The organism is Streptomyces sp. NPDC103540 (assembly GCF_055584445.1).
Genome location: NZ_JBVJMA010000001.1, coordinates 1 through 112,282 on the forward strand (window position 1 = coordinate 1; position 112,282 = coordinate 112,282).

Annotated in this window: 100 protein-coding genes (1 of these 100 cut by a window edge); 36 read left to right on the plus strand and 64 right to left on the minus strand. The window is 73.2% G+C overall.

Features of this window, described 5'->3' with window-relative positions:
* The first annotated feature begins 291 nt into the window (after positions 1 to 291).
* Complete coding sequence (locus tag ACZ6ZI_RS00005; protein WP_469513717.1) at positions 292 to 1,506, plus strand: CapA family protein; 1,215 nt, start codon at positions 292 to 294, stop codon at positions 1,504 to 1,506.
* A 32-nt stretch (positions 1,507 to 1,538) separates the two neighbouring features.
* Here the strand turns inward: ACZ6ZI_RS00005 and ACZ6ZI_RS00010 are convergent, their stop codons facing one another.
* Both ACZ6ZI_RS00010 and ACZ6ZI_RS00015 read right to left on the minus strand, forming a co-directional pair.
* On the minus strand, positions 1,539 to 2,495 hold the full coding sequence (locus ACZ6ZI_RS00010) for an SCO1860 family LAETG-anchored protein (protein WP_469513719.1): 957 nt from the start codon (positions 2,493 to 2,495) through the stop codon (positions 1,539 to 1,541).
* Between the two features lie 317 nt (positions 2,496 to 2,812).
* Positions 2,813 to 3,907, minus strand: coding sequence for an amidohydrolase family protein (locus ACZ6ZI_RS00015; protein WP_469513722.1), 1,095 nt, complete (start codon positions 3,905 to 3,907; stop codon positions 2,813 to 2,815).
* A gap of 64 nt (positions 3,908 to 3,971) precedes the next feature.
* Between ACZ6ZI_RS00015 and ACZ6ZI_RS00020 the strand changes: the two genes are divergently transcribed.
* Positions 3,972 to 5,042 (plus strand): pyridoxal-phosphate-dependent aminotransferase family protein, encoded by a 1,071-nt coding sequence (locus tag ACZ6ZI_RS00020; RefSeq protein WP_469513725.1) that lies wholly within the window; start codon positions 3,972 to 3,974, stop codon positions 5,040 to 5,042.
* Between the two features lie 12 nt (positions 5,043 to 5,054).
* On the opposite strand, the gene ACZ6ZI_RS00025 is transcribed toward ACZ6ZI_RS00020, so the two are convergent.
* The 8 genes from ACZ6ZI_RS00025 to ACZ6ZI_RS00060 form a co-directional block, all read right to left on the minus strand.
* Positions 5,055 to 6,113: an aminotransferase class V-fold PLP-dependent enzyme gene (locus tag ACZ6ZI_RS00025; protein WP_469513728.1), complete on the minus strand. Its 1,059-nt coding sequence runs from the start codon at positions 6,111 to 6,113 to the stop codon at positions 5,055 to 5,057.
* Positions 6,114 to 6,185: 72 nt separating this feature from the next.
* A complete protein-coding gene (locus ACZ6ZI_RS00030) occupies positions 6,186 to 6,893 on the minus strand; it encodes a DsbA family oxidoreductase (RefSeq protein WP_469513731.1) in 708 nt (235 codons plus the stop codon).
* Positions 6,894 to 7,019: 126 nt separating this feature from the next.
* Positions 7,020 to 7,517, minus strand: coding sequence for a GNAT family N-acetyltransferase (locus tag ACZ6ZI_RS00035; RefSeq protein ID WP_469513735.1), 498 nt, complete (start codon positions 7,515 to 7,517; stop codon positions 7,020 to 7,022).
* Positions 7,518 to 7,581: 64 nt separating this feature from the next.
* On the minus strand, positions 7,582 to 9,030 hold the full coding sequence (locus ACZ6ZI_RS00040) for a peptidoglycan D,D-transpeptidase FtsI family protein (protein ID WP_469513738.1): 1,449 nt from the start codon (positions 9,028 to 9,030) through the stop codon (positions 7,582 to 7,584).
* Between the two features lie 62 nt (positions 9,031 to 9,092).
* On the minus strand, positions 9,093 to 9,758 hold the full coding sequence (locus tag ACZ6ZI_RS00045) for a response regulator transcription factor (protein ID WP_469513741.1): 666 nt from the start codon (positions 9,756 to 9,758) through the stop codon (positions 9,093 to 9,095).
* Positions 9,755 to 11,116, minus strand: coding sequence for a sensor histidine kinase (locus ACZ6ZI_RS00050; protein WP_469515718.1), 1,362 nt, complete (start codon positions 11,114 to 11,116; stop codon positions 9,755 to 9,757). The genes ACZ6ZI_RS00045 and ACZ6ZI_RS00050 overlap by 4 nt, the downstream gene beginning before the upstream one ends.
* Before the next feature lie 232 nt (positions 11,117 to 11,348).
* Positions 11,349 to 12,404 (minus strand): hypothetical protein, encoded by a 1,056-nt coding sequence (locus tag ACZ6ZI_RS00055; RefSeq protein ID WP_469513744.1) that lies wholly within the window; start codon positions 12,402 to 12,404, stop codon positions 11,349 to 11,351.
* Between the two features lie 96 nt (positions 12,405 to 12,500).
* Entirely contained in the window at positions 12,501 to 13,367 is an 867-nt protein-coding gene (locus ACZ6ZI_RS00060; protein ID WP_469513746.1) for an IclR family transcriptional regulator, read from the minus strand.
* A gap of 136 nt (positions 13,368 to 13,503) precedes the next feature.
* On the opposite strand from ACZ6ZI_RS00060, the gene ACZ6ZI_RS00065 reads away from it, so the two are divergent.
* From ACZ6ZI_RS00065 to ACZ6ZI_RS00080, 4 genes are all read left to right on the plus strand, one after another.
* On the plus strand, positions 13,504 to 15,033 hold the full coding sequence (locus ACZ6ZI_RS00065) for an aldehyde dehydrogenase (NADP(+)) (RefSeq protein ID WP_469513749.1): 1,530 nt from the start codon (positions 13,504 to 13,506) through the stop codon (positions 15,031 to 15,033).
* Between the two features lie 129 nt (positions 15,034 to 15,162).
* Positions 15,163 to 15,384 (plus strand): hypothetical protein, encoded by a 222-nt coding sequence (locus tag ACZ6ZI_RS00070; RefSeq protein WP_363055686.1) that lies wholly within the window; start codon positions 15,163 to 15,165, stop codon positions 15,382 to 15,384.
* Between the two features lie 74 nt (positions 15,385 to 15,458).
* Positions 15,459 to 16,730: a TerD family protein gene (locus tag ACZ6ZI_RS00075; protein WP_469513754.1), complete on the plus strand. Its 1,272-nt coding sequence runs from the start codon at positions 15,459 to 15,461 to the stop codon at positions 16,728 to 16,730.
* 102 nt (positions 16,731 to 16,832) lie between these two features.
* On the plus strand, positions 16,833 to 17,009 hold the full coding sequence (locus ACZ6ZI_RS00080; protein WP_363055688.1) for a hypothetical protein: 177 nt from the start codon (positions 16,833 to 16,835) through the stop codon (positions 17,007 to 17,009).
* Between the two features lie 58 nt (positions 17,010 to 17,067).
* On the opposite strand, the gene ACZ6ZI_RS00085 is transcribed toward ACZ6ZI_RS00080, so the two are convergent.
* Positions 17,068 to 18,537 (minus strand): alkaline phosphatase PhoX, encoded by a 1,470-nt coding sequence (locus ACZ6ZI_RS00085; RefSeq protein WP_469513758.1) that lies wholly within the window; start codon positions 18,535 to 18,537, stop codon positions 17,068 to 17,070.
* A 187-nt stretch (positions 18,538 to 18,724) separates the two neighbouring features.
* Positions 18,725 to 20,218 carry a hypothetical protein gene (locus ACZ6ZI_RS00090; RefSeq protein WP_469513761.1) on the minus strand — a complete coding sequence of 498 codons (1,494 nt, stop codon included), beginning with the start codon at positions 20,216 to 20,218 and terminating at the stop codon, positions 18,725 to 18,727.
* A gap of 485 nt (positions 20,219 to 20,703) precedes the next feature.
* Here ACZ6ZI_RS00090 and ACZ6ZI_RS00095 point away from each other — a divergent pair, with 485 nt between their 5' ends.
* Both ACZ6ZI_RS00095 and ACZ6ZI_RS00100 read left to right on the plus strand, forming a co-directional pair.
* Positions 20,704 to 22,545 carry an endonuclease/exonuclease/phosphatase family protein gene (locus ACZ6ZI_RS00095; protein WP_469513764.1) on the plus strand — a complete coding sequence of 614 codons (1,842 nt, stop codon included), beginning with the start codon at positions 20,704 to 20,706 and terminating at the stop codon, positions 22,543 to 22,545.
* Positions 22,546 to 22,773: 228 nt separating this feature from the next.
* Positions 22,774 to 23,028 (plus strand): hypothetical protein, encoded by a 255-nt coding sequence (locus ACZ6ZI_RS00100; RefSeq protein WP_363055692.1) that lies wholly within the window; start codon positions 22,774 to 22,776, stop codon positions 23,026 to 23,028.
* A gap of 83 nt (positions 23,029 to 23,111) precedes the next feature.
* Here the strand turns inward: ACZ6ZI_RS00100 and dapD are convergent, their stop codons facing one another.
* Together dapD and ACZ6ZI_RS00110 are read right to left on the minus strand one after the other, a co-directional pair.
* Entirely contained in the window at positions 23,112 to 24,092 is a 981-nt protein-coding gene (dapD, locus tag ACZ6ZI_RS00105) for a 2,3,4,5-tetrahydropyridine-2,6-dicarboxylate N-succinyltransferase (protein ID WP_469513766.1), read from the minus strand.
* A gap of 56 nt (positions 24,093 to 24,148) precedes the next feature.
* Positions 24,149 to 25,423, minus strand: coding sequence for an MFS transporter (locus ACZ6ZI_RS00110; protein ID WP_469513769.1), 1,275 nt, complete (start codon positions 25,421 to 25,423; stop codon positions 24,149 to 24,151).
* Positions 25,424 to 25,512: 89 nt separating this feature from the next.
* Here ACZ6ZI_RS00110 and ACZ6ZI_RS00115 point away from each other — a divergent pair, with 89 nt between their 5' ends.
* Complete coding sequence (locus ACZ6ZI_RS00115) at positions 25,513 to 26,388, plus strand: winged helix-turn-helix transcriptional regulator (RefSeq protein WP_363055696.1); 876 nt, start codon at positions 25,513 to 25,515, stop codon at positions 26,386 to 26,388.
* A gap of 155 nt (positions 26,389 to 26,543) precedes the next feature.
* Here the strand turns inward: ACZ6ZI_RS00115 and ACZ6ZI_RS00120 are convergent, their stop codons facing one another.
* The 12 genes from ACZ6ZI_RS00120 to ACZ6ZI_RS00175 form a co-directional block, all read right to left on the minus strand.
* Positions 26,544 to 27,104, minus strand: a complete 561-nt coding sequence (locus tag ACZ6ZI_RS00120) for a TetR/AcrR family transcriptional regulator (RefSeq protein WP_469513774.1) — start codon at positions 27,102 to 27,104, stop codon at positions 26,544 to 26,546.
* Positions 27,104 to 27,427, minus strand: coding sequence for a DMT family transporter (locus ACZ6ZI_RS00125; RefSeq protein WP_363055698.1), 324 nt, complete (start codon positions 27,425 to 27,427; stop codon positions 27,104 to 27,106). Before ACZ6ZI_RS00125 ends, ACZ6ZI_RS00120 begins: the two co-directional genes overlap by 1 nt.
* Before the next feature lie 97 nt (positions 27,428 to 27,524).
* The gene (locus tag ACZ6ZI_RS00130) at positions 27,525 to 28,928 is read right to left on the minus strand and encodes a hypothetical protein (RefSeq protein WP_469513778.1); all 1,404 of its coding nucleotides are present in this window, start codon (positions 28,926 to 28,928) and stop codon (positions 27,525 to 27,527) included.
* Between the two features lie 222 nt (positions 28,929 to 29,150).
* The gene (locus tag ACZ6ZI_RS00135) at positions 29,151 to 29,495 is read right to left on the minus strand and encodes a metal-sulfur cluster assembly factor (protein WP_007263433.1); all 345 of its coding nucleotides are present in this window, start codon (positions 29,493 to 29,495) and stop codon (positions 29,151 to 29,153) included.
* A complete protein-coding gene (gene sufU, locus ACZ6ZI_RS00140) occupies positions 29,492 to 29,953 on the minus strand; it encodes a Fe-S cluster assembly sulfur transfer protein SufU (RefSeq protein ID WP_190181976.1) in 462 nt (153 codons plus the stop codon). Before sufU ends, ACZ6ZI_RS00135 begins: the two co-directional genes overlap by 4 nt.
* 31 nt (positions 29,954 to 29,984) lie before the next feature.
* Entirely contained in the window at positions 29,985 to 31,241 is a 1,257-nt protein-coding gene (locus ACZ6ZI_RS00145) for a cysteine desulfurase (RefSeq protein ID WP_363055700.1), read from the minus strand.
* Positions 31,238 to 32,002 (minus strand): Fe-S cluster assembly ATPase SufC, encoded by a 765-nt coding sequence (gene sufC / locus ACZ6ZI_RS00150; RefSeq protein WP_053785807.1) that lies wholly within the window; start codon positions 32,000 to 32,002, stop codon positions 31,238 to 31,240. Before sufC ends, ACZ6ZI_RS00145 begins: the two co-directional genes overlap by 4 nt.
* A gap of 7 nt (positions 32,003 to 32,009) precedes the next feature.
* Positions 32,010 to 32,327, minus strand: a complete 318-nt coding sequence (locus tag ACZ6ZI_RS00155; protein ID WP_363055701.1) for a non-heme iron oxygenase ferredoxin subunit — start codon at positions 32,325 to 32,327, stop codon at positions 32,010 to 32,012.
* Complete coding sequence (sufD, locus tag ACZ6ZI_RS00160; RefSeq protein WP_469513785.1) at positions 32,327 to 33,505, minus strand: Fe-S cluster assembly protein SufD; 1,179 nt, start codon at positions 33,503 to 33,505, stop codon at positions 32,327 to 32,329. Before sufD ends, ACZ6ZI_RS00155 begins: the two co-directional genes overlap by 1 nt.
* A gap of 77 nt (positions 33,506 to 33,582) precedes the next feature.
* Entirely contained in the window at positions 33,583 to 34,998 is a 1,416-nt protein-coding gene (gene sufB, locus ACZ6ZI_RS00165; RefSeq protein ID WP_363055703.1) for a Fe-S cluster assembly protein SufB, read from the minus strand.
* Positions 34,995 to 35,732 carry a helix-turn-helix transcriptional regulator gene (locus ACZ6ZI_RS00170; RefSeq protein WP_363055807.1) on the minus strand — a complete coding sequence of 246 codons (738 nt, stop codon included), beginning with the start codon at positions 35,730 to 35,732 and terminating at the stop codon, positions 34,995 to 34,997. Before ACZ6ZI_RS00170 ends, sufB begins: the two co-directional genes overlap by 4 nt.
* A 119-nt stretch (positions 35,733 to 35,851) precedes the next feature.
* Positions 35,852 to 36,643, minus strand: a complete 792-nt coding sequence (locus ACZ6ZI_RS00175; protein WP_469513790.1) for a formate/nitrite transporter family protein — start codon at positions 36,641 to 36,643, stop codon at positions 35,852 to 35,854.
* A gap of 122 nt (positions 36,644 to 36,765) precedes the next feature.
* On the opposite strand from ACZ6ZI_RS00175, the gene ACZ6ZI_RS00180 reads away from it, so the two are divergent.
* From ACZ6ZI_RS00180 to ACZ6ZI_RS00195, 4 genes are all read left to right on the plus strand, one after another.
* Positions 36,766 to 37,692 (plus strand): ABC transporter ATP-binding protein, encoded by a 927-nt coding sequence (locus tag ACZ6ZI_RS00180; RefSeq protein ID WP_469513793.1) that lies wholly within the window; start codon positions 36,766 to 36,768, stop codon positions 37,690 to 37,692.
* Positions 37,689 to 38,471 carry an ABC transporter permease gene (locus ACZ6ZI_RS00185; RefSeq protein ID WP_469513796.1) on the plus strand — a complete coding sequence of 261 codons (783 nt, stop codon included), beginning with the start codon at positions 37,689 to 37,691 and terminating at the stop codon, positions 38,469 to 38,471. Before ACZ6ZI_RS00180 ends, ACZ6ZI_RS00185 begins: the two co-directional genes overlap by 4 nt.
* A 94-nt stretch (positions 38,472 to 38,565) precedes the next feature.
* Positions 38,566 to 39,702 (plus strand): hypothetical protein, encoded by a 1,137-nt coding sequence (locus ACZ6ZI_RS00190; protein ID WP_469513799.1) that lies wholly within the window; start codon positions 38,566 to 38,568, stop codon positions 39,700 to 39,702.
* A gap of 4 nt (positions 39,703 to 39,706) precedes the next feature.
* On the plus strand, positions 39,707 to 40,699 hold the full coding sequence (locus ACZ6ZI_RS00195; RefSeq protein ID WP_469513803.1) for a COX15/CtaA family protein: 993 nt from the start codon (positions 39,707 to 39,709) through the stop codon (positions 40,697 to 40,699).
* 94 nt (positions 40,700 to 40,793) lie between these two features.
* Here ACZ6ZI_RS00195 and ACZ6ZI_RS00200 read toward each other — a convergent pair whose 3' ends face one another.
* The 3 genes from ACZ6ZI_RS00200 to ACZ6ZI_RS00210 form a co-directional block, all read right to left on the minus strand.
* Positions 40,794 to 41,954, minus strand: coding sequence for an amidohydrolase (locus ACZ6ZI_RS00200; protein WP_469513806.1), 1,161 nt, complete (start codon positions 41,952 to 41,954; stop codon positions 40,794 to 40,796).
* Between the two features lie 102 nt (positions 41,955 to 42,056).
* Positions 42,057 to 42,416 (minus strand): hypothetical protein, encoded by a 360-nt coding sequence (locus ACZ6ZI_RS00205; protein ID WP_469513809.1) that lies wholly within the window; start codon positions 42,414 to 42,416, stop codon positions 42,057 to 42,059.
* A gap of 24 nt (positions 42,417 to 42,440) precedes the next feature.
* A complete protein-coding gene (locus ACZ6ZI_RS00210; RefSeq protein ID WP_363055808.1) occupies positions 42,441 to 43,388 on the minus strand; it encodes a heme o synthase in 948 nt (315 codons plus the stop codon).
* 315 nt (positions 43,389 to 43,703) lie between these two features.
* Here ACZ6ZI_RS00210 and tkt point away from each other — a divergent pair, with 315 nt between their 5' ends.
* The 5 genes from tkt to pgl all read left to right on the plus strand — a co-directional run bounded on the left by tkt (position 43,704) and on the right by pgl (position 50,491).
* Complete coding sequence (gene tkt, locus ACZ6ZI_RS00215; protein ID WP_469513812.1) at positions 43,704 to 45,794, plus strand: transketolase; 2,091 nt, start codon at positions 43,704 to 43,706, stop codon at positions 45,792 to 45,794.
* A 36-nt stretch (positions 45,795 to 45,830) separates the two neighbouring features.
* Positions 45,831 to 46,949: a transaldolase gene (tal, locus tag ACZ6ZI_RS00220; RefSeq protein ID WP_363055712.1), complete on the plus strand. Its 1,119-nt coding sequence runs from the start codon at positions 45,831 to 45,833 to the stop codon at positions 46,947 to 46,949.
* Between the two features lie 2 nt (positions 46,950 to 46,951).
* Entirely contained in the window at positions 46,952 to 48,481 is a 1,530-nt protein-coding gene (gene zwf, locus ACZ6ZI_RS00225) for a glucose-6-phosphate dehydrogenase (RefSeq protein WP_363055809.1), read from the plus strand.
* On the plus strand, positions 48,478 to 49,548 hold the full coding sequence (opcA, locus tag ACZ6ZI_RS00230; RefSeq protein WP_469513816.1) for a glucose-6-phosphate dehydrogenase assembly protein OpcA: 1,071 nt from the start codon (positions 48,478 to 48,480) through the stop codon (positions 49,546 to 49,548). Before zwf ends, opcA begins: the two co-directional genes overlap by 4 nt.
* Before the next feature lie 160 nt (positions 49,549 to 49,708).
* Positions 49,709 to 50,491, plus strand: a complete 783-nt coding sequence (gene pgl / locus ACZ6ZI_RS00235) for a 6-phosphogluconolactonase (protein WP_469513819.1) — start codon at positions 49,709 to 49,711, stop codon at positions 50,489 to 50,491.
* Between the two features lie 104 nt (positions 50,492 to 50,595).
* Here the strand turns inward: pgl and pgi are convergent, their stop codons facing one another.
* The 13 genes from pgi to ACZ6ZI_RS00300 all read right to left on the minus strand — a co-directional run bounded on the left by pgi (position 50,596) and on the right by ACZ6ZI_RS00300 (position 66,515).
* The gene (gene pgi / locus ACZ6ZI_RS00240) at positions 50,596 to 52,248 is read right to left on the minus strand and encodes a glucose-6-phosphate isomerase (protein ID WP_469515724.1); all 1,653 of its coding nucleotides are present in this window, start codon (positions 52,246 to 52,248) and stop codon (positions 50,596 to 50,598) included.
* Between the two features lie 165 nt (positions 52,249 to 52,413).
* Positions 52,414 to 52,749, minus strand: coding sequence for an RNA polymerase-binding protein RbpA (locus ACZ6ZI_RS00245; protein WP_007263454.1), 336 nt, complete (start codon positions 52,747 to 52,749; stop codon positions 52,414 to 52,416).
* 167 nt (positions 52,750 to 52,916) lie between these two features.
* Entirely contained in the window at positions 52,917 to 53,147 is a 231-nt protein-coding gene (secG, locus tag ACZ6ZI_RS00250; RefSeq protein ID WP_363055811.1) for a preprotein translocase subunit SecG, read from the minus strand.
* Positions 53,148 to 53,280: 133 nt separating this feature from the next.
* On the minus strand, positions 53,281 to 54,057 hold the full coding sequence (gene tpiA, locus ACZ6ZI_RS00255) for a triose-phosphate isomerase (RefSeq protein ID WP_469515727.1): 777 nt from the start codon (positions 54,055 to 54,057) through the stop codon (positions 53,281 to 53,283).
* Positions 54,058 to 54,072: 15 nt separating this feature from the next.
* A complete protein-coding gene (locus ACZ6ZI_RS00260; protein ID WP_469513824.1) occupies positions 54,073 to 55,284 on the minus strand; it encodes a phosphoglycerate kinase in 1,212 nt (403 codons plus the stop codon).
* Positions 55,285 to 55,433: 149 nt separating this feature from the next.
* Entirely contained in the window at positions 55,434 to 56,438 is a 1,005-nt protein-coding gene (gene gap, locus ACZ6ZI_RS00265; protein WP_362583638.1) for a type I glyceraldehyde-3-phosphate dehydrogenase, read from the minus strand.
* Between the two features lie 209 nt (positions 56,439 to 56,647).
* Positions 56,648 to 59,632, minus strand: coding sequence for a M14 family metallopeptidase (locus ACZ6ZI_RS00270; protein WP_469513828.1), 2,985 nt, complete (start codon positions 59,630 to 59,632; stop codon positions 56,648 to 56,650).
* 173 nt (positions 59,633 to 59,805) lie between these two features.
* Positions 59,806 to 60,801 (minus strand): DNA-binding protein WhiA, encoded by a 996-nt coding sequence (whiA, locus tag ACZ6ZI_RS00275; protein ID WP_030237199.1) that lies wholly within the window; start codon positions 60,799 to 60,801, stop codon positions 59,806 to 59,808.
* Positions 60,792 to 61,859, minus strand: a complete 1,068-nt coding sequence (locus tag ACZ6ZI_RS00280) for a gluconeogenesis factor YvcK family protein (protein WP_363055718.1) — start codon at positions 61,857 to 61,859, stop codon at positions 60,792 to 60,794. Before ACZ6ZI_RS00280 ends, whiA begins: the two co-directional genes overlap by 10 nt.
* Entirely contained in the window at positions 61,856 to 62,815 is a 960-nt protein-coding gene (rapZ, locus tag ACZ6ZI_RS00285) for an RNase adapter RapZ (protein WP_363055719.1), read from the minus strand. The genes ACZ6ZI_RS00280 and rapZ overlap by 4 nt, the downstream gene beginning before the upstream one ends.
* The gene (gene uvrC / locus ACZ6ZI_RS00290) at positions 62,812 to 64,866 is read right to left on the minus strand and encodes an excinuclease ABC subunit UvrC (protein ID WP_469513835.1); all 2,055 of its coding nucleotides are present in this window, start codon (positions 64,864 to 64,866) and stop codon (positions 62,812 to 62,814) included. The genes rapZ and uvrC overlap by 4 nt, the downstream gene beginning before the upstream one ends.
* A 240-nt stretch (positions 64,867 to 65,106) precedes the next feature.
* Positions 65,107 to 65,919 (minus strand): hypothetical protein, encoded by an 813-nt coding sequence (locus ACZ6ZI_RS00295; RefSeq protein ID WP_469513838.1) that lies wholly within the window; start codon positions 65,917 to 65,919, stop codon positions 65,107 to 65,109.
* Positions 65,916 to 66,515: a papain-like cysteine protease family protein gene (locus ACZ6ZI_RS00300; RefSeq protein ID WP_469513842.1), complete on the minus strand. Its 600-nt coding sequence runs from the start codon at positions 66,513 to 66,515 to the stop codon at positions 65,916 to 65,918. The genes ACZ6ZI_RS00295 and ACZ6ZI_RS00300 overlap by 4 nt, the downstream gene beginning before the upstream one ends.
* A gap of 205 nt (positions 66,516 to 66,720) precedes the next feature.
* Between ACZ6ZI_RS00300 and ACZ6ZI_RS00305 the strand changes: the two genes are divergently transcribed.
* Positions 66,721 to 67,755 (plus strand): hypothetical protein, encoded by a 1,035-nt coding sequence (locus ACZ6ZI_RS00305; RefSeq protein WP_469513845.1) that lies wholly within the window; start codon positions 66,721 to 66,723, stop codon positions 67,753 to 67,755.
* A 207-nt stretch (positions 67,756 to 67,962) separates the two neighbouring features.
* On the opposite strand, the gene ACZ6ZI_RS00310 is transcribed toward ACZ6ZI_RS00305, so the two are convergent.
* Positions 67,963 to 68,394, minus strand: a complete 432-nt coding sequence (locus ACZ6ZI_RS00310) for a Rieske (2Fe-2S) protein (protein WP_363055726.1) — start codon at positions 68,392 to 68,394, stop codon at positions 67,963 to 67,965.
* Positions 68,395 to 68,546: 152 nt separating this feature from the next.
* Here ACZ6ZI_RS00310 and ACZ6ZI_RS00315 point away from each other — a divergent pair, with 152 nt between their 5' ends.
* On the plus strand, positions 68,547 to 69,482 hold the full coding sequence (locus tag ACZ6ZI_RS00315; RefSeq protein WP_469515730.1) for a carbohydrate kinase family protein: 936 nt from the start codon (positions 68,547 to 68,549) through the stop codon (positions 69,480 to 69,482).
* Positions 69,483 to 69,840: 358 nt separating this feature from the next.
* Here the strand turns inward: ACZ6ZI_RS00315 and uvrA are convergent, their stop codons facing one another.
* Entirely contained in the window at positions 69,841 to 72,834 is a 2,994-nt protein-coding gene (uvrA, locus tag ACZ6ZI_RS00320) for an excinuclease ABC subunit UvrA (protein ID WP_469513848.1), read from the minus strand.
* Between the two features lie 186 nt (positions 72,835 to 73,020).
* Here uvrA and ACZ6ZI_RS00325 point away from each other — a divergent pair, with 186 nt between their 5' ends.
* The 3 genes from ACZ6ZI_RS00325 (at position 73,021) to ACZ6ZI_RS00335 (ending at position 75,958) form a co-directional block, all read left to right on the plus strand.
* Positions 73,021 to 73,716 (plus strand): maleylpyruvate isomerase family mycothiol-dependent enzyme, encoded by a 696-nt coding sequence (locus ACZ6ZI_RS00325; protein ID WP_469513852.1) that lies wholly within the window; start codon positions 73,021 to 73,023, stop codon positions 73,714 to 73,716.
* A 30-nt stretch (positions 73,717 to 73,746) separates the two neighbouring features.
* Positions 73,747 to 74,403, plus strand: a complete 657-nt coding sequence (locus ACZ6ZI_RS00330; protein ID WP_469513854.1) for an MBL fold metallo-hydrolase — start codon at positions 73,747 to 73,749, stop codon at positions 74,401 to 74,403.
* Between the two features lie 157 nt (positions 74,404 to 74,560).
* Complete coding sequence (locus tag ACZ6ZI_RS00335; RefSeq protein WP_469513857.1) at positions 74,561 to 75,958, plus strand: MFS transporter; 1,398 nt, start codon at positions 74,561 to 74,563, stop codon at positions 75,956 to 75,958.
* A gap of 39 nt (positions 75,959 to 75,997) precedes the next feature.
* Here ACZ6ZI_RS00335 and ACZ6ZI_RS00340 read toward each other — a convergent pair whose 3' ends face one another.
* The 4 genes from ACZ6ZI_RS00340 to uvrB form a co-directional block, all read right to left on the minus strand.
* Positions 75,998 to 77,005: a TerC family protein gene (locus ACZ6ZI_RS00340; protein ID WP_469513860.1), complete on the minus strand. Its 1,008-nt coding sequence runs from the start codon at positions 77,003 to 77,005 to the stop codon at positions 75,998 to 76,000.
* 250 nt (positions 77,006 to 77,255) lie between these two features.
* Entirely contained in the window at positions 77,256 to 79,253 is a 1,998-nt protein-coding gene (locus ACZ6ZI_RS00345; RefSeq protein WP_469513863.1) for a TerD family protein, read from the minus strand.
* A gap of 81 nt (positions 79,254 to 79,334) precedes the next feature.
* Positions 79,335 to 79,913 carry a TerD family protein gene (locus ACZ6ZI_RS00350; RefSeq protein WP_469513866.1) on the minus strand — a complete coding sequence of 193 codons (579 nt, stop codon included), beginning with the start codon at positions 79,911 to 79,913 and terminating at the stop codon, positions 79,335 to 79,337.
* Positions 79,914 to 80,000: 87 nt separating this feature from the next.
* Positions 80,001 to 82,166 (minus strand): excinuclease ABC subunit UvrB, encoded by a 2,166-nt coding sequence (gene uvrB, locus ACZ6ZI_RS00355; protein ID WP_469513868.1) that lies wholly within the window; start codon positions 82,164 to 82,166, stop codon positions 80,001 to 80,003.
* Positions 82,167 to 82,366: 200 nt separating this feature from the next.
* Here uvrB and ACZ6ZI_RS00360 point away from each other — a divergent pair, with 200 nt between their 5' ends.
* The 3 genes from ACZ6ZI_RS00360 (at position 82,367) to ACZ6ZI_RS00370 (ending at position 85,377) form a co-directional block, all read left to right on the plus strand.
* The gene (locus ACZ6ZI_RS00360) at positions 82,367 to 83,290 is read left to right on the plus strand and encodes a glycerophosphodiester phosphodiesterase (protein WP_469513871.1); all 924 of its coding nucleotides are present in this window, start codon (positions 82,367 to 82,369) and stop codon (positions 83,288 to 83,290) included.
* Positions 83,291 to 83,342: 52 nt separating this feature from the next.
* Complete coding sequence (locus ACZ6ZI_RS00365; protein ID WP_363055737.1) at positions 83,343 to 83,906, plus strand: methylated-DNA--[protein]-cysteine S-methyltransferase; 564 nt, start codon at positions 83,343 to 83,345, stop codon at positions 83,904 to 83,906.
* A 154-nt stretch (positions 83,907 to 84,060) separates the two neighbouring features.
* Positions 84,061 to 85,377, plus strand: coding sequence for an MFS transporter (locus tag ACZ6ZI_RS00370; protein WP_469513875.1), 1,317 nt, complete (start codon positions 84,061 to 84,063; stop codon positions 85,375 to 85,377).
* Positions 85,378 to 85,392: 15 nt separating this feature from the next.
* On the opposite strand, the gene ACZ6ZI_RS00375 is transcribed toward ACZ6ZI_RS00370, so the two are convergent.
* Both ACZ6ZI_RS00375 and ACZ6ZI_RS00380 read right to left on the minus strand, forming a co-directional pair.
* The gene (locus ACZ6ZI_RS00375) at positions 85,393 to 85,773 is read right to left on the minus strand and encodes a cupin domain-containing protein (RefSeq protein ID WP_363055739.1); all 381 of its coding nucleotides are present in this window, start codon (positions 85,771 to 85,773) and stop codon (positions 85,393 to 85,395) included.
* Between the two features lie 73 nt (positions 85,774 to 85,846).
* Positions 85,847 to 86,632, minus strand: a complete 786-nt coding sequence (locus tag ACZ6ZI_RS00380) for a class I SAM-dependent methyltransferase (protein WP_363055740.1) — start codon at positions 86,630 to 86,632, stop codon at positions 85,847 to 85,849.
* 82 nt (positions 86,633 to 86,714) lie between these two features.
* Here ACZ6ZI_RS00380 and ACZ6ZI_RS00385 point away from each other — a divergent pair, with 82 nt between their 5' ends.
* Entirely contained in the window at positions 86,715 to 87,647 is a 933-nt protein-coding gene (locus tag ACZ6ZI_RS00385; protein WP_469513880.1) for a pseudouridine-5'-phosphate glycosidase, read from the plus strand.
* Positions 87,644 to 88,660: a carbohydrate kinase family protein gene (locus tag ACZ6ZI_RS00390; RefSeq protein WP_469513883.1), complete on the plus strand. Its 1,017-nt coding sequence runs from the start codon at positions 87,644 to 87,646 to the stop codon at positions 88,658 to 88,660. Before ACZ6ZI_RS00385 ends, ACZ6ZI_RS00390 begins: the two co-directional genes overlap by 4 nt.
* Positions 88,661 to 88,714: 54 nt before the next feature.
* Here the strand turns inward: ACZ6ZI_RS00390 and ACZ6ZI_RS00395 are convergent, their stop codons facing one another.
* Entirely contained in the window at positions 88,715 to 89,317 is a 603-nt protein-coding gene (locus ACZ6ZI_RS00395; RefSeq protein ID WP_469515733.1) for a nucleoside/nucleotide kinase family protein, read from the minus strand.
* A 122-nt stretch (positions 89,318 to 89,439) separates the two neighbouring features.
* On the opposite strand from ACZ6ZI_RS00395, the gene ACZ6ZI_RS00400 reads away from it, so the two are divergent.
* Positions 89,440 to 90,885 carry a WGR domain-containing protein gene (locus ACZ6ZI_RS00400; RefSeq protein ID WP_363055743.1) on the plus strand — a complete coding sequence of 482 codons (1,446 nt, stop codon included), beginning with the start codon at positions 89,440 to 89,442 and terminating at the stop codon, positions 90,883 to 90,885.
* 115 nt (positions 90,886 to 91,000) lie between these two features.
* Here ACZ6ZI_RS00400 and ACZ6ZI_RS00405 read toward each other — a convergent pair whose 3' ends face one another.
* The gene (locus ACZ6ZI_RS00405; protein ID WP_363055744.1) at positions 91,001 to 91,369 is read right to left on the minus strand and encodes a cupin domain-containing protein; all 369 of its coding nucleotides are present in this window, start codon (positions 91,367 to 91,369) and stop codon (positions 91,001 to 91,003) included.
* A 138-nt stretch (positions 91,370 to 91,507) separates the two neighbouring features.
* On the opposite strand from ACZ6ZI_RS00405, the gene ACZ6ZI_RS00410 reads away from it, so the two are divergent.
* Positions 91,508 to 92,191, plus strand: coding sequence for a DUF2293 domain-containing protein (locus tag ACZ6ZI_RS00410; protein WP_469513886.1), 684 nt, complete (start codon positions 91,508 to 91,510; stop codon positions 92,189 to 92,191).
* Between the two features lie 42 nt (positions 92,192 to 92,233).
* Here the strand turns inward: ACZ6ZI_RS00410 and ACZ6ZI_RS00415 are convergent, their stop codons facing one another.
* A complete protein-coding gene (locus tag ACZ6ZI_RS00415) occupies positions 92,234 to 92,947 on the minus strand; it encodes a chaplin (RefSeq protein ID WP_469513890.1) in 714 nt (237 codons plus the stop codon).
* Between the two features lie 154 nt (positions 92,948 to 93,101).
* On the opposite strand from ACZ6ZI_RS00415, the gene ACZ6ZI_RS00420 reads away from it, so the two are divergent.
* On the plus strand, positions 93,102 to 93,695 hold the full coding sequence (locus ACZ6ZI_RS00420) for a hypothetical protein (RefSeq protein WP_469513893.1): 594 nt from the start codon (positions 93,102 to 93,104) through the stop codon (positions 93,693 to 93,695).
* On the opposite strand, the gene ACZ6ZI_RS00425 is transcribed toward ACZ6ZI_RS00420, so the two are convergent.
* The 3 genes from ACZ6ZI_RS00425 to ACZ6ZI_RS00435 all read right to left on the minus strand — a co-directional run bounded on the left by ACZ6ZI_RS00425 (position 93,685) and on the right by ACZ6ZI_RS00435 (position 99,541).
* Positions 93,685 to 94,893, minus strand: a complete 1,209-nt coding sequence (locus ACZ6ZI_RS00425) for an SWIM zinc finger family protein (protein WP_469513896.1) — start codon at positions 94,891 to 94,893, stop codon at positions 93,685 to 93,687. The genes ACZ6ZI_RS00420 and ACZ6ZI_RS00425 overlap by 11 nt on opposite strands.
* Positions 94,890 to 97,757, minus strand: a complete 2,868-nt coding sequence (locus ACZ6ZI_RS00430) for a DEAD/DEAH box helicase (protein ID WP_469513900.1) — start codon at positions 97,755 to 97,757, stop codon at positions 94,890 to 94,892. The genes ACZ6ZI_RS00425 and ACZ6ZI_RS00430 overlap by 4 nt, the downstream gene beginning before the upstream one ends.
* 242 nt (positions 97,758 to 97,999) lie before the next feature.
* Positions 98,000 to 99,541: a helix-turn-helix domain-containing protein gene (locus tag ACZ6ZI_RS00435; protein ID WP_469513903.1), complete on the minus strand. Its 1,542-nt coding sequence runs from the start codon at positions 99,539 to 99,541 to the stop codon at positions 98,000 to 98,002.
* A gap of 110 nt (positions 99,542 to 99,651) precedes the next feature.
* Between ACZ6ZI_RS00435 and ACZ6ZI_RS00440 the strand changes: the two genes are divergently transcribed.
* Together ACZ6ZI_RS00440 and ACZ6ZI_RS00445 are read left to right on the plus strand one after the other, a co-directional pair.
* A complete protein-coding gene (locus tag ACZ6ZI_RS00440; RefSeq protein ID WP_469513905.1) occupies positions 99,652 to 100,266 on the plus strand; it encodes a hypothetical protein in 615 nt (204 codons plus the stop codon).
* Positions 100,267 to 100,356: 90 nt separating this feature from the next.
* Entirely contained in the window at positions 100,357 to 100,617 is a 261-nt protein-coding gene (locus ACZ6ZI_RS00445; RefSeq protein WP_469513908.1) for a DUF6343 family protein, read from the plus strand.
* Positions 100,618 to 100,668: 51 nt separating this feature from the next.
* Here the strand turns inward: ACZ6ZI_RS00445 and ACZ6ZI_RS00450 are convergent, their stop codons facing one another.
* The 4 genes from ACZ6ZI_RS00450 to rpsA all read right to left on the minus strand — a co-directional run bounded on the left by ACZ6ZI_RS00450 (position 100,669) and on the right by rpsA (position 104,605).
* The gene (locus ACZ6ZI_RS00450; protein ID WP_363055815.1) at positions 100,669 to 101,001 is read right to left on the minus strand and encodes a tetratricopeptide repeat protein; all 333 of its coding nucleotides are present in this window, start codon (positions 100,999 to 101,001) and stop codon (positions 100,669 to 100,671) included.
* A 212-nt stretch (positions 101,002 to 101,213) separates the two neighbouring features.
* On the minus strand, positions 101,214 to 101,828 hold the full coding sequence (coaE, locus tag ACZ6ZI_RS00455; protein ID WP_469513911.1) for a dephospho-CoA kinase: 615 nt from the start codon (positions 101,826 to 101,828) through the stop codon (positions 101,214 to 101,216).
* A gap of 61 nt (positions 101,829 to 101,889) precedes the next feature.
* Positions 101,890 to 102,828 (minus strand): PAC2 family protein, encoded by a 939-nt coding sequence (locus tag ACZ6ZI_RS00460; protein WP_363055754.1) that lies wholly within the window; start codon positions 102,826 to 102,828, stop codon positions 101,890 to 101,892.
* Between the two features lie 262 nt (positions 102,829 to 103,090).
* Positions 103,091 to 104,605 carry a 30S ribosomal protein S1 gene (gene rpsA / locus ACZ6ZI_RS00465; protein ID WP_363055755.1) on the minus strand — a complete coding sequence of 505 codons (1,515 nt, stop codon included), beginning with the start codon at positions 104,603 to 104,605 and terminating at the stop codon, positions 103,091 to 103,093.
* Between the two features lie 364 nt (positions 104,606 to 104,969).
* Between rpsA and ACZ6ZI_RS00470 the strand changes: the two genes are divergently transcribed.
* Both ACZ6ZI_RS00470 and hrpB read left to right on the plus strand, forming a co-directional pair.
* Positions 104,970 to 105,818, plus strand: a complete 849-nt coding sequence (locus ACZ6ZI_RS00470; protein WP_469513914.1) for a class I SAM-dependent methyltransferase — start codon at positions 104,970 to 104,972, stop codon at positions 105,816 to 105,818.
* 1 nt (position 105,819) lies between these two features.
* Positions 105,820 to 108,444: an ATP-dependent helicase HrpB gene (gene hrpB / locus ACZ6ZI_RS00475; RefSeq protein ID WP_469513916.1), complete on the plus strand. Its 2,625-nt coding sequence runs from the start codon at positions 105,820 to 105,822 to the stop codon at positions 108,442 to 108,444.
* On the opposite strand, the gene pgfA is transcribed toward hrpB, so the two are convergent.
* The 3 genes from pgfA to ACZ6ZI_RS00490 form a co-directional block, all read right to left on the minus strand.
* Positions 108,434 to 109,426, minus strand: coding sequence for a cell envelope lipid trafficking protein PgfA (gene pgfA, locus ACZ6ZI_RS00480; protein ID WP_469513919.1), 993 nt, complete (start codon positions 109,424 to 109,426; stop codon positions 108,434 to 108,436). The two genes, hrpB and pgfA, sit on opposite strands and share 11 nt — an antisense overlap.
* Positions 109,427 to 109,438: 12 nt before the next feature.
* Positions 109,439 to 109,579: an SPW_0924 family protein gene (locus ACZ6ZI_RS00485; RefSeq protein WP_356879988.1), complete on the minus strand. Its 141-nt coding sequence runs from the start codon at positions 109,577 to 109,579 to the stop codon at positions 109,439 to 109,441.
* 135 nt (positions 109,580 to 109,714) lie between these two features.
* The gene (locus ACZ6ZI_RS00490) at positions 109,715 to 111,019 is read right to left on the minus strand and encodes a lytic transglycosylase domain-containing protein (protein WP_469513922.1); all 1,305 of its coding nucleotides are present in this window, start codon (positions 111,017 to 111,019) and stop codon (positions 109,715 to 109,717) included.
* A gap of 146 nt (positions 111,020 to 111,165) precedes the next feature.
* On the opposite strand from ACZ6ZI_RS00490, the gene ACZ6ZI_RS00495 reads away from it, so the two are divergent.
* Complete coding sequence (locus ACZ6ZI_RS00495) at positions 111,166 to 112,038, plus strand: DUF4184 family protein (protein WP_469513925.1); 873 nt, start codon at positions 111,166 to 111,168, stop codon at positions 112,036 to 112,038.
* 40 nt (positions 112,039 to 112,078) lie between these two features.
* On the opposite strand, the gene polA is transcribed toward ACZ6ZI_RS00495, so the two are convergent.
* Positions 112,079 to 112,282 carry the 3' portion of a DNA polymerase I gene (polA, locus tag ACZ6ZI_RS00500; RefSeq protein ID WP_469513929.1) on the minus strand. The gene runs 2,517 nt beyond the window's last position, so the window shows 204 of its 2,721 coding nt (coding positions 2,518-2,721); its start codon lies off the right edge, out of view; its stop codon occupies positions 112,079 to 112,081.

Here is a 112,282-nt window from a genome sequence, read left to right on the forward strand (position 1 = left end):
AACGAGCCCGCCACTACCAAGCCCTGGTCACCCTCGCCTGCCTACGGCTATGGCTCCCCACCTGACATTGCGGACACGCCCTAGGGCCTGTCGTCACACTCCTGTCGTCCGCCCCGCGGGGCAGGCGGGAGTTCGACGACAGGCACCAGGCACACCGGCCGGAGGGCGGGACCGGGTTCACGGGCCGGGGCGCCCGTCCCGACGGCGGGCGCGCCGGCGCCGGCGGGCCCGCCTACGATGACGCCACCGGCCGCGGTGTCATCGCGGCGCGACGAAGACGGGGGCGGGCGGATGAGGGCAGCGGCGCGGATAGCCATGGCGCTGGCGGGAGTGGCGGTCGTGGGGGGCGGGATATACGTCGCGCCCCGGCTGCTGGACGGCGGCGCCGGTTCCGCCGCCGAGCAGCGGCTCCAGGCCAAACCCGGCACCGCCCCGGGCCGGTCGGGCAAGGAGGCGCCGTTCACGCTCGTGGCGACGGGCGACATCATCCCGTACCCGTCGATCATCCAGCGTTCGGCAACCGACGCGGGCCGGCCCGGGGAGTACGACTTCCGCCGGATCCTCGCCGGGGTCAAACCCCTCGTGTCCGCCGCCGACCTGGCGATGTGCCATCACGAGATACCGTACGGGAAGCCCGGCGGACCCTACACGGGCTATCCCACCTTCAAGGCCCCGCACCAGTTGGCCGACGCCCTGAAGGACGCCGGCTACGACAGCTGCTCCACCGCTTCCAACCACACCCTGGACGACGGCTACGACGGCCTCGTCCGCACCCTGGACCACCTCGACCGGGCCGGCATCCGGCACGTCGGTTCGGCCCGCAGCGCCGAGGAGGCCAAGGCCCCCGCGTGGTCGGAGGCGGGCGGCGCGAAGGTGGCCCAGCTGTCGTACACGTACGGCACGAACGGCATACCGGTCCCGCAGGGCAAGCCGTGGGCGGTCAACCTCATCGACGCGGACCGGATCATCGCCGACGCCCGCGCCGCGCGCGCGGCCGGAGCCCACGTGGTGGTGCTCAGCATCCACTGGGGCACCGAGTGGCAGACGGCCCCCGACCGGCAGCAGCTCGATCTGGCACGCACGCTGACCGCCTCCAAGGGGGCCGACGGGCTCCCCGACCTCGACGTGATCATCGGCACCCACAACCACGTGCCGCAGCCCTACGAGAAGATCAACGGCACGTGGGTGGTCTTCGGGATGGGCGACCAGGTCGCCAGCTTCGTGCCGACCGACAAGCTCCGCGGCAACCAGTCCTCGGTGCCCCGGTTCACCTTCGCCCCGTCGGCCTCGCACGCGGGCCGCTGGGAGGTGGTGAAGGCCGAGTACCTCACGCAGTACTCGGACATGGGGCCGCCGTTCCGGGTCGTCTGCACCTCCTGCGCCGAGGGGGACGCCTCCCTGCCGGCCGCCAAGCGCACCGAGTACGCCCGCATCGACAAGGAGGTCACCGCGGCCGTGATGTCACGCGGCGCGGCTGCCGCGGGCCTGGAGCGCGCGACCCGCTAGGAGTCGGCCCGGTGCCGCGGCCGGGCGAGGGGTCAGGCCTTGCCGCGACGGGTCACCACGAGGGCGGCCGCGCCGATGCCGAGGAGGAGCAGCGCGCCGCCGGCGACGTACGGGGTGACCGAGCCGGCGCCGGTCTCGGCGAGGTTGGCCCGGGGGGCGGGGCCGCCGGTGCCGGAGGCGACCGCGGCGGTACCGGCCTGCGGCTTGACGTCCGGCTTGGCTTCCGGCTTGGCCTCGGGCTCGACCTCCGGCTTGGCTTCCGGCTTCGCGGCGGCCTTCGGGGACTCGCAGTGCGCCTCGGCGAGGACGATCTCGCCGTCGACCCGGGCGACGTTCAGGTCGAGCGGGTTGACGGCGACCTTCAGGCTCAGGGCGGCCGCGGCGGCCGTGGTGGTGGTGGTCCGCGTACCGGAGAGTTCCAGCTCGACCCGGCCGACGCCGGGGACTTCGAGCCTGGTGGGCGGGCCGCCCGCCGTGACGGTCACCTTCTTGCCGAGGGCCGTGACGGTGCCGAGGACGTTCGAGGTGGCCACCGGCTTCTTGCCGGCCTCGCAGACGGCCTTGGACGTGACCTTCTCCACCTCGACGAGGGAGAGGCTCGGCAGCCCCGGCACGTGCACCCGGGCGCGGGCGAGGTTGGCCTCGGCCTCGGCGCGGTTCTTGTCGGCGGTGGCCTTGGAGGTGGCGACGTCCGCCTTCAGGACGCTGACCGGCCTGCCCTGTTCGGCACCGTCGAGGGTGACGGTCAGGGCCGTCTTCTCGGCCGCGCCGGGGGCGCTGACCTCGTTGAGGGTGGCCTTCAGCGGCAGGTGGACGGTCTTGTTGAGCAGGCCCACGTCCAGCCCGGTCCGCAGGACGACGGCTCCGGACCGGCCCTCGCCGCTCGCGCCGTCGCCGCCCGTGGCGAGGGCGGGAGGAGCGCCGAGGAGGGCGACCGCCCCCGTGGCGAGGAGCACGGCCGCGGGCAGGCGGAAGGTGTTGCTGTTCAAGGTGGTGGAACCCCCGGGGAGATGGGCGCCGTCGCGCAGCCAATGGGGGACATCGCGCGCGCCGACGGCTTCGACGCTCGAAGTTTTACGCACTGTGAGTGAACGGGCGGCAACCTGACGTGAGTTCACCCCAAAGGGTGGTTTCCACTCACGTATTCGATTCTTGGCGCCCCATGCGCCCCGTGTGTCCCGCCTCGTTCCCGCGCGTTCCCCGCGTTCCGTCCCCAGCGGCCGGATCAGGCCATCACAACGACGGACGGGACGCCGAGGTCACGCCCCGTCAACCCGCCACCACCGGCGCCGTGCCGCGCCGTCCCTCACGCGCGGACGACCCCGTTCACCACCACCCGCCGCGGTCGCGCCAGGGCCCGTACGTCGGCCCGCGGGTCCTCCCCGTAGACCACGAGGTCGGCCGGCGCCCCCTCCGTCAGGCCGGGCCTGCCCAGCCAGGCGCGCGCCGCCCAGGTCGTCGCCGCGAGGGCGTCCAACGGCGGGATCCCGGCCTTGACCAGCTCGGCCACCTCGGCGGCGACCAACCCGTGCGGCAGCGAACCGCCCGCGTCCGTGCCGACGTAGACCCCGATCCCGGCGTCCCAGGCGGAGCGCACGGTGTCGTAGCGCCGCTCGTGCAGTCGGCGCATGTGCGCCGACCAGCGCGGGAACTTGGCGTCGCCGCCGGCCGCGAGCTTGGGGAACGTCGCGATGTTCACCAGCGTCGGGACGATCGCCACGCCGCGCTCGGCGAACAGCGGGATCGTGTCCTCGGTGAGCCCCGTGGCGTGTTCGACGCAGTCGATGCCCGCCTCGACCAGGTCGCGCAGGGAGTCCTCGGCGAAGCAGTGGGCCGTGACCCGCGCCCCGAGGCGGTGGGCCTCGGCGATGGCGGCCTCGACCTCCGCGCGCGGCCAGCAGGCGGTCAGGTCACCGGCGTCCCGGTCGATCCAGTCGCCGACGAGTTTGACCCAGCCGTCGCCGCGCCGGGCCTCGCGCCCCACGTACTCCACCAGTTCGTCGGGCTCGATCTCGTGCGCGTAGTTGCGGATGTAGCGCCGGGTGCGGGCGATGTGCCGACCGGCCCGGATGACCTTCGGGAGGTCCTCGCGGTCGTCGATCCAGCGGGTGTCGGAGGGGGATCCGGCGTCGCGGATCAGCAACGTGCCGGCGTCGCGGTCGGTGAGGGCCTGTCGCTCGGCGGTCGCGGCGTCGACCGGACCGTGCGCGTCGAGGCCCACGTGGCAGTGGGCGTCGACCAGGCCCGGCAGGACCCAGCCGGTGACCGTGGTGACCTCCCGTGCGGCGGTCGGCCGCTCCCAGGTGATCCGACCACCGACGACCCAGAGTTCATCGCGCGCCTCGTGGGGCCCGACGAGCACTCTTCCCTTCACATGGAGCACACCGTTGTGATCACTCATATCGGCACTGTACGTGCGCGCCGGATACCCTCACCGGGAAACCCCCGACGAGGAGAGCACCGCCGTGACCCACCCCCTGCTGGACCTTCCGCCGCTCGACGCCGAGCGCTTCGCCTCGATCGAGCGGGGGGTCGCCGAACTCCTCGGCACCCGGCAGGACGTGGTGATCACCCAGGGCGAGGCGCTGCTGCCGCTGGAGGGGTGCATCCGCTCGGGCGCCCGCCCCGGTTCGGTGGCCCTGAACATCGTGACCGGCCCCTACGGCACCACCTTCGGCAACTGGCTGCGGGACGCCGGTGCCGACGTGGTCGACCTCGCGGTCCCCTTCGACACGGCGGTGAGCGGCGAGCGGGTGGCGCGCGCTCTGGCCGAGCGCCCGGAGATCGACTTCGTCTCGCTGGTGCACGCGGAGGCCGCCACCGGCAACACCAACCCGGTCGCGGAGATCGGCGAGGCAGTACGCGCCCACGGGGCGCTGTTCATGCTGGACGCGGTGGCCTCCGTCGGGGCCGAGCCGCTGCTGCCGGACGCCTGGGGCGTCGACCTGTGCGTGATCGGCGCGCAGAAGGCGATGGGCGGACCGGCGGGGGTCTCGGCGGTGTCGGTCTCGGAGCGCGCGTGGGAGCGGTTCGCCGCGAACCCGGCGGCTCCGCGCCGCTCCTACCTGTCCCTGCTGGACTGGAAGGAGCGCTGGATCGACGGCGGGCGCAAGGCGCTGCTGCACGCACCGGCGCAGCTGGAGATGCTGGCGCTGGAGGCCTGCCTGGAGGCCATCGCGCGCGAGGGCCTGCCGGGCGTGCTGGGCCGGCACGTCGCCGCCGCCGACGCCACGCGGGCGGGCGCCGCGGCGCTCGGTGTGGCCCCGTGGGTGGCCGACCGGACGCAGGCGGCGCCGGTGGCGACCACGCTGCGGGTCGCGGACGCCTCCGCGGTGGTGGCGAAGGCCCTGGCGGCGCGGCCCTCGGCCCCGCTCGCGGCGGGCGGCGGGGCACTGGCCGGTGAGATGGTCCGGGTCAACCACTACGGTGCGGCGGCCTCGCCCGCGGCGGTCGAGGAGGCGCTGCGGGCCCTGGCCTCTGCCCTGGGCGCCGACCCGACCCCGGCCCTCGCGGCGGCGTCGGCGGCCTGGCGGTAGGCGCGGGGCCGGTCAGCCGGCGAGGACGTCGAGGAGCCGGTCCACGTCCGCCTCGGTGTTGTAGAGGTGGAACGAGGCGCGCAGGGATCCGGCGCGGGCCGCGGTGGCCACCCCGGCGGCCAGCAGCTCCGCCTGGCGGTGCGCGAGGCCGGGGACGGAGACGATGGGCGCCGCGCCCGGTACGGGTGCGTGCCCGAGGCGGGCGAGGCCCTCGCGGTAGCGGGTGGCCAGGGCGGTGTCGTGGGCGTGGACGGCGTCGATCCCGATCCGCTCCAGCAGCGCCAGCCCTGGTTCGGCGGCGTGGTAGGAGAGGAAGGCCGGGGACTCGTCGAAGCGGCGCGCGCCGGGGCCCAGTTCCCGCACGGGCCCGTACGTGGCCTCCCACATCGAGGCGGCGGCCACCCAGCCGGCGTGCAGCGGGGTCAGCGTGGCCTGCGCCTCCTCGGAGACCGTCAGGTACGAGGCCCCGCGCGAGCCCAGCAGCCACTTGTACCCGGCCGTGACCGTGTAGTCGTAGGGCGTGGCGTCGAAGGGCAACCAGCCGGCGGCCTGCGTGGCGTCCACGAGCATCCGGGCCCCGTGGGCGCCGGTCGCGGCGCGGATCCCGGCGAGGTCGGCCGCGCGCCCGTCGGCGGACTGTACGGCGCTCAGCGCCACCAGCGCGGTGTCCGGCCCGACGGCCTCCGCGATCGACTCCAGCGGCGCGAACCGGACCGAGAGGTCGCCGCGCACCACGAACGGGTTCATGACGGAGGCGAAGTCGCCCTCGGGGAAAAGGACTTCGGCGCCGGCCGGCAGCGCCGCCGCCACCAGGCCGACGTGGGTGGCCACGGCCGAGCCGACGGCGACCCGGGAGGGGTCGACGCCGACCAGCCGTGCGAAGGAGTCCCGCACCCGGTCCACCCGGTCGAAGTCGCCGAAGCCCGCGGCCTCTCCGGCCCCGGCCGCCTCGGCCAGGGCCCGCACCTCGGCGACCGCGGAACGCGGCAGGACGCAGCCGGTCGCGGTGTTGAGGTAGGTGGTGGAGGGCGCGAACTCGGCGCGGGACACGTCGGAGAGCGAAAGGTCCATGGCGTCAACTCTGCGCCACGGACCCCTCGCCGTCCACGTACGCGGCCCGGCGGGCGATCCGCCGGTCCCCGGTCAGGCCTGCGGGACGGCGCAGGCGCCGTCCGGGGCGCAGGCGTCGGCGGCCGGGGCGGCCGGGGCGGGCTCGCGACCGGCCCAGGCCTGCTCCAGGGCCTGGGTGAAGACCTCGGCGGGCTGGCCGCCGGAGATGCCGTAGCGGCGGTCCAGGACGAAGAACGGGACGGCGTTGGCCCCGAGTTCGGCCGCCTCGCGCTCGTCGGCGCGGACCTCGTCGGCGTAGGCGGAGTCGTCGGCGAGGACCGAGCGGACCTCCGACTCCTCCAGTCCGGCCTCGACGGCGAGCGCGACGAGCACCTCGGGGTCGAAGACGGAGCGCTCCTCGGCGAAGTTGGCGCGGAAGGCGAGGTCGAGCAGTTCCTCCTGGCGGCCGCGGGCGGCGGCCAGGTGCAGCAGGCGGTGGATGTCGAAGGTGTTGCCGTGGTCCCGGCCGTCGACGCGGTAGTCCAGGCCCTCGGCGCGGGCGGCGCCCGCCACGTGCTCCTCCATGCCGCGCGCCTCGTCGAGGGTGCGGCCGTACTTGCGGGCGAGCATCTCGACGACGGGCGCGGTGACGCCCTTGGCGCCGTGGGGGTCGAGCTCGAAGGAACGGAAGACGACCTCGACCTCGTCGCGGTGCGCGAAGTCGGCCAGCCCCTTGGTGAAACGGGCCTTGCCGATGTAGCACCAGGGGCAGGCGATGTCGCTCCAGATCTCGACGCGCATGTTCCTTCTTCTCTCCGGGTTCGCCGACGGGTTCGCCGACGGGTTCACTGACGCGTTCACTGACGGGTTCGCCGACAGAACGGTTTCCGCTTCAACCATCCCTCGGTCCGTCTCATTCCCCGGACGTCACGCGGTGGGTGTGCCCTGCGCCACCCGGAGCCACAGGACGCGGTGCGAGCCGGTGCGGGAGGCGTCCCGGGGGTCCGGGCGCCAGCCGTGGGAGGCGTAGAAGGCCTGGGCGCGGAGGTTGTGCTCGTAGACCTCCAGGCGGACGCGGTCGATGCCGGCGCGGCGCCAGGCGTCGAGGCAGGCGGCGTGCAGGGCGGCGCCGGTGCCCCGGCGCCAGTGGTCGGGGTCGACGTGCAGCTGGGTGAGGGTGGTCACGCCGTCGGCGGTACGGAAGGCCGCCACGCCCGTGACCCGGCCGTCCCGCTCGGCGCACAGCACCGCGCCTTCGCCCTGCGCCCGGGCCACCGCGCGCGCCCAGCCCTCGCGGAACCGGGCGACCTCGACCGCGCCCGCGTAGGCGCCTTCGGCGAGGTGACCCCGGTAGTAGGTGGCGCGGGCCCGGGTGTGGAGGGCGGCGATGGCGTCGAGGTCGGAGGGCAACGCGGTCCGGATCACGGAAGGGAGAACGCGCCGGGAAGGGGGTCGGGTTCCCGGCGCGTCCACCCCGAAGGGGGCGCGGCTACTTCTTCAGCCACGCCGCCATCATCTTCTGGGCGATCGGCGCGGCGAGCTTGCCGCCGCCGATCTCGGAGCGGTCGGTGTCCGAGTTCTCGATCATCACGGCCACGGCGATCTGCTTGTCGCCGGCCTTGCCGTACGAGGTGAACCAGGCCAGCGGCGGGATGCTGTTGTTCTCGCCGCGCTGGGCGGTGCCCGTCTTGCCGCCCACCTCGGCGCCCGCGACCTGGGCGGGCTTGCCGCCGCCCTCGGCGGCGACCGTGCGCATGGCGTCCTGGAGCATCGAGGCGGTCTTCGCGCCCATCACCTGCCGGGACTTCGAGTCCTTGAAGCTCTCCAGCACGTTGCCGTTGGAGTCGGTCACCTCGGAGACCATGTGCGGGGCGACCAGCTTGCCGCCGTTCTCGATCGCGGCGGTCACCATGGCGATCTGGAGCGGGGTCGCCTGGACGTCGAACTGGCCGATGCCGGTCTGCGCGACCTGGTCGATCGACATCTTCTTCGACGGGTACTTGCTGGGCGGGTTGGTGCGGACCGGGGTGTCGATCTGCGTGTTGAAGCCCAGCTTCTCCGCCATCGCCCGCATCTTGTCCTGGCCGAGCTTGTAGGCGAGCTCCGCGAAGACGTTGTTGCAGGACAGCTTGAGCGCGGTGCGGGCCGAGACGTTGTTGCAGGCCGCGTCGCCCGCCTCGCTGGGCAGCTTCGTGCGGGTGCCCGGGATCGTGTACGGGGCCGCGATGCCGGTCGGCTGGTCGATGTTCGTGACCATGCCGTTCTCGATCGCCGCCGCCAGGGTGACCAGCTTGAAGGTGGAGCCGGGCGCCTGCGGCTTGCGCAGCGCGACGTTCTCCATGGCCTTGCCCTGGTCGGCCGACAGCTCCTGCCAGGCGGCCTTGTCGTTGGCGCCCGCGATGCGGCCCGGGTCGTAGGAGGGGTTGTTGACGACCGCGAGGATGGCGCCGGTCGCCGGGTCGATGGCCACGGCCGCGCCCTGCTTGCCGTCGAGGGCGTCGTAGGCGGCCTTCTGCACGCCCTTGTCGATGGTGGTCAGCACGTCGCCCGGGTCGGCGCGCTTGTTGGTGAGGGTGTCCATCACCGTCTTCAGCCGGGTGTCGGAGCCGTTGAGGATGTTCTTGTAGACCCCCTCCAACATGCTCGTGCCGTAGGCCTGGGAGCTGTAGCCGGTGATCGGCGCGTACAGCGGGCCGTCGACGTAGGTCCGCTTGTACCCGAAGTCCTTGCCGCCCGTCTTCGTGGAACCGGTGATCGCCTCCCCGCCCACGATGATGTTCCCCAACGGGTTCTCGAACTGCCCGATGAGGTTGCGCCGGTTGTTCTTGTCGTCTGCGAGGGCCTGGCCTTGATATGCCTGCACCCAGGTCACCCGCACCAAAAGGGCCAGCACCAGAAGCAGACAGAAGACCGACGCACGCCTGATCGTCTTGTTCATCCCCCAGAAGGACGCGTCAACGGCCCCGGGCGTTCCGCTCTGCCCCGATTGTGGCCTGCTTCTCAGCTTTTCTTCATGAGGAAGCCTCCCTCGTAGGCGGCGATGACGGCCTGGGTGCGGTCCCGCGAGCCGGTTTTCGCGAGGACGCCCGCCACGTGCGTCTTGACCGTCTGGGGGCCGACGCCGAGGCGCTCGCCGATCTCCTGGTTGGTCAGCCCGGTGGCCATCAGCCCCAGCACGTCCGCCTCCCGGTCGGTGAGCCGGCCCACCCAGGACGCGACGGCCGGCGGGGCGCCGGCCGCGCGGGAGGCGGCCAGGGAGCGCACCGCCGCCGGGAACAGCAACGAGTCGCCCCGGGCGACCAGGCGGACAGCTCCGATCAGCTCGTCGGGGTCGGCGCGCTTGAGGAGGAACCCGCAGGCGCCGGCGCGCAGCGCGTCGTAGACGTAGGCGTCGTTCTCGAAGGTGGTGACGACGACGATCCTCGGCGGCTCGGCCATCGTCGCGAGGATCCGCTCGGTCGCCCGGATGCCGTCGATCTCGGGCATGCGGACGTCCATCAGCACCACGTCCGGGGTGAGGGCGCGCGCGACCGAGACCGCCTCGGCGCCGGTCGCGGCCTCGCCGACGACCTCCAGGTCGGGCTCGGCGTCGAGGATGACGCGCAGGGCGGTGCGGACCATGCGCTCGTCGTCGGCGACGACCACGCGCAGCGGCGGTCGGCTCATCGGACCTCTCCTTCGGGGACGGGGGCGGGTGCGGGTGCGGGGGGCGGGGCGGAGGTCGGGGTCGGGATCTGGGTCGGCGCGGTGCCCGCCCGGCCGGTGGCGGTGGCGGCCTCGGTATCGGTGCCGGTATCGGTATCGGTATCGGTATCGGCGGCGGCGCCGAGGGGCAGGGTGGCGCGCAGGCGCCATCCCCCTTCGTACGGTCCCGCCTCGATCCGGCCACCGAGCAGGGCGGCCCGCTCGGCGGCGCCCCGCAGGCCGCGGCCCCCGGTGGTGCGCTCCGGCCCCTCCGCCCCGGGTCCGGAGCGGGAGCGCGCGAGCGGGTTCGTCAAGGTGATCCCCAGCTCCCGCCGTCCGTCGTGGAGGTGGACCCCGATGTCCAGGGCGACCGGTCCGGACCCGTGGCGCAGGGCGTTGCTCAGGCCCTCCTGGACGATGCGGTACGCCTCGCGGGAGGTGATCGCCGGGAGCCGCGCCCAATCCCCGGACCGCCCGGGATCCTGGCGGACGGCGACGACGGTGCCGCCGGCCCGGGTGCGGGCCAGCAGTCCGTCGAGGTCGGTGGCCAGGGTCGGCGCGGGAGCGGTGTCGCCGCGGGCCGGGTCGCCGTCGCGCAGCAGGCCCAGCACCGCGTCGAGCTCGCCGACCGTGCGCCGGGTGGTGTCCCGGATGGCGTCGAGGGCCTCCCGGACGAACTCCGGGTCGGTGTCGAGGACCCGCCGGGCGGCGGCGGCCTGGAGGGCGACGGCGCTCAGGGCGTGTCCGACGGCGTCGTGCAGCTCGCGCGCCAGCCGGTTGCGCACCGCGAGATCGGCCGCCCGCTCCTCGGCGGCGGCGAGCCGGTCCGCCGCCGTCGGCCCGAGGAGTACGGGGGCCAGCCGGGACAGCAGCATCCCCGCCCCGCCGCAGCACAGGGCCAGGGCGACCAGCAGCCCCGCCCCGATCAGGGGGGCGACCCAGGGCGCGCCCCCGAAGCCGAGCCAACCGAACCCGTACTCGGAATCGCGCAGCGCGGGAACGAACGGCAAGGCGAGCAGCACCACCGCCATCGGCGGTACGGCGAGGCTCGACGCGCTGACCAACGCGCCGATCCCCAGGTGCGCCGTCCACCAGACCGAGGCCCGCCACCGGGCGGCCCACGAGCGGGCCGGCCCCTCCGCCGGCCGGACGCCCGGCACCCCGCACAGCGAGCGGACGGCCGCCACGGCCAGCGGTCTGATCAAACCGAGCAGCCCGGTGATCGCCACCAGGGGCAGGGCCGCCCCGTAGGCGACGAAGCTCAGCGGCAGGGAGTTGAAGGCGTCCGCCCGGGTGCCCACGGTGACGCAGACCTGGCTGAGCAGGACGTAGGGCATCATCAAGGCCCCGCCGAGGATCAGGTGCACCCATCGCGACCAGGCCCGGGCCCGCAGGAACGGGTGCGCCCCGAACCTCGGATCCGGCCGCCCCCGCCGGCCCTGACGATCCGACCGACCCCCTCGCTCCGGCCGACCCGCCCGGCCCCGCCGCCCCGCCGCTTCCTCGCCGGTCGCGGCGCGCCGCGCCGCTCGCCCCCGGACCCGTCCCCCGACGACCATGTCCCGCACACCCTCAGCCCGTACGACGGGAGCGCAACGACCGTACGACGACGATCGAGGCGAGCAGTCCCGTGATCATCTGGCCAGCGTAGATCAGCCCCATCACCGTCGTGTCCCCTTCGGCCCCACCGATGTCCGGCGCGAGCAGGGCCACCGTCAGCCAGCCGCCCCAGCACAGGGAGGCGGCGGCGCAGACCCAGGCGAGCGCCATCGGCGCCCGGGCCGACCGGGCCCCTCCGCGGGCCAACAGGACCGCTCCGGTGGCGGCGCCGAGGACGAACAGGGCGAGGGCGGCCGACCCGGCGCCCGTCTCCGCCGAGTACAGGGCCACCCGAGCGGCGGGCAGCCCGGCGCTCCCTCCGAACGCCCAGTACAGGTGGACCGCGGCCACCACCGCGCCCGTCACGACCGCGGCCGCCGTCACCACCCCCGTGGGTGACGGGAGCCGCGGGCCGAGCGAGCCCTGCCAGAGGCCGCCCCAGCGCTCCCGCGCATAGGGGACGAACAGTCCCGTCAGGGCGAGGGCCTGGACGATGAAGCCCCCGTACACGACGCCGAAGACCCACGGGTCGAGGAAGGCTTCCCCGGCGGCCGGGACCCTCTCCCCCGAGCCCGGGCCCACGACCCGGATCAGGAGTTGCACGGGTGAGGTGACGACGATCGGGGCGAGCAGCCCGGTGGCGACGAAGACCGGGAGGGTGAGGACCGGGGCCGGTACCCGCGTCCCCCACGGGCGGGTCAGCACCAGGGCGAGCACGATCACGCAGGCGTCCATCGCCAAGGTCACCGCGTTGGCCACGACAAGGAAGGATCCGGACTCCAGCAGCACGCTGTCCGGCGGTATCCCGATCCGACTTCCGCCCAGCCAGGCCGTCTTGAGCGCCACGTACGGGAGGGTGGCGGCCACGGCGACGGCCCGCAGGAGACGCCGCCCGGCGCCGAGGCCCGCACCCCGGGGCGCGGCGGTCGGCGTGGGGCCGCGCGGCGGGACGCGGGTCGCGGCGGTGGTGGTGTCGGGCGGACCGGCGGGGGCCGCCCGTTCCTTCGCGGAGACGTGTCGTGTGGTCATGTCCCCAACGGTCGCCCGCCCGGCGCCCCGCCACCTCCCCCGCGCAGGTGAACCGCCTCCCCCGCACGGGGGAGGCGCCCTCGCCCCGGGGTGGGCTCACATCCTGCGCGTCACCACGGACAGCCGGTCGCGCGCCTCGAACAGGGCCTCCTTGATGAGCCGTTCGTGCCCGGGCGTCAGCCGCGCCACCGGCACCGAGCAGCTCACCGCGTCCCGCGCCGGTGTCCGGTACGGGACGGCCACGCCGAAGCAGCGCAGTCCGAGCGTGTTCTCCTCGCGGTCCACCGCGTACCCCTGCTCCCGCACCAGCGCGAGCTCCTCCACCAGCCGTTCCCGGTCGGTGATGGTGTGCTGGGTGACCGCCTCCAACCGCTCCGGCAGCATCGCGCGCACCTCGTCGTCGGTGTGCGTGGCCAGCAGCGCCTTGCCGAGGGCGGTGGAGTGGACCGGCAGCCTGCGCCCCACGCGGGTGAAGGGGCGCAGGTGGTGCCGGGACTGTCGGGTGGCGAGGTAGACGACGCTGGTTCCGTCCAGCCGGGCCAGGTGGATGGTCTCGGTGGTGTCGTCGGAGAGCCGGTCCAGGGTGGGCCGGGCGGCGGCGACGACCTCGTCCCCGTCGATGTAGGAGCTTCCGACGAGCAGGGCCCGTACGCCGATGCCGTAGCGCGTGCCGGTGGCGTCGGTCTCCACCCAGCCGAGGTTCACCAGGGTCCGCAGGAGCATGTACAGGCTGGACTTGGGCAGCGAGAGGTCGCTCTGGATGTCGGCGAGGCTGTGCAGACCGGGCCGGGCCGCGAAGTGTTCCAGCAGCAGGACGGTGCGTACCGCGGACTTCACGGGCGCCGCCGTCAGCGGACCGGCGACCGCGCCGCCACCCGAGGCGCCGTCCACGTCGTCGGCCTCGGCGCCGCCCCCGCCTCTGCCTCCGGAGCCGGCGGGACCCCCGGACTCGGCTGTGCTCATACGCCTGATTCCCCTCTGTTCGGCTCTGTCGCCTCTTGTCACGCGGTGGACGCGGAAATAGGGTCCGCAGCAGAAGCGATCATTCATCCACCGGAACGGCGTTCAGAATACTGAACGATCCAGGAGGCAGTGGGCCGTGACAGCGAATCCAGTCTGGAGTGTGGACCCCCGCACCGGGAAGCAGCGCGAACGGGTTGCGGCGGAAGCCACACACCGGGACGTGGACCGGGCCGTGCGCGCCGCACACGCCGGCCGCGCGGCCCTCGCCGGGGCCGCGACCCGCGCCGCCTTCCTGCGGACCGCCGCCGACCTGCTCGACGGGGCCGTCGCGCGGATCGTGGAGAGCGCCGACGCCGAGACCGCGCTCGGCGCCGCCCGCCTGACCGGGGAGCTCGCCCGTACCACCGGCCAGCTGCGCGCCTTCGCCGACTGCGTGGACGAGGGCGCCTACCTCGACGTCCGGATCGACCGGGCCGACCCCTCCCTCGTCCCGCCCCGCCCCGAGCTGCGCCGCTACAAGGTGCCGCTCGGCGTGGTCGCCGTCTACGCCGCCTCCAACTTCCCGCTGGCCTTCTCCGTCCCCGGCGGCGACACCGCGAGCGCCCTCGCGGCCGGCTGTCCGGTGGTCGTCAAGGCCCACCCCGACCACCCGGCCACCTCCGAGCTGTGCGCCGCGCTGCTGCGGGAGGCCGCCACCGCGAACGGGCTGCCCGCCGACGTGGTGACGGTGGTGCACGGGTTCGACGCCGGGCTGGAGCTGATCCGCCACCCGCTCGTCACCGCGGCCGGGTTCACCGGCTCCATCCGGGGCGGACGCGCCCTGTTCGACGCCGCCGCCGCCCGCCCCGTACCGATCCCCTTCCACGGCGAGCTCGGCTCCCTCAACCCCGTCGTGGTCACCCCGGCGGCGGTGGCCGAACGCGCCGAGGAGATCGGATCCGGGCTCGCGGGGTCGGTCACCCTGGGCGTCGGCCAGTTCTGCGTCAAGCCGGGCCTGGTCCTGGTCCCGACGGGGCAGGACGGCGACCGCCTCGCCGCCGCCCTGGCCAAGTCGCTCGCGGGCACGGAGCCGGGCGTCCTGCTCGACCACCGGATGCGGGAGTCCTTCCTCGCCGGGACCCGCGAACGCGCCGCGCTGCCCGGCGTCGAGGCCCCCGTCGTCCCCGGCCCGGGCGGGGAACGCTCCGTCGGCGCGGGCTTCCTGACCGTCGACGCCACCACCCTGCTGGCGGACGGCCCCCACGAGGTGCTCCTGGAGGAGTGCTTCGGCCCCGTCACCGTCCTGGTCCGCTACGCCGACCAGGGCGAGGCGGCCGCGGTGCTGGGCCGGCTCGGCGGGAACCTGAGCGCCACCCTCCAGCTGTCCGAGGACGAGACCCGGGGCGCGCCGGGACCGGCCGCCGAGCTGATCTCCCTGGTCACCGGGCTGGCCGGGCGGATCGTCGTGAACGGTTGGCCGACCGGCGTGGCCGTGGCCCCCGCCCAGCACCACGGCGGCCCCTACCCCGCGGCCACCTCCCACGCGACGTCCGTCGGCGCCACCGCCGTCGAACGCTGGCTGCGCCCGGTGGCCTACCAGTCGGTGCCCGACGCGCTGCTCCCCGCGGAACTGCGCGAGGACAACCCGCTGGGACTGCCGCGCCGCGTGACCGGCCCGGGCGCGTGACCGGCCCGGGCGCGTGACCGCTCCGGGCGCGTGACCGGCCCAGCCCCGGTCCCCGCCTGCTCCCCCGCCCCCACCACCGCCCGCTAATTGCGTTGCCCGCCCCGCCCCCGGCGGGGCAGGCTGCGCGTCATGCCGAAACCACACGGGTTCACGTACGACGTACGCGGCGACGGGACCGTCGTCATCACGCACCGGGGCCGCGCCGCGGGCACCCTGCGCGGGGGCCGCGCCGACAAGTTCCTGGCGGAGGTGGGGTCCGGGGACGCCCAGCTCGTCATGGCCCGGTGGACCGGCGCCTACAAGTTCGGCAACGAGCGCATGGCCCGCGACCACCCCCGCAACCGGCGCTGAACCCTCCCGGCCCAATCTCGCGGAGGGTAAGGGAACGGCAAAGCCGGTCCGGTCGTTCTGGGTGCATGACCGCTATGACCCCTGGTTCCAACCTGCCGCTCGACACCGTCCGCGTGACGGTGGACGTGGCTGCCCCGGTGCGGCTCGACGTCTCGGGCCTGCTGCTGACGGCCGACGGCAAGGTGCGTTCCGACGCCGACTTCATCTTCTACAACCAGCCGTCCGGCCCGGGTGTCGACTACCGGTCCGGCGGGGGATCGGCCCCCGACTCGATCACCGTGGACACGTCCGCGCTGCCGCCCGGCATCGAGCGGATCGTGGTCACGGCCAGCCCGGACGCCGCCGGACAGAGCTTCCAGGGCGTCGAGCCCACCGCCACCGTGCGGGACGCGGCCGGCGGCGCGGTGATCGCCACCTTCACCCCGCCGCGTCTGGGCACCGAAACGGCGCTCGTGGTCGTCGAGATCTACCTGCGCGGCGGCGTGTGGAAGGTGCGCGCGGTCGGCCAGGGGTACGCCAACGGCCTCGCCGGCATCGCCACGGACTTCGGCGTCTCCGTGGAGGAGGAGCCGCCCGCGGCAGCGGCCGCGCAGGCGCCCCCGGCCCCGCCCGCCCCGCCGGTCACCGCTCCTCCCGTCGCCGCCCCGCCGGCGCCGACGACGCACCCGGTCTCGCCCTGGCTGACCGCCGGTGCGAACGGTCCGGCGGCGAGCACCCCCGCGCCGCCGGCTCCCCCGGTCGCGCCGCCGGCCGCGGCTCCCGCCTCGGGCAAGATCAACCTGGACAAGGGGCGGGTCAGTCTCCAGAAGAACCAGACGGTCTCCCTCGTCAAGGGCGGCCGCCCGCTGCTCTCGCAGGTCAAGATGGGCCTCGGGTGGGAGCCCGCCTACCGGGGGCGCGACATCGACCTCGACGCCTCCGTCATCGCCTACGGCCCCCAGCGCAACCACCTCGACAGCTGCTACTTCAGCCGGCTGTCCATCCTGGGCGGCGCCATCACGCACTCCGGCGACAACCTGACCGGCGAGGGCGCCGGGGACGACGAGGTGATCGTCGTGGACCTCGGCCGACTGCCCGCCGACGTCACGGGCCTGGTCTTCACGGTGAACTCCTTCTCCGGCCAGAAGTTCACCGAGGTCGCCAAGGCCTACTGCCGACTCATCGACGCCGCCAGCGGCGAGGAGCTGGTCCGCTTCGACCTCACGAGCGCCGAGCCGCAGACCGGCGTCATGATGGCCAAGCTGATCAGGCAGTTCAGCGGCGAGTGGGAGATGACGGCCATCGGCGAATTTGTGAAGTCGCGCACAGTGCGCGGCATGGTCAAGGCGGGCTCCCAGACACTCTGAGCAGGTGGGCGGGCACATGCGGCGACCGACGGTCGAACCGGGTGACGGATGCCACCCGTAATCCGGAGGTGGCTGTCAGTGCCCGCCCGTAGCCTTGAAGCCATGCAGACAACACTCCGTCCCGCGGGTCCCGCTCGCCCGTCCGCCGCGGAGGCGAACGAGGCGATCCGGCACTTGGTGGACACCGGCGTGGACGGGGAGTGGCCCGCGCGGGCGTACGAGTTCCTCCTGGAGGAGTGGACCGCGGCCTCGCGAGCGGAGTTCGCCGCGGCCCAGTGAGCCGGGTGAGCCCGACAAGCCCGGCGGACCGGTGAGCACCGGTCGCGCCGGCGCCGGCTCAGCGGTCGCGCCGCCAGGGGCCGGTGATGGCCAGCATGATGCCCGGGTCCTGGAGGTTGGCGTACAGGGTGCGCCCGTCCGGTGAGAAGCAGACCCCGGTGAACTCCGAGTACTCGGGCTCCGTCGCCGAGCCGATGTTCAGCTCGTTGCGGGCGAGCGGGTAGACCTTCCCCGACTCGGTGGCCCCGAACAGGTGCTGGACGCCCGAGCCGTCCTCGGCGATGACCAGGCCCCCGTACGGCGAGACGGTGATGTTGTCGGGGCCGTCGTAGCCGCCCTCGGCCGACGGGTCGGCGTTCACCCCGATCAGGACGACGAGCCGGATCGTGCGCCGCTTCGGGTCGTAGAACCACACCTGGCCGTCGTGCGCGGCGCCCGGGCTCTCGGCGCGGGCGAAGGAGGAGACGAAGTAGGCGCCGCCGTCGGCCCACCACATGCCCTCCAGCTTGCGTCCCCGCGTCACGCCGTTCACCCCGAACTGCGCCCGAACGGGCGTGGTCCGCGCGTCGCGGTCGGGGACCGGCACCCAGTCGACCCCGTACACGGTGCCCGTCTTCGTCGCGCGCGTGAGGTCGTCGACGAACCGGCCCGTCCTGTCGAAGCACTTGGCGGCGGCGAGCACCCCCGCGTCGTCGGCGAGGCCCCGCAGCCGGCCGCGCCCGTGCCGGAAGCCCTCGGGCGGGGTCCAGCGGTAGAGCAGCCCGTTGGGACCCGACGCGTCCTCCGTCAGGTACGCGTGGCCCCGGCGCGGGTCGATGACCACGGCCTCGTGGGCGTACCGCCCGAACGCCTTGACGGGCTTCGGGTCGCGGTTGGCCCGGCGGTCGTGCGGGTCGACCTCGAACACGTAGCCGTGGTCCTTGGTCATGCCGTTGCGGCCGGCCAGGTCCTCGGTCTCCTCGCAGGTCAGCCACGTACCCCACGGGGTGGCCCCGCCCGCGCAGTTGGTCGACGTACCGGCGATGCCCACCCATTCGGCGACCTCGCCGCCGCGCCGGACCTCGACGACCGTGCACCCCCCGGCCGCGGCCGGGTCGTAGACGAGACCCTCGGCGAGCGGGACGGGGTGCTTCCAGCCCGTCCGCGCCCCCCTCAGCTCGTGGTTGTTGACCAGGAGGGTGACCCCGCGGTGCCCCTCGAAGGCTGCGGTCCCGTCGTGGTGGGACGGGGTGCTCTCGCCGCTGTCCAGGGTGGTGACGCCGCTGTGCGTGATCACGCGGTACGAGAACCCGGCCGGCAGCGCGAGCAGCCCGGCCGGGTCCGCGATCAGGGGACCGTAGCCGGGGCCGTGCGGCCGGCGCCCGGGGGCCGCGTCGGCGCCCTCGCCCTCCGGCCCGGCCCCGACGGGGGCCTCGCCGGCCGCCAGGGCGCCCGGTGCGGTGGCGAGGGCGCCGACGGTGCCGGTGAGCGCGACTCCCGCCCCGGCGAGGACGGTACGGGCGGTGAAGTCTCTGCGGCTGAGGGGCATCGGGTCTCCAGGGGTGGGGAGGTGGTGCGCCTGACGTACGGTCGTCGGCGCACACGCTCCCGCCCGTACGTGAACGGCGGCTGAACTACCCGGGAAAGCGGGCCGCCGCCTCACCGCCGGCCACATTGGCGCACTCCCGCCCCGGAAGGGCCGGTTCCGTACCGCCCGGGGCGAACCCGGCCGCGGGTCAGGGCTGCCGGGAGCGGGCCTTGAAGGCGGCCTTGCGCGCCTCCTTCGAGGCCTTCCTGTCCGGGTGCAGCCGCCCCATGGCCTCCAGCACGTACGCCGTCGCCGGGTGCTCCACCCGCCAGACCTCCTCGAAGAAGCCGGCGTGGTTCTCGGTCAGCCCCCGCATCAGCAGCGGGAGTTCCTCGGTCTCCGCGTCCGAGGTGAGCTGCGCGGCGAGGGTGTCCACGGTCAGCCAGAACACCATGGCCCCGTCCGGGGGCGGTACGTCGGACACCCCGTGCTCCGCCAGCCACACCCGGGCCAGTCCGCCCAGCTCAGGGTCGTCCAGGACGGCGCGCACGGCCGGCTCGGCCTCCCGTCCGGCCGGGGCCAGGGCCTGCTGGCAGCGCAGCCTGCGCAGCGGGGCGCCCTCGTCGTCCCCCCGGGCGGCGGCCAGCAGTTCGCTCACGGCGGCCGCGGGCTCGCGGCCGACGAGCCACTGCTCGATCTCCGCCTGGGCGGCCCGCTCGGGGTAGGCGGAGACCGCGTCGAGCAGGGTGTCGGCGCCCTTGTCGGCCAGTTCCCCGATGGCGGGGGCCTCGACGCCGGCCTCCAGCATCCGGGCGCGCACGCCGTACAGGCCGAGCGGGGTCAGGCGGACCATCCCGTACCGGGAGACGTCCTCCTCCTCGGCGGCGAGCGTGCGGTCCCCGGCGGCGAACTCCTCGTCGTCGGCCTCCGCCATCAGCTCCTCGTCGACGGGCTGGTACTCGACGAGACCGATGGGTTCCAGCTGCCGGAACTGGTCGTCGAGGCGCATCATCGCGTCGGAGACCTGCTCCAGGACGGCGTCACTGGGGTCGCCCATGTCGTCGGGCACGATCATCGAGGCGGCGAGCACCGGCAGCGGGACGGGCCCGTCGCCGGGGCCGCCCTCGGCGACGGTGAGCAGGTAGAGGTTGGCGAGGACCCCGTCGAGGAAGTCCGCCTCGCGCTGCGGGTTCCAGTCGAGCCGGTCGAAGTCGATCTCGCCGCCCGCGTCCAGCGCGTCGACGAGGTCGTCGAGGTCGGGTACGGCCGCGTCGGCGAGGACGGTGTCCAGGGCCGCGAGCCACAGGTCGAGGACGTCGCCGGGGGCTCCTCCGGCGACCAGCGCGAGGTCCTCGCCGGGGGCGGCGGTGCCGTACTCGGGCTCCTCCCCCTCGGCGCCGTCCCCGGTGTCCTCCTCGGGTTCGGTCACGTCGACCAGGCCGGTGTCGACGGCGACCCGCCAGGCCTGGCTCGCGTGGACGGGGCTGTCCTCGTCCCGTTCGTCGAGGCCGAGTTCGGCGACGGCCCCGACGAGCTGGTCGGCGACGAGTTCACCGCCGACGTCGACCCGGGTGTCGGGTCCGGCCCAGCGGGCGAGGCGTACGGCGCGTGCGAACAGCGGGGCGACGAGGGCGTCGCGGGCCAGCTCCGCATCGGAGGGCAGCCGTACCGGCGGCAGCGTGGAGCGCGGCTCTGCGGACATGGGGTGGTTCTCCTCGGAGGGAACGCCTGGGCGGCGGGACGGTACGGCGGTCGAGCGGTCGAGCGGTCGAGCGGTCGAGCGGTCGAGCGGTGGAACGGCGAGACGGTGGAGCGACGAAACCGGTGGAGCGGTGGAGCGGTGGAACTGACGGCACCGCGGCACGGCGGCGAGCCGTACGCACGCGCGCACACGTACGCGCGTACGGAGCGGAGCGGTCCGACGCGACGGCCGGCGGAGCCCCCGCGGACAGGGCGACGGACCCGCGATCCGCGGTCCGTTCGTGGTCCGTCAGGCCGGGTGCGGCCACCCAGCGTAGACGCATTCCGGGCACGCTCGGCGGGCCATATCCGTTGGTTCATCCCACAGTCGTCTCCCGTATTCCCTGGAGGCCTTGACAACTTCGCTGATCACACTGGAAATTGACGCGCGTAGACATCTTGAGACCCTCAGGGTTCCCCCTCCTCCACACACCGGAGTTCCCGCCCATGCGCTCCTCGCATCCCCGTTCCGCCGCCGTCGCGGCCCTCGTCGCCACCGCGCTGGCCACCGGCCTGCTCGCCGGTACCGCCGACGCGGCCGAAGGCGCCGTGTCCGCCGATCCGATACGCATCCACGACATCCAGGGCACCACCCGGATCTCCCCGTTCAACGGCAAGCAGGTCGCCGACGTCGAGGGCATCGTCACCGGCGTGCGCACCTACGGCTCGCGCGGCTTCTGGATCCAGGACCCGGACGCCGACGACGACGCCGCCACCAGCGAGGGCGTCTTCGTCTTCACCAGCTCGGTCCCGACCGTCGCCGTGGGCGACGCGGTGAAGGTCTCCGGCACGGTGGGCGAGTACGTGCCCGGCGGGGTCAACTCGGGGAACCAGTCCGTCACCCAGATCTCCAAGCCCGCGGTGACCGTGGTCTCCTCCGGCAACGCGCTGCCCGCGGCCACCGCCGTCAACGAGTACACGGTCCCGGCCGCCTACGCCCCGGCGGGCGACCCGGCCGCCCAGGGCAGCGTCAACGGCCTGACCCTGGAGCCCTCGCGCTACGCCCTGGACTACTACGAGTCCCTGGAGGGCATGAACGTCCGCATCGGCACCTCCCGCGTGGTCGGCGCCACCGACCCGTACTCGGAGCTGTGGGTCACGGTCAAGGGGTGGGAGAACGCCGCCAAGCGCGGTGGCACCGTCTACGGCTCCTACGACTCCCAGAACACCGGCCGCCTCCAGATCCAGCAGCTGGCCCCGGTCTCGCAGCAGCCCTTCCCGGTCGCCAACGTCGGCGACAAGCTGACCGGCACCACCGAAGGCCCCCTGGACTTCAACCAGTTCGGCGGCTACACGCTGGTGGCGCGCACCCTGGGCACGGTCAAGGCGGGCACCCTCGCCCCCGAGAAGACCAAGGCGCAGGCCTCCAACGAGCTCGCGGTGGCCACGTACAACGTCGAGAACCTCGACCCGACGGATCCGCAGGAGAAGTTCGACAACCTGGCGAAGGCCGTCGTCGAGAACCTCGCCTCCCCCGACGTCCTGGCCCTGGAGGAGATCCAGGACGACAACGGCGCCAAGAACGACGGCACCGTCTCGGCGGAGCAGACGCTGGCGAAGTTCACCGCGGCGATCGCGGCGGCGGGCGGCCCGTCCTACCAGTGGCGCTCGATCAACCCGGAGGACAAGAAGGACGGCGGCGAGCCCGGCGGCAACATCCGCCAGGTCTTCCTCTTCAACCCGGAGCGGGTCTCCTTCACCGAGCGCGCCCCGGGCGACGCGACGACGGCGACCGGCGTGGTCAAGGAGCAGGGCAAGGCCGCCCTGACCCACTCCCCCGGTCGCGTCGACCCGACGAACCCGGCGTGGGCCGACAGCCGCAAGCCGCTGGCCGGCGAGTTCGTCTTCCGCGGCAAGAAGGTCTTCGTGATCGCGAACCACTTCGGCTCGAAGGGCGGCGACGAGGGCCTGACCTCGCACCACCAGCCGCCGGTCCGCTCCTCGGAGGCCAAGCGGCTGCTCCAGGCACAGTCGGTGAACGGTTTCGTCAAGGAGATCCTCGCGGCGGAGAAGAACGCGAACGTCCTGGTCCTCGGCGACATCAACGACTTCGAGTTCTCGGCGACGACGGACGCGCTGGCGGCCGACGGCGCCCTGTACCCGGCGATCAAGTCGCTGCCGAAGGCGGAACGTTATTCCTACGTCTACCAGGGCAACGCACAGGTCCTGGACCAGATCCTGACCAGCCCGGCGATCAAGAACTTCACGTACGACAGCGTCCACATCAACGCGGAGTTCGCGGCGCAGAACAGCGACCACGACCCGCAGGTGATCCGCTTCCGTCCGTAGTCACCCGCGCCCCGTGCCCCGCGCCCCCCGGTGCGCGGGGCACGGCCGGCCGGGCGCGGTCCGGCGCGGTCCGGGCCGGACGCGGGGCGAGGTGGGGACTTTGGGCCCTGGCGTGACCCTGGACACATCCGTACCGAAATCGTCCGGTTGTGGTGTTGAGTGTCTGCACGCCCGATCCACCGCAATGTCGCGTACCGGCCCGTTCGCTCGCCCTACCGGGAGGACCGCGTGTTCCCCTCCATCTCCCTCGCCCAGGAAATCGGCCTCGTGGTGCTCTTCGTGGCCGCGCTCGTCTGGGTCGTCGGCCTCGGCCACATGCTGTGGGACAGCCGCTTCCACCACCCCGAGCCGGGCGCCTACGAGGGCATGCCGTTCATCCCGACGCAGCGCACGTCGGCGGGGCACCCGATGGAGTCGGTCGAACTGACCGAGGCGGAACAGGAGGCCTTCGCCGGCCTGATCCGCTCGATCCCCCTGCGCTGACGGCCGCGCCGCAGCACGCCGCGCACACGAACGCCCCCACCCCAGTTCGGGGTGGGGGCGTCGCGCGTACCGGCCCTCGCGGGTCAGTTGTGGCTGTGCAGGACCTCGTTCAGGCCGCCCCAGGCCGCCTTGTACGGGCGGGCCTCGACGGTGCCGGTGACCGAGTTGCGGCGGAAGAGGATGTTGTGGGCGCCGGAGAGCTCCAGGGCCTTGACGATCTGGCCGTCCGGCAGGGTGACGCGGGTGCCGGCGGTGACGTAGAGGCCGGCCTCGACGACGCACTCGTCGCCCAGCGCGATGCCCACGCCCGCCTCGGCGCCGACGAGGGTGCGCTCGCCGATCGAGATGATCTGCTTGCCGCCGCCCGAGAGGGTACCCATGGTGGAGGCGCCGCCGCCGATGTCGGAGCCGTCGCCGACGACGACGCCCGCCGAGATGCGGCCCTCGACCATGGAGGTGCCCAGGGTGCCGGCGTTGAAGTTGACGAAGCCCTCGTGCATGACGGTGGTGCCCTCGGCGAGGTGCGCGCCGAGGCGGACGCGGTCGGCGTCGGCGATGCGCACACCCTTGGGGGCGACGTAGTCGGTCATGCGCGGGAACTTGTCGATCGAGGTGACCTGGAGGTGCAGGCCCTCCGCGCGGGCGTTCAGGCGGACGGTCTCGACCTGGTCGACGGCGACCGGGCCCAGGGAGGTCCAGGCGACGTTGGCGAGGAGGCCGAAGACGCCGTCCAGGTTCTGGCCGTGCGGCTTGACCAGGCGGTGGCTCAGCAGGTGCAGGCGCAGGTACGCGTCGTGCGCGTCGAGCGGCTTGTCCTCCAGGGAGGCGATGACGGTGCGGACGGCCACGACCTCGACGCCCCGGACCGCGTCCGAGCGGACGGCCTTGGCCGCGGCCGCGCCGAGGAGCTCCACGGCCTGCTCGGCGGTGAGGCGCTCGGTGCCGGCCGGGCCGGGCTCGAGGGCCAGCTCGGGGGCGGGGAACCAGGTGTCGAGGACGGTGCCGTCGGCGGTGATGGTGGCAAGTCCGGCGGCGACGGCGCCGGTGGTACGCGTAGCAGTCATGCCCGAAACCTAACCGGCGACGGCCCGTGGTCGCGAACCGGTCTCATGTGCCGGTCTCAGGTGCCGGTCGCGTGCGCCGGGGGCGCCGCGGGTGTCCGCCCCGGCGACGCCGCCTCGTGCGCGGCGGCGCGGGCGACCCCGCGCGCCTCCCGGCGGGACAGCGCCAGCAGCAGAGCCCCCGCGCCCGCCGCGAGCAGGGCGCACAGCGGCCACAGCAGGCCCGGCGCGGCACCGTACAGCGCTCCCCCCAGCGGCGGGCCCAGGACGACACCACCCGTGGAGACCCCGGCGTAGAGGCTCTGGAAGCGTCCGACGGCGTGGTCCGGGGCCTGGTCCGCCACGTAGGCGGTGGCGGTGGTCTTGTAGAGGATCTCGCCGAGGCTCAGGAGCACCATCATGGTGACGGCGGTGGCGACCCCGGCTCCCGCGATCAGGGCCGCGTAGCCGGCGCCGACCAGCACGAGGCCGGTCCCGATCACCGCCAGCGGGGGTCTGGCGCGCAGCGCGACGGCGGCGGGCAGTTCCAGCAGCAGGATCACGGCCCCGTTGAGGGCGATGATCAGGCCGAAGGCCCGTACGTCGAGCCCGTGATCGGCGAGGAAGACGGGGAAGACGGAGTACTGCTGGCGGTAGACCACGTCCACGACGAGGATGGCGGCGAGCAGGACCGGTACGGTCGGCCGCGCCCGCAGCGCCGCGAGGACCCCGCCCCGCTCCGCCTGCGCGCCCGCCCCGGCGCCCGCCCGGGCGGCGGCGCTCCCGCGGGCGCCGCGGGCCGGGACGACGCGGGCGGTCCAGCAGGCGAAGAAGAGGGTGCCGACGCCGTCCGCGACGAACAGCCAGTCGTAGGAGAGTCCGGCGGCGACCAGGGCCCCGATCGGCGGGCCGAGGGTGAAGCCCCCGTTGGAGGCGCAGCGCACGACGGCGAAGGCCTGCCGGCGCGCGCCCTCGGGGACGGTGACGGCGACCAGCGCGGCGTTCGAGGCGCGGACCACCCCGGAGGCGTACTGGGCCAGTGGCAGGGCCGCGTAGAGCGCGGGGTTCGACAGCAGGGGGAAGGTCGTCAGGAGCAGTCCGCCGACGGCGGAGGCGGCGAGCAGCACCCTGCGGTGCCCGAAGCGGTCCCCGTACCAGCCGCCCGTGAAGTTGCCCGCGACCAGACCGATGCCGCCGATGCCGGTGGCCAGGCCCGCCTGTGCGGCGCCGAGGCCGCGCGGGCCGGTCAGGTAGAGGAAGACGAAGACGAAGGTGAAGCCGACGACGGCGTTGACGAACACCCCCGCGGCCAGCAGCCACACGACCCTCGGTATGTCCTTGAACCCCTTCAGCACACCCGCGCCCCCACATCCGACGAGTAAGTTCCCTTTAGGAACGGACTATGTCAGCATGACAGCCTGGGGTCAACGGACAAAGGAGTGCCATGGCCCAGCGCACACAACTCGGCGACGCGGACTGCTCCATCGCCCAGGCCCTCGACGTCGTGGGCGACTGGTGGACGCTGCTGATCGTGCGCGACACCGCACGCGGCCTGTACCGCTTCGACGAGCTCCAACGCGAACTCGGCGTCTCCCGCAAGGTGCTCGCCGAGCGGCTGAGGCTGCTGGTCGAGGCGGGCGTGCTGACGCGCGAGCCGTACCAGGAACGTCCGGTGCGGCACGCATACCGGCTGACCCCGCGCGGGCGGGGCCTGCTGCCGGTCCTGGTGGCCCTCCAGGACTGGGGTGACACCTGGGTCCTGGGAGAGGGAGAGATGACGGCGACGACACGGGAGTCCTCGAAGGAGGCCGCACGGGTCCACGCGCTGCGCGGCACACGCCTGCCGGAGCTGCTGCTGCCGGACCGGTTCGGCGAGCTCCGCGACCCGGTGGCGGGGACCCCGTTCACGGTCCTGTACTGCTTCCCGGGCGCGTACGCCCGGGCCGAGTCCTACCCGCCCGGCTGGGCCGGGATCCCCGGCGCGCAGGGCTGCACGTTGGAGTCGTGCACCTACCGCGACCAGCTCGCGGAGTTCACCGCGGCCGGCGCCACCGTGCACGGGGTGTCGACGCAGCGCCCGGACGAGCAGCGGGAGTTCGCCGAGAAGGAGGGGCTGCGCTTCCCGCTGCTGTCGGACGCGGGGCTGGAACTGGTGACGGCCCTGCGCCTGCCGACGTTCCGCGCGGCCGGGACGAGCCGGATCAAGCGGCTGACGCTGGTCGTGGATCGGGACCGGACGGTGCGCGAGGTGATCTACCCGATCGGGGACATCGAGGCGAGCGTGACGACGGCCCTCGCGGCGGTGCGCGCGGCGCACTGAGCGCGGCGCACCGAGCGCGGCGCACCGAGCGCGGCGCACCGAGCGCGCGCGGCGCACCGAACCCGGCGCGCGGAGCCCGACCCACCCCGGTCCGGCGGCTCGTCCCGGGCGGGCCCGGGCCGGCCCGCCGGGCTCCTCCCGTTCAGCCCCCGGGGTCAGCCCCCGGGTCGGCCCCCGGGTCGGCCCCCGGTCAGGATCCGACCCAGCGCCTCCCGCGCGCCGGCCTCGTCGTACGGGGTGTCCGTGAGCAGCACCCGCAGGCCGATCCCGTCCAGCACCGCCACCAGCGCGCGGGCCGTGGCCGGGTCGGCGTACGGCTCCAGGGCCCGGTCCACGTCCTCGCACCACCGCGCGACGACCGGGCGCAGCGCGGGCCGGCGCAGCGCGGCGAGGTACAGCTCGTACTCCAGCTCGACGCGGCCGCGCTCCGCCGTCAACCGCTCGCCCAGCAGCCGCGCCAGGGCCCCGGCGAGGTCCTCGCCGTCGCGGAGCACGAGCCTCGGGGCGTGGGCCTCGTTCGCCTGCCGCAGGGTGGCGACCAGGAGTTCGTCGAGGGTCGCGAAGTGGTACGTGGTCGAGCCCAGCGGCACGTCCGCCTCGGCCGCCACGCTGCGGTGACCGAGACCGGCGATGCCCCGTGCCTCGACCACGCGCGTCGCCGCGTCGATGATCCGCTGCCGGCGCCCGGGATCGTGGCGGCGCGCACCGGGGGCCATCAGTGGGTGGCCCCGCCCAGATTGAGCAGGACCACGCCCGCGATGACCAGCCCGATCCCGGCGATCTTCGCGGCGGTGGCCGCCTCACCCATGAAGACCATGCCGATCGCGGCGATGGCGGCGGTGCCGACGCCGGCCCAGATCGCGTACGCCGTGCCCACCGACATCGACTTCAGCGTCTGCGCGAGGAGCGTGAAGGCGATGACGTAGCCGAGCAGCGTCCCCAGCGAGGGCCACAGGCGGGTGAAGCCCTCGCTGTACTTCATGGCGGTGGTTCCGGCGACCTCGGCGGCGATGGCCGCGGCAAGCAGTACGTAGGGCATGCGTACGACTGTATACACGGGATGCGTACACCCGTACGTATCGAGCCGGCGGCCACGGCCGTACGGGAGCGCCCCCGAGGCCGGCCCCGGCCGGGCCTCAGCGGGCGCGGTTCAGGGTGAACCAGGCCGACCGCGACTTCTTCCACTCCGCGTGCGGCAGGTCCTTGGCCTCCACCCCGTCGCCGTACAGGTCCGCGGCGCCGTTGTCGGTGACGAGCTGCACGCGCGCACCGGGCCGCCGCAGGTCGGGGACCGCGACGACGGACTCCCAGCCGCCGGGGTCGGTGGTCGGCAGGTCCGCCCGCTTGCGCGGGGCGTGCCCGGGGACGCCGTCCCACTGGTAGAGCGCGTAGGGGTCGGAGTTGTCGTCGGCGGCGAAGGAGCCGGCCAGGATCAGGTACTGGTTCGCGGCGTTCTTCTTGACGTCGCGGATCGCGAGCCCGCCGAGGTCCCATTCGATCGGCTCGCCGAAGACCGGCCGGTCGCCGGCCGCGAGCACCCGGTCGATGTTGGTGACGGGGACGACCAGCGCCCTGCCACCGGGCACGGCCGGGGCCAGCGGGGCCCGGAAGCCCAGGTAGGCGGTGGTCGTGGAGCCCGGGGCGAACTCCAGCCCCTCCACGTTGAACCCGTCGATCTGCTTGGGCACCTCACCGGCGGCCGTCCCCGCCGCGAAGCCGTACCGGTTGCCGTGCGCGGCGTCCCAGGCGACCAGGTCCTCGCGCAGGCTCCGGTAGGCGGCGCCGAAGGCGATCTCGGTGGAGGCGCCCGAACCGGTGACGCGGGTGGTGAAGACGGTGTTGCGTTCCGCCTTGTACTTGCCGTCCTTGTTGTTGCCGAGCGAGCCGGTCCAGTAGACGGTGTCGCCGACCCGGGCCGCCCCCTCGATGTCGACCTCCTTCTTCAGGCCGAGCGCGGGGCCGAGGTCCCAGGTCCTGACCGGGCCGCCGGAGCGGGAACGGTCGTACAGGCGCAGCACGTTGGACTCGTCGTCGGCCACCAGCACGTGGCCGCCCCCCACGTCGACGGCGGCCGAGGCGTCGGAGGAGCCGGTCTGGTAGCGGGTGGAGGCGGAGTCCGCGACCCGCGCCGAGGCGGCGTAGGAGAGGGTGGTCGTGGCGGTCCCGCCGCCGCGCCCGGTGACCTCGAGGGTCAGGTCGGTGTGTCCGCGCCCGCGGGCGCGGACCGTCAGCTCGCGGTCGCCCTCGCGCGTGCGGGTCTGCCGTACGTCCTCCACGCGGGCCACGGCGGGATTGCTGGAGGCGACGACCCGCAGCCTCAGGAAGCCGTCCGGGACCCCGGCCTGCGCCACGTCCACGGTGACGGCCGGGTCGCCGACGCCGCCCACCGCGCCGGTGAGCCGGGCGGCGGACAGGGCGATCGTCGGGGCGGCGTGGGCGCCCTGCGCGTGCGCGGGGACGGTGAGGCCCGCGACGAGCAGGGCCGCGGCCCCGGCGCCCAGGGCGGCGCGACGGTGTACCGGGGTGGGGCGAACGGGCACGGAGGATCCTCTCGTGGGCGCCGTCACGTGCTGACGGCCGTCGAGAAGGTTCGGCCGGCCCGGCCAACTCCGGGTGCACGCCGGCCGGCCGGCCGGGAAACAACCGGCACCGCCCGGAAAGCGGGGAGGGCCCCCGGCACGACCGTGCCGGGGGCCCTCGCCCGTACCCGTGATGCGCGCGGTGCGCGCCGTGCGCGCGCCACGCCCGCGTCAGAGCGTGCGTCAGACGTTGAAGCCGAGCGCGCGCAGCTGCTCACGACCGTCGTCCGTGATCTTGTCCGGACCCCACGGCGGCATCCAGACCCAGTTGATGCGGAGCTCGTTGACGATGCCCTCCGTCGCCGACTTCGCCTGGTCCTCGATGACGTCCGTCAGCGGGCAGGCCGCCGAGGTCAGGGTCATGTCGAGGGTCGCGATGTTCGCGTCGTCGATGTGGATGCCGTAGATCAGGCCCAGGTTGACGACGTCGATGCCCAGCTCGGGGTCGACCACGTCGTAGAGGGCCTCGCGGACCTCTTCCTCGGTGGCCGGCTTGATCGACGCCTCGGGCGTCGCGTTCTCGGTCATGCCGTCTTCCTCTCCGCGTCACCCAGTGCCTGGGCGGTCGCGTCCTTCCACGCCATCCAACTCAGGAGAGCACACTTCACCCGCGCGGGGTACTTGGAGACGCCGACGAACGCGACCGCGTCCTCCAGCACCTCCTCCATGGCCTCGTCGGGCTCGATCTTGCCCTTCGACTGCATCATCTCCAGGAAGACGCCCTGGATCTTCCGCGCCTCGGCGAGTTCCTTGCCGACGAGCAGCTCGTTCAGCACGGACGCGCTGGCCTGGCTGATGGAGCAGCCCTGGCCCTCGTAGGAGACGTCGGTGAGCGTCTCCCCGTCGTACTTCACGCGCAGCGTGATCTCGTCGCCGCACGTCGGGTTGACGTGGTGCACCTCGGCGTCGCCGTCGCGCAGGCCACGTCCGTGCGGGTGCTTGTAGTGGTCCAGGATCAGTTCCTGGTACATCGAATCCAGCTTCACAGCGGCCCCAGCGCCTTCGTCTCGTTCCCCGTCATCCGAAGAAGTTCCGTACGTGCTCCAGCCCGTCGATCAGCGCGTCGACCTCGGCGGGAGAGGAGTACAGGTAGAAAGACGCTCGCGTGGTCGCGGGAATTCCGTACCGCAGGCAGACCGGACGCGCGCAGTGGTGACCCACGCGGACGGCGATGCCCTGCTCGTCGAGCACCTGACCGACGTCGTGCGGGTGGATGTCACCGAGCGTGAACGAGATCGCGGCGCCGCGGTCCTCGGCCGTGGTCGGGCCGATGATCCGCAGGTCGGGGACCTCCAGGAGGCGCCGGACGGCGTACTCGGTGATCGCGTGCTCGTGGGCGGCGATCTTGTCCATGCCGATCGCGGACAGGTAGTCCACGGCCGCGCCGAGGCCGACGGCCTGGGCGATCGGGGGCGTACCGGCCTCGAACTTGTGGGGCGCGGGGGCGTACGTCGAGGCGTGCATCGACACGGTCTCGATCATCTCGCCGCCACCGAGGAACGGCGGCAGGTCCTCCAGGAGCTCCTGGCGGCCCCACAGGACGCCGATGCCGGTCGGGCCGCACATCTTGTGGCCGGTGAAGGCCACGAAGTCGGCGCCGAGGGCCTGGACGTCCAGGGGCATGTGGGGAGCGGCCTGCGAGGCGTCGATCAGCACCAGCGCGCCGACCTCCTGCGCGCGGCGGACGATCGCCTCGACCGGGTTGACGGTGCCCATGATGTTGGAGACCAGCGTGAAGGAGACGATCTTCGTCTTCTCCGTGATGACCTCTTCGATGTTGGACAGGTCGAGCCGGCCGTCGTCGGTGAGGCCGAACCACTTCAGCTTCGCGCCGGTGCGCTGCGCGAGCAGCTGCCACGGGACGATGTTGGAGTGGTGCTCCATCTCCGTGATGGCGATCTCGGTCTCCCGGTCGACCCGGTAGGGCTCGTCCGCCCAGCCGAGCATGTTCGCGACCAGGTTGAGCGACTCCGAGGCGTTCTTGGTGAAGATCACCTCGTCGCGGCTCGGCGCGTTGATGAAGGCGGCGACCTTGTCGCGAGCGCCCTCGTACAGCGCCGTGGCCTCCTCGGCGAGCACGTGCACGCCGCGGTGGACGTTGGCGTTGTGCCGCTCGTAGTACTCGTTCAGCGCGTCGAGCACCTGGCGCGGCTTCTGCGAGGTCGCAGCGTTGTCCAGGTAAACGATCTTCTTCCCGTCGTGGACCACACGATCCAGCAGGGGGAAGTCCTTGCGGATCGCCTCGATGTCGAGGAGGCCAGGCAGCTGTGTCACGCGGTCGCGCCACCCTTCACGTACTTGTCGTAACCCTCGGCCTCCAGCTGGTCGGCCAGCTCGGCGCCGCCGGACTCGGCGATGCGGCCGTTGGCGAACACGTGCACGAAGTCGGGCTTGATGTAGCGCAGGATGCGCGTGTAGTGCGTGATCAGCAGGGTGCCGACCTCACCGGTCTCGCGGACGCGGTTGACGCCCTCGGAGACGATGCGCAGGGCGTCGACGTCGAGGCCGGAGTCGGTCTCGTCGAGGATCGCGATCTTCGGCTTGAGGAGCTCCAGCTGGAGGATCTCGTGGCGCTTCTTCTCACCGCCGGAGAAGCCCTCGTTCACGTTGCGCTCGGCGAAGGCCGGGTCCATCTGGAGCTGCTCCATCGCGGACTTGACCTCCTTCACCCAGGTGCGCAGCTTGGGGGCCTCGCCGCGGATGGCGGTGGCCGAGGTGCGCAGGAAGTTGGAGACCGAGACGCCGGGGACCTCGACCGGGTACTGCATGGCGAGGAAGACACCGGCGCGGGCGCGCTCGTCGACGGACATCTCCAGGACGTCTTCGCCGTCGAGGGTGACGGTGCCACCGGTGATGGTGTACTTCGGGTGACCGGCCAGGGAGTAGGCCAGCGTGGACTTGCCGGAGCCGTTCGGACCCATGATGGCGTGCGTCTCACCCTGCTTGACGGTGAGGTCGACGCCCTTGAGGATCTCGCGGGCGCCGTTCTCGGCCTCGACGGAGACGTGCAGGTCGTGGATTTCAAGCGTTGCCATGGATACCTCAGGACTCCTGGGTGAGGGAGACGAGCACGTCGTCCCCTTCGATCTTGACGGGGTAAACGGGTACGGGGCGGGTCGCGGGCAGGCCCGAGGGCTTGCCGGTGCGCAGGTCGAAGGCCGAACCGTGCAGCCAGCACTCGATCATGCAGTCGTCGACCTCGCCCTCCGAGAGGGAGACGTTCGCGTGCGAGCAGATGTCGTGGATCGCGAACACCTCCCCCTCGGTGGAGACGATGGACACCGGCGTGCCGTCGAGTTCCACCCGCTTGGGGGTGTTCTCCTCCAGCTCGCTCAGCGCACAGGCCTTGAGGTAGGTCATCAGACGGACGCCTGCAGCTCGGTCTCGATCCGGGCGATCAGCCGCTCCTCGATGTCCGCGACGCCGATCTGCTGGACGAGCTCGGCGAAGAAGCCGCGCACGACCAGGCGGCGGGCCTCGTCGGCCGGGATGCCGCGGGCCTGGAGGTAGAACAGCTGCTCGTCGTCGAAGCGACCGGTCGCGGAGGCGTGGCCGGCGCCGACGATCTCGCCGGTCTCGATCTCCAGGTTCGGCACCGAGTCGACGCGCGCGCCGTCCGTCAGGACGAGGTTGCGGTTCATCTCGTAGGTGTCGGTGCCCTCGGCGGTCTTCTCGATGAGCACGTCACCGATCCAGACGGCGTGGGCGTCCTGGCCCTGGAGCGCGCCCTTGTAGACCACGTTCGACTTGCAGTGCGGGGCGTCGTGCGTGACCAGGAGGCGGTGCTCCTGGTGCTGGCCGGCGTCCGTGAAGTACAGGCCGAGCATCTCGGCCTCGCCGCCGGGGGCGGCGTAGGTGACGCGCGGGTGCAGCCGGACCAGGTCGCCGCCGAAGGTGACGACCACGGACTTGAAGGTCGCGTCGCGGCCGACGAGGGCGTTGTGCTGCGAGGTGTGGACCGCGGTGTCGTCCCAGTCCTGGATCGACACGAAGGTCACCTTGGCGCCGTCGCCGACGAGGACGTCGACGTTGGCGGCGCGCACGCCGTCACCGGTGTGGTCGATCACGATGATCGCCTCGGCGAACGGCTTGATGTCGAAGACGGTGTGACCGTAGGTCGTGCCGCCCTCGCCGTGCAGCGCGACGCGGATCGGCTCGGCGAGCACGGTCTCCTTGGGCACGGTGACGACCGTGGCCTTGGCGAACGAGGAGAAGGCCTGGGCCGAGACCCGGTCGACGGGGACGCCGGCCTTGCCGATCCGCTCGTCGCCGCGCTCGACGGACTCGACCGTGACGCCCTCGGGCGCGTCGATCTGGGCCTTCATGGTGCCGTTGGCGACCGCGGTGCCGTCGTGCAGGCCCTTGAGGCGGGCCAGCGGGGTGAAGCGCCACTCCTCCTCGCGACCGTGCGGGACCGGGAAGTCGGCCACGTCGAAGGACGGGGGCGCGCTCATCCGGGTGGCGACGGTGGACTCGGCGGCCACCGCGATCGAGCCGGCGGTGGTGGAGCCCGCCGGGATGTTCTGAGCCTCAGCCATGGCTGTCGTGTTGCTCGCTCTCTTAAAAGAACACGTCTACGTCTAAAGGGTGTGCTGCGGGACGGGGGCGGTCGGCACTAGCCGACCGAGCCCTCCATCTGCAGCTCGATCAGCCGGTTGAGCTCCAGCGCGTACTCCATCGGCAGCTCCTTGGCGATCGGCTCGACGAAGCCGCGCACGATCATGGCCATGGCCTCGAACTCGGTGAGGCCGCGCTGCATGAGGTAGAACAGCTGGTCGTCGGAGACCTTGGAGACGGTGGCCTCGTGGCCCATCGTCACGTCGTCCTCGCGGACGTCGACGTAGGGGTAGGTGTCCGAGCGGGAGATCGTGTCGACCAGGAGCGCGTCGCACAGCACGTTGGACTTGGAGCCCGGGGCGCCCTCGCCGATCTCGACGAGACCGCGGTAGGAGGTGCGGCCGCCGCCTCGCGCCACCGACTTGGAGACGATGTTCGACGAGGTGTTCGGCGCCATGTGGACCATCTTGGAGCCGGCGTCCTGGTGCTGGCCCTCGCCCGCGAAGGCGATGGACAGGGTCTCGCCCTTGGCGTGCTCGCCCATCAGGTAGACGGCCGGGTACTTCATGGTGACCTTGGAACCGATGTTGCCGTCGATCCACTCCATGGTCGCGCCCTCGTACGCCACGGCGCGCTTGGTGACCAGGTTGTAGACGTTGTTCGACCAGTTCTGGATGGTCGTGTAGCGGCAGCGGCCGCCCTTCTTCACGATGATCTCGACCACGGCGCTGTGCAGCGAGTCCGAGGAGTAGATCGGGGCGGTGCAGCCCTCGACGTAGTGGACGTAGGCGTCCTCGTCGACGATGATCAGCGTCCGCTCGAACTGGCCCATGTTCTCCGTGTTGATGCGGAAGTAGGCCTGGAGCGGGATGTCCACGTGGACACCCTTGGGGACGTAGATGAACGAGCCGCCGGACCACACCGCGGTGTTCAGGGACGCGAACTTGTTGTCGCCGACCGGGATGACCGTGCCGAAGTACTCCTGGAAGAGCTCCGGGTGCTCCTTGAGCGCGGTGTCCGTGTCGAGGAAGATCACGCCCTGCTCCTCCAGGTCCTCGCGGATCTGGTGGTAGACGACCTCGGACTCGTACTGGGCCGCGACACCGGCGACGAGGCGCTGCTTCTCCGCCTCCGGGATGCCGAGCTTGTCGTACGTGTTCTTGATGTCCTCGGGCAGGTCCTCCCAGGAAGCGGCCTGCTTCTCGGTGGAACGCACGAAGTACTTGATGTTGTCGAAGTCGATGCCCGAGAGGTCGGAACCCCAGTTCGGCATGGGCTTCTTGTCGAACAGCCTGAGGCCCTTGAGGCGGAGGTTCAGCATCCACTCCGGCTCGGACTTCTTGGCCGAGATGTCGCGGACGACCTCCTCGGACAGACCCCGCTTGGCAGCGGCGCCGGCCGCGTCGGAGTCGGCCCAGCCGTATTCGTAGGTGCCCAGGCCATCGAGCTCAGGGTGAGCAGTCTCCGTGGTCATGCGGGGTTCCTCCCGGCCGTACTTGCAGATGCTGATGTGTCGGTCTGTGTGGCGCTTCGCGGAATGAACGTGGTGCACACTCCGTCGCCGTGGGCGATCGTGGCGAGGCGCTGCACGTGCGTCCCGAGCAGGCGGGAGAAGACCTCGGTCTCCGCCTCGCAGAGCTGCGGGAACTGCTCGGCGACGTGTGCGACCGGGCAGTGGTGCTGACAGAGCTGTTCGCCGCTGTGCGGACCGGGAGCGCTCTTCGCCGTAGCAGCGTACCCGTCCGCGGTCAACGCCTTGGCCAGGGCCTCGGTACGGTCCGCGGGTGCGGCCGCCTCGATGGACTCCCGGTAGGGCTGCGCCTGCGCCTCCATGCGGGCCCTGGCGAAGGCTGCCACGGCCGCCTCCCCCCGCTCACCCCCGCCGACGGACTGCGCGATCCAGCGCAGGGCGTCGGCGGCGAGGGTGTCGTAGGACTGGTCGAAGGCGTCGCGGCCGCAGTCGGTGAGCGCGAAGACCTTGGCGGGTCGACCCCGGGTGCGCGTGCCGTACACGCGCTGCTCACGGGGTGCGACCACGTCGTCGGCGACGAGCGTGTCGAGGTGGCGGCGGACGGCGGCCTGGGTGAGGCCGAGACGCTGCGCGAGATCGGCGACGGTGGAAGGACCGTGGTCCAGGATCGACCGCGCGACCCGGTTGCGGGTTGACCGCTCTCCGGTCGCGAGCTCCCCGTGCGGGGTCTCGATCATCCGTTCGCCGTATTTCACAACGCCATTGTTGCGTAATTAAGTGAGCGACGACAAGCCGTGACGGACGCCACCCCTGGTGGCCTCCATCACTAAGGGTTACCTAATTTGTCGACGGAGAGTTAATCGGATGACAGCGTTCCGCATTCCCTGCGGGAGCCTCCGGTGAACCAATAAACGGCTCCCACCAGCAAACCTCCGCCCACGACGTTCCCCGGGACGGTAAACATCAGGTTCCGGAAAAGATCACCGCATTGCGATGAGCCATCCAGGATCGCCAGGCTGAAAAGAGCCATGTTCGCGACGCAGTGCTCGAATCCCACCGCCACGAAGACCGCCACGGGCAGCCACAGGACGAAAATCTTGGCCGCGTCACCCCGGGCTCGAGTGAACATCCAGATCGCCAGGCAGACGAGCATGTTGCACAGCACCGCGCGCCAGAACAGCTGACCGCCGCCCAGCGCCGTCTTCCCGTGCACCATCTCCGCCAGCATCGCCCGCGCCGACGGCGACGAGGTCACCCCGGACGCGTGCACCATCGCCCCGAAGAGGAAGGCCCCCGCCAGGTTCCCCGCGAGCGACAGCGCCCAGGACAGCGCCAGGTCCCGCGGGCCCGTCCGCCCCGAGAGGGCGCCGACCAGCATCACCATCACGTTGCTGGTGAACAGCTGCGCCCCCGCGAACATCACGATCGTCAGCGCGATCGGGAACACCGCGCCCTCCAGCAGCTTCACCGCCGCCGAGCCCTGCGCCACGAACGGCGAGATCGCCACGAGCAGCAGCACCTCGCCGATGCCGATGTACGCGCCCGCGAGCATCGCGGAGACGAAGTAGCGCGGCGGGTGCCCCAGGTCGTGGGCCTTGTGCGCGGCCTGTCCGGAGGTGGCCTGGACGTTCTCGGCGATGCTGTTCACCACTCAACGCTAGGACCGCGCGGGCCCCCGGACGGCCCGAAAAGGTCACCGGGTCCCGGGCCCCTGACCCCGCCACCCCCGGGACCAAAGCCCCCCTCCCGCGCTCCGTAGACTCGTCTCCCATGAGCAACGACCCCGCCGTGGAGATCCGCGGACTGGTGAAACGGTACGGATCCAAGACAGCGGTGGACGGTCTGGACCTCACGGTGCCCCGCGACGCGGTGACCGCCGTCCTCGGTCCCAACGGCGCGGGCAAGACCACCACCGTCGAGACCTGCGAGGGCTACCGCCGCCCCGACGCCGGCGCCGTGCGCGTGCTCGGGCTCGACCCGACCTCCCAGGCCGAGGCCCTGCGCCCGCGCATCGGCGTCATGCTCCAGTCCGGCGGGGTCTACTCCGGCGCCCGCGCCGTCGAGATGCTCCGCCACATGGCGAAGCTGTACGCCGACCCCCTGGACGTCGACACCCTGGTGGAACGCCTCGGCCTCGGCGGCTGCGGCCGCACCCCCTACCGCAGGCTCTCCGGCGGACAGCAGCAGCGCCTCTCCCTGGCCATGGCCGTCGTGGGCCGCCCCGAGCTGGTCTTCCTCGACGAGCCCACCGCCGGCCTCGACCCGCAGGCCCGCCGCGCGACCTGGGACCTCGTACGGGAACTGCGCGCGGACGGCGTCGCCGTCGTGCTCACCACGCACCACATGGACGAGGCCGAGCAGCTCGCCGACGAGGTCGCCATCGTCGACGCCGGCAAGGTCATCGCCCACGGCAGCCCCGATCAGCTGTGCCGCGGCGGCGCCGAGAACACCCTGCGCTTCAACGGCCGCCCCTCCCTCGACCTCGCCTCCCTGCTGAAGGCCCTGCCCGACGGCACCGACGCGGCCGAGCTCACCCCCGGCTCCTACCGGGTCACCGGTGACGTCGGCCCGCAGATGCTGGCCACCGTCACCTCCTGGTGCGCCCAGCACGGGGTGATGCCGAGCAGCCTCGCCGTGGAACGACACACCCTCGAGGACGTCTTCCTCGAACTGACCGGCAAGGAGCTGCGCGCATGAGCGCCGGTACGTTCGCCCCCCGCCCGGGCGCCGCGCCCGTGTCCCGGATGATCGCCGCGCAGACCGCGTTGGAGACCCGGATGCTGCTGCGCAACGGCGAGCAGCTGCTGCTCACCGTGATCATCCCGGCGCTGCTGCTGACCCTGTTCTCCTCCGTCGACATCATCTCCGTCCCCCTGGAGGCGGGCGGCTCCGTCAAGTCCGTGGACTTCCTCGCCCCGGGCGTCCTCGCCCTCGCCGTGATGTCCACCGCCTTCACCGGCCAGGCCATCGCCACCGGCTTCGACCGCCGCTACGGGATCCTCAAGCGGCTCGGGGCCTCCCCGCTGCCGCGCTGGGCCCTGATGACCGCCAAGACCCTGTCGGTCCTGGTCACCGAGGTGCTCCAGATCGCCCTGCTGACGGCGATCGCCCTCGCGCTGGGCTGGTCCCCGCAGGGGAACCCGCTGTCCGTCGCCGCCCTGATCCTGCTGGGCACCGCCGCCTTCTCCGGACTCGGGCTGCTGATGGCCGGCACCCTCAAGGCCGAGGTCACCCTCGCCGCCGCCAACCTGGTCTTCCTGCTCCTGCTGGTCGGGGGCGGGGTGATCGTGCCGATGGAGAAGTTCCCCGACGCGGTGCAGAGCGTCCTCGGGCTGCTGCCCATCTCGGCGCTCTCGCACGGGCTGCGCGAGGTGCTCCAGCACGGCGCCGGCCTGCCGTGGGGCGACGCCGCCATCCTCGCGGTCTGGTCGGTACTGGGACTCGGCGCCGCCGCGAAGCTCTTCCGCTGGGAGTGAATCCCTTCCCCCGGACGTTGCCCCGGCGGGAGGATGACCACCTCCACCCCTGCGGGGGACCGAGAATGCGGGACCGGGACGCCGGGGGGCGGGCATGGCTCAGCGGGAAGCCGTTCTGCGGCTGGACGCGCAGTGGGCGCGCATCCGATCGGGGGCCGCGCACGCGACGCCCGAGGAGAGCGAGCGGCTGCTCGCCGAGTTGATCGGGGCACTGCGCGAGCCCGCCCGCACGGACCCCGAGTGCGCCGCCCGGCTCGGGCTGCGGCTGGCCGACCTCGCGGCGCGCAGGTTCGCCGCCGGCGACCGGGCCGGGGCCCTGGCCGCCGTCGAGGAGGGCCTGCGGCACGCGCGCGAGGCCTCCGGGCACGCCCCCGAGTACGCCCGCTGGTACGCGCGGGGACTGATCAACCAGGGCGTCTGGCTGGCCTGGCCGCTGAGCGACGCGGCGCGCCTGCCCCGCCACCCGCTCGGGGACGCCGCCGAGGAGGGCCCCGGCTTCATGGAACGGGCGGCCGGCGAACGGGCCCGTGACCTGACCCGGGCCGCCGTCGAGGTGTGGGCGGCCCTGGACCCGGGCGATCCGGTCAACCGGCGGGGGCTCGCGCAGGCGAAGGTGTTCCTCGGGGACCGCCTCGCGGAGCTCGGCCTCGCCGCCGAGGCCTTCGCCTGGGCGGTGGACGCCGAGGCGGACTTCCGCCGGCTGCTGCGCGAGGCGCCCGACCCGGAGGTGGCCCAGGAGGCGGAGGAGGCCCTGGACCACGTCGGCCGTCAACTCGAACGGCGGCTGCGGCTGCTGTCCTTCGACTCCCTGGCCGGGCTGCGGGCGGACGGTCTGCTGCCCGAACGGCTGCTGCCGCGGGCCGTGGTGGCCGCCCGGATCCAGGGCTTCTCCGCCGCGGAGGCGGCCCACCGGCTGGGGCTGGAGGTCGACCAGGTGTCCACGATGCTGGAGGTGACCGCCTGGCGGGCGGTGTGGCGGGTGGACGTGCGCGCCGCCGACGGGCTGTGGATCGCGGAGCCCCTCCCCTGGCGCGACGGCGCGACGGTGCGCGACCGTAGCGCGCGGGAGGTGGGCGAGGAGCTGGTGCGGGGCTTCATCGCCTCGCCCCGGTACCCGGGCGAGGGTGCCCTGTGGCGGATCCGCGTGTGGTGGCACGAGGAGGGTGACCCGGCCGGGGCCCGGTTCCGCCTGGTCGTCGGGGCCGACGCACCAGGACCCACCCCCTCGTGAAAGTTTGCACAAGGCTCCGCCTACGATAGGGGCCGTGTTGAACCCATTCGCATACCTCGCCGACCGCTGGACCCCGTCACCCCGGACCGTCCGGCGCGCGGCCCTCGCCGCGCTCGTGATGAGCGTGGTCATCGTCGTCACCGGCGGCGCGGTGCGGCTGACCGGCTCCGGTCTCGGCTGCGACACCTGGCCCAAGTGCACCGACGACAGCCTCATCGTCACCCAGGCCCAGGGCTTCCACGGCGCCATCGAGTTCGGCAACCGGATGCTGACGTACGTGCTGAGCGCGGCCGTCGGCGGCGTGATCCTCGCGGCCCGCTCGGCGAAGCCCTGGCGGCACTCGCTGACGAAGCTCGGCTGGATCCAGTTCGCGCTGGTGATGTGCAACGCCGTCCTCGGCGGCATCACCGTCCTGACGGGGCTGAACCCGTACAGCGTGGCCGGGCACTTCCTGCTCGCCACCGGCCTGATCACGGTCACGACCCTCACCTGGCAGCGCACCCGCGAGAGCGACGCCGCTCCCCGACCGCGCGTGCCGGCACCGGTGCGCAAGCTGTCGTGGGCGTTGATCGCCACCACGCTCGTGCTCATCGCGGCGGGCACCGTCGTGACCGGCTCGGGGCCGCACGCCGGTGACCGCAGCGAGATCAAGCGGATGCCGTTCGACTGGGCGGCCACCGCGCACGTGCACGCCATCGCCGCCTGGCTGGTGTGCGCGCTGGCCGTAGCGATGTGGCTGGTGCTGCGGGTGGTCGACGCCCCCACCGACACCCGGGCGCGCGCCCGCGACCTGCTGGTGGTGCTGCTCGCGCAGGGCGCGATCGGCTACGTCCAGTTCTTCACGCAGCTCCCCGAGGTGCTGGTCGCCGCGCACATGCTGGGCTCCTGCCTGGTGTGGATCTCGGTGCTCCGCCTGGCCCTGAGCCTGCGCGAGCGTTCGACGGAGCCGGCGGACGCCGCGCCGGCCCGCGACGAGGCCGCGCTCTCCGCCGTCTGACGCCGCGGTCCGACCGCCGGACGGGCGGGGCACTCCCCCGCCCGTCGGCCCGGTCGCCCCGTCCCGACGGCCCCGCCCCGTCGGGTTCCGCCCCTCAGTCCCGTTCGTCCAGCCGGTAGACGCGGCGCGCGTTGCCCGCCGCGATCATCCCCGCGACGCGGTGCGCGTCGCGCCAGGACCAGGCACCGTCGGTGACCCAGCCGCCCAGGACCCGCCCCAGGGCCTCGCGGAACACCAGGGCCCCGGTCGCGTGCAGCTCGGGAAGGCGTCGAGCCCCGCTGGAGTACAGCAGCTTCCCGAACGGGGCCAGCTCCAGCAGCTCGGCCAGTACGGCGCCGGCCCGCGCCCCCGTCCGTGCCAGGACGGGCCCGAGGTCCGCGTGCACGTGCGGGTACGCCGCCGCGAGCCGGGCCGCGTGCCGGTGGTGCGGGTAGCCGCCCAGCAGGACGACGTACGCCCCCAGTCCGGCGGTGGCCCGGACGAACCCGGTCAGCGCCTCGGGCGGCGCCGTGCCGGTGTGCAGCTGGATCGGCAGCCCCGAGGAGACCGCGCTCCACAGCAGGTGCCGCAGGAGTACGGGGTCGTGGACGGCCCCGCCCCTGGCGCGCCCGGCGATCCACCGGTCGGCCGCCCCGCGCACCTCGCCCGGCCCCGGCGGTTCGGCGGCCCGGAGCAGGGCCTCCGCGTACCCCGTCCCGTCGGCCATGGCGGCCCCGAAGCTGAAGGCCACGGCGTGCGCGGCCGCGTGGTGGACGGCTCCGGCGAGGTTGGCGAGGAAGGCGGCGACGGTTCCGGAGGTGTCCGCGGCCTGCTCGGCCAGCATCTCCAGCCGGACGACCTCGTGGGCCCGCGCCCGCCCGGCGAGGGCCAGTTCCCCGGGCCCGCAGACGTCCCCGCCGTCACCGTGGTGACCGGGATGCCCGGGGTGTCCGTCGTGGCCGGAGGCGCCGACGTCCCCCGTGTCGACGAGGAAGACGCCCACCCCGGAGCCCCGCAACAGCCGCCGGCCGCTCTCCGCGGCCCCGAGCTCGCGCCGCCGGGCGAGGTAGTGGGCGGGCGGGCAGTGCGGCTCCAGGCCGAGCAGGGGCGGACACCAGCGGCGCACGGCGAAGCCGGTCTGGGTGTCGAAGAAGGTGGTACCGGCGGCGGGCGGACCCGCCGAGCGGATCAGCTGCGCCTCGAAACCGGCGAGGCCCAGCTCCGTACGGAGCACTCCGTGGCAGTGCTGGTCCACCAGGGGCGGCGTTTCGATCATCCGGGCATCCCGTTGCGGACGTGGGGAAGGGGCTTCCACACGTCCTAACGGGTGAGCGGGGTGTGAGGTGTTGCTCGCGCTGTTGACCGACCCCCCACGGGATCAGGCGGCCGGGTTGGCGGGGCCGCCGATCTGGATGCCCGCCATGCGGGTCCACTCGTAGGGGCCGGTCTTGACCCGGGCGGCGAACTCGCCGTCGAACTCCTCGTGGAGCGTGAGGCCGGCCTTCTCGGCGGCCAGCCTCGCCACCTCGAAGGTCGGGGCGACGAGGTCGCCCCAACCGCCGTCGGCGCCGACGAGGACGATGCGGGTGCCGGCCTGGCCGATGTGCGCGAGGTGGCCCTGCGCGCCGCCGTGCTGCCCGGCGAACGCGTCGATCTGCCGGGCCAGCTTCGCGGCCTTGCGGTCCTGCTTCTTGTCTGGGGTGTCAGCGGTGTCTGTGGTCTCCGCGGTCTCTGCCATACACGGCATGCTACCGGCGAGTAATCAGCGGAGGAAGGGATCCACGGCCACGGCGACGAACAGGAGCGACACGTAGGTGATCGACCAGTGGAACAGTCGCATCTCCTTGAGCTTCGCGCCCGTCACCCCGGCCTTGGCCCGGGCGTTCAGCGCGTGCGCCTCCCACAGCCACCAACCACCGGCCACCAGCGCGACCGTGGTGTAGAACCAGCCCGTGTAACCCAGCGGGGTGAGCAGCAGCGACACGCCGACCATCACCCAGCTGTAGATCACGATCTGCTTGGCCACGACCTTGTTGCCCGCCACGACCGGCAGCATCGGCACGCCGACCCGCGCGTAGTCGTCGGCCACCTTCATGGACAGCGGCCAGTAGTGCGGCGGCGTCCAGAAGAAGATGACGAGGAAGAGGATGACCGCGGCCCAGGAGACCTCGTTCTTCACCGCCGACCAGCCGATGAGCACCGGCAGGCAGCCGGCGATGCCGCCCCAGACGATGTTCTGCGTCGTGCGGCGCTTCAACAGCATCGTGTAGACGACGACGTAGAAGAGGAGCGCCCCGAGCGACAGCGCGGCCGACAGCCAGTTGACCAGGAAGCCGAAGAACAGGGTGGAGATCACGCCGAGCGAGATGCCGAAGACCAGGCACTCGTTCGGGCTCACCATGCCCGTGACCAGCGGTCGCTGCGACGTGCGGTCCATCAGTGCGTCGATGTCGCGGTCGATGTACATGTTCAGCGCGTTCGCGCCGCCCGCCGACAGGTAACCGCCGAAGCAGGTCGCCAGGACCAGCCACAGCGACGGAACGCCCTGTTCGGCCAGGAACATCACCGGCACTGTGGTGATCAGCAGAAGTTCGATGATCCGCGGCTTGGTCAAAGCCACGAAAGCCATGGCCCGGGCCCCGAACGGCCGGTGACCGGGGCTCGTCCCGAGCACCCCCGCTGGACGGGATTCGACGGCCGTCACGCACACCCCTGAGAGAGAATCCAGCAAGCTCCGACTGGGCCCTTCCAGTGGATGAAGGCCCCGTAAAGGCTTGCGCGTACCACGCCACTGTAGACGCACCTCTTACCTCGCCCCGCGCGGGGGTCGCCTCGTGTTGGGCCGATCGGATCGGACCGGCACAGATGAAACCGGACGCGCACAGATGAACAGCGGGCTTCGACCCGGCGACGCACTACCGGCACTCGAATAGCCGCACGCCCTGGCGGGGGTAGGCTCGGAATCGCGCCGGTGTCACCGTTCGTCACCGGGAAAACAACATGTGGAGAGGAGCCCTGACCAACGGTGAGCACCAAGCCGACCACCACAGAGCTCGAGTGGACCGAACTGGACCAGCGGGCCGTCGACACCGCCCGCATCCTGGCCGCCGACGCGGTCCAGAAGGTCGGGAACGGCCACCCGGGAACGGCGATGAGCCTGGCCCCCGCCGCGTACACCCTTTTCCAGAAGGTCATGCGGCACGACCCGGCGGACCCCCAGTGGGTCGGCCGCGACCGTTTCGTGCTCTCCGCAGGGCACTCGTCCCTGACCCTCTACACCCAGCTCTACCTCGGCGGCTTCGGGCTGGAGCTGGACGACCTCAAGGCGTTCCGCACCTGGGGTTCCAAGACCCCCGGCCACCCGGAGTACGGCCACACGGCGGGCGTCGAGACCACGACCGGCCCGCTCGGCCAGGGTGTGGCGAACGCGGTGGGCATGGCCATGGCCGCCCGCTACGAGCGCGGCCTGTTCGACCCGGAGGCCGCCCCCGGCACCTCCCCGTTCGACCACATGGTCTACGCGATCGCGGGCGACGGCTGCCTCCAGGAGGGCATCTCCCACGAGGCGTCCGCGCTGGCCGGCCACCAGAAGCTCGGCAACCTGGTCCTGCTGTGGGACGACAACCACATCTCCATCGAGGGTGACACGGAGACGGCCGTCTCCGAGGACACCATGAAGCGCTACGAGGCGTACGGCTGGCACGTCCAGCGCGTCGAGCAGCAGGAGAACGGCGACCTCGACCCGAAGGCGCTCTACGCGGCCCTCCGGGCGGCGAAGGCCGAGACGGGCCGTCCGTCCTTCATCGCGGCCCGCTCGATCATCGCCTGGCCGGCCCCGCACGCCCAGGGCACCGAGGCCTCCCACGGCTCGGCCCTCGGCAACGACGAGGTCGCCGCGACCAAGCGCGTGCTCGGCTTCGACCCGGAGCAGACCTTCGAGGTCTCCGACGCGGTCATCGCCCACACCCGCGCCCTCGGCGACCGCGGCCGTGACGCCCGCGCCGCCTGGGAGAAGGAGTTCGCCGCCTGGCGCTCCGCGAACCCGCAGCGCGCCGCCGAGTTCGACCGCGTCGAGGCCAACGAGCTGCCCGAGGGCTGGGAGGACAAGCTCCCCGTCTTCGAGACCGGCAAGGGCGTCGCCACCCGCGCCGCGTCCGGCAAGGTGCTGGAGGCGCTCGGCGCCGTCATCCCGGAGCTGTGGGGCGGCTCGGCCGACCTCGCCGGCTCGAACAACACGACCATCGACAAGAACTCCTCGTTCCTGCCGGTGGGCAACCCGCTGCCGGAGGCCGACCCGTACGGCCGCACCATCCACTTCGGCATCCGCGAGCACTCCATGGCCGCGGCCATGAACGGCATCGCGCTGCACGGCCACACCCGCATCTACGGCGGCACCTTCCTGGTGTTCTCCGACTACATGCGCAACGCCGTCCGCCTCTCCGCGCTGATGCACCTTCCGGTGACGTACGTGTGGACGCACGACTCCATCGGCCTCGGCGAGGACGGCCCGACCCACCAGCCGGTCGAGCACGTCGCCTCGCTGCGCGCGATCCCGGGCCTGAACGTGGTCCGCCCGGCCGACGCGAACGAGACCGCCATCGCCTGGCGCGAGATCCTGCGCCGCCACACCAAGGTGTTCGGCAAGGGCGCCCCGCACGGTCTGGCGCTCACCCGTCAGGGCGTGCCGACCTACGAGCGCAACGAGGACGCCGCCAAGGGCGGGTACGTGCTGTTCGAGGCCGAAGGCGGCCCCGCGCAGGTCGTGCTCATCGGCACCGGCTCCGAGGTCCAGCTCGCCGTCGCGGCGCGCGAGGCCCTCCAGGCCGAGGGCGTCCCGGCCCGCGTGGTCTCGATGCCGTCCGTCGAATGGTTCGAGGAGCAGGACCAGGAGTACAAGGACAGCGTCCTGCCGCCCTCCGTCAAGGCCCGAGTCGCGGTCGAGGCGGGCATCGGTCTGACCTGGCACCGTTACGTCGGCGACGCGGGCCGGATCGTGTCGCTGGAGCACTTCGGTGCCTCGGCCGACGGCGCCGTGCTGTACCGCGAGTTCGGCCTCACCGCCGAGGCCGTGACCGCGGCAGCCAAGGAATCCCTCGCCGCCGCCGACGCGCGCTGACACCGGCTACAAGTACAAGTAGGAGATGCAATTCCCATGACAGACGCACTGAAGCGCCTCTCTGACGAGGGCGTGGCGATCTGGCTGGACGACCTGTCCCGCAAGCGCATCACGTCCGGCAACCTGGCCGAGCTGATCGACCAGCAGCACGTCGTCGGTGTCACCACCAACCCGTCGATCTTCCAGAAGGCGATCAGCAGCGGTGACGGTTACGAGCAGCAGCTCGCCGACCTCGCCGCCCGCAAGGTCACCGTGGACGAGGCGATCCGGATGATCACCACGGCGGACGTCCGCGACGCCGCCGACATCCTGCGCCCGGTGTACGACGCGACGGACGGCCAGGACGGCCGCGTGTCGATCGAGGTCGACCCGCGCCTGGCGCACGAGACCACGGCGACCATCGCCGAGGCCAAGCAGCTCGCCTGGCTGGTGGACCGCCCGAACACGCTCATCAAGATCCCGGCGACCAAGGCCGGCCTGCCGGCGATCACCGAGGTCATCGGCAGGGGCATCAGCGTCAACGTCACGCTGATCTTCTCCCTGGAGCGCTACCGCGCGGTCATGGACGCCTACCTGGCGGGTCTGGAGAAGGCCAAGGCCGCGGGCCTCGACCTCTCCAAGATCCACTCCGTGGCCTCCTTCTTCGTGTCCCGCGTGGACTCCGAGATCGACAAGCGCCTGGACGGCATCGGCACCGACGAGGCCAAGGCCCTGAAGGGCAAGGCGGCCCTCGCCAACGCCCGTCTGGCCTACGAGGCCTACGAAGAGGTGTTCGGCGGCGAGCGCTGGGCCGCGCTGGACAAGGCGCAGGCCAACAAGCAGCGTCCGCTGTGGGCCTCGACCGGCGTCAAGGACCCGGCGTACAAGGACACCCTGTACGTGGTGGACCTGGTCGCCCCCGGCACCGTCAACACCATGCCCGAGGCGACCCTGGAGGCCACCGCCGACCACGGCGAGGTCACCGGCGACACCATCCGCGGCACGTACGGGCAGGCGCGCGCCGAGCTCGACGCGGTCGCGAAGCTGGGCATCTCGTACGACGATGTGGTGCAGCTGCTCGAAGACGAAGGCGTCGAGAAGTTCGAGGCGTCGTGGAACGACCTGCTGAAGTCGACCGAGGCGGAGCTGAAGCGCCTCGCCCCCGCGGAGGACTGAGTATTTTGTCGGTGAACGGAGCGAACCCGCTTCGTGACGCACAGGACCGGCGGCTCCCGCGCATCGCGGGGCCGTCCGGCCTGGTCATTTTCGGCGTTACGGGTGACCTGTCGCGCAAGAAGCTCATGCCCGCCGTCTACGACCTCGCCAACCGCGGCCTGCTGCCGCCGGGCTTCTCGCTGATCGGCTTCGCCCGTCGCGAGTGGCAGGACGAGGACTTCGCCCAGGAGGTGCACGACGCCGTCAAGGAGCACGCGCGCACCCCCTTCCGTGAGGAGGTCTGGCAGCAGCTGGTGCAGGGCTGCCGCTTCGTCCAGGGCGATTTCGACGACGACGCCGCCTTCGAGACGCTGAAGTCGACGATCGAGGAACTCGACAAGGCCCAGGGCACGGGCGGCAACTTCGCCTTCTACCTGTCGGTCCCGCCGAAGTTCTTCCCCAAGGTGGTCCAGCAGCTCAAGGACCACGGTCTGGCGCAGAAGGAGGGCTCCTGGCGGCGTGCCGTCATCGAGAAGCCCTTCGGCCACGACCTCAAGAGCGCCGAGGAACTGAACAAGGTCGTCCACGAGGTCTTCCCCCGTGACGAGGTCTTCCGGATCGACCACTACCTCGGCAAGGAGACCGTCCAGAACATCCTGGCGCTCCGCTTCGCCAACACGATGTTCGAGCCGATCTGGAACCGGTCCTACGTGGACCACGTGCAGATCACCATGGCGGAGGACATCGGCATCGGCGGTCGCGCCGGCTACTACGACGGCATCGGCGCCGCCCGCGACGTCATCCAGAACCACCTGCTCCAGCTGCTGGCGCTGACCGCGATGGAGGAGCCCGGCTCCTTCCACCCCAAGGCGCTGGTCGCGGAGAAGCTCAAGGTGCTCACCGCCGTGGAACTCCCCGAGGACCTGGGCAAGCACACCGTGCGCGGCCAGTACTCGGCGGCCTGGCAGGGTGGCGAGAAGGTCGTCGGGTACCTCGAAGAGGACGGCATCGACCCCAAGTCGAAGACCGACACCTACGCGGCCATCCGCCTGGAGATCAACAACCGCCGCTGGGCGGGCGTCCCGTTCTACCTGCGCACGGGCAAGCGCCTGGGCCGTCGGGTGACGGAGATCGCGGTGGTCTTCAAGCGGGCGCCGTACCTGCCGTTCGAATCGGGCGCCACCGAGGAACTGGGGCAGAACGCCCTGGTCATCCGGGTGCAGCCGGACGAGGGGATCACGGTCCGTTTCGGCTCCAAGGTGCCCGGCACCTCCATGGAGGTCCGGGACGTGACGATGGACTTCGCGTACGGCGAGTCCTTCACGGAGTCCAGCCCCGAGGCCTACGAGCGGCTCATCCTCGACGTGCTCCTCGGCGACGCGAACCTCTTCCCGCGTCACCAGGAGGTCGAACTGTCCTGGAACATCCTCGACCCGATCGAGGAGTACTGGGACAAGCACGGCAAGCCCGCGCAGTACCCGGCGGGCACCTGGGGGCCGGTCGAGGCGGACGAGATGCTCGCACGAGACGGACGGAGCTGGCGCCGGCCATGAAGATCGACCTCACGGAGACCACCTCCAGCAAGATCAACGCCGCGTTGGTGCAGGCGCGCCGGGACATCGGCACGCCGGCCATCGGCATGGTCCTCACGCTGGTGATCGTGACCGACGAGGAGAACGCGTACGACGCGCTCAAATCGGCGAACGACGCGTCCCACGAACACCCGTCGCGGATCGTCGTCGTGGTCAAGCGGGTCAGCCGCTCACCGCGCAGCCGCCGCGAGGCCCGACTCGACGCGGAGATCCGCGTCGGGGCGGACTCGGGCACCGGCGAAACGGTTGTGCTGCGCCTGCACGGCGAACTGGTCAACCACGCCCAGTCGGTGGTTCTCCCGCTCCTCCTGCCGGACGCCCCCGTGGTGGTCTGGTGGCCGGAGGGCGCCCCCTCGGACCTGGCGGGCGACCCGCTGGGTGCGCTGGGCCAGCGTCGGATCACGGACACGTACTCCCTGGAGCACCCGATCGGCGCCCTCGCCGCGCGGGCCTCGGCGTACGCGCCCGGTGACACGGACCTGTCCTGGACCCGGATCACTCCGTGGCGCTCGATGCTGGCGGCGGCACTGGACCAGCAGTCGGTGTCCGTGCTCTCCGCGACCGTCGAGGGCGAGGACGAGAACCCGAGCTGCGAGCTGCTGGCCATGTGGCTGGCGGACCGCCTCGGCGTCCCGGTCCAGCGCACCCTGTCCGGTGGTCCGGGCCTGACCGCGGTCCGGCTCACGACGAAGGACGGCGAGATCGTCCTGGACCGGGCCGACGGCGCGCTGGCCACGCTGTGCATGCCGGGTCAGCCCGACCGCGCGGTGGCGCTCAAGCGCCGCGACACGGCCGAGCTGCTGGCGGAGGAGCTGCGCCGGCTGGACCCGGACAACACCTACGAGTCCTCGCTGAAGTTCGGCGTGACCCGTCTGGAGGAGTCCGCCGCCAGGGCCGCGGCCCCGGTCGCCGCCGCGAAGCCGGCTGACCGGGACGAGGACCGCTCCGAGGCCCCGCGGGCCGAGGAGGGGGCCGAGGCTCCCAAGCGCGCGGCCAAGCCCGCCGCGAAGAAGGCCGCGACCAAGTAGTCGCGGACCGGCCGTACGCCGGCCCGGCGCGGGTCCGCCCGCCCGTCCCGTTCCCCGGGAGGGGGCGGGCGGGGGGCCCGCGCCGCGGTCGTCACCCGCACCACCGCACCACCGCACGGCACCACCCACCGCACTATCGACAAGGCGGCAGCACATGGGTATGACGACTCCCCAGGTCGTCGTCCACCGGGACAAGGAGCTGATGGCCCAGGCCGCGGCGGCCCGGCTCATCACGAAGATCGTGGACGCGCAGGCCGCCCGGGGCAGCGCCTCCGTGGTCCTGACCGGCGGTCGCAACGGCAACGGCCTGCTCGCGGCCCTGTCCGCCGCACCGGCGCGGGACGCGGTCGACTGGTCCCGGCTCGACCTGTGGTGGGGCGACGAGCGCTACGTCCCCGCCGACGACCCCGAGCGCAACCACGTACAGGCCCGTGAGGCCCTCCTGGACTCCGTCCCGGTGGACCCCGCGCGCGTGCACGTGATGCCCGCCTCCGACGGCCCGTACGGCGCCGACGTGGACGCCGCGGCGGCCGCGTACGCCGCCGAGCTGGCGCGGGCCGCCGGCCCCGAGGACCACGGCCCGGTCCCCCGCTTCGACGTCCTGATGCTCGGGGTGGGCCCGGACACGCACGTGGCCTCCCTCTTCCCGGAGCACCCGGCCTCCCGCGAGACCGAGCGCACCGTCGTCGGCGTCCACGGCGCCCCGAAGCCCCCGCCCACCCGGGTCTCGCTGACCCTCCCGGCGATCCGCGCGGCCCGCGAGGTCTGGCTGCTGGCCGCCGGTGAGGACAAGGCGGGCGCGGTGGCCATCGCGCTGGGCGGCGCGGGCGGGGTCCAGGCCCCCGCCGCGGCCGCGTACGGCCGCAGCCGCACCCTGTGGCTGCTGGACCGCGCCGCCGCCGCGAAGCTGCCGACCGGGCTCTACCCGCCGGCGTCCGCCTGACCCGAACGACGCGAGAGCGCCCCCGCACCGGTCGGTGCGGGGGCGCTCTCGTCGTGCGTACGGGGCCGTGCGCGGCGGCCGCGCGGGCCGCCGTCGGATTCCCGTCAGCGGCCGCGCAGTTCGCGGTAGGCGGCCACGAGGGCGCGGGTCGAGGGATCGAGGTCCGCCACGTCCGAACCCTCCGTCAGGGCGGGCTCCAGGCGCTTGGCCAGGACCTTGCCGAGCTCCACGCCCCACTGGTCGAAGGAGTCGATGTTCCACACCGCGCCCTGGACGAACACCTTGTGCTCGTAGAGGGCGATCAGCTGGCCCAGCACCGCCGGGGTGAGCTCGCCCGCCAGGATCGTGGTCGTCGGGTGGTTGCCCTGGAAGGTCTTGTGCGGGACCAGTTCCTCGGCGACGCCCTCCGCGCGGACCTCGTCGGCGGTCTTGCCGAAGGCCAGGGCCTGCGTCTGGGCGAAGAAGTTCGCCATCAGCAGGTCGTGCTGGGCCTCCAGGGCGGGCGGCAGCTCGGCGACGGGGCGGGCGAAGCCGATGAAGTCCGCCGGGATCACCCGGGTGCCCTGGTGGATCAACTGGTAGTAGGCGTGCTGGCCGTTGGTGCCGGGCGTGCCCCACACCACCGGGCCGGTCTGCCAGTCCACCGGCTCGCCCTCACGGTCGACGGACTTGCCGTTGGACTCCATGTCCAACTGCTGGAGGTAGGCCGTGAAGCGGGAGAGGTAGTGGCTGTACGGCAGCACCGCGTGCGACTGCGCGTCGAAGAATGCCCCGTACCAGATGCCCAACAGGCCCAGCAGGAAGGGGGCGTTGCTCTCGATCGGCGCCGTGCGGAAGTGCTCGTCCATCGCGTGGAAGCCGCCGAGCAGCTCGCGGAAGGCGTCCGGGCCGATCGCGATCATCAGGGACAGGCCGATGGCCGAGTCGAAGGAGTACCGGCCGCCGACCCAGTCCCAGAACTCGAACATGTTGGCCGGATCGATGCCGAACTCGGTGACCTTCTCGGCGTTGGTGGACAGGGCCACGAAGTGCCGTGCCACGGCGGCCTGGTCGCCGCCCAGACCACCGAGCAGCCATTCCCGCGCCGAGGTGGCGTTGGTGATGGTCTCGATGGTGGTGAAGGTCTTGGAGGCGATGATGAACAGCGTCTCGGCCGGGTCCAGTTCCCGCACGGCCTCGTGCAGGTCGGCGCCGTCCACGTTGGAGACGAAGCGCAGGGTCAGGCCGCGGTCGGTGAAGGACCGCAGGGTCTCGTACGCCATCGCGGGGCCCAGGTCGGAGCCGCCGATGCCGATGTTGACCACGTTCTTGATGCGCTTGCCGGTGAACCCGGTCCACTCCCCCGACCTGATCCGGTCGGAGAAGGCGGCCATCTTGTCGAGGACGGCGTGCACGCCGGGGACGACGTTCTCCCCGTCGACCTCGATCACCGCGTCGCGCTCGGCGCGCAGCGCGGTGTGCAGGACCGCCCGGTCCTCGGTCGTGTTGATCTTCTCGCCGCGGAACATCGCGTCGCGCAGGGCGCTCACGCCCGTCGCGGCGGCCAGGTCGCGGAGCAGCTCCAGCGTCCGGTCCGTGACGAGGTGCTTCGAATAGTCGATGTGCAGGTCCCCGACCCGCAGCGTGTAGCCGGTGCCCCGCTCGGGGTTCGACTCGAAAAGCTCCCGCAGATGCGTCTGCCCCAGCTCTTCCCGGTGCTTGCCGAGTGCCTGCCACTGCGGCGTCCGGTTGAGCCTCATGCGGCTGTCTGCGTTCATCTCGGACATCAACCCACTTCTTCCGTCCTGTTGTGCCCCGCCGCGACCAACCTAAGGGATCCGAAGGGGGACAACGCACACAAAGGGGTCCGGCCCGCGGGATTCGTACTCCCACGGGCCGGACCCCGAGTCACTCTTGAGTGTGGCCCCGGCTCAGGCCGAGCCTCAGATCTCGCCGCGCAGCTTGGCGAGGGCCTCGGCGAGGATCGCCTCGCCGTCGGCGTCGGTGCGGCGCTCCCGCACGTACGCGAGGTGGGTCTTGTACGGTTCGGTGCGCGGCGGAGCGGGCGGGTTGTCCCGGTCCTGGCCGGCCGGGAACCCGCAGCGCGGGCAGTCCCAGGTGTCGGGGACCTGCGCGTCGCTGGCGAAGCTGGGCTGCGTCTCGTGCCCGTTCGAGCACCAGAAGGAGATGCGCAGACGGGGCGCGGATTCCCCGCGCTCGGCCTCGCCCATCGGCCCGGCTCCGACCCGACTTCCACGAATCGCGTTGCCACTTGCCACGGTCGTAACTCCCTGCGTGATGGTGCCGCCAAGCGTGAGGGTATACCCGCCGAGGGCGCCCCGGTCTCCGTAGGGCCCAACCCGCTCGCAACAAACGGAAGGAGGGGCGCCGGAGCTCAGGATAGGGCCGCCACGGGGGGCGGGACCGCCGGAATGACGAGAACCGGTCAGCCGCTCGACTTCATCAGGAGGCCGAGCGCCACGATGCAGGCGAACCAGAGCAGGCCGACGACGACCGTGATGCGGTCGAGGTTGCGCTCGGCCACCGAGGAACCGCCGACGGAGGACTGCATGCCGCCACCGAACATGTCGGACAGGCCGCCGCCCTTGCCCTTGTGCATCAGCACGAGCAGCATCAGCAGAGCGCTGAAGACGATCAGGGCGATCGAGAACCCCATAACCACGGCTGATTCCTACTTTCTGGGCTTGCGGATGCTGCTGGGATGAAGCGGGGGCCGGTGGCTGCCCGTGCAGCCTCCGGCCCCCGCAAGGGTACGACGGATCCGTCCTACCGCATACTCACCGGTCGCTTCACTGGTCGCGGAAGCGGACGATCTTGACGAACTCGTCCACGTCCAGCGCCGCGCCGCCGACCAGGGCGCCGTCGACGTCGGGCTGGGCCATGATCGCGGCGATGTTGCCGGACTTCACGGAGCCGCCGTACTGGATGCGAACCTTGTCGGCCAGCTCCTGGGAGTACAGCTCGGCGAGCCGGCCGCGGATCGCCCCGCAGACCTCCTGGGCGTCCTCCGGGGTGGCGACCTCGCCGGTCCCGATGGCCCAGACGGGCTCGTACGCGATCACGATGGACTCGGCCTGCTCGGCCGGGAGGTCCTTGAGGCCGCCGTCCACCTGGTTCAGCGTGTACTGGACCTGCTGACCGGCCTTGCGGATGTCGAGGCCCTCGCCGACGCACAGGATCGGGGTGATCCCGTGCTTGTAGGCGGCCTTGACCTTGGCGTTGCAGATCTCGTCGCTCTCGGCGTGGTACTGGCGGCGCTCGCTGTGGCCGACGGCCACGTAGGCGCAGCCCAGCTTCGAGAGCATCGGGCCGGAGATCTCGCCGGTGTAGGCACCGGAGTCGTGCGCCGAGACGTCCTGGGCGCCGTACTTGATCTTCAGCTTGTCGGCCTCGACGAGGGTCTGCACCGAGCGCAGGTCGACGAAGGGGACGAGCACCGCGACCTCGACGGCGTCGAAGTCCTTGTCGGCGAGGGAGAAGGCGAGCTTCTGGGTGTGGGCGATGGCCTCGAGGTGGTTGAGGTTCATCTTCCAGTTGCCCGCCATCAGCGGGGTGCGGCCGTTCACGGTGGTCATATGGGTTCAGCCCTCCAGGGCGGCGAGGCCGGGGAGCGTCTTGCCTTCGAGGTATTCGAGGCTGGCGCCGCCACCGGTCGAGATGTGGCCGAAGGCATTCTCGTCGAAGCCCAGGATGCGGACGGCGGCGGCACTGTCGCCACCGCCGACCACGGTGAAGGCGTCGCTGTCGACGAGGGCCTGGGCGACGGCCTTCGTGCCGTTCGCGTAGTCGGGGTGTTCGAAGACGCCCACGGGACCGTTCCAGAAGACGGTCTCGGCGTCCGCGATCTTCGACGCGTACAGCTCACGCGTCGCGGGGCCGATGTCCAGCCCCTCCTTGTCGGCGGGGATCTTGTCCGCGTCGACGGTCTCGAAGACGGCCGGGGCCTTGGTCTTCAGGTCGGGGAACTCGGCGGAGACGAGGACGTCGACGGGGAGCACCAGCTCGACGCCGGTCGCCTTCGCGCGCTCCATGTACTCCGTGACCTTGTCCAGCTGGTCTTCCTGGAGCAGGGAGATGCCGACCTCGTGCCCCTGGGCCTTGAGGAAGGTGTACGCCATGCCGCCGCCGATGAGGATGCGGTCGGCCTTGCCGAGCAGCTCGTCGATGACGGCGAGCTTGTCGGAGACCTTGGCGCCGCCGAGGACGACCGCGTACGGGCGCTTGACGTCGGCGGTGAGCTTCTTCAGGACGCCGACCTCGGTGGCGATGAGGTACCCGGCCGCGTGCGGCAGGCGCGCGGGCAGGTCGACGACCGAGGCGTGGGCGCGGTGCACGGCGCCGAAGCCGTCGCCGACGTAGAGGTCGGCCAGCGCGGCCAGCTCGTCCGCGAAGGCACCGCGCTCGGCGGCGTCCTTCGAGGTCTCGCCGGCGTTGAAGCGCAGGTTCTCGATGACGGCGACCTGTCCGTCGGCGAGGGCCGCGACGGTCTCCTTGGCGGAGGCGCCGACGGTGTCGGTGGCGAACGCCACGTCCGCGCCGAGCAGTTCGCCGAGCCGCTTGGCGGCCGGGGCCAGCGAGAAGGCCGGGTCCGGGGCGCCCTTGGGCCGGCCCAGGTGGGAGGCGACGACCACACGGGCGCCGGCTTCGGCGAGCTTCGCGATGGTCGGCAGGACGGCGCGGATGCGACCGTCGTCGGTGATCTCACCGTTCGCCAACGGCACGTTGAGGTCGGCGCGGACGAAGACCCGCTTGCCGGCGACGCCCTCGGCGAGCAGTTCGTCGATCGTCTTCATGTGTTTCCTACTCCTTAGGAGACCTTCACCCGGAGGGCGAGGACGGGAGGGCCAGGCAAGCGACAGGGCCCGAACGGCGCCTCATCGCGCCGAGCGGACCCTGTGCTCACATCGTTGTGCCTTGCCCTACGTTTCTTGGAGCCGACCGCCTAGAGCTGGCCGCCGACGAAGACGGTGAGGTCGACGAGTCGGTTGGAGTAGCCCCACTCGTTGTCGTACCAGCCGACGACCTTGACGCTCTTGCCCTGGACCATCGTCAGGGAGGAGTCGAAGGTGCAGGAGGCGGGCCAGTTCACGATGTCGGAGGAGACGATCGCGTCCTCGGTGTAGTCGAGGATGCCCTTCAGCTGGCCCTCGGCGGCCTTCTGGAAGGCCGTGTTGACCTCGTCCTTGGTCACCTCGCGCTCCAGCTCGATGACCAGGTCGGTCACGGAACCGGTGGGGACCGGGACGCGCATCGCGATGCCGTCGAGCTTGCCCGCCAGCTCCGGGATGACCAGGGCGGTGGCCTTGGCGGCACCGGTGGTCGTCGGGATGATGTTCTCGGCGGCGGCGCGGGCGCGGCGCAGGTCCGAGTGCGGGAAGTCCAGGATGCGCTGGTCGTTGGTGTAGGCGTGGACCGTCGTCATCATGCCCTTGACGATGCCGAAGTTCTCCAGGAGGACCTTGGCCATCGGCGCCACGCAGTTGGTGGTGCAGGAGGCGTTGGAGATGACGTGGTGGTTGGCCGCGTCGTACTTGTCCTGGTTGACGCCCATCACGATCGTGATGTCCTCGTCCTTGGCCGGAGCCGAGATGAGGACCTTCTTCGCGCCGGCCGCGATGTGCTTGGCGGCGTCGGCCTTCTTCGTGAAGATGCCGGTCGACTCGATGACGATGTCGGCGCCCAGCTCGCCCCAGGGGAGGTTCGCGGGGTCGCGCTCGGCGAAGGTCTTGAAGGTGTTGCCACCGACGGTGATCGTGTCGTCGGTGTGGGAGACCTCTGCCTTGAGGCGGCCCAGGATGGTGTCGTACTTGAGCAGGTGCACCAGGGTGGCGTTGTCAGTCAGGTCGTTGACACCGACGATCTCGATGTCCGCTCCCTGCTCCAGGAGTGCCCGGAAGTAGTTGCGGCCAATGCGGCCAAAACCGTTGATGCCTACGCGGATCGTCACGAACCGATCTCCTCGTTGGTGCGCCGGCCTGTCCGCCGGCGAGCTGTATGGGATGTCCCCGACCGCTTATGACCCTACCTCTCCGTGAGCTTCGGAGTGACATCGACCGGGGCCTGACACTCCCCGGAGCCCTGTACCACCCGCTCCGGCACGGGGCTCCGGGGACTTTCGCCCCCGTCACGCAGGGTGACGGGGGAAGGGGTCGCAGGTCAGCGGTTCAGGGACCTGAGGGCCTTACCTACGAGTAGGGCGCGGTCCTTCGCCGCGGGCACGTGTTCCAGGCCGAAGCCGAGGAGCACCGTGTCACGCGTAGTGACCGAGGCGAAGGACTTGAACAGCTCGCCGGTACGGGACCAATCGCCCGGGACATCGGGACTTCCGGCCGGCGCGGGCCCGGTGCTCCAGGCCCCGAGGGAGGTCTCGAACCCCTCGACGGCCTGGTCGGAGCCGCCCGCGGACACCCGCGCCTCGTCGGCGAAGACGCCGCGACCGCCGGATCCGGGGTCGGTGACGGAGGACAGGGACACCTCGACGGACTTGCCCGCGTAGGCGCTCAGGTCGAAGGAGACCTGCTTCCAACCGCCGGAGGAGCCGGTGAAGCTGTTCCACGCGCCGCTCTGACCACGCGCCGTGCAGCCCGAGGAGTCCAGCGTGAGGTAGCGCCGCAGGAACGGGTGGCCGTTGACGAAGAATCCGGCGGCGCACTCCGTCGGAACTGTGGCGGAGCTCAGCCCGCCCGCGTCCGGAAGTGTGGTCCAGTCGTCGCCGCCGGCGGTGCGGGCCTCCAGGAGGGCGTGGTCGTAGCCCTCCTCGGTGTTCCAGTTGAGGGCCATCCTCAGCTGCGGCCGGTCGGCGGCGGTGACCCCGGTGAGGTCGATCGTGCGCGTGAGCCGCTTCCAGTCGTCGTCCTCGTGCGTGGCCGAGGCCATGCCGGTGCCCGCGTAGGGGGCGTACGGGTTCGCCACGCCGGCGTACCGGCCCGACTGCGCGCTCTTGAACTGCGGGAACTGCGCGGCCGGCAGCGTGTCGGAGGTGACGGTGTAGGCGCCGGGGGCGTTGAGCGGGTTGCCCGCCGCGTCGCCGAGGCCGCCGGCCGCGCCGCCGAGGGCGCCGTCGCCGGTGAAGCCGGTCGGTCCGGTGACGCTCGCCCGGCCGTAGGCGCCGAGCCAGTACTGGCTGAAGTCGTTGGTGACGGCGCGGCCGACCTGGGCGTTGCCGCCCGCCAGTTCACCGGCCTCGATCAGTTTGCCGCCCTCGTTGAGGAAGTCGCGCACGGCGAGCTGGGTGTCCCCGCCGGGGGTCTTGGCCCCGGTGTAGTGGACGGCGGTGGTGAAGTGCGCGAGGACGCCCAGGTGGTGCGGGGCGCCCTGGGTGGCGACGTCCCAGACGGCGGCGGACCTGCCGTTGGCGCGCAGGGCGTCGACGTAGCCCTGGGCGTGCACGGCCTTCGCTCCCTCCTCCGCGATCACCAGGACGTCCGCGCGGGGGCGCTCGGCCACGGTGAAGGTGAAGTTCCCGCCGGTGACCTTCCGGTCGGCGCGGTCGCGGCCGGAGAACCAGACCTCGACCCTGTCGCCGGGCCTGGTCCCGTCGACCTTGGCGCGGTACTCGTCGAACCAGTTGTTGTCCTCGCCGCCGTAGACCTCGCCGCCCTTCCAGGCCTTGAGTTCGTCGGTGTGGGTGCGACCGCCGTTGACGCGGAAGTGCAGCGTCTTGTCGCGCAGCGACTTGCGGGCGGTGACGGAGACGGTCTGGTCCTCGCCGCGCGTCACGTAGGAGGTGGTGAAGGGGTCCGCGGTGAAGTCGGGGGCGCTCAGGCCGACTGCGGAGGCCGGTCGGTCGGGGTGCGCCGCGCTCTCGCCGACGGTCAGCGCGAAGGGGATGTTCTTGGCGAACTCGTCCTGGATCAGCTTCTCGTCGTCGGGGAAGTTGAACCCGGACGCGCAGTCCTCGGGCTTCCAGCGGTCGTTCGGGTCGAGGGCGGACGCCGTCTGGCAGGTCGTCATCTCGGGGGTGAACATCATGATGCCGTTGGCGTTGGCCGCGTGCCCGTCGGCCTCGCCGTTGGTCGTGTAGAGCTCGGAGGACAGCTGGGGGTGGTAGCCGGGGACGGCCGGGTTCTCCGGGGTGCCGGCGAGGGTCCGGTAGGCGACGTCGTCCGGGGTCGGGGTCGCGACCTGCCAGCCGACCCCGTAGAGGATCAGTTCGGACGCGGAGTGGTAGTTGATCGCGTACCGGAAGCCGACGCGCTTCTGGAAGGCGTCCAGGGCCTTGGTCTCGGGCTCGGAGGAGGCCGCGGGGCCGCGGTAGGTCTCGCTCGACGGGCTCGGCGAGGAACCCTCGTTGTCGTAGCCCCACTTGTAGGCGAAGTTCCGGTTGAGGTCGACGCCGTCGCCGGCGGTGATCTTCCCGTCGCCGTTGTTGTCCCGGAGGTTCTTGCGCCACAGGCGGGCGCTGTCGGCGGTGAAGGTGTGGTCGTAGCCGTCGGGGTTGGCCGAGAGCAGGAACCACAGCTCGGTGGAGTCCACCAGCCTGGTGATCCTCGGGTCCTTGCCGTAGTTGTCGAGCGTGTGGTGCATCAGCCGCCGGGTCATCTCGGGGGTGATCCACTCACGGGCGTGCTGGTTGGACATGTAGAGGACGGACGGTTTGTCGCCGTCCTTCGCCCTGGCCGCGTCCCGGGTGACCTTGAGGGCGAGGATGTCCTTGCCCCGGACGGTCTTGCCGATGGACACGACCTTGGTCAGACCCGGGTTGGCCCGGGCCGTCGCCAGGATCTCCTCCTGGAGTCCGCCCTTGCCGCTGTAGGGCCGGAAGACGCCGTCCCCCGCGGCCCGGTCGCGGGCCAGTCCCCGATCGGGGGCCTTGCGCTCCGCGAGCCCGATGCCCTGGGCCGCGAGCGACTTCGCCTGCTCGCCGGTGAGGAACAGCTCGACCTTGGCGGTGCCGGACTCGGGTGCGCGTTCGGAGAGTTCGTGGGCGTCCTGGCCCGCGGCGAGGACGAGCGGGACCTGTTCCCGGGTGATGTCGGCGTCGTAGACGCGTACCTCGTCGGCGCCGGAGGCGGCGCCGGGGCCGGGAGCGGGGCCGGGAGCGGGGCCGGGAGCGGGCTGGGCCGCGGCGGGTAACGCGGCGAGTGTGGTGCCGATGACGAGTGCGCTTGCGGCGAGGATCGTTCTCGCGCGTTGCCTCATGTGCCCCCCTGGGCGTCGTCTGCAACCGAAGCTACCGAAGCTTCGGACGACAGGCTCACGATCACCCCGCGCGCGTGTCAATGGGGCGTGCCGCGAAAGGGGCCCGCACCGGGATGGCGCGGGCCCCTTTCGGTCGTACCGGCCGCTTCGGGCGACACGGGCGGCCCCGGCGGTCAGCCGGCCATGTTGTCGGCCAGCTCCTCGCTGAGGTCCAGGTTGGATTCGGTGCCCGGGATGCCCAGGTCCTGGGCCCGCTTGTCGGCCATCGCCAGCAGCCGGCGGATGCGTCCGGCCACGGCGTCCTTGGTCAGCGGCGGGTCGGCGAGGGCGCCCAGCTCCTCCAGGGAGGCCTGCTTGTGCTCCATGCGCAGCCGGCCGGCGGCGGCGAGGTGCTCGGGGACCTCCTCGCCGAGGATCTCCAGCGCGCGCTGCACGCGGGCTCCGGCGGCCACCGCGGCCCGCGCCGAGCGGCGCAGGTTGGCGTCGTCGAAGTTGGCCAGGCGGTTGGCGGTGGCGCGGACCTCGCGCCGCATCCGCCGCTCCTCCCAGGCCAGCACCGACTCGTGGGCGCCGAGGCGGGTCAGCAGCGCGCCGATGGCGTCGCCGTCGCGGACCACGACCCGGTCCACGCCGCGCACCTCGCGCGCCTTGGCGGCGATGGAGAGCCTGCGGGCGGCACCCACCAGGGCCAGGGCTGCCTCGGGGCCGGGGCAGGTGACCTCCAGGGAGGAGGACCTGCCCGGCTCGGTGAGGGAGCCGTGGGCCAGGAAGGCACCGCGCCACGCCGCCTCGGCGTCGCAGGTGGCCCCGGAGACCACCTGCGGGGGAAGACCCCGGATGGGACGGCCGCGGCCGTCCACGAGCCCGGTCTGGCGCGCCAGCTGGTCGCCGCCGGCCACGACCCGTACGACGAACCGGCTGCCCCGGCGCAGCCCGCCGGGGGCCATCACGACCAGGTCGGAAGAATGGCCGAAGATCTCCAGGATGTCCTTGCGCAGCCTGCGGGCGGCGATCCCCGTGTCCAGTTCGGCCTCGATGACGATGCGGCCGCTCACCAGGTGCAGCCCGCCGGCGAACCGAAGGATCGCCGAGACCTCCGCCTTCCTGCAGCAGGTCCGGGTGACGGGGAGGCGGGAGATCTCATCCTTCACCGCGGGCGTCATCGCCATGGGCCGATCCTTCCATGCATCCGAAAAATACGGTCGTACGCGGCGGCCAGCAGCTCCGGATCGTGTTTCGGAGAGCCGTCCTGCCTGGCCACGGGCGCCAGCTCGACCGCCGCGCCGAAGCGCTTGGCGGCTTCGGCGAGGGACTCGCGGTCGGGCACGGCGGCCTCGTCGGCCAACACCACGTCCAGGGCGAGTTTAGGGGCGTGTCGGGCCAAAACCTCCAAATGACGCTGCGGAGAGAACCCCTCTGTTTCGCCGGGCTGCGGTGCGAGGTTCAACGAGAGGACCTTGCGGGCCTTCGTCTGGATCAGCGCGTCGAGGAGTTCCGGCACCAGCAGGTGCGGGATGACGGAGGAGAACCAGGATCCGGGACCCAGGACCACCCAGTCGGCGTCGAGCACGGCGGCGACGGCCTCCGGCACGGCGGGCGGGTCGCTCGGCACGACCTGCACGGAGAGCACCTCGCCGGGGGTGAGGGCCACGGTGGCCTGCCCCCGGACGGTGTCCACGTCCTCCGGGCGGGCCGGGTCGTGCCCCTTGACCAGGGCCTGGAGCTCCAGCGGCACCGCCGACATGGGCAGCACCCGCCCGTGGGCGCCCAGCAGCCGGCCGACGAGGTCGAGGGCCTGGACGGGGTCGCCGAGCTGCTCCCACAGGGCGACGATCAGCAGGTTGCCGACGGCGTGCTCGTGGAGGTCGCCCGCCGACTGGAAGCGGTGCTGGATGACGCGGGCCCAGGTCTGGCCCCAGTCGTCGTCCCCGCACAGCGCGGCGAGCGCCTTGCGCAGGTCGCCGGGCGGGAGCACGCCGAGCTCCTCCCGGAGCCGGCCGCTGGAGCCGCCGTCGTCGGCGACGGTGACCACCGCGGTCAGCTCGCCGGTGATGCGGCGCAGCGCGGCGAGGGAGGCCGACAGGCCCATGCCGCCGCCGAGGGCGACGACCTTGGGCGCGACCGCCTCCGCGGCGCCGCCGCGGCGGCCCGCGCGGCCCGCGCGGTCCTCGCCCCTGCCGGGGGTCAGACGGCGCAGGCGGCGCAGCCGCAGGGTGCGTCCGGTCACTCGCGCCCCATGTCCCGGTGGACGACGACGGTCTCGACTCCCTCGGAGGCGAGGCGGGCGGCGAGCTTCTCGGACATGGCCACGCTGCGGTGCTTGCCGCCGGTGCAGCCGACCGCGATGGTCACGTAGCGCTTGCCCTCGCGGCGGTAGCCGGTGGCGATGAGCTGGAGCAGCTCGGTGTAGCGGTCGAGGAACTCCTTGGAGCCGGGCTGGCTGAAGACGTAGCCCGACACCTCCTCGTTGAGCCCGGTGAAGGGGCGCAGCTCGGGGACCCAGTGCGGGTTGGGGATGAAGCGGCAGTCGACGACGAGGTCGGCGTCGACGGGCAGGCCGTACTTGTAGCCGAAGGACATGACGGTGGCCCGCAGCTCGGGCTCCTCGTCGCCGGCGAACTGGGCGTCCATCTTGGCGCGCAGCTCGTGGACGTTGAGGCTGGAGGTGTCGATGACCAGGTCGGCGTCTCCGCGCAGCTCGCGCAGCAGGTCGCGCTCGGCGGCGATGCCGTCGGTGATGCGGCCGTCGCCCTGGAGGGGGTGCGGGCGGCGGACGGACTCGAAGCGTCGTACCAGGGCGTCGTCGGAGGACTCCAGGAAGACGATGCGCCGGTTGACGCCCTTGCTGTCGAGGTCGGCGAGCGATTCACGCAGGGCGTCGAAGAACTGGCGGCCGCGCACGTCGACGACGACGGCGATGCGCGCCACGTTGCCCTGCGAGCGGGCGCCGAGCTCCACCATGGTGGGGATCAGCGCCGGCGGGAGGTTGTCGACGACGAACCAGCCGAGGTCCTCCAGACACTTGGCCGCCGTACTGCGGCCGGCCCCGGACATCCCGGAGATGATCACCAGCTCGGGGATGGCGGCCTCGGCGTTGTCGCCGGGCTCCAGTGTCGTGCCCGTACTCACCTGTGCTCCGTCTCGGTCGTGCTCGGTCTTGCGATCGGACTCGTGCTCGGTCATTGCTCGGTCCCCCGTTCGGACGATGGCGTCCCCGCGGGCGCGGGGGTCTCGTCCTCCATGATCTCTCCTGTGGCCGTGTTGACCGCGGGAGCGGCGGGGGTCGCCCGCGCGAGGGCCACGGCCACGGCCTCGGCCGTCTTGAGGCCTATGCCCGGGACCTCGCGGATCTGGTCGATTGTCGCCTGTCTCAGCTTCTTCACCGAACCGAAGTGCTTCACGAGGGCCTGCTTGCGGCTCTCGCCGAGGCCGGGCACCTCGTCGAGGGGGCTTGATTTCAGGCGTTTGCCGCGCTTGGAGCGCTGGTACTGGATGGCGAAGCGGTGGGCTTCGTCACGCACCCGCTGGAGCAGGTAGAGGCCCTCGCTGGTGCGGGGCAGCACGACGGGGTCGTCCTCGCCCGGCAGCCAGACCTCCTCCAGGCGCTTGGCCAGGCCGCACACGGCGACGTCGTCGACGCCGAGCTCCTCCAGGGCGCGTCGGGCGGCGGCGACCTGCGGGGCTCCGCCGTCGACCACGACGAGCTGCGGGGGGTACGCGAATCGTTTGGGACGGCCGTCGTCCCCGGGCGTGTCGCCGAGCGGGCCGTCGGTCGTGTCGTCGAGGGCGGTGTCGGTCCCGGCGGCGTCCCGGGGGTCCCACTCGCCGGTGCGCTGCTTCTCCTGCAGGTAGCGGCGGAAGCGGCGGGAGACCACCTCGTGCATGGAGCGGACGTCGTCCTGGCCCTCGAAGGACTTGATCTGGAAGCGCCGGTACTCGCTCTTGCGGGCGAGTCCGTCCTCGAAGACCACCATCGAGGCGACCACGTCCTGGCCCTGGAGGTGGGAGATGTCGAAGCACTCGATGCGCAGGGGCGCGCTGTCGAGGTCCAGGGCCTCGGCGATCTCCTCGAGGGCCCGGGAGCGGGTGGTGAGGTCGGCGGCGCGTTTGGTCTTGTGCAGCGCGAGGGACTGCTGGGCGTTGCGGTGGACGGTCTCCATGAGGGCCTTCTTGTCCCCGCGCTGCGGGATGCGCAGGCTGACCTGCGAGCCGCGTCGGGCGGCGAGCCACTCCGCGAGGGCGGGCGTGTCCTCGGGCAGGGCGGGGACCAGCACCTCCTTGGGGACGGCCTCGCCCTGTTCCTCCCCGTAGAGCTGCTGGAGGGCGTGCTCGACGAGGCCGGCGGTGTCGACGGCCTCGACCTTGTCGGTGACCCAGCCCCGCTGGCCGCGCACCCGGCCGCCGCGTACGTGGAAGATCTGCACGGCGGCTTCGAGCTCGTCCTCGGCGACGGCGATCAGGTCGGCGTCGGTGGCGTCGGCCAGGACGACGGCGTTCTTCTCCATGGCCCGGCGCAGGGCCCCTATGTCGTCGCGCAGCCGGGCGGCCTTCTCGTACTCCATCTCCTCGGCGGCCTCGTGCATCTGCCGTTCCAGCCGGGAGAGGTAGGTGCCGGTCCGGCCGGCCATGAAGTCGCAGAAGTCCTCGGCGAGTTCACGGTGCTCCTCGGGGGTGACCCGGCCGATGCAGGGCGCCGAGCACTTGCCGATGTAGCCGAGGAGGCAGGGGCGGCCGATCTGGGCGGAGCGCTTGAACACCCCGGCGGAGCAGGTGCGGACCGGGAAGACCCGCAGCATCAGGTCGACGGTCTCGCGGATGGCCCAGGCGTGGCCGTAGGGGCCGAAGTAGCGCACGCCCTTCTTCTTGGGACCGCGCATGACCTGGACCCGCGGGTACTGCTCGTTCAGGGTGACGGCGAGGGAGGGGTAGCTCTTGTCGTCGCGGTACTTGACGTTGAAGCGGGGGTCGTACTCCTTGATCCAGGAGTATTCGAGCTGGAGGGCCTCGACCTCGGTGGAGACCACCGTCCACTCGACGGAGGCGGCGGTTGTGACCATGGTGGCGGTACGGGGGTGCAGGCCCGCGAGGTCCTGGAAGTAGCTGGCCAGGCGTTGGCGCAGGCTCTTGGCCTTCCCGACGTAGATGACCCGGCGGTGTTCGTCGCGGAACCTGTAGACCCCCGGGGAGTCGGGGACCTGCCCGGGCTGGGGGCGGTAACTGGAAGGGTCGGCCATGCCAACCACCCTACTGGCGCCCGGGGACAGCGCCCCGTACGCCGGCCGGGTGAGGGCCGGCGTACGGGGCGGGGAGCGGCGGGACGGGCACGCGCCCCGGGGGCCGGTCGGTCGGTTCCGGCCGCCGGGGCGCGTGGTCGGTGGGGCTCCGTGGCCCGGGGGCTGACGCCCTGCCCCCCCCACGGGCGGTCCCGGGCCTCGGGCCCCGGGCCCCGGGCCTCGGGGCCCGAGGCCCGGGGCTCAGGCCTCCGCGGAGGTGCGGCGGCGGCGCAGCAGGAGCACCGATCCGGCGGCGCCGAGCGCGAGCGCCCCGGCCCCCGAGGCGAGCAGGCCCAGGGGCGCCCCCGCCCCATCGCCCGGCCCGGCGGCGGCTCCGGCCGCCTCCTCGAAGCCGCCCGCGCGGCCCGAGCGGGAGTAGGAGGAGCCGGGGAGCTTGTCCCCGTAGGCCTTGGTGACGCGGGTCCGGTAGCCGGCCAGGGTGGTGCCCGCCTCCCCCACGGCCCGTACGGCGTCCTCGTCCAGCGGGAGGACGCGGCTGTCCCCGGCGACGTACCAGGCGTCGATCTGCGGTTCCCGGAAGACGGTGCCCCCGGGGAGCTTCTCGGCGCCGAGGCGGGCGTAGCGGAACTCGTCGTCGCCGGTGGCGATGTTCACCACCTGCCAGCCGGACGCCGTCTTCGCGGTCCACAGGGCCGCCTGCTGCCCGTCGGTGGAGACGGCCCGGCTCGCGAGGAACTCCAGCCGGGCCACGGGGGCCCCGGCCTTGCCCGCGACGAACTCCGGGGAGAGGTGGTGCACGGGGATCGCCTCGCCCTCGACGCGGGGTCGGGCGTCGGCGATCGAGACCCTGCCCTCGCGGGCGAAGAACCGCGAGAGGGTGGCCAGGGTGTCGGGGGCGACGGCCGCCTCGTGGGCCGCCGCCCGGTTCTCGGCGGTGGCCGTGGCGGGCTGGGGCACCGGGGCGGCGGCGGCCCTCGGGGCGAGGCCGAGGCCGAGGAGGGCGGTGGTGGCGAGGACGGCGGCGGCGCCGGCGCGCTGGTTCACGGCGCTCACGCCCCGATCCGGTAGAGGGAGTGGGTCCAGGAGAAGGTGTTGTTGTCCACGTACCAGGCGTGGGAGGCCCAGTTGTAGCGGTCGCTGGAGGGCCACGGGTCGCCCCAGTAGACCCAGCTGTTGGCGGTGTCGTAGCCGTAGAGGACGTGCATGTGGCCGCCGCCGTTGGACCACTGGATCCGGGTCTCGACGGGTCGGTTGGCGTTGATCTCGCTCTGCACGGTGGAGTACTGGAGCCAGCCGTTGACGTAGCTGCCGGGGTTGACGCCGGCCCAGCGCAGGCCGGTCTGCACGTTGCCCAGGGTGGCCTGGTTGTTGGGGCACTCGGTGCCCTGCTGACGGTTGAAGGAGGCGTTGCAGAACTGGTTCTGGCTGTAGTTGCGGCCGAACCACGTCGCGATCGTGTTTCCGCCGGCGGCCCAGCACCAGTTGGTCTTCTGTTGTGCCTGCATGGTGATGTTCAGGCGCTTGGAGGCGAGCGCGGAGTCGGCATCGGCGGCGGTGGCGGTGCCGGCGGCGGTACCGGTGGCGGACAGGGCCAGGAGCAGGGCGGTGAGGAGGGCGGCCGGGTACGGCCGCCGCTTTCGGTTGCGCATCGCGTTCCTCCCGAGGCGGGGATGTGGGGGTGGAGGAGCGCGTCCGGACGCTGTGGAGGAGCATCAGGGTGTTGTCGCGATCAGGTCAACACGCTTCAATACGCGGTGACATCGCAGTGTGAACGGTGGGGCTGTGGTGTGAACGGTTGCTGTCGTTCCACCTGCTCCCCCACCGACACCGGCCCGGACCCCCACACCGGCGCGTGTGAACGTTCACAGAGGAGTCGCCATGCGGGCGATGGGCGACGCGGAGAACGCCCGGGCGACCGGAGCCGGCGCAGCGGCCGGAGCCGGCGGAGCGAAGGGACCGAGCGACCCGGACGCCGCCGAACTCCGACGGCTGCTGCGCGGTGGCCCCTTCCACCTCGCCCTGCGCGCCGCCCTCACCGCCCGCGGCCTGCCCCTGCACCGGGTGCAGCACCGGCTCGCGTCGCGCGGCATCCAGGTCGGCGTGACCAGCCTCAGTTACTGGCAGCAGGGCGCGCGCAGCCCCCGCCGGCCGGAGTCGCTGCGGGCCGTCCGCGCGCTGGAGGAGATCCTGGAGCTGCCCGACGGCGCCCTGCTGCGGCTCCTGACCGATCCGCCGCCCGGTCCCGGTCCGGGCGGACGCCCCGCCGCCCGCCCGTACCGGGCCCTGGTCAGCGTCGGCGCGGCGGTGGAGGCACTGCTCGACGCGATGGAACTCCCGGCGGACGGGGGCCTGCACACCGTGGGCCACCACGAGCGCGTCCGCATCGGGGCGGGCGGCGAGATGAGCGCGCGGGACTCCCAGCAGATCGTCCGGGCCCACCGCGACGGCGTCGACCGCTACCTCGCCGTCCACCACGGCGACCCGGGGTGCGACCCGGCCCGGATGAGGGTGACGGCCCAGGAGAACTGCCGGACGGGTCGGGTGCGCCACCACCCGGAGGCCGGCGTGGTGGTCGCCGAGCTGCTCTTCGACGCCCGCCTGCGGCGCGGTGACACGTACGTCTTCGGCTACGGGATCGAGGACGGTACGGGGGCGCGGAGCTCGGAGTACGTACGGGGCTTCAGCTACGCGGGCGGGCAGTACATGCTCCAGGTCCGCTTCGACGACGCGGCCCTGCCGGTGCGCTGCCGACGCTTCGCCCGTACGGGCCCGCGCGCCCCGCGCACGCACCTGGCCGATCTCACCCCGAGCGGCCGCCACCGCGCCGTGCACCTGGTGGAACAGGCGGTCCACCGGGGGATCCTGGGCATCGCCTGGGACTGGGAGTAGCCCGCGGGGCCGCCCCGGGAGCCGACGGCCCGACCCGCCGGGGCCCGCCGTCCGGTGGCCGGCCGGCGTCGCGGACCGGGGCGGTGACGCGGGCGACCGCGTCGATGACGGCGGCGCGGTGCGCCGCGCGGTGCCCCCCGTCCCCGTCGGGGCCGCCGGCGGTGTGGAACCAGGCCTGCGCGCCCCACCGCGCCGCCGCCCCGCGGGCTAGCCCGCGATCAGCCGGCCGTTCTCGGCCTTGACCGGGACGGACGGCAGCGGGTCGGTGGCCGGACCGCGCAGGACCTTGCCGGTGGCGACGTCGAAGCGGCTGCCGTGACAGGGGCAGTTGCCCTGACCTTCGACGATCTTGTCCAGGACGCATCCGGCGTGCGTGCACTGCGCGCTGAACGCCGTGTACTGCCCCTCGGCCGGGCAGCTGACGACGACCTTGCGCTCGCGGAACAGCTTCGCCCCGCCCACCGGGACCTCGCTCGCCGCGCCCAGTTCCACCGGCTCGGTCGGCACGGCGGGGGTGCCTCCGCCGCTGTTGGTCTCCGTGGAGCACGCCGACAGGGCCGCTCCGGCGCCGACGGCCCCGGCGAGCGCGGCGGCGCCCTTGAGGACGGTACGGCGGGCGGCGGGCTGCGAGGCGGACATGCGGTTCTCCTGGAGCGAGGGGGTCGGGCGCGGGCCGGGCGCGCGCGGGTGGCGGGGACCGGGGTCCGCCCCGACCGGCCGGCCGCGACGACCCGACCCCGCCGACGATACCGGGGGTCCGCCGGAGGCCTCCGATGGGATACCTTCCCGGCGTGATCGTCGTCGGCGGAGAAGCCCTGATCGACCTGGTGCCCCTCGCGGAGCCCCCCGGTGCGCTGTTCCCCCGGCCCGGCGGCGGGCCGTACAACACCGCGCTCGCGCTCGGGCGCCTCGGCGCGCCGGTGGCCTTCTGCTCGCGGGTGTCGACGGACGGCTTCGGCGAGAGCCTGCTCGGCGGGCTGCGCGCCGCCGGGGTGGACTGCTCGCTGGTGCGGCGCGGTCCGGAGCCGACCACGCTGGCCGTGCCCTCGCTGGCCCCGGACGGCTCGGCGGCGTACGGCTTCTACACCGAGGGAACGGCCGACCGGCTGTTCACGCTGCCGCCCGCGCTGCCGGCGCGGGCCCGGGCCCTCGCGCTCGGGACCTGTTCGCTGGTGCTGGAGCCCGGGGCGAGCGCGTACGAGGCCCTGTTGCGCCGGGAGTCGCGGCGCGGGCTGCTGACCCTGCTCGACCCCAACATCCGCCCGGCGCTGATCGAGGATCCGGCCGCCTACCGGGAGCGCTTCCTCGGCTGGCTGCCGTACGTCTCCGTCCTCAAGCTGTCGCAGGAGGACGCGGCCTGGCTGGGCGGCGCGGTCCCGGACTGGTTGGCGGCCGGGCCCTCGGCGGTGGTGCTGACCCGGGGCGGGGAGGGGCTGACGGTGTGGACGCGGGCCGGGCGGCGCCACGACGCGGCCGCGCGGCCGGTCCCGGTGGTCGACACGATCGGCGCGGGCGACACCGTCAACGCGGCGCTGCTGCACCGGCTCGTCGGCACGGACCCGGACGCGGCCCCCTGGCCCGAGGTGCTGGCGTACGCCGCCCACGCGGCCGCCCTGACCTGCACCCGAGCGGGCGCGGAGCCCCCGTACGCGGCCGAGCTGGAGATCGGCCGACAGCCGCCCACAGGGTCCGGGCGAGGGCCGGGGCGACATCCTCGACGGGACTGACCACGTCGGACCCGGAGGAGCGGAGGAAGAAGGCCCGCTGGAAGCAGGCGCCGAGCAGCGGGGCGGCGGCGGAGGCGGCCTCCGGGCGCAGCCGTCCCGCGCCGGGTTCCCGTCGCTTGTGGAGCGCGGCCTCCGAGCAGCCGGCCTCGCGGGCGACGGCCTTGGTGGTGGCGTCGGGCCGACTTCCCCGGCGGGAAGGTCATCTCCCGCCGGGGACGTCGCGGACACCCTGCCGCGCACCCTGAACGACCCCACCACGGCCGGCCACGCCCTGGGCGTGGCCGCCTGACCCGCGGTCCCGGCCCCGTGGGGCCCGGTCGGCGCGACCGGGCCCCACGGGGCCGAGGACAGGCGGCCCCTACGCCTTGCGGGCCCGGGTCGTCGCCTTCTTCGCCGGGGCGGCGGCCTTCTTCGCGGTCTTGGCCGGGGCCGCCTTCCTGGCCGCGGTGCGCTTCGCGGCGGTCTTCCCGACCGGCGCCGCGCCGGCGGCCAACGCCGCGTCCGAGACGCGCTCCGCGCCGAGGATGTCCCTCAGGAACTTGCCGGTGTGGCTGGCGCCCACCGAGGCCACCTGCTCCGGGGTGCCCTCCGCGACGACGAGACCGCCGCCGTAGCCGCCCTCGGGGCCCATGTCCACGACCCAGTCGGCGGTCTTGATGACGTCGAGGTTGTGCTCGATGACGATCACCGAGTTCCCCTTGTCGACGAGGCCCGACAGCACCTTGATCAGCTTGCTGATGTCCTCGAAGTGCAGACCGGTCGTCGGCTCGTCAAGCACGTACACCGTCCGACCCGTCGAGCGCTTCTGCAGCTCGGAGGCCAGCTTGACGCGCTGGGCCTCGCCGCCCGACAGGGTGGGCGCGGACTGTCCGAGCCGGACGTAGCCGAGCCCGACCTCGTTGAGCGTGCGCAGGTGGCGGGCGATCGTCGGGACGGCCTCGAAGAAGTCCAGGGCCTCCTCGATCGGCATGTTCAGGACCTCGGCGATGGACTTGCCCTTGTAGTGGACCTCCAGCGTCTCCCGGTTGTACCGGTCGCCGTGGCACACCTCGCACGGGACGTAGACGTCCGGCAGGAAGTTCATCTCGATCTTGATGGTGCCGTCGCCGGAGCAGTTCTCGCACCGGCCGCCCTTGACGTTGAAGGAGAAGCGGCCCGGCAGGTAGCCGCGGACCTTCGCCTCCATCGTCTCCGCGAACAGCTTGCGGACGTGGTCGAAGACGCCCGTGTACGTCGCCGGGTTGGACCGCGGGGTCCGACCGATGGGCGACTGGTCGACGTGGACCACCTTGTCGACGAGGTCGTCGCCCTCCACCCGGGTGTGGCGACCCGGTACCGAGCGGGCGCCGTTGAGCTCGCGCGCCAGGTGGGTGTAGAGGATGTCGTTGACCAGGGTGGACTTACCGGATCCCGAGACGCCGGTGACGGCGGTGAGCACGCCCAGCGGGAAGGAGACGTCGATGTCCCGCAGGTTGTTCTCCTTGGCCCCGTGCACGGTGAGCCTGCGCTCGCCGTTCACGGGCCGGCGGACGTCCGGCACGGGGATGGACTTCTTGCCCGAGAGGTACTGCCCGGTCATCGACTCGGTGTTGCGGAGCAGCTCCTTCAGCGAGCCGCTGTGCACCACCTTGCCGCCGTGCTCACCGGCGCCGGGGCCGATGTCCACCACCCAGTCGGCCACCTTGATGGTGTCCTCGTCGTGCTCGACGACGATCAGGGTGTTGCCCATGTCGCGCAGCCGCACCAGCGTCTCGATGAGGCGGTGGTTGTCGCGCTGGTGCAGGCCGATGGAGGGCTCGTCGAGCACGTACAGGACGCCGACCAGCCCGGAGCCGATCTGCGTGGCGAGGCGGATGCGCTGGGCCTCGCCGCCCGAGAGGGTGCCGGCGGCGCGGTTGAGGGAGAGGTAGTCGAGGCCGACGTCGACGAGGAAGCGCAGCCGCTCGTTGACCTCCTTCAGCACCCGCTCGGCGATCTTCTTGTCGCGGGCGTCGAGGCGCATCGCGCCGAGGAAGTCCGCGCACTCGCTGATCGACATCGCGGCGACCTCGGCGATGGACTTCTCCATCACCGTCACCGCGAGCACGATCGGCTTGAGGCGGGTGCCCTCGCAGGTCGGGCAGGGCACCTCGCGCATGTAGCCCTCGAAGCGCTCGCGGCTGGCGTCGCTCTCGGACTCGGCGTGCCGCCTCTTGACGAAGGGCACCGCGCCCTCGAAGGCGGTGGTGTAGGCGCGCTCGCGCCCGTACCGGTTGCGGTAGCGGACCTCGATCTGCGTCTTGTGGCCGTGGAGCAGGGCCTTCTTCGCCCGCTGCGGCAGCCCGGCCCACGGGATGTCCGTACGGAAGCCCAGCTCGCCGGCGAGGGCGCCGATCAGCCGCTGGAAGTAGTCCTTGGTGTGGCCGAGGGCCCACGGGGAGACGGCCCCCTCGTCGAGGGACTTGTCCTCGTCCGGGACGATCAGGTCCGGGTCCACCTCCATGCGCGTGCCGATGCCGGTGCACTCGGGGCAGGCGCCGAAGGGGGAGTTGAAGGAGAAGGAGCGCGGCTCCAGCTCCTCGAAGGACAGGTCGTCGTATGGGCAGTAGAGGTGTTCCGAGTACATCCGCTCGCGCTCGGGGTCGTCCTCGGCGAGGTCGACGAAGTCCAGGATGACCATGCCGCCGGAGAGGCCGAGGGCGGTCTCGACGGAGTCGGTGAGCCGGCGCTTGGCACTGTCCTTGACGGTGAGGCGGTCGATGACCACCTCGATGGTGTGCTTCTCCTGCTTCTTCAGCGTGGGCGGCTCGGAGAGCTGGACGGTCACGCCGTCCACCCGCGCCCGGCTGTAGCCCTTGGTCTGGAGGTCGGCGAAGAGGTCGACGAACTCGCCCTTGCGCTCGCGGACCAGCGGGGACAGCACCTGGAAGCGGCTGCCCTCGGGCAGCGCGAGCACCTTGTCGACGATCGCCTGCGGCGACTGCCGCGAGATGGGGCGGCGGCACTCGGGACAGTGCGGCTTGCCGATGCGGGCGAAGAGCAGGCGGAGGTAGTCGTAGACCTCGGTGATGGTGCCGACCGTGGAGCGGGGGTTGCGCGAGGTCGACTTCTGGTCGATGGAGACGGCCGGGGAGAGGCCCTCGATGAAGTCGACGTCGGGCTTGTCCATCTGCCCCAGGAACTGGCGGGCGTAGGAGGAGAGCGACTCGACGTAGCGACGCTGACCCTCGGCGAAGATCGTGTCGAAGGCCAGGGAGGACTTGCCGGAGCCGGAGAGCCCGGTGAAGACGATGAGGGAGTCGCGCGGCAGGTCGAGCGAGACGTTCTTCAGGTTGTGCTCGCGAGCGCCACGAACGATGAGACGGTCGGTCACGCCGGTCGCACCTTTCTTGAGAGAGCGGGGGCACGGGCCCCGGCTGTCCAGGGTATGGGGGGCGCCTCTGCGATGGGATGGAGTCTGACTTCCGAGCGTATAGCACGCACATTCGATTTACGGCACTCGCGAGACCGCTTCACCCGATCGTGTGTCGCGGCCCCGGGGCCCACTAGGCTCGGATCCATGACTGATCATGTGCACGACCTGCGATCCGTACATGAGGCCACGGACCGACTGCTGACCGCGGTCGCGAAACTGGACAACGCCGCCCTGTCCGAGGAGTCACACCTCCCCGGCTGGACCCGGGGCCACATCCTGGCCCACCTCGCCCGCAACGCCGACGCCCTCGTGAACGTCTTCGAGGGCCGCCCGATGTACGAGAGCGGCACGGCCCGCGACTCCGACATCGCGCGCGACGCCGGTCGCCCCCTGGAGGAACACCTGCGGGACCTCCGTGATTCCGGGGAGCGCTTCCTCGCCACGACCGAACCCGACCAGGACTGGTCGCGCACCGTCGAGCTGCGCAACGGGGTCACCGACCTCGCGGCCAACGTGCCCTTCCGCCGGCTCATCGAGGTCGAACTGCACCACGTCGACCTGAACATCGGCTACGAGCTGTCCGACCTGTCGCGGGAGTTCACCGAGCGCGAGATCGCCTTCCTCGCCGACCGCTGGTCCGGCCGCCCCGACGTCCCGCCGGTCACGCTCAAGGGGTACGGGGACGAGCCGGTCTGGCACACCGGCGGCACCGAGGGCGACCCCGTGGTCCTCGAAGGCCCCCTCGACGAGCTGCTCGGCTGGCTCGCCGGCCGCGACCTCAAGGGCGCCCACCTCGCCGTCGTGACGGGCAACGACCTGCCCGAGCTCCCGGCGCTCTGATCACCCGTCCCAGACCCTAGGATCACAGTCATGACGTACAGCGGAGCGGTCAAGGTCGGCGGTCCGGCCGACGTGCACGAACTCGCGGACCTGATGATTTCCAAGGTCGCGGTCGGCGAGATGAACAACAACGCCTACCTCCTGCGCTGCCGGGCCACCGGGGCGCAGCTGCTGATCGACGCGGCCGCCGAGCCGGCCACGCTGATCGGCCTGATCGGCGACGACGGCATCGAGTCCGTGGTCACCACCCACCGGCACGGCGACCACTGGGGCGCCCTCGCCGAGGTCGTCGAGTCGACCGGCGCGCGCACCTACGCCGGCGCCCACGACGCCGAGGGCATCCCGGTCGCCACCGACGTCCTCGTCCAGGACGGCGACACCATCACGGTCGGACGGGTCTCCCTGACCGCCCGCCACCTGGTCGGCCACACCCCGGGCTCGATCGCGCTGGTCTACGACGACCCGCACGGTCACCCTCACGTGTTCACCGGCGACTGCCTCTTCCCGGGCGGCGTGGGCAACACCCACGGCGACGCGGCGGCCTTCACCTCCCTCCTGGACGACGTCGAGGCCAAGATCTTCGCGCCGCTCCCCGACGAGACGTGGGTCTACCCGGGCCACGGCAACGACACCGCCCTCGGCGCCGAGCGTCCGCACCTGGCCGAATGGCGCGAACGCGGCTGGTGACGGCCTGACGTCCGAGACGTCCCGACGTCCGGCTGTCCCGACGTCCCGACGTCCCGACGTCCCGACGTCCGTCAACATCGCGGGGTCATGCACTCCTTCCGGTCGATACGGACCGAACGCATGTCCTGGGGGTGCGGGTTGGGGTAGTTGCTGCACCATGCGACAGCACCCCTCCCCTCCCCCGACCCGCCCCGTCCCGATGCCGCGGCTCGCCTCGGCCGCCCTCGCCGGCACCGCCATCGAGTTCTACGACTTCTTCGTCTACGGCACGGCCGCGGCCCTGGTCCTCGGGCCGCTCTTCTTCCCGTCCTTCTCGCCGCTCGCCGGCACCCTCGCCGCCTTCGCCACCTTCGGCGTCGGCTTCCTGGCCCGCCCCCTGGGCTCGGTCGTCTTCGGGCACATCGGCGACCGCTACGGGCGCCGGCCCGTGCTGCTCGGCTCGCTGCTGCTCACCGGCCTGGCCACGGTGGCCGTCGGCTGCGTGCCCTCGTACGCCTCGATCGGCGTCGCCGCGCCCGTCCTGCTGCTCCTGCTGCGCTTCCTCCAGGGGCTCGGCCTCGGCGGGGAGTGGGGCGGGGCCGTGCTGCTGACCGCCGAGCACGCCCCCGAGGGGCGGCGCGGACTGTGGTCGAGCTTTCCGCAGATGGGCCCGGCGGTGGGGTTCCTGCTGGCCAACGGCCTGATGCTGACGCTGTCCGGCACGTTGAGCGACGAGCGGTTCGCCGCCTGGGGCTGGCGGCTGCCGTTCTGGTTCGCCGGTCTGCTGGCGCTGGCCGGGCTGTGGCTGCGCCGCTCGGTGGAGGAGACGCCGGAGTTCCGGCGGCTGGAGGAGACCGGCCGGCGGGCCGAGGCACCGCTCTCCGAGGTCGTCCGCGGCCACTGGCGGCTGCTCCTGCTGACCGGGGGCGCCATGGCCGTCGGGTACGCCGTCTTCTACGCGGTCACCACCTGGGCCCTCGCCTACGCCACCGCCCACCTGGGCGTCGCGCCCACCACGATGCTGGCCTGCGTGATGGTGGCGGTCCTGGTCAAGGGGGTCGCGACCCCGCTGCCGGCGGTGCTCGGCGACCGCTGGGGACGCCGCCCCCTGTGCCTGGCCGGCTGCGCCGCCTGCGTGGTGTGGATGTTCCCCTTCGTGGCCCTGCTGCGCACCGGGGACCCGCTGCTGATCGTCGTGGGCTGCACGGTGGCGCTGCTGGCGATGGTGACGATGTTCGCGGTGGTGGGGGCGTACCTGCCCGAGCTGTACGCCCCGCGCGTACGGTGCACGGGCGCGGCCGTCGGCTACAACCTGGGCGGGGTGCTGGGCGGGGCGCTGACCCCGATCGTGGCGACGGCGCTGGCGGACGGGTCGGGGCCGCCGTGGGGGGTCGCGGTGTACCTGACGGTGATCGCGCTGGTCAGCCTGGGCTGCTTCGCGCTGCTGCCGGAGACCCGGCCGGCGCGCGCGGGCACCCGGGGCACGGGCCCGGGAGCCGACGCGGGCGCGGACACGCAGGCGGCGGCGGACGCGGACGCGAAGGCGGGGGCGGCCGAAGCGGCCGCCCCCGCGTAGCCCCGGGGCCCCGCGGGGCCCCGGGTGTCGTCTCGAACGTCAGGCGTCGACGCTGCGCGTCTCGTCGGTGTCGGTCACGGTGCCGGTGGCGGCGGCCTCGGCCGCCGCCTGCTTCTTCGAGGCGATCAGGCTGGTGATCGTGGTGATCACCAGCACGCCGCAGATGACGCCCAGCGAGACCGGGATGGAGATCTGCGGGACGTGCAGCCCCGACTCGTGCAGAGCGTGCAGCACCAGCTTGACGCCGATGAAGCCGAGGATGACGGACAGGCCGTAGCTGAGGTGGACCAGCTTCTTGAGCAGGCCGCCGATGAGGAAGTACAGCTGGCGCAGACCCATCAGGGCGAAGGCGTTGGCGGTGAAGACGATGTACGGGTCCTGGGTGAGGCCGAAGATCGCGGGGATCGAGTCCAGGGCGAACAGGACGTCCGTGGTGCCGATGGCGAGCATGACCACCATGAGGGGGGTCATGATGCGCTTGCCGTTGTTCCGGATGAACAGCTTGGTGCCGTGGTAGCGGTCGGCGACGCCGAACTTCTTCTCGATGGACTTGAGGAGACGGTTCTCCTCGAACTCCTCCTCGTCCTCGTCCTTGCGGGCTTCCTGGATCAGCTTCCACGCGGTGTAGATCAGGAACGCGCCGAAGATGTAGAAGACCCACGAGAAGGTGGTGATGATCGCGGCGCCGGCCGCGATGAACACGGCCCTCAGGACCAGGGCGATCAGCACGCCCACGAGCAGCACGCGCTGTTGGAGGTGCGAGGGCACCGAGAACTTCGCCATGATCAGGACGAAGACGAAGAGGTTGTCCACGCTCAGGGACTTCTCGGTGATGAACCCGGCGAAGAACTCCTGGGAGGCCTGGCCGTTGCCGAAGAAGAGCAGGCCGAGCCCGAAGAGCACGGCGAGCGCGATCCAGACGACGGTCCAGATGCCCGCCTCCTTGATGGAGACGTCGTGCGGTTTGCGGCCGATGAAGAAATCGGCGCCGATGAGAAGGCACAGACCCGCGATGGTCAGCACCCAAAGGTTCAACGAAACGTCCACTACTTCCACGCCTCCGGCAGATGGCTCAGCACATCGTCAGCTACATCGCTGCCGGAGGTCTCTTCCACCCGGGCGACCTGGAGGTCGTGGGCCGACGCCCCGGGACCGACTTCGGGCAGTATCGCCCAATGGGTCCGTATTGACGGGTACGCCGTAGCAGGAAAGCAGGAATACTCCCCTCCGCGGGCACCAGGTTACCCGCCGAGGAGGGGAAAGGTAAAGAGAAGACCAAGAACGGGTCAGCGGTGGGTCATCGGCCTCCGCGCCGGGCTGCCGCGACACGGTGCAGCGCCTGCTCCAGGACCAGGCTCTCGCGCGGCGGGAGGTCGGGCGTGAAGGTCCAGGCGTGCTGCACCCAGGGGTCGGCGAGGTGGTTGTCCGGGACCGGCGACAGGCGCAGCAGCGACCGCCACAGCGGGTCGAGCAGCGGCCCGTACGCCGAGGCCTCGTCACGGTCCGCGACCATCAGCAGGTGCACGCCGACCGCGGGGCCCTCGTCGGCCAGATAGCGCAGGCGGGTGACGGACCGGTCGTCGAAGCCGTGCGGGAAGTCGTGGACGATCAGCAGCTGCTCGGCCCGGTCCACGTCGGCGGGCAGCTCCTCGGGGGCGCCGGCGCGCAACGCCATCTGTACGAGATCCACGCGACGGGTCAGCGTCTCCAGGGTCCCGGCGACCCCGGCGGCGCCCGTGGCGGGCGGCGCGGCCAGCACCCCGGCCCCGACCAGCGGGGCGAGGGAGGCGGCTCCCGCCCCGGCGGCGTCGATGACGTGCACCGAAAAGCGGTCGGCGGGGTGGACGGCCAGCAGCCGCGCGGCGTGCGCGACGGCCATGTCCATCGCGGCCCGCCGCAGCCGGTCGCTGTCCATGGCCATGGCGGCCTCGGAACCGGTGCGACCGTTGTCGATCCACAGGCCGCGCTCCAGCGGGAGCCGCATCAGCATGGGGATCCGCAGGTCGGGCCGCTCGGGCAGGGTCAGGTCGCCCAGGCGCAGCGCCAGCGGGCCCTCCTCGGGCTCGCCGGCACGAGCGTGCCAGACGGGGTTGTCCCAGCGGGCGTACGCCGCCGGCAGGGCGGGCTCGACGACCTCGCACTCGGCGGTCAGCTGGACGAGGTCGCGGTCCAGGACGGCCCGCGCCCGGTCCACCAGTTCCTCGCGACGGGCCCGGGCGGTGTCACGGGCGGCGTCGCCCGAGCCGCCCAGCCGGTGGCGGGGGTCGGACAGGGCTTCGTCGAGTTCGCGTTCGAGACGGTTGTCGGCGAACTCGACGGCGCCGCGGTAGGCGGCGACGGTGCGGGCCAGGTCCTCGAACATGCCCCAGACCTGGTTGTAGAGCCGCTCGTCCATGGACCAGCCACTGGCGTCGCCGGCGACGGGCCGGGCGTGCTCCCCGGGGGCCGCGGGCGGCGCGGGGCGCGGGCCCGGTTCGGGGGGCTCGGCGCTGGTGCGGCGGCGGCGCGGGTGGGCGTAGTCGATGGTGGGCGGGCCCCCGTCGGCCGGCGCGTTGCCGCCGAGGGTGTCCGCGGCCGGCGGGGTGGCGGGCGCCGGTCCGGGCGTGCCCGGGTACGGGACCCCGGAGACCGGGATCGGGTCCGCCGGAGGGGTCGGGGTCGCGGCGGGCGGGGCGTCGACCGGGGCGCGCAGACCGCGCGGGACGGTGGGCGCGGCAGGGGTGGGCAGAGCGGCCAGGGTGATGTCGCCGCCCGGTACGAGGCCCAGGGCCGCGGACGCGAGCTCGGCGGCCCGGGGCGCGGCGAGCCCGCCGTCGGTGAGCAGCGCGCCCAGCCCGTCGGCGTACCCCTGGCCGACGGCCCGTACCTTCCAGGAGCCCTGGCGGCGGTAGAGCTCCAGGGCCACGACGGCCGTCTCGGGGTCGAGGTCGGTGAGGGTGAAGCCGGCGAACTCGGCGCCGTCCTCGCCGGCGACCGCGACGTACGGGGCGGGTACCGCGCCGAAGCGCGGCGCCCCGCCGGGCGGCAGGACGAGGTGCACGCCCACGCGGTGGACGTCCGGCTCGACGGCGTCGAGGTCGACGGCCACGCTGTGCCGCTCGCCGGGCAGCGCGGGCACCAGCAGCCCGGGCAGGGCCGGGGACCCGGGGTGGGCCAGGACGGCGGGGCCGGCGAACCGGCCCTGCTCGTCCGCCAGCGTGGCCACGGCGAGCACGGCCGTGCCCGCCGAGACCCTGATCTCCACCCGACTGTGGGACACGGGGTGGTTCTGCCCCCGGACCAGTTCGGCCGTCATCGTGCAGCCCCTCCCCGTGCCTTCTTCTCTTGTCGCCGCGCGCCGTGTGCGATGTACCGGTGTGCCGTGTGCCGCGGGCTCTTACAGGTGCGGCAGGATCGCCGGCATCAGGTCCTGGAAGGTCTTGCCGTTGGCGGCCGTGCCCAGGGCCGTCATCTTCCAGCCGGCGCCCTCGCGGGACACCTTCGCCATGATCTGCGCCGTGTACTGGCCGCCGCCGTCGAGGGTGTAGCGGGCCAACTCCTGGCCGTTGGTCTCGTCGACGATGCGGCAGAAGGCGTTCTGCACCTCCTGGAAGGTCTGGCCGGTGAACGAGTTCACCGTGAAGACGATCTGGTCGATGTGGACCGGGACGCGCTGGAGGTCGACGAGGATGGCCTCGTCGTCCCCACCCTGGCCGACGCCGCCGACCAGGTTGTCGCCGGTGTGCCGCACCGAGCCGTCGTCGCTCTGCAGGTGGCGGAAGAACACCACGTCCACGGGCTGCTTGTCGGCGAACAGCACCGCCGACGCGTCCAGGTCGATCTCCCGGGTCCGCGAGCCGAACAGGCCACGGCGCTTGGCCGCCTGCCAGCCCAGGCCCATCCGGACCGCGGTCAGTGTGCCGCCGTCAGCCTTCTGCAGACTGATGGCCTGACCCTTGGTCATGTTGACCGTCACGCGGTGTCCCCTCTCCATGGCCCGCCCCCGATGTGGGCGCGCAGCGTGTTCCTGCGGCTGGATCCAACCCTACTGACCGGCTCCCGGTCAGGCGAGGCCCGCTTCCTTCATCTGTCGCAGCTCCTTCTTCAGCTCGCCCACCTCGTCCCGGATCCGGGCGGCGACCTCGAATTGCAGCTCGGCCGCCGCGCCCCGCATCCGTTCCGTCATCTGCTCGATGAGCGCGGCCAGTTCGGCGGCGGGCCGGTCGGTGGGCACCGCGCCCGCCGCCTCCCCCTTCGTCCCCTTCGCACCCTTGGCGGCCTTGGCCGGCGCGCCGGCCTTGCCCGCGGCGAGGCCGAGGGCGGGCACCGGGCTCTTGGCGCCCTTGCCGTCCTTGGCCTGCCGGTATCCGGTCCCGAGCAGTTCCTCGGTGTCCAGTTCCTCGCGGGCGAGGGTGGCGACGATGTCGTTGATCTTCTTGCGCAGCGGCTGCGGGTCGATGCCGTTGGCCGTGTTGTAGGCGACCTGCTTCTCGCGGCGCCGGTTGGTCTCGTCGATGGCCTTCTCCATCGCCGGCGTCATCCGGTCCGCGTACATGTGGACCTGGCCGGACACGTTGCGCGCGGCGCGGCCGATGGTCTGGATCAGGGAGGTCCCCGAGCGCAGGAAGCCCTCCTTGTCGGCGTCCAGGATCGCGACGAGGGAGACCTCGGGCAGGTCGAGGCCCTCGCGCAGCAGGTTGATGCCGACGAGGACGTCGTACTCGCCGGCGCGCAGCTCGCGCAGCAGCTCGATGCGGCGCAGGGTGTCCACGTCGCTGTGCAGGTAGCGGACCTGGATGCCGAGCTCCAGGAAGTAGTCGGTGAGGTCCTCGGCCATCTTCTTGGTGAGGGTGGTGACGAGGACCCGCTCGTCCTTCTCCACGCGCTGCCTGATCTCGTGCACCAGGTCGTCGATCTGGCCCTCGGTGGGCTTGACGACGACCTCCGGGTCGACGAGGCCGGTGGGGCGGATGATCTGCTCGACGAATCCGTCGGAGCGGGAGAGCTCGTACTGGCCGGGGGTGGCCGACAGGTAGACGGTCTGGCCGATCCGCTCCTGGAACTCCTCCCACTTCAGCGGGCGGTTGTCGAGGGCGGACGGCAGGCGGAAACCGTGGTCGACCAGGGTCCGCTTGCGCGAGGCGTCGCCCTCGTACATCGCGCCGATCTGCGGCACCGTCACGTGCGACTCGTCGATGACGAGGAGGAAGTCCTCGGGGAAGTAGTCGATGAGGGTGTTGGGCGCGGAGCCCCGCTCGCGGCCGTCCATGTGGAGGGAGTAGTTCTCGATGCCGGAGCAGGAGCCGATCTGGCGCATCATCTCCAGGTCGTAGGTGGTGCGCATGCGCAGCCGCTGGGCCTCCAGCATCTTGCCCTGCTTCTCCAGCTCCGCGAGGCGCGCGGCGAGCTCGGTCTCGATGCCGGCGACCGCCTTCTCCATGCGCTCGGGGCCGGCGACGTAGTGGCTGGCGGGGAAGACGTAGAGCTCGCGGTCCTCGCTGATGACCTCGCCGGTGAGCGGGTGCAGCGTGGACAGGGCCTCGATCTCGTCGCCGAACATCTCGATGCGGACGGCCAGTTCCTCGTAGACCGGGAAGATCTCGATGGTGTCGCCGCGCACCCGGAAGGTGCCCCGGGTGAAGGCCACGTCGTTGCGCGTGTACTGGATGTCGACGAAGCGGCGCAGCAGGGCGTCCCGGTCCATCTCCTCGCCGACCTTGAGCGGCACCATCCGGTCGACGTACTCCTGCGGGGTGCCGAGGCCGTAGATGCAGGACACGGAGGCGACCACGACGACGTCACGGCGGGTCAGCAGGGAGTTCGTCGCGGAGTGCCGCAACCGCTCGACCTCCTCGTTGATCGAGGAGTCCTTCTCGATGTAGGTGTCCGACTGCGGTACGTACGCCTCGGGCTGGTAGTAGTCGTAGTACGAGACGAAGTACTCGACGGCGTTGTTCGGCAGGAGCTCGCGGAACTCGTTCGCCAGCTGGGCGGCGAGGGTCTTGTTCGGCGCCATCACCAGGGTGGGGCGCTGGAGCTTCTCGATCATCCAGGCCGTCGTGGCCGACTTGCCGGTGCCGGTGGCGCCGAGCAGGACGACGTCCTTCTCCCCCGCGTTCACGCGCTTCTCCAGCTCGGCGATGGCCGCCGGCTGGTCGCCGCTGGGCTGGTAGGGGCTGACGACCTCGAAAGGCGCCACCGTTCGTTCGATCTTCGATACGGGCCGCATGGGTCCACCGTACGACCCCCCACCGACAGCGGGCACGGTCTGGTCCGTTTGTCGTAGTTCGGTGGCGGCGCGGTGATCTTCAGCCCCATGATCGCCGTGACGCGGCCCGCGCCGGTACACATCGGGCGTATCGCCGCAACGTCAGGCGCTCCCCACCCGTTTGAGGCAGAAGCAGGGCTCACGACCCGAGGAGAACGCACATGTACGTCGTCCGACCCGCCGCCGCGGCAGCCGCCGCCTTCCTGGGCCTCACCCTCACCGTGCTGGGCGCGGCGGCCGCGACCGCCTCGACCGCCCCCGGGCCCGCCGCGCCCGCGACGGGCGCCCGGGGCGCCGGTGTGCTGGGGCCCGTCGTCTACGCCCACCGGGGGGCCTCCGCGTACGCCCCCGAAAACACCCTCGAAGCCGTCGACCGGGCGATGTGGCTCGGCTTCGAGTGGGTCGAGAACGACGTGCAGCGGACCAGGGACGGGGAACTCGTGGTCATCCACGACGACACCCTGACCCGCACCACCGACGTCGAGCAGGTGTTTCCCGACCGCAAGCCCTGGCGGGTCAAGGACTTCACCGCCGAGGAGATCTCCCGACTGGACGCGGGCGCCTGGTTCGGCGACGGCCGGTACGCGGGCGCGCGGGTGCCGACGCTGCGGGAGTACATGGAGCGGGTGGGGCACAACCGGCAGAAGCTGCTGCTGGAGATCAAGAAGCCGGAGCTGTACCCCGGGATCGAGCGGCAGACCCTGGACCTGCTGGAGGACATGGGCTGGCTCGACGCGCGGCACGTCGAGGGCCGGCTGGTCGTGCAGAGCTTCAGCGCCGACTCCGTGCGCATCGTGCACCGGCTGCGGCCCGACCTGGTGACGGCCTTCCTCGGCACGCCGACCGTGGCCGAACTGCCCCGCTACGCGGAGTTCACCGACCGCATCAACCCGTGGCACACCACGATCTCCGCGGACTGGGTCGCGGCGGTGCACGGACTGCTCGGGGCGCACGGGAAGGCCATGGAGGTGGACACCTGGATCGTGGACGACGCGGCCACCGCGCGGAAGGTCCAGGCGATGGGCGTCGACGGGATCATCACGAACGCCCCGGACGTCGTGCGCGGGGCCGTGGGCGGCTACTAGAGGGTCGCGCCCGCCGGCGCGGGGTGTCGGCGCGGCGCACTACCGTGGTCGTGTGGACACCAGCGAGCGGCCGCGCGGGCCGCACCTCGAATGGACCGTCGTGCCGAGCGACATCGGTCCCCTCCTCCTGGCCGCGACCCCCGAGGGGCTGGTGCGGGTGGAGTTCCACGCCGGACCGGAGCGCGTCGAGGCGCTGATCGGCGCGCTGGTCTCCCGGCTCGGCGCCGACGCCCGGCGGCCGGCGCCCGGCGAGGAGGTGCTCCTCGCCGAGCCGGTGCGGCAGCTCGCGGCGTACTTCGCGGGCACCCTGCGACGGTTCGACCTGCCCCTCGACTGGCGCCTCAGCTCCGGCTTCAACCGCCAGGTGTTGCGGGAGCTGGACCGCTCGGTGCCCTACGGATCGGTCGTCGGCTACGGAGAGCTGGCCGCCCGGGTCGGCCAACCCGGCGCGGCCCAGGCCGTGGGCAACGCGATGGGCTCGAACCCGCTGCCGCTGGTCGTGGCCTGTCACCGGGTCGTGGAGAACGACGGCGGGATCGGCGGCTTCGGCGGCGGCGTGGAGACCAAGCGGGTCCTGCTCGCCCTGGAGGGGGTCCTGCCGCAGCCCCTCTTCTGACCGGCCGGCCTCACCGCCGCCCGGCCACCGGCTCGGGGGGCGGGCGGGCTCGATATGCGGTTTCCCCTGTTCGCAGGGGGTGGGACACTGCGCCTGTGACCAGTCCCAGCGCCTCAGACCCCGCCGCAGACCCGTCCGCCTTCCCGTGCCCGGGGTGTCGACGGTGACCGCCGCCCACGACGCCTCCACCGCGGCGGCCGCCGCGGTGACCGAGGCGGAGCTGCCCCGGCTCAGACGACGCATATCCGGCGTGCTGATAGCGAGCCAGATGCTGGGCAGCCTCGGCGTACCGATCAGCATCGCCCTGGCCCCCGTCCTGGCCACCGAGATCAGCGGCACCGAATCCCTGTCCGGCTTGGCCTCCACGGCCGCCGTGATCGGCACGGCCCTGTTCTCGCTCCCGCTGGCCGCCCTGATGACCGCGCGCGGGCGCCGCCCCGGGCTGGTCCTCGCCTACGCCATCGCCACCGCCGGCGCGGCCCTGGTCGTCCTGTCCGCCGTGGTCGAAAGCTTCCCCCTGCTGATGCTCGGCATGGCCGCCTTCGGCGCCGCCTCCTCGGCCAACCTCCAGGCCCGCTTCGCGGCCGCCGACCTCGCGGCGCCCGACCGACGGGCCCGCGCCATCTCGGTGGTCGTCTGGGCCTCGACCATCGGCGCGGTCCTCGGCCCCAACCTGTCCGCCCCGGCCAGTGCCTCCTTCGCGGGCACCGCGATACCCGAGACGGCGGGACCCTTCGTCTGGGCGGGCGGCGTCTTCCTGGTCACCGGCGTGCTGGTCGCCGTGCTCCTGCGCCCCGACCCGCTGCTGACGGCCCGGGCGCTGGCCACGCCCGGCGACACCGCCCCGCCGGGCCACTCCCTGCGCGCCGGGCTGGCCGCCGTGAAGGCCTCCCCACGGGCCCGGCTCGCGCTGGTCGCCGTCGCCGTGTCCCACACCACCATGGTCTCGATCATGGTGATGACCCCGGTCGACCTGGGCCACCACGGCGCGGACCTGAGCCTCGTGGGACTCGTGATCAGCATCCACATCGCCGGGATGTTCGCCTTCTCGCCCGTCATGGGCTGGCTCGCCGACCGGCTGGGCCGACTCTCCGTGATCGGCCTCTCGGCCGGGCTGCTGTCGCTGGCCGCGCTGCTCGCCGGCACCGCGAACGGCAGCCACGCCCAAACCACGGCCGGACTGTTCCTGCTCGGTCTCGGCTGGTCCGCCGGTCTGGTCGCCGGTTCGGCGCTGCTGACCGACTCGGTGCCGCAACCCGTACGGGCCGCCGTACAGGGCCTGAGCGACCTGACGATGAACACGACGGCCGCGATCGGCGGGGCGGCGTCCGGCCTGATCATGGCCTACGCGGGCTACGGCTGGCTCAACGCGATCGGGGCGGCGCTGATCCTGCCGATGGCCGCGCTGGCCCTGTTCACGGCCCGTCGGCGCGCGGCGCCCGCGCCGACCGGACCGGACGCGGACGCCTGAGGCGGACGGCGGGGCTCAGCCGTTGATGTGGTAGGCCTTGCGGAGGGTCTCGTGGACCGTCCAGGTCGTCTTGTCGCCCTCCCGCAGGACGCAGGCCGAGCCCGGGCCCACCTCCAGCGTCGCGCCGCCCTCGACCTCGATGGTGGCCCGTCCGCTGACGACGACGAACAGCTCGTCGGCCTCGGTGTCGGTGACCACCCCGGGGGTGATCTGCCAGATGCCCCGGACCTGCGAGCCGTCCTCGGACTCCCACAGCACCCTGCCCGTCACGACGGGGTCGCCGGAGACGATCTGCCCGGGGTCGAGTTCCTCCCGTTCCAACTCCTCGTCCGGGAAGTCGGACACCGAGACGGCGAACGAGGCGGGCGCGGCGGGGGTGCGGTCACTGGTGCTCATGGCGCGTGAGCCTAGTGCGGACCTCCCGGACCCCGGGGTGATCAGATCGTCCAGCGTGGGCGTGGCGGACGCGTCACTCCGTCGAGCGGGGGCGCGGCAGCGGCCGGCGGGCCCCGAGGAGGGGCTGGTGGAAGCCGGTGGCGGAGGTCGGGTGCCACACCGGTTCGCCGAAGCCGGACTGCCGGACGAACTGGGCGGTCTCCGCCTCGGACAGCGCCCAGTAGGTGGTGGTCGAGGTGCACGGGGCCCAGGTGGCGCCCGTCGGCAGCAACTGGAACAGCTCGACGTCGTACCGCTCCCCGTCGTCGTGCCAGTGCCACAGCTGGAAGGTGATGGTCCGCCCGTCGGGCCCGATGCGCACGCGCGGCGCCTCGCTGGCGGGCCGGGTGCGGCGCAGTTCGCCGTACGGCCGCGTCGAGAGCAGCAGCAGGCCGCCGGGGCGCAGCACCCGCCGGGATTCGGCCAGGGCCGCGCGCACGTCCTCGGCGGTGAGCAGGTGCGGGAGGGCGTTGTCGGCGCAGACGACGGCGTCGAAGGAGGCGTCCGGGAAGGGCAGGGCGCGCATGTCGGCGGCGGCGATCGACACGTCGAGTCCGCGGTCGGCGGCCTCGGTGACGGCGCGGGCCCCGGCGACCGCGCTGAGGTCGGTACCGGTGACCCGGTGGCCCAGGCGGGCCAGGCCCAGTGCCTGGGTGCCGATGCCGCAGGCGCTGTCCAGGACCCTGTGCGGGCCGGGGCCCAGGGCTCGGGTGAGGAGGGTGTCGAGGGCCCGGCCCTGCCGGTCGATGCTCGCGTCCCAGTCCGCGTACAGGAGGTCGTAGCGGGCGGCGAGTTCGTCGTAGAAAACGCGCGTGTTCATGGGGGCACGCTACTCGGACAGGTTCGCGCCGGGGCGGCAGCGGCGCGTTTGGCGGCGCGAATCCCGTGCCATGGATGGGGACATGCCACAGCACAGAGCACACCCGGTCCCGGTCCTGTCGGACGAGGTACGCGAGGCGCTGGCCGCGAACCGGCCCGTCGTCGCGCTGGAGTCGACGATCATCACGCACGGACTGCCGCGCCCGCGCAATCTGGAGGTGGGCCTGGAGCTGGAGGCCATGGTCCGGGCGGAGGGAGCCGTTCCGGCCACGATCGCGGTCCTGGACGGGGTGGCGTACGCGGGTCTCGACAAGTCCCGTCTGGAGCGGATCGCCGCAGGTGAAGGCGTACGCAAGCTCGGCCATCGGGATCTGGCGCCGGCTTTGGCCACCGGGGCGAGCGGGGCGACGACGGTGTCCGCGACGGCCTTCCTCGCCGCGCGCGCCGGGTTGCGGGTCTTCGCGACGGGCGGGCTGGGCGGCGTCCACCGGGAGTGGACCAGCTCCCAGGACGAGTCGGCCGACCTCGCGTTGCTCGCGCGGACCCGGATCACGCTGGTGTGCGCGGGGGTGAAGTCGATCCTGGACGTTCCGGCCACGCTCCAGCGCCTGGAAACCCTGGGTGTAGGGATCCTGGGCTACGGGACGGACCGCTTCCCCGGGTTCTACCTGGCCGACTCGGGCCACCCGGTGGACTGGACGGTGCGCGGGCCGGCCGAGGTCGCCGAGGTGATGGCCGCCCAGGACGCCCTGGGCGGGCCGGAGTCGGCCCTGGTCGTGGCCAATCCGGTGGCCGAGGAACGGCAGTTGGACCGGGAGCTGCACGACCGGGTGCTGGCCGAGGCCCTCGACCGGTGTCGGGAGCGGGGGATCACCGGGCAGGCGGTGACCCCGTTCCTGCTGGACCACCTGGTCACCGCCACCGGCGGCGCCTCGCTGGAGGCGAACCTGGCGGCGGTACGGGGCAACGTGCGGCTCGGGGCCCTGATCGCGGGGGCCTGGACGGCCCGCGCATGAGCGGCGCGGGGGCGGCGGCCACGGGCGGTACGGACGCCACGGACGCCACGGGCGGCGGCGTCGGAAGCGGAAGCGGAAGCGGCGGAAGCGGCACGGGCGGCGGCGGGGAGGTCGGCGCCCCGCCCGGCGCGCTGCTGGTGGTCGGCGACGTGGTGACGGACGTGGTGGCGGTGCACCCCCGCCCCCTGGCCCCGGCCACCGACACCCTCGCCCGCATCCGCACGCTGCCGGGCGGCGCGGGCGCCAACGCCGCCTGCTGGGCGGCCCGTACGGGCGCGGCCGAGGTGCGCCTCCTCGCCCGCGTGGGCTCCGAGTCGGCCCGGTGGCACGAGCGGGCCCTGGTCGACGCGGGGGTCCGGCCGCGGCTGGTCGTGGATCCGGCGGAGCCGACCGGCACGGTGGTGGCGTTGGTCGACGGCGACGCGGAGCGGACCTTCCTGACCGACAGCGGGGCCTCGCTGCGGCTGTGTCCGGCCGACTGGGTGCCCGCCCTGCTGGACGGCGCCGCGCACCTGCACCTGTCGGGCTACCTCTTCTTCGCCGACACCAGCCGAGAGTTGGCGCTGGTGGCGCTGCGGGCCGCCCGGACGCGAGGGGTGCCGGTGAGCGTGGACCCGGCGTCGGCGGGGTTCCTGGCGGCGCTGGGCCCCGAGCGGTTCCTGGGCTTCGTGGCGGGGACCCAGGTGCTCCTGCCGAACGAGGACGAGGCGCGGCTGCTGGCCGGGCTGCCGGGACCCGGCGGGGTGGTACGGGCGGCGGTGGCGCTCAGCCGTCGGGTGCCGCTCGTGGTGGTCACCCGGGGCACCGGCGGGGCTCTCGTCGCCGAGCACGGCCGGATCACCGCCGAGGTGGACGCCGAGCCCGTCGAGGCGGTGGACACCACGGGCGCCGGGGACGCCTTCACCGGCGGCTTCCTCGCGGCCCGACTGGCGGGGGCCGGCGCGGCGGAGGCGGCCCGCGCCGGTTGTCGGGCGGCGGCCGACGCCGTGGCCCACCTGGGCGGACGCCCCTGACCCCCGCCGGGGCGGGGACGCGCCGACTCCCGCGCACCCCCGTCCCGGCGAGGGTCATCCGGCGCCGGACCAGGCGGGGCGCGCCGGGTCGTCCGCCCTGACCAGGACGTCCGCCGACCGCTCGGGATCGACCTCCCGCGCGTAGCGGGCGAACGCCTCCAGCGTCCACCGCTCCGGCTCCGGGGTGCGCCGCGCCAGCGCCCCGGGCGACAGGCCGATGTGCACGCTGAGGTCGAAGGGGAACCACTGCCCCAGCAGCAGCGGCCCGTGCACGATCAGCGCGCCGCCGGGCGGGAGTTCGACGTAGGGGCTGCGGGTGGCCCGGTCCCGTACGGGGTCCCACAGGTCGGGCAGCACCCGCCCGTCGCCGCCCGGGTCCGTCGGGCCGAACACCTCGCGCCACAGCGCGCCCGTGTCGTACCAGCCCGCCAGGTACTGGTCCACGTCCCGGCGCCCGAACTCGAAGCGCAACGACGCCGGCCGCAGGAATCCCTCGACCGGGACGACCACCACCGAGCGGCCTCGTGCCCGGAGTTCGTCGGCGAGCCGGCCCGCGAGCACGTCGGTGCCGGCGGCGGGGGCCCCGTCGATGCCCACCCGCCACCACGGGGCCGCCCCGGCCTCCCGCCCCGCCCGTTCGGCGAGCCGCTCGGCCATCCCCTGCCAGGTGATCGGTTCGAACTTGTCCACCGGCCCATTGTCAGTGCCCGCCCGTACGTTCTTCGCAAGGGATCACCGGCGTCACGGAGTCGTCGGCCCGACCACGGGAGGGGTCTGTCATGGCTCGGGAAACGACGTACCTGGAGCTCTCGCAGGACGGCGGCGGGGCGCACAAGTTCTACGAGGTGACCGTCGACGGCACCTCGGTGACCGTCCGCTACGGTCGCATCGGCGCCGACGGCCAGCTCCAGACCTCGTCGTTCCCCACGGTGGACAAGGCCCGCGCGGCCGCCGCGAAGAAGGTCGGCGAGAAGGTCCGCAAGGGCTACGCTCCGGCGATCCAGGGCGTGCGCGCCGCCCGCGCGGTGACCCGCCGCCAGGTGACCTCGGCCCCCTCGACCGCCCGCTCGGTGGCCCCGGTCCTGTGGCGGTTCCGCACCGGCTCCGCCGCGTTCGGCATCCACGTCGACGAGGACCGCTGCTGGGTCGGCAACCAGGCCGGCGACGTCTACACGGTGAGCCACACCGGCGAGGTGCTGGCCCGCTACTCGCTGCCGGACGGCGTGAAGTGCCTGGTGGCGGACGAGTTCTGGATCTACGCGGGGTGTGACGACGGCACCGTGTACGACCTGTCGTCGAAGGTGCCCTTCGGGGCGTACGGGATCGCCGCGGACGTGGACATCTACTGGCTCGACATCCACGAGGGCGTGCTGAACGTCTCGGACGCGGGCGGCGGTCTGACCGTCATCGACCACGAGGACGAGCACCAGTGGTCGCGCAGGTCCGCGGGCACCGGCGCGTGGATGGTCCGCGCCGACGAGGACGCGGTCTACCACGGCCACAGCGGCGGCGTCACCGCCTACGCGGCCGACGGCACCCGCGAGTTGTGGCACACCCGCACGCCCGGTTCGGTGCTGTTCGGCTGGCAGGAGGAGCACGCCGTCTACGCGGGCACCTCGCGCAACACCGTGCAGCGCCTGTCGAAGGCGACCGGCGCGGTGGAGGCCACGTACCCGTGCGACGCGTCGGTGTACTCGTGCGCCACCTCGCCCGACGGGCGCCACGTGTTCGCGGGTGACTCCTCGTCCTCGGTGTACTGCTTCGACGCGGACGGCCGACGGCTGTGGAAGCTCGGCACCGGCGGCGGTTCGGCGCTGTCGATGCAGTACCTGGACGAGCGGCTCTACCTGGTCACCACCGACGGTTCACTGGTGTGCGTCGACGCGAGCGAGGCGGCCATCGCGGCGGCGCAGCAGGGGTCGGTCCCGACGGTCGTGGACGTGAAGTCCGCGGCGGCGCTGCCGGTGTTCACCCCGGCGGCCTCGGCCGCGGCGGTGGCGACGGTGTCCGTGGCGGCGGTCCCGGCCGGCGGCGTGGTCGTGGAGTGCGTCCAGCAGGGCGGGCGGATGCGGGTGCGGGTCGTGTCGGACGGCTTCGAGTCCTCCTGGAAGGTGCAGTTCCCGCGCGGCATCCGGGAGCCGGGCGCGCGGTACGTGGTCGACGGTCTGCACGCCGCTTCCGGCGGCTTCTACCGGGTGCGCGGGGAGATCCGCCGCCTGGTCTGACGGTCCGGTCCTGCCGCCCGTGGTGGACGGGGGTCTCCGCGGGCGGGAGGACCGGACCGGTGCGGGCCGCGCGCCGGCCGTCCCGGCGAGGGTCGCGGCCGGGGCCGGCGCCCGATCAGCGCCGGTGGCCCGGGCAGCCGCAGGGGTGTGCCCCGCGCGGCGGTGGCGCCGGGACGGCGAAGGGGGCGTCCTCGGCGAGGTCGCAGGTGACGAGCAGGACGATCGGATCGGTGCCGATGTTGCGGCCGAGGTGGACGTGGTCGGTGCCGGCGGGCTCGACGAAGGTGTCGCCCACCCGGTGCACCTCGACGCCGCCGTCGGCCAGGATCCGGGTCAGCACCCCCGAGGTGACGACGGCCATGAGCGGCACCCGGTGGTAGTGCCATCCGGTGCAGCCGCCGGGCTCTATGACGATCTCCCGACCCATGAGGTCGGAGGGGGCCGTCTCCCCCGGCCGTCGTGCCGTCGCCTGCCGTCCGCCCATGTGCCCTCCCCCATGGGCCCACCGGGCCCATCCGGCTCACGGTAGGAGGACGACACGAGGTTCAGGAAGCTTTGATGAAAGGCCGACAACCTGTCCGGACAAGGTGATATAAGCATCGGCCGGCGGTATCACCACCCTATGAGCCTCGTCGTCTTCGAGTCGCGCAAGCAGATCCACTGCGCCGAGTGCAGGCAGGGCCCGCTCCGGCATCTGGTACGCGAAGCGGGCGTGCCGCGCTGCCTGGACTGCGCCGACCTCGGCCATCTCGTCTACCTGCCGCGCGGTGACGCGGCGCTCACCCGCAGGGCCCGCGAGGCCGGTTCGCTCTCCGCGGTCGTGGTGCGCCTCAACAAGCGTCGGCACCGCTACGAACGCCTGGGGCTGTTGGTCGAGGAGGCCGCGCTGGCCCACGCCGAACGCTCCTGCCTGGCGGACGCCGAGGCGCGGGCCCGCCGCCGGGAACGCGACCGGCGGCGGCGGGCCGCCGAGGACGTGCGCTTCACGGCCGCCTTCGCCGCCGAGATCCTGCGGCTGTTCCCCGGATGTCCTCCCGACCGCGCTCGGGACATCGCCGCGCACGCGTCGGTGCGCGGCAGCGGTCGGGTCGGACGTACGGCGGCCGGTCGGGCCCTCGACGAGCAGGCGGTGTCCGTGGCGGTGCGGGCGGCCGTGCGGCACCTCGACACCGAGTACGACGCCCTGCTGATGGCCGGGGTGCCCCGCTTCACGGCCCGGGCCCGGCTGGCACCGCTGATCGACGCCGTCCTGGACGGGTGGCGCGCCGCGCCGGCCCGGGAATCCGGGGCGAGGGAATCCGCGTGAAGGCGCGAACCCGGCCCGGCCAAGGCCCCGTTCGGGGTCGGGCTACGCCTGGCTCGCGCGGAAGCGGCGGTAGAGCAGGGCGCCGCCGAGGAGCAGCGCGCCGCCGCCGGGCAGCAGGTAGCCGACGCCCTCGGCGCCGGTGTGGGCGAGCGCCGAGGTGTGCGGCTTCTGCCCGGCCTGCGGCTGCTCCGGCTGCTGCGGCGCCGGCGGGGTGACGGGGCGCGGGGCGACGGGCGGCAGGGTCGGCTTCGGCGGCTGGACCGGCTTGCCGCCGGTGGGGGTCTCGCCGTTGACGGAGGTGTTGCCGACGGAGGGGTTCCCGATGCCGACGACGTTCACCGAGTTCCCGCTGACGTTCACGGGGAGGTCGATGGGCAGTTGGATGCCGTTGCCGGACAGCAGTCCGGGGGAATCCTTTCCGCTTCCGACGGCCACCGCTCCCCCGCCCGCCGTGCCGCCGGCGTTCGAGGAGGCGGAGGAGGGATGCGCGTGGGCCGGGCCCGACCCGGTATGGCCGCCATGCCCGCCGCCCGAGGCGTTCGTACAGCGGTTGCCCGCCGCGGGGTTGAGGAGCCCCACCACGTTGACGGTGTTGCCGCAGACGTTCACCGGGGTGTTCACGGGCAGCTGCACCAGGTTCCCGGAGAGCAGCCCCGGGGAGCGCTCGGCCCGCCCGCCCGCCTCCGCGTCGGCGTGCGCGAGGGCACCCACCCCCGCGACCGCCAGTCCACCGCCCGCGACCATCGCCGCGATCAAGCCATTCCGACGACTGTGACGCATCAGGATTTCCTGCCTTCCGGAAGGGTTTCGGGGACTTCGCGCCCCGTACCGGAGACAACGCCGTGAACCCGTTCGGGTTATAGAGACGGTAGGCATTTCACTCCATCGTGTACGGGGTACTTCCTACTTCATGACTGAACGACCGCTGCTCCTTCTCGACGTGGACGGTCCGCTCAACCCCTTCCGGTCCCTGTTCGCCGGGCTGCGCGGGTACACGAGCCACCGCATGCGCCCCGACGTCTGGCTCTCCTACCGCGACCCCGACTCGCGCGCCGCCCGGCGCGGCACGCGGGTGCGCCTGCACCCCCGGCACGGCGCCCGGCTCCGGGCCCTGCCCTTCGAACTGGCCTGGGCGACGGCGTGGACCCACCAGGCCAACACCCTGATCGCCCCGCACATCGGGCTCCCCGAGGACCTTCCCGTCGTGGAGTGGCCGGAACTCTTCGCCCAGGACCCCGACGGGCTGTTCTGGAAGACCCGCCCCCTGCTCGACTGGGCGGCCGGACGCCCCTTCGCCTGGGTCGACGACATGATCACCCCCCGCGACCGCGCGTGGGTGGCCGCCCATCACCCGGCGCCGGCCCTGCTGTTGCGGGTGCACCCCCGACACGGTCTGCGCGAACGGGACTTCGTCACCCTGGCCGGCTGGGCCGCCGGCCTCGCCACCGGACGCGACGGCGACGCCGGGCGCGACGGCGAGCCCGGGCGGGGGCTCACGGCCTGAGGACGCCGAGGGGGTCCGGGGAGGCCGGGGCGGGCGTGGGCCACCAGTCCTCGTCCCCCGGCCGGGACTCGTAGGCGTACCAGAGGCCCTCGCGGCCGAGCCGGAGCTGACGCCCGGACGCCGTCAGGCGGTTGCGCTCGGGCCGGAAGGAGCCCAGGCCGGCGGCGAGGAGGATCGGACGGGCCCGGTCGAAGGGCCCCGCCGGCGGGTCCCAGGGTTCGTCGAGGACGGTGAGGGCCGCCAGGCCGCCCTGGCGCCAGGCCGCGGCCGCGCGCGCCAGCTCCGTGGTGGTGCGGCCGGTGGCGCGGGCCAGGTCGCGGTAGAGGGACCGGGCGGTACCGGTCAGGCCGGCGGTCGGGTGCGCGGACGCCAGTCGGACCGCGTCCTGCCACAGGCTCAGGCCCGCGGTCGGGTCGTCCCCCGTGGTCAGCAGGGTGAGCGCGCGGACCGCGGCGTCGGCGGCGAGCTGGTCCAGCGCGAGGGGATCGGGCGCCACCGGGTCCGCCGGACAGGCGGGCGGCAGGCCCACGGCGGCGGGCACGGCCGGCGGTGCGGGCAGCGGCGGCAGGACGGTGCGGGCGACGGCTTCGCGGGCCGACACCCCGGGGAAGTCCATTGCGGCGTCGGGCTGTTCGCGCGCGGCGTGGGCGGCGCTGCGCCGGGCCAGGTCGTCGAGCAGTTCCCGCTCGCCCCGACCGCGCAGCAGCAGGACGACGAAGGGGTCCTCGTCGAGCAGTCGGGCCGCCCGGTGGCACAGGGCGGCGGCGTGCTTGCAGGGGCCCCGGCCGGTGTCCGGGCAGGAGCAGCGCGGCGCCGGCTCGCCCACGCCCGGCAGGACGGATGCGGCGAGGGACCGCGGCACCTCGCGCTCCAGCAGCGCCCCGAGGACGGCCGGGTCCGCCGCGACCCCCTCCAGGACCTCGTCCCACTCGGCGTCGGTGAAGACGCCCAGGCTCAGCTCCGTGCGGTACGGGCGCGGCCGACCGCCCCGTACGTACGCCACGATCCGCCCGGGGGTGATGGTGACGGCGTCGACGTGCCCCTCGGCCGCGTACGTCCGACCGCGCGCCAGGCGGGCCGGGTCGTGCGCCCGCTCCTCCAGGGCGGCCACCCACGCGCGACCCCACCAGGTCTGCGCGTCGATACCGGGCGGCACGGTCTCGAAGGTGCGGCGGCGGTCGTCCCGGGCGGTGATCACGAGGGCCTCCGCAGCGAGACGAGGTCGGCCAGTTCGCGGTCGGTCAGCTCGGTCAACGCCGCCTCGCCGGAGCCCAGGACGGCATCGGCCAGGGCCCGCTTGGCCTCCAGCAGTTCGGCGATGCGGTCCTCGACGGTGCCCTCGGCGATGATGCGGTGCACCTGGACGGGCTGGGTCTGGCCGATGCGGTAGGCGCGGTCGGTGGCCTGTTCCTCGACGGCCGGGTTCCACCAGCGGTCGTAGTGGACGACGTGACCGGCGCGGGTGAGGTTCAGGCCCGTACCGGCGGCCTTGAGGGAGAGCAGGAACACGGGGACCTCGCCGGACTGGAAGCGGTCGACGAGTTCTTGGCGCCGGGCCACGGGGGTGCCGCCGTGCAGGAGTTGGTTGGCGATGCCGCGCGCGGTGAGGTGCTTCTCCAGGATCCGGGCCATGGTGACGTACTGCGTGAAGATCAGTACGGAGCCGTCCTCGGCCAGGATGGTGTCGAGCAGTTCGTCGAGCAGGGCGAGCTTGCCCGAACGGTGCGCGATGCGGGTCTCCTCCACCGCGCCGGCGCCCCGCGCGTACTGCGCCGGGTGGTTGCAGATCTGCTTCAGCGAGCCCAGCAACTTCATGATCATGCCGCGTCGTTCGATGCCCTCGCTGCCCTCGATCACGGCCATCGCCTCGTCCACGGCGGCCTGGTAGAGCGAGACCTGTTCCCGGGTGAGGGACACCGGATGGTCGGTCTCCGTCTTCGGGGGCAGTTCGGGGGCGATGCCCGGATCGGACTTCTTGCGGCGCAACAGGAACGGCCTGACGAGCGCGGCCAGGCGGGCCACCGCGGCCTCGTTCCCGCCGTCCTCCTGCTGCTGGTGCTCCACCGGGCGCGCGTGCCGGGCCCGGAAGGTGGTGAGCGGGCCCAGCAGCCCGGGCGTGGTCCAGTCGAGGAGCGCCCACAGCTCGGAGAGGTTGTTCTCGACGGGTGTGCCGGTCAGCGCGACCCGGGCCGGTGACGGGATGGTGCGCAGCGCCTTCGCGGTGGCCGAGTTCGGGTTCTTGACGTGCTGGGCCTCGTCGGCGACGACCAGGCCCCAGGCGTGCTCCGCCAGCCGGGGGGCCGCCGCCCGCATCGTCCCGTACGTGGTGAGGACGAAGCCGCCGACCCGGTCGTCGAGGTTGCGGTCGCCCCCGTGGAAGCGGCGCACGGGGGTGTCGGGGGCGAACTTCTCGATCTCGCGCTGCCAGTTGCCCAGCAGGGAGGCCGGACAGACGACCAGCGTCGGTTCGGGGCGGGCCCGGTGCAGGTGCAGGGCGATCAGGGTGACGGTCTTGCCCAGCCCCATGTCGTCGGCCAGGCATCCGCCCAGTCCCAAGGAGGTCATCAGGTCCAACCAGGCCAGGCCCCGCAGTTGGTAGTCCCGAAGCGTCGCCCGCAGGCCGGCCGGCGCGGCGATCGCCGCCGGCTCCCCGGTGAGCCGGTCGCGCAACGCCGCCAGTGCCCCCACCGCGACGGCCGGCACCGTCTCGCCGTCGACCTCGGCCGTCCCCGTCAGTACGGTGGCCAGGGCGTCGACCGGATCGAGCAGCCCGAGCTCGCGCTTGCGGGCCTTGCGCACCAACGCCGGGTCGACGCGCACCCACTGGTCGCGCAGCCGTACGACGGGCCGGTGGGCCTGCGCGAGCGCCTCCATCTCCCCCGGAGTGAGCCGGTCCCCGCCCAGGGCGAGCTCCCAGGAGAAGGAGAAGAGGCCGGCCGCGTCGAAGAAGGCGGTGCCGTCGGTCGCCGAACCGGGGGCGGTGGAGCGGACGACCGCCGAGGCGGAGAGCGTACGGGCCAGCTCGCGCGGCCAGTGGACCAGGACCCCGACGGCCGCCAACCGGGTCGCGGCCACGCCCAAAAGGTCCTCCAGCTCCGGGTCCGACAGCGCCAGGGCATCCGGGACCGGCTGGTCGAGCAGGCGCAGCAGCGGCGGCCAGGTCCGGGCGGCGCGGCGCAGCGCGAGGACGGCGTCGACCCGGGCGCGGGCCCCGAACCCGGCGGCGGCCGTCCCCGCCCACAGCGCGGCCGCGTCGGTGACGAGCATCGGGTCGGCGAGGCTGTGGACCTGGACGACGGCGGCCCCGGCGCGGCGCACGTCCTGCGGCTCGGCCTCGTCGAACAGGCGGAAGGAGGAGAGGTCGAGGCGCAGCGAGATCCCCACGCCGGCGTCGGCGCCGGACGCCACCTGCGCGGCCCACTCCCTCAACCCGGGCACCCGCTGCGGCTCCTGCGCGGCGAACGACGCCCCGGCGGCGACCGGCGCGGCCGGGGTACGGGGCAGGGCGTCGGCCACGGCGTCGAGGAAGGCCCGCACCAGGGCCTCCGGCTCCGGCAGCGTCAGCGGGCGGCGACCGCCCAGCGGGGTGGCGTACCCCTCGTACGGCAGGGCGGCGGCGACGGCGCGCAGGTAGCCGACGTCCTGCGCGTCGAGGGGGCCCGCGCGCCAGGCGTCGACCCCCTCGGGGGTGAGCCCGGGCAGCAGCCGGCCGCGCGCGACGAGGGTCAGCGCCTGGGCCGCGGCCGTGCCCCAGGCGCGGGTCGCGGGATGCGCGGCGCGGCTGCGGCTCGCCCGCGCCAGCAGCGGCAGGGCCTCGACCACGGACAGGGTCACGGCGGGCACGGTACGGGTCCGCACGCCCGCCCCGTGCGGGCGGACCACCCGCAGCGAGCGCGCGCCCCCGGTCCCGGCTCCCTCCCCGGCCTCGGAGAGGGTCTCGGGGAAGGGGTCGCCCTCCGGACTCCAGAATGCGAACCGGCCCTCGCGGGGGACGGCGGCGGGCAGGAACACGGCGGCCCGACGCAGCAACGGATGCGGCTCCGCCTGCGGCTGCGCGGTCATGTCGTCCCCCTTCCCGGTCCCGGTCCGGGCGTGCCGCACACGGCACGCCCACTGCCGCCGAGTCTAGGCGGGCCCACTGACAACACCGCTGACCTGCGCGAACGCCGACCCCCACGCGGCCCGCCCCAGGGCCTGCCGTCCATCTCCCGCCTGCCCCGCGACGCCCGGCACGCCGAGAGCACGCACCGGACGCCGCGGGGCCGCCCTCCGGGCGACGACGGGAGTTGACGACAGGGCCTGGGTCAGCGGGCCCAGCGGCCCAGCTCGCCCGCGAACCCGTACAGCGGCCGTCCCGCCGTCGGGGCCACGCGCCACGCCCGTCCCCCTCCGTCGTCGAGCCGCAGGGTGCCCGATCCGCCCGGGGAGCTCCAGCGCAGGTCGAGGGACCAGTCGCAGTCGCATCCCGTGGTGGCCGCCTCCACCCGCAGGACGACCGGCTCGGCGGCCGAGACCCGCATCGGGAAGCTCGGGGCGGGCAGCGCCTCGCCGGAGTCGTTGCCCGCCACGGGGCGGGCCAGCGGCCGGGGCGCGTCCAGGTTGACCGCGAAGGTCGCCGGTGTGAGCGCTCCGCCGCAGCCCTGCGACATCCCGTAGACGTTCCAGGCCGGCGGGCTGCGCCGCGCGGTTACCCGCACCTCCATCCCCTCCAGCACCACGGCCCCCTCGCCCGTCCCGTGGACGGTGGCCTCCACGATCTGGCTCCCGGCGTGCACCGCCCCCTGCGCCCGCGCCCAGGCCGGCGCGTCCGCCTCCACGGGCGGTGCGGGGACGGCCGCGGGGGCCCGCTCGGAGAGGTAGCGGTGGTCGCAGGCCCCGGCCCACACGTGCGACCGCACTGCGGCCTTGAGCGGGGCCGCCCCCGACGCGGGCGGGGGCGTCGCGGCGGGCGGGGGCGGCGGAGCGGACCCGGCCGACCCGGCCGACCCGGCCGCGCCGCCGGCCGCGGGCCCGCCCGGTGCGGCGTCCGACGGCGTGCCCGTCGGCGACCCGGCGCCGCTCGGCGACGCTCCCGCCGACGCGCCGTCCGGGCCCGGGCTCGTCGCCCCCGGCCCGGACGGGGACCCTCCGGCGCTGCCCGTCGGCCCCGCCGAGGCGAGGCCTGCGGGCCCGCCGATGCCCGCCGCGCCCGTCGCGAGCCCGTCCGGCCCCCGTACGACCATCGCCACCGTGACCGCCGCGGCGGCGGCCACCGCCACCCCGGCCGCGGCCACGGCGAACGCCCGCCGTCGGCGGACGACCGGCACCGGCCCGGGCGCGACCTCCACGACGGGACCCTCCGCGAGCCCGTCCCCCGCCTCCCGAGCCTGCGAAGCCTGCCGCGCGCCCGCACCCGGATCGGCGCCCGCGTCCGGCTCCGGATCCTGTTCCGCGCCCGCGACGGGCCCCGGCCCCGGCTCCGGCTCCGGCTCCGGCTCCGGCTCCGGCTCCGGCTGTCGTTCCGCGATCGGACTCCCCGCAACCGCCCGCCGCCGCGCGTCCGCCAGCAGCCAGGCCCGGTGCAGCCCGAGCGCCTCGTCGCGGCTCGCCCCGCAGGCCCGCGCGAAGCGGTCCACCGCCGCGAACTCGGCCGGCACCGCGTCCCCGTTGCAGTACCGGTGCAGCGTCGACGTACTGGTGTGCAACCTGCGCGCGAGCGTGCCGTAGCTGAGACCCGCGCGCTCCTTCAGCCCCCTCATCAGCCGTGCGAGAGCCTCCGCCTCGCCCGACCTTCCTGCCTCGCCCACTACTCCCCCGTCCCGTGTCCCCGTTCCATGGAAACGATGTTCCCCCAGGTCGGGGGCCATACGGGCGTTCCAGTGTCCCGATTCCGCCACAGCCTCTCGCCCCCTCCCGACCGGCCGGGCAATGCTGTGGACACATCGCACCTCGACCGCACCTCTCACGGGGAGACCACGTGTTCCGTCGTACCGGCACCTCCGCCCTCGCCACCTCCGCCCTCGCGGCGGCTGCCGCCCTCGTCCTCACCACCTCGACCACCGCCACGGCCGCCACCGCGCCCGGGTTCCTGAACGGCACCGACCTCCCGCCGCACGCCTCCTCCCCCTGGTTCGCGGGCAAGGTGACCAAGGGCCTGCCGGAGACCACCCCGTTCTGCCTGGAGGGGGTGCTGCCCGCGACGGGCGCCTGGCACCGGGGTTTCCACACCGACGTCGACGCCGGCGCCGTCCAGATCTCGGTGCGCACGGCCTCCGACGCGGCCGCCGCCAAGCTGGTAACCGCCCTGGAGCGCAAGGTGGCCGCCTGCGCCGCCGACTGGCTGCGCAAGACGCCCGGCGGCACGGCCTCCTGGCAGGACTACGGGAAGCTGACGGTCGAGGAGGGCGCGCACGTCTACGGGGTCGACACCTCGATCCCGGAGTCCGAGCCGGGCGTGCACCTCTTCGGCATCGGGCGGGACGGCTCCACGGTCACCGTCGTGAACTGGGGACAGATGGGGCACCTCACCGACGCCCCGGTGCCCGCCTTCAAGCAGACCACCGTCAAGGCCGTGAACAAGCTGAACCCCTGATCCGACCCTCCACCCGGGCCGGCCCGCCCGCCCGGTCCCTGCCGCGTGGCAGCATGGAAGGGGGGCTTCGACACGGGACGGGGCGATGCCATGCGCACCGGAAGCGAGCCGGTGACCGCCCGCAGTCCGCTGCGGCTGCGGTTCTGGCTGAGTCTGTGGGGGATGATCTGGGCCGCCGCCGGCGCGGCCGTGTTCTCGGTCGTCGGCCGGGTCGGCTGGGCGGCGGCCTGCGCGGCGCTCGTCGTGCTGACGGCCGTGGACCTGGTCGTCGTCCTCCGGCACATCCATCAGGGCCCGCACTACCAGCCGGGCCGTGACGTGCCCCCGTACGATCCCCCGCACACGCGCTGAACCCGGCCGCGCGGGGCCCCGCGTCCCGGGGCCCCGCGCGGCCTCGGCGTGCTACGCGTCGAAGCCCGCGGCGGCCACGTACTCGGGCTGCGGGTCGAGGGCGGCGGCGAGGCGGAAGTGCCGGCGGGCCCGCTCCTCGCGCCCGGAACGCTGGTGGGTGCGGGCGAGCGCGAAGTGGGCGAAGGCGTTGTCCGGCTCCCGCTCCAGGACGAGCTCGAATTCGAGCTCGGCGGCCCGCAGCTGCGCGGACGCGAAGAAGGCCCGGGCGCGCAGCAGCCGGGCGGCGGTGTTCTCGGGGTGGGCGGCTATGACGGAGTCGAGCAGCCGGACGGCGCCTCTCGGGTCGCGGGCCGCGAGGAGCTGCTCGGCGGCCCGGTAGTCGATGACGTGGGTCTCCGGGCTGACGGCGCCCGGCGCAGGGGGCCGCGGGTCGCGGGACGGTCGCTCGGGCGGCGGGGGCGTGGTGTCGGACACAGTGCTTTCCTTCCCTCTACGCCCGCCTTCAACGCCGGACGCGCCGCCGGCTGTTCCGAGGGGCCGGCCGACGGGCCCGGGCCGCCCGGGCGCCACGGCGCCCCGGACCACCCCGAACCGGCTCAGGCCGGCTTCGCCGCCGCGGCCGCCCGTTCGACGAGGTCCCGCCACACCGCGCGCACCTGCGGCTCCAGCGCCTCCAGGGGCCCGTCGTTGTCGATCACGAGCGTGGCCACCGCCAGCCGCTGTTCGCGGGTGGCCTGCGCGGCCATGCGGGAGCGGGCCTCGTCCTCGGTCATCCCGCGCAGCCCGGTGAGCCGGGCCAGCTGCGTCGCGGGGGCCGCGTCGACGACCACGACGAGGTCGTACAGCGGTGCGAGCCCGTTCTCGGTGAGCAGCGGTACGTCGTGCACGACGATCGCGTCGGCGCCGGCGGCGGCCTCCAGTTCCGCGGAGCGGGCTCCGACGAGCGGGTGCACGATCGCGTTGAGCGTCCGCAGCTTCTCCGGGTCGGTGAAGACCACGGCTCCGAGCGCGGGCCGGTCGAGTCGTCCGTCGGCGGTCAGGACCGCTTCCCCGAAGGCATCCACCACGGCCGCGAGACCGGGCGTGCCCGGTTCGACGACCTCGCGCGCGATCCGGTCGGCGTCCACGACGACCGCCCCGTACCCCGCCAGCAGCCGCGAGACCTCGCTCTTGCCGGCACCGATTCCGCCTGTCAGGCCCACTTTCAACATGGTGAGCACCCTAGGGCCCGGGGCGCGGACGCGCCGGCCCCGGGTACCGGTCCCCGACGGCCTACGCCTCGCCCTCGCGCTCCGCGAGGAAGCGCTCGAACTCGCGCCCGATCTCGTCCGCCGAGGGGATCTCGGCCGGTTCGGCGATCATGTTGCCGCGGGTCTCGGCGCCGGCGGCGGCGTCGTACTGGTGCTCCAGTCCCTGGACGAGGCTGACCAGCTCCTCGTCGCCCTCGCGGATCTGCCGGTCGATCTCGGTCTGCGTGCGGTGGGCCTCCGTGCGCAGGGCGTGCGCCACCGCCGGCAGGACCAGCCCGGTCGCGGCCGTGATGGCCTCCAGCGCGGTCAGCGCGGCGTCCGGGTACGGGGAGCGGGCGACGTAGTGCGGGACGTGCGCCGCGACGCCGAGCACGTCGTGCCCGGACTGGCCGAGGCGGAACTCGACGAGCGATTCGGCGCTGCCGGGGACCTGGGCCTCGTCGAAGGGGCTGCGGTGTCCGGGCATCAGGTCGGTGCGGTTGCCGTGCGGGGTGATGCCGACGGGCCGGGTGTGGGGCACGCCCATGGGGATGCCGTGGAAGTTGACCGAAAGCCGTACGCCGAGCCGCTCGACGATCTGGCGGACGGCGAGGGCGAAGCGCTCCCACTCGACGTCGGGCTCGGGGCCGGACAGCAGCAGGAAGGGGGCGCCGGTGGCGTCCTGGACGAGGCGGACCTCCAGGCGGGGCTCCTCGAAGTCCGCCCAGTGGTCGCGCTGGAAGGTCAAGAGCGGTCGCCGGGCGCGGTAGTCCACGAGCCGGTCGGCGTCGAAGCGGGCCACCACCTGGTGGGGCAGGGTGTCGAGGAGTCGCTCGACGATCTGCTCGCCGGTCTCGCCGGCGTCGATGTAGCCCTCGAAGTGGTAGAGCATGACCAACCCGGCCGAGTCCTGGGCCAGCGCCAGGTCGGCCACCGCCAGGCCCTTGGCGTCCCATTCGTACAGACCCTGTGGATCAAGCACCGTCACCACTCCTCCCTCGCCGCGTGTTCTCTGCACAGAACGTCCAAGGCGGGCCCGCCATTCCCCAGTTGGCCGGTTTCGTGTGAACACGGCGTGACGCGGGGCCGGCGGCGGGACGCCGCGGCGCCCGCCCGAGCCCTGGGGATTCCTTCGGCGCGTCTCCGGGAAACGCGGCGAGGCCCGCCCCCCGAAGGGGACGGGCCTCGTCGTCGGACTCAGTTCGACTCACGCCGTGGCGTGGAGTCGATGCCGTGCGCTGCGATCAGCTCTGGCCGCCGGCCAGCTTCTCGCGGAGCGCGGCGAGGGCCTCGTCGGACGCCAGGGCGCCGGAGGTCTCGTCCGCACCCTCGGAGGAGTAGGAACCACCCGAGATGCCCGCACCGGCGTTGCCACCGGCGGCCGGGGCGGCAGCGCCCTCGGCAGCGGCGGCCTCGTCGGCCTCGCGGCTCTTGATGACCTGCGCCTGGTGCTGCTCGAAGCGGACCTGCGCCTCGGCGTACTGGCGCTCCCACGTCTCGCGCTGGGTCTCGTAGCCCTCGAGCCAGTCGTTGGTCTCGGGGTCGAAGCCCTCGGGGTAGATGTAGTTGCCCTGGTCGTCGTAGGACGCGGCCATGCCGTACAGGGTCGGGTCGAACTCGACCGACGCCGGGTCGGCACCGAAGGACTCGTTGGCCTGCTTGAGGGACAGCGAGATCCGGCGACGCTCGAGGTCGATGTCGATGACCTTGACGAAGATCTCGTCGTTGACCTGGACGACCTGCTCCGGGATCTCCACGTGGCGCTCGGCCAGCTCGGAGATGTGGACCAGACCCTCGATGCCCTCGTCCACGCGGACGAACGCACCGAACGGAACCAGCTTGGTGACCTTACCCGGGACGACCTGGCCGATCTGGTGGGTCCGGGCGAACTGCTGCCACGGGTCCTCCTGCGTCGCCTTCAGCGACAGGGAGACGCGCTCGCGGTCCATGTCCACGTCGAGGACCTCGACGGTGACTTCCTGACCGACCTCGACGACCTCGGACGGGTGGTCGATGTGCTTCCAGGACAGCTCGGAGACGTGCACGAGACCGTCGACGCCGCCCAGGTCCACGAAGGCACCGAAGTTGACGATCGAGGAAACGACGCCGGAGCGGACCTGACCCTTCTGCAGGGTGGTGAGGAACGTCTGGCGAACCTCGGACTGGGTCTGCTCGAGCCAGGCACGGCGGGACAGGACCACGTTGTTGCGGTTCTTGTCCAGCTCGATGATCTTCGCCTCGAGCTCCTTGCCCACGTAGGGCTGGAGGTCGCGGACGCGGCGCATCTCGACGAGAGAGGCCGGGAGGAAGCCGCGGAGGCCGATGTCGAGGATGAGACCACCCTTGACGACCTCGATGACGGTACCGGTGACGATGCCGTCTTCTTCCTTGATCTTCTCGATCGTGCCCCAGGCACGCTCGTACTGAGCGCGCTTCTTGGACAGGATCAGGCGGCCTTCCTTGTCCTCCTTCTGGAGAACCAGGGCCTCGATCTCGTCGCCGACCTTGACGACCTCGTTCGGGTCGACGTCGTGCTTGATCGAGAGCTCGCGGCTCGGGATCACGCCTTCCGTCTTGTAACCGATGTCGAGCAGGACCTCGTCCCGGTCGACCTTCACGATGACGCCGTCGACGATGTCGCCGTCGTTGAAGTACTTGATCGTCTCGTCGATCGCGGCCAGGAAGGCTTCCGCGTTACCGATGTCGTTGACCGCTACCTGCGGAGGGGTGGTGGCGGTGGTCTCGGTGCTGCTCGTCATGTGGGAAAGGGCTCCGGTTACGGACAGAAAGTCGTAGGTACTGCTACGCCGGGAGCCCTTATCGGCATCTGCCGAAGAAGCCGGACAGCCAAAGAAGCCCGAATCCCCGAAGGGGGAGGGGCCTCGAAAACCGAGGGGACATCAACAGATGCAAGCGCAGCCTGCTAGGTCTGAGGAGCACAGGCTCGCAGCGCAACTTGTAGCATACGGGGGCAGCCGGACAGGGTCAATGCGCGAACGCCCACAGCGCGGGCAGATGACCGCATAACCGGCACAATTCGTGGGCGGGGACGCCGTGATGGGCCGTCCACATCCGCCGCACATCCCTTTCGCGACGCATCCGCAGACTACGACGACGGGCCCCATGAACCAAGAGGACTACGCCCCCGAAGACGCCTACGGGGCCGGCGACGGCGCCGAGGACGACGCCGAGGCCACCCGGCGGGAAGCCGGCGAGGCGGAGAGCAGCCGCGCGAGCCGGGGCTGGTGGGACCGCAACGCCGACGAGTACCAGAGCGAGCACGGCGCCTTCCTCGGCGACGACCGCTTCGTCTGGGGGCCCGAGGGCCTCGACGAGGCCGACGCCGCCCTCCTGGGCCCGGCGGACTCCCTCGCGGGCAAGGACGTCCTGGAGATCGGCGCCGGCGCGGCCCAGTGCTCCCGCTGGCTCGCCGCGCGCGGCGCCCGCCCCGTCGCCCTGGACCTCTCCCACCGCCAGCTCCAGCACGCCCTGCGCATCGGCGGGGACGTCCCCCTGGTGGAGGCCGACGCCGGCCGGCTGCCCTTCCGCGACGCCTCCTTCGACCTCGCCTGCTCCGCCTACGGCGCGGTCCCCTTCGTCTCCGACCCGGTCAACGTCATGCGCGAGGTCCACCGCGTCCTGCGCCCCGGCGGCCGCTGGGTCTTCTCGGTCACCCATCCGATCCGCTGGGCCTTCCCCGACGAGGCTGGCCCCGAGGGCCTGTCCGTCTCCGCCTCCTACTTCGACCGGACGCCCTACGTCGAACAGGACGAGCGGGGCCGCGCCGTCTACGTCGAGCACCACCGCACCGTCGGCGACCGGGTCCGCGACGTGGTCGCCGGCGGCTTCCGCCTGGTGGACCTCGTCGAGCCGGAGTGGCCCGCCTGGAACGACCAGGAGTGGGGCGGCTGGTCCCCGCTGCGCGGCAACCTGATCCCCGGGACCGCGATCTTCGTCTGCGAGCGCGACTGACGTGATCCGCACCGCCGCCCTCGACTCCCTGCCCGTACGGGAGGTGCTGCCCGCGCTCACCGCGGCCCTGGACGCCCACGGCGCGGCCGTGCTGTGCGCGCCGCCCGGCACCGGAAAGACCACGCTGGTGCCGCTGGTGCTGGCGGGGCTGGTGGGGGGTGGGGTGCGGCGCAGGGTGGTCGTGGCCGAGCCCCGGCGGATCGCCGCCCGGGCGGCGGCGCGCCGGATGGCCTGGCTGCTGGGCGAGGCCGCGGGCGGCTCGGTCGGCTTCACCGTGCGCGGCGAGCGGGTGGCGGGCCCCGACACGGTCGTGGAGGTGGTCACCACCGGCGTCCTGCTCCAGCGCCTCCAGCGCGACCAGGAACTGGCCGGCGTGGACGTGGTGGTCCTGGACGAGTGCCACGAGCGGCACCTCGACGCCGACACCGCCGCCGCCTTCCTCCTGGACGTGCGCGGGACCCTGCGCCCGGAGCTGCGCCTGGTGGCGGCCTCGGCGACGACCGACGCGGCCGGCTGGGCCCGGCTGCTGGGCGGCGCGGACGGGGACGCCCCGGTGGTGGAGGCGGCCGGGGTGGCCCACCCGGTGGAGACGGTGTGGGCGCCGCCGGCGCGGCCGGTGCGCCCGCCGCACGGCACGCGGGTGGATCCGGCGCAGCTGGCGCACGTGGCGTCGGTGGTGCGCAGGGCGCTCGCGGAGCGTTCGGGGGACGTGCTGTGCTTCCTGCCGGGCGTGGGCGAGCTGGCGAAGGTCGCCGGGCTGCTGGGCGGGGTGGACGCGCGGGTGCTCCAGGTGCACGGGCGGGCGCCGGCCGAGGTGCAGGAGGAGGCGCTGACGGCCTCGGCGCAGCGGCGGGTGATCCTGGCGACGGCGGTCGCGGAGTCCAGCCTGACCGTGCCGGGGGTGCGGGTGGTCGTGGACGCCGGGCTGGCCCGCGAGCCCCGGGTGGACCACGCCCGCGGGCTGGGGGCCCTGGCGACCGTACGGGCGTCCCGCGCGGCGGGCCGCCAGCGCGCCGGCCGGGCCGGGCGGGAGGCGCCCGGGACGGTGTATCGCTGCTGGGACCGGGCGGAGGACGGGCGGCTGCCGGCTTTCCCCCCGCCGGAGATCCGGGTCGCGGACCTGGCCCGGTTCGCGTTGGAGGCGGCCTGCTGGGGCGATCCGGACGCGTCGGGGCTGGCGCTGCCGGATCCGCCGCCGGCCGGGGCGATGGCCGCGGCCCGGGAGGTGCTCCTCGCGGTGGGGGCGGTGGACCCCGCCGGGCGGCCCACCGCGCGCGGGCGCCGGATGGTCCGCATGGGGGTGCACCCCCGGCTGGCGCGGGCGCTGCTGGACGGGGCGCAGGCGCTCGGCGCGCGGCGGGCCGCGGAGGTGGTGGCCCTGCTGAGCGAGGAGCCCCCGCGCGGTCACGGGGACGACCTGGCGGGTGCCTGGCGCGCGGCGCGGGCCGGCGGGGACGCGTACGCCGCCCGCTGGCGGGCCGAGGCGCGCCGGCTGGAGCGGGCCGTGGGCTCGGGCGCGGGCACGGAGCGGGCCGTGGGCGCGGGCTCGGGCACGGAGCGGGCCGTGGGCTCGGACGCGGGCGCGGAGCGGGCCTCGGGCTCGGGCGCGGAGCGGGGCCGGGGCGGGTCGGGCGGCCGGGCGGGTGACGACGCCGCGGCCGGTCTGGTGGCCGCGCTCGCCTTCCCGGAGCGGGTGGCGCGGGCGCGGGGCGCGGGGACGTTCCTGATGGCCTCGGGGACCGGGGCCGAGGCGGACGGCGGGTCGACGCTGCGCGAGGCACCCTGGCTGGCGGTGGCCGTGGCCGACCGGCCCCCGCACGCGGCGTCGGCGCGGGTGCGGCTGGCCGCGCCGATCGACGCGGAGACCGCGCGGGAGGCGGCGGCGCACCTGCTGTCCTCGGGCGAGGAGGTGCGGTGGGAGGACGGTGACCTGGTCGCCCGTCGCGTCGAGCGGCTCGGGGCGATCGAGCTCGTCGCGCGCCCACTGCGGGATCCCGATCCGGCGGCGGTGCGGGCCGCCCTGCTGGACGGGCTGCGGGCCGAGGGTCCGGGGCTGCTGCGCTGGTCGCCCGAGGCGCGGGCGTTGCGGGCCCGGCTCGCCTTCCTGCACCGGACTCTGGGCGGGGCCTGGCCGGACGTGGCGGACGACGGGGCGCTGCTGGAGCGGGCCGACGAGTGGTTGGAGCCCGAGCTGTCCCGGGCCCGCCGCCGGGCCGACCTGGCCCGGATCGACGCCGGGCAGGCCCTGAATCGCCTGTTGCCGTGGGCCACCGGCGAGGCGGGGCGGCTGGACGAGCTGGCGCCGGAGCGGATCGAGGTGCCCAGCGGTTCGCGGATCCGCGTCGACTACGGGGACGGCGACGGGCAGCCCGTGCTCGCGGTGAAGCTCCAGGAGCTGTTCGGGCTGGCCGAGACGCCGAGGGTGGCGGGGGTGCCGGTCCTGGTGCACCTGCTGTCGCCCGCCGGCAGGCCCGCCGCGGTCACGGCCGACCTGGCGTCGTTCTGGCAGGGCGGCTACCGGGCCGTGCGGGCCGAGCTGCGCGGGCGCTACCCGAAGCACCCGTGGCCCGAGGACCCGTCGACTGCGGAGCCGACCCGGCACACCAACGCCCGGCTCAGGCGCTGAGGCCCTCCCCCTCGCGGGGCCGGTCGTCCGGTGCGCGCCGGCCGCGCGCCTCCAGCCACAGGGCGAGGGCCAGCAGGGCGAGCCCGGCGAGGGCGGAGCCGGCGGGGGCGTAGGTGTGCAGGGCGAGGACCTTCGTACGGTTGGCGGAGACCAGCTCGAAGGTGTGGTCGGCGTAGTCGGGCCGCATCTTGACGTGTCCGGCGAAGGCGGTGAGCCGGCCGTCGGGGCCGGCCGCCGCGATGCCGCCGCGCATCTCCTGCCGGATCTCCTGCTCGGCGTTGACGGGCGCGCCCGTCACCGGGTCGACCCAGAACATCGCCTTGACCGTGTACCAGAGGCTGGTTCCGGTGCTCTGTTCGATCGTCGCGGGGTCGATGCCCTCGATGGGCATCTTCTTCGGCATGGGGACCTTGGTCCAGGGCACGGTCTGCTCGAAGTAGTAGACCTCCATGCCCCGGTAGGTGCGCGGGCCGACGTAGTGGATCGGCGAGGAGGTGCGCGTCTGCGCGTCGAAGTAGAGGTAGTCGCGGGGTTCGGTGAAGAAGGGCCACTTGAACTCGATGCCCTCGCGTTTGACGGGGTCCCCGTCGACCATCTCGCCGGTGGCGTGCACCGGTTCCTGCGTGTGGGCGTCGAAGATGTAGCGCTCGGGTATCCGGGAGACCATCTTGCCGTCGGGCCCGATGATGTACGACAGCGTGTCCCAGACGACGACGTCCTTGCCGGCGTCGGCCTCGATCTCCTCGGAGGCCTCCACGTTGCCCTTCAGGGTCTGGACGATGGTGACCTTGTCCACCTTCTTCGGCTGCATCCCTCCCGCGTAGTCGAGGAGGGTGGCGTCCTTGGCCTCCAGGACCATCTCCTGGTATTGGCCGGGCGGGATCTTCGCCAGTCGGGGGTACGCGTACCAGCGCAGCAGCGGTGCGAGGGCCGCGCAGAACACGGCGAGGGCCAGCAGGACGAGGCTCGCTCTGCGTCTCATGCCGGGCCTCCTCTACTTTCCGGGCGCGGGGGGCGCGGTGGTGAGCAGGGGCTTGGGCGAGGTCTTGCCCTCCGGGACCCCGGCGGCGGTGACGGCGAGGACGAGGGCCAGCGCGGCGGCCAGCCCGATGGCGGCGGCGACGAGTGCGCGCATGCCGGGCCTCCGGAATCTGATGGAACGTCAGGGCGGGGGCACCGTAGCAACGCGGGGGCGAGATGAGAACCGTTCGGTACGCCGCCGCCCCGTGCCGGAGCGACGGGGCGGCGGGGCGGGCGGATGTCCGCGGGATCAGGGCGTGGGGGTGGGGCGCGCGGTCGCCCGGGGGGAGGCGCTCGCCTTGGGCGAGGCGGTCGGTGTGGCCGTGGGCGCGGGGCCGGGGGTCGGACTGCCGGAGGACCCGGTCCGCGTGGGCGTCGGCGTGGGGCTGGGCGTCGGCGTCGGCGTCGGCGTGGGGGTCGGCGTCGGCGTCGGAGTGGGCGTCGGGGTCGGCGTGGGCGTCGGCGTGGGGGTCGGCGTCGGCGTCGGCGTGGGCTTCGGCGTGGGCGTCGGTGTCGGCGTCGGGGTGGGCTTCGGATCCGGCGTCGGGGTGGGCTTCGGCGTCGGGCTCGGTGTGGGCGTGGGCCGCGGCTTCGGGTCCGTCGGCTTCGGGTCCGCAGGGCCGGGCTCCGTGGGCCTCGGGCCCGCCGGAGTGCCGGCGCCCGGACCGGAACCGGCCGCGTCCGGGACCTCGTGCGCGCCCCGGAGGTAGTACGCGAACCAGGACCGCACGGTGCGCAGGTACTCCCCGGACCGGTTGTAGGAGAGCACCGCCCGGTCCAGGTCCGCCCCGACCCGCAGGTCGCGCCCGCCCGCGCACAGGTAGCGTCCGGCGGCCAGCGCCGCGTCGTGGATGTTGTTCGGGTCGCGCCGGCCGTCGCCGTCCGCGTCCTGACCCCACGCCGCCCAGGTCGACGGGATGAACTGCATCGGCCCGACGGCCCGGTCGTGACGGGCGTCGCCGTCGAAGGCGCCGCCGTCGGTGTCGGAGATGTAGGCGAAGCCGTTGCCGTCGAGGACCGGCCCCAGGATGGGGCGCAGCGTCCTGCCGGCGGCGTCGACCCGGCCGCCGTTCGCCTGCCCGGACTCCACCTTGCCGATCGCGGCGAGCAGCTGCCAACGCAGCCCGCATCCGGGGTCGTTCTCCCCCACCCGCTGCTCGGCCCGCCGGTACGCGGCGAGGACGCTCGCCGGAATCCCCTGCGCGCCCGCCGCCTCCGGGGCGACGACCGGGACCACGACCCCCGGCGCCGGCGCGACGGGCGGGGCGGCGGCCGAAGGGGCGGCCGGGTCCGGCGCCCGGCCCTCCGGCAGCAGCACGGCCGGCGGCTCCGGGCTGATCAGGGGCGGCAGTTCGGTGAAGTAGGCGGAGTCCCCGCCCGGCGCCCCGGCCGCGTCGGCGACGGGCCGCACGCGGTCCCCGTCGGCCTGCGCGCGGGCCTCGCGGCCCTGGGCGCCGGGCCCCTGGGAGGCCGTCATCGCGGCGGCGACCAGTGCCGAGACCAGCGCGGCGGCCGCTCCCCGGCGCAGGCCGCGTACGGATATTCGTGTCGTCATGAGCGGACCCCTCCCCTGGACGTCCGCGTGACCCTACGACAACTCCCTGCACAGGGCACGCACCGTGCGGGCTTGTTCACCGGATCCCCACGTACGTGCGCGGCTCACGCATACTGTGGCGACGCAAGGAATCGAGGTCGGCCCGCATGCCGTTCACACTCAGCCACGCCGCCGCCGTACTTCCGGCCCTCCACCGCGGCGGGCGGGCGCGGGGCGCGTTGGTGGCGTCGGCGCTGGTCTTCGGGTCGTTCGCGCCGGACACCGTCTTCTTCGCCGACGCCGTCGTCCCCGGCTTCATGGAGTACGGCACCTTCACGCACTCCCTGCCGGGCGTGCTCACCGTCGACGCCGTCCTGACGGCCGTGCTCGCCCTGTGCTGGCTGCTGTCGCGCGAGCCGCTCGTGGCGCTGCTGCCGCGGGCCTGGCGGGGGCGGGTGCACGCCTTCGTGCGGGGTGAGCCCTGGCACGGGCGCAGGCCGCTCGCCCTCGCGCTGTGGTTCTACGCCTCGGCGGTGACCGGGTCCCTCACCCACGTGGTCTGGGACAGCTTCACGCACGGCGACCGGTGGGGCACCGACGCGCTGCCCTCCCTGGAGGAGACCTTCGCCCTCGGCCTGCCCCTCTACACCTTCCTCCAGTACGGCACTTCGGCCCTCGCCGCCTGCGCCGTGGGCTGGTTCACGGTGACCGGCCTGCGCCGGCTGCCGGCGACTCCCGCCCCGGCGTCCGTACCGGTGCTCGGCCGCGCGGAGTCGTGGGGCGCACTGCTGCTCGTCCTGGCCTGCGCGGGGGTCGGGATCACCCTGCGGGTGATCCGCTTCTTCACCTTCCACGACCGGATCCGCAGCCCCCTCGACATCATCCCGACCGTCTGCTTCGGCGCCGGCGCCGGCCTCGCCGTCGGACTCCTGCTGTACGCGGCCCTCGTACGGCTGCGCCACCGCCCCGGCGGCTCGCCCACGGGCACCGGGGAGCCCCGCACGCGTACGCCCGTCCCCGCCGGGCGGGGACGGGCGTAGGGGCGGGCGGGCCGGCCCGGGAGCGGGCCGGCCGCCACCGTCAGTGCGCGGCGGACTCCCAGTCCGGGCCGACGCCCACCGACACGTCCAGCGGGGCCCGCAGCTCGACGGCGGCCCCCATCTCGCGCCGCACCAGTTCCTCGACGCGCTCGCGCTCGCCGGGGGCGATCTCCAGCACGATTTCGTCGTGCACCTGGAGCAGCATCCGCGAGCGCAGTCCGCCTTCGGCCAGGGCCCTGTCCAC

What these genes read in the sequence shown, in the direction of transcription:
- ACZ6ZI_RS00360 (WP_469513871.1), top strand. Translation starts at nt 82,367, where the DNA reads ATGTACGTCGTCCGACCCGCCGCCGCGGCAGCCGCCGCCTTCCTGGGC.
- ACZ6ZI_RS00400 (WP_363055743.1), top strand. Translation starts at nt 89,440, where the DNA reads ATGGCTCGGGAAACGACGTACCTGGAGCTCTCGCAGGACGGCGGCGGG.
- ACZ6ZI_RS00070 (WP_363055686.1), top strand. Translation starts at nt 15,163, where the DNA reads ATGCCGAAACCACACGGGTTCACGTACGACGTACGCGGCGACGGGACC.
- whiA (WP_030237199.1), bottom strand. Translation starts at nt 60,801, where the DNA reads ATGGCGATGACGCCCGCGGTGAAGGATGAGATCTCCCGCCTCCCCGTC.
- ACZ6ZI_RS00030 (WP_469513731.1), bottom strand. Translation starts at nt 6,893, where the DNA reads ATGCGCGTCGAGATCTGGAGCGACATCGCCTGCCCCTGGTGCTACATC.
- coaE (WP_469513911.1), bottom strand. Translation starts at nt 101,828, where the DNA reads ATGTTGAAAGTGGGCCTGACAGGCGGAATCGGTGCCGGCAAGAGCGAG.
- ACZ6ZI_RS00300 (WP_469513842.1), bottom strand. Translation starts at nt 66,515, where the DNA reads ATGCGCAACCGAAAGCGGCGGCCGTACCCGGCCGCCCTCCTCACCGCC.
- ACZ6ZI_RS00330 (WP_469513854.1), top strand. Translation starts at nt 73,747, where the DNA reads ATGACGTACAGCGGAGCGGTCAAGGTCGGCGGTCCGGCCGACGTGCAC.
- ACZ6ZI_RS00055 (WP_469513744.1), bottom strand. Translation starts at nt 12,404, where the DNA reads ATGACCACACGACACGTCTCCGCGAAGGAACGGGCGGCCCCCGCCGGT.
- ACZ6ZI_RS00075 (WP_469513754.1), top strand. Translation starts at nt 15,459, where the DNA reads ATGACCCCTGGTTCCAACCTGCCGCTCGACACCGTCCGCGTGACGGTG.
- ACZ6ZI_RS00420 (WP_469513893.1), top strand. Translation starts at nt 93,102, where the DNA reads ATGACTGAACGACCGCTGCTCCTTCTCGACGTGGACGGTCCGCTCAAC.
- uvrC (WP_469513835.1), bottom strand. Translation starts at nt 64,866, where the DNA reads ATGGCCGACCCTTCCAGTTACCGCCCCCAGCCCGGGCAGGTCCCCGAC.
- ACZ6ZI_RS00185 (WP_469513796.1), top strand. Translation starts at nt 37,689, where the DNA reads ATGAGCGCCGGTACGTTCGCCCCCCGCCCGGGCGCCGCGCCCGTGTCC.
- ACZ6ZI_RS00345 (WP_469513863.1), bottom strand. Translation starts at nt 79,253, where the DNA reads ATGACGGCCGAACTGGTCCGGGGGCAGAACCACCCCGTGTCCCACAGT.
- dapD (WP_469513766.1), bottom strand. Translation starts at nt 24,092, where the DNA reads ATGACTGCTACGCGTACCACCGGCGCCGTCGCCGCCGGACTTGCCACC.
- ACZ6ZI_RS00310 (WP_363055726.1), bottom strand. Translation starts at nt 68,394, where the DNA reads ATGTCCGCCTCGCAGCCCGCCGCCCGCCGTACCGTCCTCAAGGGCGCC.
- ACZ6ZI_RS00390 (WP_469513883.1), top strand. Translation starts at nt 87,644, where the DNA reads ATGAGCGGCGCGGGGGCGGCGGCCACGGGCGGTACGGACGCCACGGAC.
- ACZ6ZI_RS00435 (WP_469513903.1), bottom strand. Translation starts at nt 99,541, where the DNA reads ATGGCCCCCGACCTGGGGGAACATCGTTTCCATGGAACGGGGACACGG.
- ACZ6ZI_RS00445 (WP_469513908.1), top strand. Translation starts at nt 100,357, where the DNA reads ATGCGCACCGGAAGCGAGCCGGTGACCGCCCGCAGTCCGCTGCGGCTG.
- ACZ6ZI_RS00495 (WP_469513925.1), top strand. Translation starts at nt 111,166, where the DNA reads ATGCCGTTCACACTCAGCCACGCCGCCGCCGTACTTCCGGCCCTCCAC.
- ACZ6ZI_RS00180 (WP_469513793.1), top strand. Translation starts at nt 36,766, where the DNA reads ATGAGCAACGACCCCGCCGTGGAGATCCGCGGACTGGTGAAACGGTAC.
- sufB (WP_363055703.1), bottom strand. Translation starts at nt 34,998, where the DNA reads ATGACCACGGAGACTGCTCACCCTGAGCTCGATGGCCTGGGCACCTAC.
- pgfA (WP_469513919.1), bottom strand. Translation starts at nt 109,426, where the DNA reads ATGAGACGCAGAGCGAGCCTCGTCCTGCTGGCCCTCGCCGTGTTCTGC.
- ACZ6ZI_RS00080 (WP_363055688.1), top strand. Translation starts at nt 16,833, where the DNA reads ATGCAGACAACACTCCGTCCCGCGGGTCCCGCTCGCCCGTCCGCCGCG.
- sufC (WP_053785807.1), bottom strand. Translation starts at nt 32,002, where the DNA reads ATGGCAACGCTTGAAATCCACGACCTGCACGTCTCCGTCGAGGCCGAG.
- ACZ6ZI_RS00095 (WP_469513764.1), top strand. Translation starts at nt 20,704, where the DNA reads ATGCGCTCCTCGCATCCCCGTTCCGCCGCCGTCGCGGCCCTCGTCGCC.
- secG (WP_363055811.1), bottom strand. Translation starts at nt 53,147, where the DNA reads ATGGGGTTCTCGATCGCCCTGATCGTCTTCAGCGCTCTGCTGATGCTG.
- pgl (WP_469513819.1), top strand. Translation starts at nt 49,709, where the DNA reads ATGACGACTCCCCAGGTCGTCGTCCACCGGGACAAGGAGCTGATGGCC.
- ACZ6ZI_RS00260 (WP_469513824.1), bottom strand. Translation starts at nt 55,284, where the DNA reads ATGAAGACGATCGACGAACTGCTCGCCGAGGGCGTCGCCGGCAAGCGG.
- ACZ6ZI_RS00025 (WP_469513728.1), bottom strand. Translation starts at nt 6,113, where the DNA reads ATGGACCTTTCGCTCTCCGACGTGTCCCGCGCCGAGTTCGCGCCCTCC.
- ACZ6ZI_RS00375 (WP_363055739.1), bottom strand. Translation starts at nt 85,773, where the DNA reads ATGAGCACCAGTGACCGCACCCCCGCCGCGCCCGCCTCGTTCGCCGTC.
- ACZ6ZI_RS00430 (WP_469513900.1), bottom strand. Translation starts at nt 97,757, where the DNA reads ATGACCGCGCAGCCGCAGGCGGAGCCGCATCCGTTGCTGCGTCGGGCC.
- ACZ6ZI_RS00385 (WP_469513880.1), top strand. Translation starts at nt 86,715, where the DNA reads ATGCCACAGCACAGAGCACACCCGGTCCCGGTCCTGTCGGACGAGGTA.
- ACZ6ZI_RS00135 (WP_007263433.1), bottom strand. Translation starts at nt 29,495, where the DNA reads ATGACCGAGAACGCGACGCCCGAGGCGTCGATCAAGCCGGCCACCGAG.
- rapZ (WP_363055719.1), bottom strand. Translation starts at nt 62,815, where the DNA reads ATGACCGAGCACGAGTCCGATCGCAAGACCGAGCACGACCGAGACGGA.
- ACZ6ZI_RS00060 (WP_469513746.1), bottom strand. Translation starts at nt 13,367, where the DNA reads ATGAGCACAGCCGAGTCCGGGGGTCCCGCCGGCTCCGGAGGCAGAGGC.
- rpsA (WP_363055755.1), bottom strand. Translation starts at nt 104,605, where the DNA reads ATGACGAGCAGCACCGAGACCACCGCCACCACCCCTCCGCAGGTAGCG.
- ACZ6ZI_RS00040 (WP_469513738.1), bottom strand. Translation starts at nt 9,030, where the DNA reads ATGAACAAGACGATCAGGCGTGCGTCGGTCTTCTGTCTGCTTCTGGTG.
- ACZ6ZI_RS00015 (WP_469513722.1), bottom strand. Translation starts at nt 3,907, where the DNA reads ATGAGTGATCACAACGGTGTGCTCCATGTGAAGGGAAGAGTGCTCGTC.
- ACZ6ZI_RS00115 (WP_363055696.1), top strand. Translation starts at nt 25,513, where the DNA reads ATGGCCCAGCGCACACAACTCGGCGACGCGGACTGCTCCATCGCCCAG.
- ACZ6ZI_RS00125 (WP_363055698.1), bottom strand. Translation starts at nt 27,427, where the DNA reads ATGCCCTACGTACTGCTTGCCGCGGCCATCGCCGCCGAGGTCGCCGGA.
- ACZ6ZI_RS00380 (WP_363055740.1), bottom strand. Translation starts at nt 86,632, where the DNA reads ATGAACACGCGCGTTTTCTACGACGAACTCGCCGCCCGCTACGACCTC.
- ACZ6ZI_RS00325 (WP_469513852.1), top strand. Translation starts at nt 73,021, where the DNA reads ATGACTGATCATGTGCACGACCTGCGATCCGTACATGAGGCCACGGAC.
- ACZ6ZI_RS00005 (WP_469513717.1), top strand. Translation starts at nt 292, where the DNA reads ATGAGGGCAGCGGCGCGGATAGCCATGGCGCTGGCGGGAGTGGCGGTC.
- ACZ6ZI_RS00200 (WP_469513806.1), bottom strand. Translation starts at nt 41,954, where the DNA reads ATGATCGAAACGCCGCCCCTGGTGGACCAGCACTGCCACGGAGTGCTC.
- ACZ6ZI_RS00205 (WP_469513809.1), bottom strand. Translation starts at nt 42,416, where the DNA reads ATGGCAGAGACCGCGGAGACCACAGACACCGCTGACACCCCAGACAAG.
- sufD (WP_469513785.1), bottom strand. Translation starts at nt 33,505, where the DNA reads ATGGCTGAGGCTCAGAACATCCCGGCGGGCTCCACCACCGCCGGCTCG.
- ACZ6ZI_RS00335 (WP_469513857.1), top strand. Translation starts at nt 74,561, where the DNA reads ATGCGACAGCACCCCTCCCCTCCCCCGACCCGCCCCGTCCCGATGCCG.
- ACZ6ZI_RS00395 (WP_469515733.1), bottom strand. Translation starts at nt 89,317, where the DNA reads ATGGCCGAGCGGCTCGCCGAACGGGCGGGGCGGGAGGCCGGGGCGGCC.
- ACZ6ZI_RS00085 (WP_469513758.1), bottom strand. Translation starts at nt 18,537, where the DNA reads ATGCCCCTCAGCCGCAGAGACTTCACCGCCCGTACCGTCCTCGCCGGG.
- tal (WP_363055712.1), top strand. Translation starts at nt 45,831, where the DNA reads ATGACAGACGCACTGAAGCGCCTCTCTGACGAGGGCGTGGCGATCTGG.
- ACZ6ZI_RS00405 (WP_363055744.1), bottom strand. Translation starts at nt 91,369, where the DNA reads ATGGGCGGACGGCAGGCGACGGCACGACGGCCGGGGGAGACGGCCCCC.
- ACZ6ZI_RS00485 (WP_356879988.1), bottom strand. Translation starts at nt 109,579, where the DNA reads ATGCGCGCACTCGTCGCCGCCGCCATCGGGCTGGCCGCCGCGCTGGCC.
- ACZ6ZI_RS00155 (WP_363055701.1), bottom strand. Translation starts at nt 32,327, where the DNA reads ATGACCTACCTCAAGGCCTGTGCGCTGAGCGAGCTGGAGGAGAACACC.
- ACZ6ZI_RS00120 (WP_469513774.1), bottom strand. Translation starts at nt 27,104, where the DNA reads ATGGCCCCCGGTGCGCGCCGCCACGATCCCGGGCGCCGGCAGCGGATC.
- uvrB (WP_469513868.1), bottom strand. Translation starts at nt 82,166, where the DNA reads ATGCGGCCCGTATCGAAGATCGAACGAACGGTGGCGCCTTTCGAGGTC.
- ACZ6ZI_RS00410 (WP_469513886.1), top strand. Translation starts at nt 91,508, where the DNA reads ATGAGCCTCGTCGTCTTCGAGTCGCGCAAGCAGATCCACTGCGCCGAG.
- ACZ6ZI_RS00090 (WP_469513761.1), bottom strand. Translation starts at nt 20,218, where the DNA reads ATGTCCGCAGAGCCGCGCTCCACGCTGCCGCCGGTACGGCTGCCCTCC.
- ACZ6ZI_RS00045 (WP_469513741.1), bottom strand. Translation starts at nt 9,758, where the DNA reads ATGAGCCGACCGCCGCTGCGCGTGGTCGTCGCCGACGACGAGCGCATG.
- ACZ6ZI_RS00050 (WP_469515718.1), bottom strand. Translation starts at nt 11,116, where the DNA reads ATGATGCCCTACGTCCTGCTCAGCCAGGTCTGCGTCACCGTGGGCACC.
- pgi (WP_469515724.1), bottom strand. Translation starts at nt 52,248, where the DNA reads ATGAACGCAGACAGCCGCATGAGGCTCAACCGGACGCCGCAGTGGCAG.
- ACZ6ZI_RS00470 (WP_469513914.1), top strand. Translation starts at nt 104,970, where the DNA reads ATGAACCAAGAGGACTACGCCCCCGAAGACGCCTACGGGGCCGGCGAC.
- ACZ6ZI_RS00190 (WP_469513799.1), top strand. Translation starts at nt 38,566, where the DNA reads ATGGCTCAGCGGGAAGCCGTTCTGCGGCTGGACGCGCAGTGGGCGCGC.
- ACZ6ZI_RS00170 (WP_363055807.1), bottom strand. Translation starts at nt 35,732, where the DNA reads ATGATCGAGACCCCGCACGGGGAGCTCGCGACCGGAGAGCGGTCAACC.
- ACZ6ZI_RS00270 (WP_469513828.1), bottom strand. Translation starts at nt 59,632, where the DNA reads ATGAGGCAACGCGCGAGAACGATCCTCGCCGCAAGCGCACTCGTCATC.
- opcA (WP_469513816.1), top strand. Translation starts at nt 48,478, where the DNA reads ATGAAGATCGACCTCACGGAGACCACCTCCAGCAAGATCAACGCCGCG.
- ACZ6ZI_RS00490 (WP_469513922.1), bottom strand. Translation starts at nt 111,019, where the DNA reads ATGACGACACGAATATCCGTACGCGGCCTGCGCCGGGGAGCGGCCGCC.